At 68.0% G+C, this 114,945-nt stretch carries 106 protein-coding genes and 1 tRNA gene (1 of these 107 running past the window's edge); 59 read left to right on the top strand and 48 right to left on the bottom strand.

Annotation, left to right across the window (positions count from 1 at the left end; genetic code table 11):
• Positions 1-293, top strand: partial view of a hypothetical protein gene (locus tag KF684_02490; protein ID MBX3351777.1) — the 3' portion only. 64 nt of this gene lie to the left of the window's left edge; 293 of the gene's 357 nt are visible here — the last part of the coding sequence; its start codon lies off the left edge, out of view; its stop codon occupies positions 291-293.
• A gap of 3 nt (positions 294-296) precedes the next feature.
• Here the strand turns inward: KF684_02490 and KF684_02485 are convergent, their stop codons facing one another.
• Entirely contained in the window at positions 297-1,145 is an 849-nt protein-coding gene (locus KF684_02485; protein MBX3351776.1) for a hypothetical protein, read from the bottom strand.
• Between the two features lie 195 nt (positions 1,146-1,340).
• Here KF684_02485 and KF684_02480 point away from each other — a divergent pair, with 195 nt between their 5' ends.
• Entirely contained in the window at positions 1,341-1,784 is a 444-nt protein-coding gene (locus tag KF684_02480; GenBank protein MBX3351775.1) for a PilZ domain-containing protein, read from the top strand.
• 24 nt (positions 1,785-1,808) lie between these two features.
• Positions 1,809-2,369, top strand: coding sequence for an AAA family ATPase (locus tag KF684_02475; GenBank protein MBX3351774.1), 561 nt, complete (start codon positions 1,809-1,811; stop codon positions 2,367-2,369).
• On the opposite strand, the gene KF684_02470 is transcribed toward KF684_02475, so the two are convergent.
• Entirely contained in the window at positions 2,351-2,755 is a 405-nt protein-coding gene (locus KF684_02470; GenBank protein ID MBX3351773.1) for a PilZ domain-containing protein, read from the bottom strand. The two genes, KF684_02475 and KF684_02470, sit on opposite strands and share 19 nt — an antisense overlap.
• Positions 2,756-2,886: 131 nt before the next feature.
• Complete coding sequence (locus KF684_02465) at positions 2,887-3,390, bottom strand: transcriptional repressor (GenBank protein MBX3351772.1); 504 nt, start codon at positions 3,388-3,390, stop codon at positions 2,887-2,889.
• A 238-nt stretch (positions 3,391-3,628) separates the two neighbouring features.
• Between KF684_02465 and KF684_02460 the strand changes: the two genes are divergently transcribed.
• From KF684_02460 to ispG, 4 genes are read left to right on the top strand one after another with little or no spacing between them, the layout of a single operon-like run.
• Positions 3,629-4,360, top strand: coding sequence for a hypothetical protein (locus KF684_02460; protein ID MBX3351771.1), 732 nt, complete (start codon positions 3,629-3,631; stop codon positions 4,358-4,360).
• A complete protein-coding gene (locus tag KF684_02455; GenBank protein ID MBX3351770.1) occupies positions 4,357-5,097 on the top strand; it encodes a hypothetical protein in 741 nt (246 codons plus the stop codon). Before KF684_02460 ends, KF684_02455 begins: the two co-directional genes overlap by 4 nt.
• A gap of 11 nt (positions 5,098-5,108) precedes the next feature.
• Positions 5,109-5,831: a hypothetical protein gene (locus KF684_02450; protein MBX3351769.1), complete on the top strand. Its 723-nt coding sequence runs from the start codon at positions 5,109-5,111 to the stop codon at positions 5,829-5,831.
• A gap of 5 nt (positions 5,832-5,836) precedes the next feature.
• Positions 5,837-7,162: a flavodoxin-dependent (E)-4-hydroxy-3-methylbut-2-enyl-diphosphate synthase gene (gene ispG, locus KF684_02445; protein MBX3351768.1), complete on the top strand. Its 1,326-nt coding sequence runs from the start codon at positions 5,837-5,839 to the stop codon at positions 7,160-7,162.
• 137 nt (positions 7,163-7,299) lie between these two features.
• Here the strand turns inward: ispG and KF684_02440 are convergent, their stop codons facing one another.
• Positions 7,300-7,965: a hypothetical protein gene (locus KF684_02440; GenBank protein ID MBX3351767.1), complete on the bottom strand. Its 666-nt coding sequence runs from the start codon at positions 7,963-7,965 to the stop codon at positions 7,300-7,302.
• A gap of 50 nt (positions 7,966-8,015) precedes the next feature.
• Positions 8,016-9,623, bottom strand: a complete 1,608-nt coding sequence (locus KF684_02435; protein ID MBX3351766.1) for a right-handed parallel beta-helix repeat-containing protein — start codon at positions 9,621-9,623, stop codon at positions 8,016-8,018.
• 237 nt (positions 9,624-9,860) lie between these two features.
• On the opposite strand from KF684_02435, the gene KF684_02430 reads away from it, so the two are divergent.
• From KF684_02430 to phoU, 3 genes are all read left to right on the top strand, one after another.
• On the top strand, positions 9,861-10,445 hold the full coding sequence (locus KF684_02430; protein MBX3351765.1) for a sigma-70 family RNA polymerase sigma factor: 585 nt from the start codon (positions 9,861-9,863) through the stop codon (positions 10,443-10,445).
• Positions 10,435-13,062 carry a tetratricopeptide repeat protein gene (locus KF684_02425; GenBank protein MBX3351764.1) on the top strand — a complete coding sequence of 876 codons (2,628 nt, stop codon included), beginning with the start codon at positions 10,435-10,437 and terminating at the stop codon, positions 13,060-13,062. The genes KF684_02430 and KF684_02425 overlap by 11 nt, the downstream gene beginning before the upstream one ends.
• Positions 13,063-13,235: 173 nt before the next feature.
• The gene (gene phoU / locus KF684_02420) at positions 13,236-13,970 is read left to right on the top strand and encodes a phosphate signaling complex protein PhoU (GenBank protein ID MBX3351763.1); all 735 of its coding nucleotides are present in this window, start codon (positions 13,236-13,238) and stop codon (positions 13,968-13,970) included.
• A 144-nt stretch (positions 13,971-14,114) separates the two neighbouring features.
• Here the strand turns inward: phoU and KF684_02415 are convergent, their stop codons facing one another.
• Positions 14,115-14,483 carry an iron-sulfur cluster assembly accessory protein gene (locus tag KF684_02415; GenBank protein MBX3351762.1) on the bottom strand — a complete coding sequence of 123 codons (369 nt, stop codon included), beginning with the start codon at positions 14,481-14,483 and terminating at the stop codon, positions 14,115-14,117.
• A 178-nt stretch (positions 14,484-14,661) separates the two neighbouring features.
• Between KF684_02415 and KF684_02410 the strand changes: the two genes are divergently transcribed.
• The 5 genes from KF684_02410 (at position 14,662) to KF684_02390 (ending at position 19,363) form a co-directional block, all read left to right on the top strand.
• Positions 14,662-15,561, top strand: a complete 900-nt coding sequence (locus tag KF684_02410; protein ID MBX3351761.1) for a pantoate--beta-alanine ligase — start codon at positions 14,662-14,664, stop codon at positions 15,559-15,561.
• 142 nt (positions 15,562-15,703) lie between these two features.
• A complete protein-coding gene (locus KF684_02405; GenBank protein ID MBX3351760.1) occupies positions 15,704-16,198 on the top strand; it encodes a hypothetical protein in 495 nt (164 codons plus the stop codon).
• Positions 16,199-16,229: 31 nt separating this feature from the next.
• A complete protein-coding gene (locus tag KF684_02400; protein MBX3351759.1) occupies positions 16,230-17,141 on the top strand; it encodes an ABC transporter substrate-binding protein in 912 nt (303 codons plus the stop codon).
• A gap of 84 nt (positions 17,142-17,225) precedes the next feature.
• On the top strand, positions 17,226-18,350 hold the full coding sequence (gene gcvT / locus KF684_02395; GenBank protein ID MBX3351758.1) for a glycine cleavage system aminomethyltransferase GcvT: 1,125 nt from the start codon (positions 17,226-17,228) through the stop codon (positions 18,348-18,350).
• Between the two features lie 35 nt (positions 18,351-18,385).
• The gene (locus KF684_02390; protein ID MBX3351757.1) at positions 18,386-19,363 is read left to right on the top strand and encodes a DnaJ domain-containing protein; all 978 of its coding nucleotides are present in this window, start codon (positions 18,386-18,388) and stop codon (positions 19,361-19,363) included.
• Here KF684_02390 and KF684_02385 read toward each other — a convergent pair whose 3' ends face one another.
• A complete protein-coding gene (locus tag KF684_02385) occupies positions 19,364-19,870 on the bottom strand; it encodes a GAF domain-containing protein (GenBank protein ID MBX3351756.1) in 507 nt (168 codons plus the stop codon).
• A 57-nt stretch (positions 19,871-19,927) separates the two neighbouring features.
• Here KF684_02385 and KF684_02380 point away from each other — a divergent pair.
• Both KF684_02380 and KF684_02375 read left to right on the top strand, forming a co-directional pair.
• Positions 19,928-20,000, top strand: a tRNA-Val gene (locus KF684_02380).
• Between the two features lie 188 nt (positions 20,001-20,188).
• Entirely contained in the window at positions 20,189-20,845 is a 657-nt protein-coding gene (locus KF684_02375; protein ID MBX3351755.1) for a hypothetical protein, read from the top strand.
• 63 nt (positions 20,846-20,908) lie between these two features.
• On the opposite strand, the gene alr is transcribed toward KF684_02375, so the two are convergent.
• Positions 20,909-22,201 carry an alanine racemase gene (gene alr, locus KF684_02370; GenBank protein ID MBX3351754.1) on the bottom strand — a complete coding sequence of 431 codons (1,293 nt, stop codon included), beginning with the start codon at positions 22,199-22,201 and terminating at the stop codon, positions 20,909-20,911.
• A gap of 278 nt (positions 22,202-22,479) precedes the next feature.
• Between alr and KF684_02365 the strand changes: the two genes are divergently transcribed.
• Entirely contained in the window at positions 22,480-24,144 is a 1,665-nt protein-coding gene (locus tag KF684_02365; protein MBX3351753.1) for a DEAD/DEAH box helicase, read from the top strand.
• Here the strand turns inward: KF684_02365 and KF684_02360 are convergent, their stop codons facing one another.
• Positions 24,145-24,507 (bottom strand): PilZ domain-containing protein, encoded by a 363-nt coding sequence (locus KF684_02360; GenBank protein MBX3351752.1) that lies wholly within the window; start codon positions 24,505-24,507, stop codon positions 24,145-24,147.
• A gap of 94 nt (positions 24,508-24,601) precedes the next feature.
• Here KF684_02360 and KF684_02355 point away from each other — a divergent pair, with 94 nt between their 5' ends.
• A complete protein-coding gene (locus tag KF684_02355) occupies positions 24,602-25,165 on the top strand; it encodes an HAD family hydrolase (protein MBX3351751.1) in 564 nt (187 codons plus the stop codon).
• A complete protein-coding gene (locus KF684_02350) occupies positions 25,162-26,073 on the top strand; it encodes a hypothetical protein (GenBank protein MBX3351750.1) in 912 nt (303 codons plus the stop codon). Before KF684_02355 ends, KF684_02350 begins: the two co-directional genes overlap by 4 nt.
• On the opposite strand, the gene KF684_02345 is transcribed toward KF684_02350, so the two are convergent.
• From KF684_02345 to KF684_02330, 4 genes are all read right to left on the bottom strand, one after another.
• Complete coding sequence (locus KF684_02345; GenBank protein ID MBX3351749.1) at positions 26,066-26,695, bottom strand: hypothetical protein; 630 nt, start codon at positions 26,693-26,695, stop codon at positions 26,066-26,068. The two genes, KF684_02350 and KF684_02345, sit on opposite strands and share 8 nt — an antisense overlap.
• Complete coding sequence (locus KF684_02340; protein ID MBX3351748.1) at positions 26,692-27,852, bottom strand: class I fructose-bisphosphate aldolase; 1,161 nt, start codon at positions 27,850-27,852, stop codon at positions 26,692-26,694. The genes KF684_02345 and KF684_02340 overlap by 4 nt, the downstream gene beginning before the upstream one ends.
• A gap of 32 nt (positions 27,853-27,884) precedes the next feature.
• Positions 27,885-28,241, bottom strand: a complete 357-nt coding sequence (locus KF684_02335) for an integration host factor subunit beta (GenBank protein ID MBX3351747.1) — start codon at positions 28,239-28,241, stop codon at positions 27,885-27,887.
• A 232-nt stretch (positions 28,242-28,473) separates the two neighbouring features.
• Complete coding sequence (locus tag KF684_02330) at positions 28,474-28,839, bottom strand: hypothetical protein (GenBank protein ID MBX3351746.1); 366 nt, start codon at positions 28,837-28,839, stop codon at positions 28,474-28,476.
• A gap of 637 nt (positions 28,840-29,476) precedes the next feature.
• On the opposite strand from KF684_02330, the gene KF684_02325 reads away from it, so the two are divergent.
• The 3 genes from KF684_02325 (at position 29,477) to KF684_02315 (ending at position 35,932) form a co-directional block, all read left to right on the top strand.
• The gene (locus KF684_02325) at positions 29,477-33,634 is read left to right on the top strand and encodes a hypothetical protein (protein ID MBX3351745.1); all 4,158 of its coding nucleotides are present in this window, start codon (positions 29,477-29,479) and stop codon (positions 33,632-33,634) included.
• A gap of 51 nt (positions 33,635-33,685) precedes the next feature.
• Positions 33,686-34,801, top strand: a complete 1,116-nt coding sequence (locus KF684_02320; GenBank protein MBX3351744.1) for an LOG family protein — start codon at positions 33,686-33,688, stop codon at positions 34,799-34,801.
• Between the two features lie 87 nt (positions 34,802-34,888).
• On the top strand, positions 34,889-35,932 hold the full coding sequence (locus KF684_02315) for a hypothetical protein (protein MBX3351743.1): 1,044 nt from the start codon (positions 34,889-34,891) through the stop codon (positions 35,930-35,932).
• Between the two features lie 3 nt (positions 35,933-35,935).
• Here the strand turns inward: KF684_02315 and kdsB are convergent, their stop codons facing one another.
• Together kdsB and KF684_02305 are read right to left on the bottom strand one after the other, a co-directional pair.
• Entirely contained in the window at positions 35,936-36,691 is a 756-nt protein-coding gene (gene kdsB / locus KF684_02310; protein ID MBX3351742.1) for a 3-deoxy-manno-octulosonate cytidylyltransferase, read from the bottom strand.
• 55 nt (positions 36,692-36,746) lie between these two features.
• Complete coding sequence (locus KF684_02305; protein ID MBX3351741.1) at positions 36,747-38,228, bottom strand: tetratricopeptide repeat protein; 1,482 nt, start codon at positions 38,226-38,228, stop codon at positions 36,747-36,749.
• Positions 38,229-38,414: 186 nt separating this feature from the next.
• Between KF684_02305 and def the strand changes: the two genes are divergently transcribed.
• From def to KF684_02275, 6 genes are all read left to right on the top strand, one after another.
• Positions 38,415-38,981, top strand: a complete 567-nt coding sequence (gene def / locus KF684_02300) for a peptide deformylase (GenBank protein MBX3351740.1) — start codon at positions 38,415-38,417, stop codon at positions 38,979-38,981.
• Complete coding sequence (gene fmt / locus KF684_02295) at positions 38,978-39,955, top strand: methionyl-tRNA formyltransferase (GenBank protein ID MBX3351739.1); 978 nt, start codon at positions 38,978-38,980, stop codon at positions 39,953-39,955. The genes def and fmt overlap by 4 nt, the downstream gene beginning before the upstream one ends.
• A complete protein-coding gene (locus tag KF684_02290) occupies positions 39,952-40,530 on the top strand; it encodes a hypothetical protein (protein ID MBX3351738.1) in 579 nt (192 codons plus the stop codon). The genes fmt and KF684_02290 overlap by 4 nt, the downstream gene beginning before the upstream one ends.
• 76 nt (positions 40,531-40,606) lie before the next feature.
• A complete protein-coding gene (locus KF684_02285; protein ID MBX3351737.1) occupies positions 40,607-42,553 on the top strand; it encodes a hypothetical protein in 1,947 nt (648 codons plus the stop codon).
• A 166-nt stretch (positions 42,554-42,719) separates the two neighbouring features.
• Complete coding sequence (gene acnA / locus KF684_02280) at positions 42,720-45,557, top strand: aconitate hydratase AcnA (GenBank protein MBX3351736.1); 2,838 nt, start codon at positions 42,720-42,722, stop codon at positions 45,555-45,557.
• 102 nt (positions 45,558-45,659) lie between these two features.
• A complete protein-coding gene (locus KF684_02275) occupies positions 45,660-46,586 on the top strand; it encodes a hypothetical protein (protein MBX3351735.1) in 927 nt (308 codons plus the stop codon).
• On the opposite strand, the gene KF684_02270 is transcribed toward KF684_02275, so the two are convergent.
• The 5 genes from KF684_02270 to KF684_02250 form a co-directional block, all read right to left on the bottom strand.
• Positions 46,568-46,939, bottom strand: coding sequence for a nuclear transport factor 2 family protein (locus KF684_02270; protein ID MBX3351734.1), 372 nt, complete (start codon positions 46,937-46,939; stop codon positions 46,568-46,570). The two genes, KF684_02275 and KF684_02270, sit on opposite strands and share 19 nt — an antisense overlap.
• A gap of 57 nt (positions 46,940-46,996) precedes the next feature.
• Positions 46,997-47,476 carry a DoxX family protein gene (locus tag KF684_02265; protein MBX3351733.1) on the bottom strand — a complete coding sequence of 160 codons (480 nt, stop codon included), beginning with the start codon at positions 47,474-47,476 and terminating at the stop codon, positions 46,997-46,999.
• Positions 47,477-47,558: 82 nt separating this feature from the next.
• Positions 47,559-48,047: a MarR family transcriptional regulator gene (locus KF684_02260; protein MBX3351732.1), complete on the bottom strand. Its 489-nt coding sequence runs from the start codon at positions 48,045-48,047 to the stop codon at positions 47,559-47,561.
• A 200-nt stretch (positions 48,048-48,247) separates the two neighbouring features.
• Positions 48,248-49,231: a succinate--CoA ligase subunit alpha gene (sucD, locus tag KF684_02255; GenBank protein MBX3351731.1), complete on the bottom strand. Its 984-nt coding sequence runs from the start codon at positions 49,229-49,231 to the stop codon at positions 48,248-48,250.
• 151 nt (positions 49,232-49,382) lie between these two features.
• Positions 49,383-49,769 carry a DUF2294 domain-containing protein gene (locus tag KF684_02250; protein ID MBX3351730.1) on the bottom strand — a complete coding sequence of 129 codons (387 nt, stop codon included), beginning with the start codon at positions 49,767-49,769 and terminating at the stop codon, positions 49,383-49,385.
• Positions 49,770-50,518: 749 nt separating this feature from the next.
• Between KF684_02250 and KF684_02245 the strand changes: the two genes are divergently transcribed.
• Complete coding sequence (locus tag KF684_02245; protein MBX3351729.1) at positions 50,519-51,649, top strand: hypothetical protein; 1,131 nt, start codon at positions 50,519-50,521, stop codon at positions 51,647-51,649.
• Between the two features lie 55 nt (positions 51,650-51,704).
• Here KF684_02245 and KF684_02240 read toward each other — a convergent pair whose 3' ends face one another.
• On the bottom strand, positions 51,705-52,727 hold the full coding sequence (locus KF684_02240) for a hypothetical protein (protein ID MBX3351728.1): 1,023 nt from the start codon (positions 52,725-52,727) through the stop codon (positions 51,705-51,707).
• Positions 52,728-52,850: 123 nt separating this feature from the next.
• Here KF684_02240 and KF684_02235 point away from each other — a divergent pair, with 123 nt between their 5' ends.
• The 15 genes from KF684_02235 to KF684_02165 all read left to right on the top strand — a co-directional run bounded on the left by KF684_02235 (position 52,851) and on the right by KF684_02165 (position 64,668).
• Positions 52,851-53,969 (top strand): AAA family ATPase, encoded by a 1,119-nt coding sequence (locus KF684_02235; protein MBX3351727.1) that lies wholly within the window; start codon positions 52,851-52,853, stop codon positions 53,967-53,969.
• A gap of 305 nt (positions 53,970-54,274) precedes the next feature.
• On the top strand, positions 54,275-55,147 hold the full coding sequence (gene truA / locus KF684_02230; protein MBX3351726.1) for a tRNA pseudouridine(38-40) synthase TruA: 873 nt from the start codon (positions 54,275-54,277) through the stop codon (positions 55,145-55,147).
• Between the two features lie 184 nt (positions 55,148-55,331).
• Entirely contained in the window at positions 55,332-56,039 is a 708-nt protein-coding gene (locus KF684_02225) for a PIG-L family deacetylase (GenBank protein ID MBX3351725.1), read from the top strand.
• Between the two features lie 146 nt (positions 56,040-56,185).
• Positions 56,186-57,727: a dihydrolipoyl dehydrogenase gene (gene lpdA, locus KF684_02220; GenBank protein MBX3351724.1), complete on the top strand. Its 1,542-nt coding sequence runs from the start codon at positions 56,186-56,188 to the stop codon at positions 57,725-57,727.
• A 213-nt stretch (positions 57,728-57,940) separates the two neighbouring features.
• Positions 57,941-58,267 carry a DUF883 family protein gene (locus KF684_02215; GenBank protein ID MBX3351723.1) on the top strand — a complete coding sequence of 109 codons (327 nt, stop codon included), beginning with the start codon at positions 57,941-57,943 and terminating at the stop codon, positions 58,265-58,267.
• A gap of 6 nt (positions 58,268-58,273) precedes the next feature.
• The gene (locus KF684_02210; protein ID MBX3351722.1) at positions 58,274-58,549 is read left to right on the top strand and encodes a hypothetical protein; all 276 of its coding nucleotides are present in this window, start codon (positions 58,274-58,276) and stop codon (positions 58,547-58,549) included.
• A complete protein-coding gene (locus tag KF684_02205) occupies positions 58,522-58,731 on the top strand; it encodes a hypothetical protein (protein ID MBX3351721.1) in 210 nt (69 codons plus the stop codon). The genes KF684_02210 and KF684_02205 overlap by 28 nt, the downstream gene beginning before the upstream one ends.
• A gap of 195 nt (positions 58,732-58,926) precedes the next feature.
• Positions 58,927-60,027 (top strand): hypothetical protein, encoded by a 1,101-nt coding sequence (locus KF684_02200; GenBank protein MBX3351720.1) that lies wholly within the window; start codon positions 58,927-58,929, stop codon positions 60,025-60,027.
• A gap of 35 nt (positions 60,028-60,062) precedes the next feature.
• The gene (locus KF684_02195; protein MBX3351719.1) at positions 60,063-61,301 is read left to right on the top strand and encodes a hypothetical protein; all 1,239 of its coding nucleotides are present in this window, start codon (positions 60,063-60,065) and stop codon (positions 61,299-61,301) included.
• Positions 61,298-62,212 carry a thiamine-phosphate kinase gene (thiL, locus tag KF684_02190; GenBank protein ID MBX3351718.1) on the top strand — a complete coding sequence of 305 codons (915 nt, stop codon included), beginning with the start codon at positions 61,298-61,300 and terminating at the stop codon, positions 62,210-62,212. The genes KF684_02195 and thiL overlap by 4 nt, the downstream gene beginning before the upstream one ends.
• Positions 62,209-62,730: a tRNA (adenosine(37)-N6)-threonylcarbamoyltransferase complex ATPase subunit type 1 TsaE gene (tsaE, locus tag KF684_02185; GenBank protein ID MBX3351717.1), complete on the top strand. Its 522-nt coding sequence runs from the start codon at positions 62,209-62,211 to the stop codon at positions 62,728-62,730. The genes thiL and tsaE overlap by 4 nt, the downstream gene beginning before the upstream one ends.
• Positions 62,723-62,947 (top strand): DNA gyrase inhibitor YacG, encoded by a 225-nt coding sequence (gene yacG / locus KF684_02180; GenBank protein MBX3351716.1) that lies wholly within the window; start codon positions 62,723-62,725, stop codon positions 62,945-62,947. The genes tsaE and yacG overlap by 8 nt, the downstream gene beginning before the upstream one ends.
• Positions 62,928-63,707 (top strand): MotA/TolQ/ExbB proton channel family protein, encoded by a 780-nt coding sequence (locus KF684_02175; protein MBX3351715.1) that lies wholly within the window; start codon positions 62,928-62,930, stop codon positions 63,705-63,707. Before yacG ends, KF684_02175 begins: the two co-directional genes overlap by 20 nt.
• Positions 63,704-64,159 carry a biopolymer transporter ExbD gene (locus KF684_02170; GenBank protein ID MBX3351714.1) on the top strand — a complete coding sequence of 152 codons (456 nt, stop codon included), beginning with the start codon at positions 63,704-63,706 and terminating at the stop codon, positions 64,157-64,159. The genes KF684_02175 and KF684_02170 overlap by 4 nt, the downstream gene beginning before the upstream one ends.
• Positions 64,156-64,668, top strand: coding sequence for a biopolymer transporter ExbD (locus KF684_02165; protein ID MBX3351713.1), 513 nt, complete (start codon positions 64,156-64,158; stop codon positions 64,666-64,668). The genes KF684_02170 and KF684_02165 overlap by 4 nt, the downstream gene beginning before the upstream one ends.
• 4 nt (positions 64,669-64,672) lie before the next feature.
• Here KF684_02165 and KF684_02160 read toward each other — a convergent pair whose 3' ends face one another.
• From KF684_02160 to xseA, 7 genes are all read right to left on the bottom strand, one after another.
• Complete coding sequence (locus KF684_02160; GenBank protein MBX3351712.1) at positions 64,673-65,143, bottom strand: transcriptional repressor; 471 nt, start codon at positions 65,141-65,143, stop codon at positions 64,673-64,675.
• 33 nt (positions 65,144-65,176) lie between these two features.
• Entirely contained in the window at positions 65,177-66,946 is a 1,770-nt protein-coding gene (polX, locus tag KF684_02155; protein MBX3351711.1) for a DNA polymerase/3'-5' exonuclease PolX, read from the bottom strand.
• Between the two features lie 39 nt (positions 66,947-66,985).
• Complete coding sequence (gene recG / locus KF684_02150) at positions 66,986-69,091, bottom strand: ATP-dependent DNA helicase RecG (protein ID MBX3351710.1); 2,106 nt, start codon at positions 69,089-69,091, stop codon at positions 66,986-66,988.
• A gap of 81 nt (positions 69,092-69,172) precedes the next feature.
• Entirely contained in the window at positions 69,173-69,832 is a 660-nt protein-coding gene (locus tag KF684_02145) for an OmpA family protein (GenBank protein ID MBX3351709.1), read from the bottom strand.
• 151 nt (positions 69,833-69,983) lie between these two features.
• Positions 69,984-71,483 carry an A24 family peptidase gene (locus KF684_02140; GenBank protein ID MBX3351708.1) on the bottom strand — a complete coding sequence of 500 codons (1,500 nt, stop codon included), beginning with the start codon at positions 71,481-71,483 and terminating at the stop codon, positions 69,984-69,986.
• 9 nt (positions 71,484-71,492) lie between these two features.
• Entirely contained in the window at positions 71,493-71,852 is a 360-nt protein-coding gene (gene xseB, locus KF684_02135; GenBank protein ID MBX3351707.1) for an exodeoxyribonuclease VII small subunit, read from the bottom strand.
• A 21-nt stretch (positions 71,853-71,873) separates the two neighbouring features.
• Positions 71,874-73,421: an exodeoxyribonuclease VII large subunit gene (xseA, locus tag KF684_02130; protein ID MBX3351706.1), complete on the bottom strand. Its 1,548-nt coding sequence runs from the start codon at positions 73,419-73,421 to the stop codon at positions 71,874-71,876.
• A 91-nt stretch (positions 73,422-73,512) separates the two neighbouring features.
• Between xseA and KF684_02125 the strand changes: the two genes are divergently transcribed.
• The 7 genes from KF684_02125 to KF684_02095 all read left to right on the top strand — a co-directional run bounded on the left by KF684_02125 (position 73,513) and on the right by KF684_02095 (position 82,231).
• A complete protein-coding gene (locus KF684_02125) occupies positions 73,513-74,064 on the top strand; it encodes an NUDIX hydrolase (GenBank protein MBX3351705.1) in 552 nt (183 codons plus the stop codon).
• Positions 74,064-75,095 (top strand): hypothetical protein, encoded by a 1,032-nt coding sequence (locus KF684_02120; GenBank protein ID MBX3351704.1) that lies wholly within the window; start codon positions 74,064-74,066, stop codon positions 75,093-75,095. The genes KF684_02125 and KF684_02120 overlap by 1 nt, the downstream gene beginning before the upstream one ends.
• A gap of 75 nt (positions 75,096-75,170) precedes the next feature.
• Positions 75,171-76,106, top strand: coding sequence for a rhomboid family intramembrane serine protease (locus KF684_02115; GenBank protein ID MBX3351703.1), 936 nt, complete (start codon positions 75,171-75,173; stop codon positions 76,104-76,106).
• The gene (locus KF684_02110; protein ID MBX3351702.1) at positions 76,103-77,362 is read left to right on the top strand and encodes a queuine tRNA-ribosyltransferase; all 1,260 of its coding nucleotides are present in this window, start codon (positions 76,103-76,105) and stop codon (positions 77,360-77,362) included. Before KF684_02115 ends, KF684_02110 begins: the two co-directional genes overlap by 4 nt.
• A gap of 114 nt (positions 77,363-77,476) precedes the next feature.
• Positions 77,477-77,977 carry a preprotein translocase subunit YajC gene (yajC, locus tag KF684_02105; protein MBX3351701.1) on the top strand — a complete coding sequence of 167 codons (501 nt, stop codon included), beginning with the start codon at positions 77,477-77,479 and terminating at the stop codon, positions 77,975-77,977.
• A gap of 72 nt (positions 77,978-78,049) precedes the next feature.
• Positions 78,050-81,481: a protein translocase subunit SecD gene (gene secD, locus KF684_02100; GenBank protein ID MBX3351700.1), complete on the top strand. Its 3,432-nt coding sequence runs from the start codon at positions 78,050-78,052 to the stop codon at positions 81,479-81,481.
• Between the two features lie 51 nt (positions 81,482-81,532).
• Complete coding sequence (locus KF684_02095; protein MBX3351699.1) at positions 81,533-82,231, top strand: LysM peptidoglycan-binding domain-containing protein; 699 nt, start codon at positions 81,533-81,535, stop codon at positions 82,229-82,231.
• Positions 82,232-82,238: 7 nt separating this feature from the next.
• Here the strand turns inward: KF684_02095 and smc are convergent, their stop codons facing one another.
• From smc to elbB, 3 genes are all read right to left on the bottom strand, one after another.
• A complete protein-coding gene (gene smc / locus KF684_02090; protein ID MBX3351698.1) occupies positions 82,239-86,102 on the bottom strand; it encodes a chromosome segregation protein SMC in 3,864 nt (1,287 codons plus the stop codon).
• 188 nt (positions 86,103-86,290) lie between these two features.
• The gene (locus KF684_02085; GenBank protein ID MBX3351697.1) at positions 86,291-88,252 is read right to left on the bottom strand and encodes a flagellar basal body P-ring protein FlgI; all 1,962 of its coding nucleotides are present in this window, start codon (positions 88,250-88,252) and stop codon (positions 86,291-86,293) included.
• Between the two features lie 2 nt (positions 88,253-88,254).
• Entirely contained in the window at positions 88,255-88,941 is a 687-nt protein-coding gene (gene elbB, locus KF684_02080) for an isoprenoid biosynthesis glyoxalase ElbB (protein ID MBX3351696.1), read from the bottom strand.
• Positions 88,942-89,098: 157 nt separating this feature from the next.
• Here elbB and KF684_02075 point away from each other — a divergent pair, with 157 nt between their 5' ends.
• The 5 genes from KF684_02075 to KF684_02055 all read left to right on the top strand — a co-directional run bounded on the left by KF684_02075 (position 89,099) and on the right by KF684_02055 (position 91,523).
• Positions 89,099-89,494, top strand: coding sequence for a winged helix-turn-helix transcriptional regulator (locus tag KF684_02075; protein MBX3351695.1), 396 nt, complete (start codon positions 89,099-89,101; stop codon positions 89,492-89,494).
• Positions 89,491-90,045, top strand: a complete 555-nt coding sequence (locus tag KF684_02070) for an SRPBCC family protein (protein MBX3351694.1) — start codon at positions 89,491-89,493, stop codon at positions 90,043-90,045. The genes KF684_02075 and KF684_02070 overlap by 4 nt, the downstream gene beginning before the upstream one ends.
• 104 nt (positions 90,046-90,149) lie before the next feature.
• Positions 90,150-90,500 (top strand): helix-turn-helix transcriptional regulator, encoded by a 351-nt coding sequence (locus KF684_02065; GenBank protein MBX3351693.1) that lies wholly within the window; start codon positions 90,150-90,152, stop codon positions 90,498-90,500.
• 25 nt (positions 90,501-90,525) lie between these two features.
• Entirely contained in the window at positions 90,526-90,993 is a 468-nt protein-coding gene (locus tag KF684_02060) for an SRPBCC domain-containing protein (GenBank protein ID MBX3351692.1), read from the top strand.
• 44 nt (positions 90,994-91,037) lie between these two features.
• The gene (locus KF684_02055) at positions 91,038-91,523 is read left to right on the top strand and encodes a DUF1579 domain-containing protein (GenBank protein ID MBX3351691.1); all 486 of its coding nucleotides are present in this window, start codon (positions 91,038-91,040) and stop codon (positions 91,521-91,523) included.
• A gap of 43 nt (positions 91,524-91,566) precedes the next feature.
• Here the strand turns inward: KF684_02055 and KF684_02050 are convergent, their stop codons facing one another.
• The 4 genes from KF684_02050 to KF684_02035 all read right to left on the bottom strand — a co-directional run bounded on the left by KF684_02050 (position 91,567) and on the right by KF684_02035 (position 93,784).
• Positions 91,567-92,400 carry an alpha/beta hydrolase gene (locus KF684_02050; protein MBX3351690.1) on the bottom strand — a complete coding sequence of 278 codons (834 nt, stop codon included), beginning with the start codon at positions 92,398-92,400 and terminating at the stop codon, positions 91,567-91,569.
• A gap of 98 nt (positions 92,401-92,498) precedes the next feature.
• Positions 92,499-92,909: a DUF1801 domain-containing protein gene (locus tag KF684_02045; GenBank protein ID MBX3351689.1), complete on the bottom strand. Its 411-nt coding sequence runs from the start codon at positions 92,907-92,909 to the stop codon at positions 92,499-92,501.
• Positions 92,906-93,400 carry an SRPBCC family protein gene (locus KF684_02040; GenBank protein MBX3351688.1) on the bottom strand — a complete coding sequence of 165 codons (495 nt, stop codon included), beginning with the start codon at positions 93,398-93,400 and terminating at the stop codon, positions 92,906-92,908. Before KF684_02040 ends, KF684_02045 begins: the two co-directional genes overlap by 4 nt.
• Positions 93,401-93,403: 3 nt before the next feature.
• Positions 93,404-93,784, bottom strand: coding sequence for a winged helix-turn-helix transcriptional regulator (locus KF684_02035; GenBank protein ID MBX3351687.1), 381 nt, complete (start codon positions 93,782-93,784; stop codon positions 93,404-93,406).
• A gap of 104 nt (positions 93,785-93,888) precedes the next feature.
• Here KF684_02035 and KF684_02030 point away from each other — a divergent pair, with 104 nt between their 5' ends.
• Positions 93,889-94,293: a nuclear transport factor 2 family protein gene (locus tag KF684_02030; GenBank protein MBX3351686.1), complete on the top strand. Its 405-nt coding sequence runs from the start codon at positions 93,889-93,891 to the stop codon at positions 94,291-94,293.
• Between the two features lie 9 nt (positions 94,294-94,302).
• On the opposite strand, the gene KF684_02025 is transcribed toward KF684_02030, so the two are convergent.
• Complete coding sequence (locus KF684_02025; protein MBX3351685.1) at positions 94,303-94,791, bottom strand: hypothetical protein; 489 nt, start codon at positions 94,789-94,791, stop codon at positions 94,303-94,305.
• Positions 94,792-94,847: 56 nt separating this feature from the next.
• Positions 94,848-95,441 (bottom strand): DUF1905 domain-containing protein, encoded by a 594-nt coding sequence (locus tag KF684_02020; protein MBX3351684.1) that lies wholly within the window; start codon positions 95,439-95,441, stop codon positions 94,848-94,850.
• A 178-nt stretch (positions 95,442-95,619) separates the two neighbouring features.
• On the opposite strand from KF684_02020, the gene KF684_02015 reads away from it, so the two are divergent.
• Positions 95,620-96,207 (top strand): hypothetical protein, encoded by a 588-nt coding sequence (locus KF684_02015; protein ID MBX3351683.1) that lies wholly within the window; start codon positions 95,620-95,622, stop codon positions 96,205-96,207.
• A gap of 173 nt (positions 96,208-96,380) precedes the next feature.
• On the opposite strand, the gene KF684_02010 is transcribed toward KF684_02015, so the two are convergent.
• From KF684_02010 to KF684_01960, 11 genes are all read right to left on the bottom strand, one after another.
• Positions 96,381-98,708: a hypothetical protein gene (locus tag KF684_02010; GenBank protein ID MBX3351682.1), complete on the bottom strand. Its 2,328-nt coding sequence runs from the start codon at positions 98,706-98,708 to the stop codon at positions 96,381-96,383.
• A 90-nt stretch (positions 98,709-98,798) separates the two neighbouring features.
• The gene (locus KF684_02005; protein ID MBX3351681.1) at positions 98,799-99,203 is read right to left on the bottom strand and encodes a hypothetical protein; all 405 of its coding nucleotides are present in this window, start codon (positions 99,201-99,203) and stop codon (positions 98,799-98,801) included.
• A 354-nt stretch (positions 99,204-99,557) separates the two neighbouring features.
• Positions 99,558-101,861 (bottom strand): AAA family ATPase, encoded by a 2,304-nt coding sequence (locus KF684_02000; GenBank protein ID MBX3351680.1) that lies wholly within the window; start codon positions 101,859-101,861, stop codon positions 99,558-99,560.
• A gap of 78 nt (positions 101,862-101,939) precedes the next feature.
• On the bottom strand, positions 101,940-104,006 hold the full coding sequence (locus KF684_01995; GenBank protein MBX3351679.1) for a hypothetical protein: 2,067 nt from the start codon (positions 104,004-104,006) through the stop codon (positions 101,940-101,942).
• 356 nt (positions 104,007-104,362) lie between these two features.
• The gene (locus KF684_01990; GenBank protein MBX3351678.1) at positions 104,363-105,436 is read right to left on the bottom strand and encodes a phospholipase D family protein; all 1,074 of its coding nucleotides are present in this window, start codon (positions 105,434-105,436) and stop codon (positions 104,363-104,365) included.
• A 1-nt stretch (position 105,437) separates the two neighbouring features.
• Positions 105,438-108,656 carry a hypothetical protein gene (locus KF684_01985; protein MBX3351677.1) on the bottom strand — a complete coding sequence of 1,073 codons (3,219 nt, stop codon included), beginning with the start codon at positions 108,654-108,656 and terminating at the stop codon, positions 105,438-105,440.
• Positions 108,640-110,868, bottom strand: a complete 2,229-nt coding sequence (locus tag KF684_01980; protein ID MBX3351676.1) for an N-6 DNA methylase — start codon at positions 110,866-110,868, stop codon at positions 108,640-108,642. Before KF684_01980 ends, KF684_01985 begins: the two co-directional genes overlap by 17 nt.
• On the bottom strand, positions 110,780-112,630 hold the full coding sequence (locus KF684_01975) for a hypothetical protein (protein ID MBX3351675.1): 1,851 nt from the start codon (positions 112,628-112,630) through the stop codon (positions 110,780-110,782). The genes KF684_01980 and KF684_01975 overlap by 89 nt, the downstream gene beginning before the upstream one ends.
• Before the next feature lie 2 nt (positions 112,631-112,632).
• Positions 112,633-112,839, bottom strand: coding sequence for a CopG family transcriptional regulator (locus tag KF684_01970; protein MBX3351674.1), 207 nt, complete (start codon positions 112,837-112,839; stop codon positions 112,633-112,635).
• Positions 112,840-113,018: 179 nt separating this feature from the next.
• Positions 113,019-113,843, bottom strand: a complete 825-nt coding sequence (locus tag KF684_01965; protein MBX3351673.1) for a hypothetical protein — start codon at positions 113,841-113,843, stop codon at positions 113,019-113,021.
• A 629-nt stretch (positions 113,844-114,472) separates the two neighbouring features.
• Positions 114,473-114,724 (bottom strand): hypothetical protein, encoded by a 252-nt coding sequence (locus tag KF684_01960; GenBank protein ID MBX3351672.1) that lies wholly within the window; start codon positions 114,722-114,724, stop codon positions 114,473-114,475.
• Positions 114,725-114,945 lie beyond the last annotated feature (221 nt).

The raw sequence follows: 114,945 nt of genomic DNA, 5'->3' as shown, positions 1-114,945 counted from the left end.
TCGCGCTCGCGGCGGCGGCGACGTATTTCGCGCACCGCGCGATGGCGCGCCGGGGCGAGAGCGACGAGGCGTTCACCGTCCTCGCCAGGCACATGAACCTCTCCCGCGCCGACCGGCGCATGGTGCGCGAGCTCGCGGACCAGACGCGCGACGCGACGCCGGCCGGCCTGCTCATCAGCGAGCACGCGTTCCGGAAGGCCGCCGACGCGCAACGCGCCGCGGGCGACCAGCCGGCGCAGCGGGTCGCCGAGACGCGCGACTTCGCGGCGCGCGCGTTCCGCAACGCGGCGTGATCCTCACTCTCGAGGCGGGGCCTCGCCCTCGCGCGCGATCGGCGGTTCGCCGCGCAGGCGCAGCGCGATGTCCAGCATGATCCGCTTGTCCGTCGTGATCGCCAGGTGCGACAGCGCGGGCGGGCCGTCGATCCACAGCGGGTTGCGCCCCGGGGGCGCGGCGTGCTGCGCGCCGACCATCCCGTCGCGCAGACGCGCGTAGGGCACGATCTCCAGCGGGTCCGCCTCCAGCGCCTCGTCGAGCCGGCGCAGGAAGGGGCACCCGGGCTTCATGCAGCGCGACGGCGCGTCGGGCGCGACGATCGTCGCCAGCGACGCGCCGCGATGGGGCGTCGCAAGCGTGAACAGCCGGGCGATTTTCAGACGCTTCGCGGGCAGCGCCGTGTCGGCGAACCGCGAGCGATCCGCCGCCGCCAGTCGCGACGCGAGCCCGCCCATCGAGATCGCCACCACGTCGACTTCCGTCGTCCACGCGCCGTCGGGGGAGGGCGCCTTCCGGTCGACAGCGTGGACGACGCGCGACGCCGCCTCCTCGATGTTGTGCACGCCCATGAGCCCGACCGGCAGGAAGTCCGTCAGGCGCCTGCTGGTGATCGACGCGAGCCGGCGCGAGGTCAGCATCGCGGCGACCTGGGGGGCGCGCCACCCCGAGATAACGACCACCGGTCGCGCGAGGAGCGCAGGGTGCATGCGCAGGCGCGACCACTCGTGCGCGACGCGCTCGGCCGAGACATCGAACGACGGGTTGCGCAGCTTCGCGCCCAAGGGCCTTCGGAGGTGCTCGAGCACCGACGCGAACTTGCCCTCGGAGAAGGGGTGATTCTCGGGCTGTCCGTGCGGGTCGTCGCGCATGCGTCCTTTCGGGGTGGGGGTTTGGGGCGTCGCCGCCCCGCGGTTATTCGGCGCCAGGGCCAGACAGAGTGCACCGGTTCGCTGGGTTGACGCGCCGGGGCGCTCAAGTCGGGGACTCGCCCTCTATCAGCGGATACGGAGGGTCGATAGAGGGTTGAGGAACGCGTCGGGTCAGGGCTCGGCGTGCAGGAACCAATGGAACACTCGAATCAGGACATCGCGAGGCAGCAAGGGTACCTCTTCCCGAACGTCGCCGGGGAGGGTGAGTCGACCAGCGCCGAAGACCGGCGCCTGTTCGAACGCTACGCCTATCGCCAGCAGGTCTCCGTGGTCTGGATGGACGGGGCGTTCGTCCAGCGGCGCATCGGCTCCCTGCTCGCCGCCGACATCTCGCGCGGCGGGCTGAAGCTCGTCGGGCGCCAGATGCTCCATCGAGGCGCCGTGGGCGTCGTCATGCTCCGCGCGTCCGACGGCGAGGCGATGCTCCGCGGCATCCGGGTCCAGCACTGCGTCTACGCCGGCGACCTGCTCTACGCCAGCGGGTGCGAGTTCGTCCCGGCGCCCGACAAGCTCATGCGGGCCGTGCGCGTCGTCGACGGCGCCATCCAGCTCTCCACGCGCCCCGAAGACTTCGTCTGAGCGGCGCTGGTACGCTGTGGCCCGATGAACCAACCCCACACCGTGGTCGTCCTCGGCATGCGCGGCTGCGGCAAGAGCAGCGTCGGCGCGGCGGTCGCGTCTACGCTCGGCGCGGTGTTCCTCGATCTCGACCGCGAAGTCCTGACGCGTTGCGGCTACGCCAGCGTGCGAGATCTTTGGGAAGCCAAAGGCCAGGACGCGTTCCGCGCCGCCGAGGTCGAGACGCTGCGCGCCGTTCTCGACGAGTCACGCCGTCGCGCCGGCGCCACGGTCGTCGCGCTGGGCGGGGGCACGCCGACCGCCCCGGGCGCACGCGAACTGCTCGACGCGCGGCGCGCAGTCCGAGAGGTCTTCGTCGTCTATCTTCGGTGCTCGATCGACACGCTGCGCGCGCGCTTGCGCGCGACGCTCGCGCACGACGCGAACAGGCCGAGCGTCACCGGGGCCGACCCGGTCGCCGAACTCGAAGGTCTGCTGCGCGCGAGAGAACCCGTGTACCGCGCCGTCAGCGACGAGGTGATCGACGCGGATGATTCGACCGTCGAAACGATCGCCGGTCTGGTGGTTCAGGCCGCGAGCCGGTAGCGTCCGGCGCCCAGGGCGCGCTCGAGGCGCTGCCCGTCGCCAGCGACGACGAAGCGTGTGAACGCCGCGGCCATGCGGTACGGGCCGGGCTGGTCCTCGTCCTCGATCCACACGACGTTCGCGAGGGCGTAGACCGGGCGCGCGTCCGCCTGGCCGCCGTGCTCGGCGAACCCGGGGAGATCGATGCGCACCCCGATGGTCGTGCCCGGCGCGAGGGGCCGGTCCAGCTCGAACCGGATCCCGCTGAGCGAAAGGTCGTAGGCGTGCCCGTCGTAGAGGAACTCGTCCTTGTCTCCCGGCCGGATCGCGATGGAGGTGTACATCGCGGGCAGCGTGTACCTCGGCTGGATGCGGCGGTTACGGTCGTAGGGCTGCGCAGCGTGCATCGCGGGTGCTCCGTTTCTCTCTCGCCCGTCCCTGGGTGCTCCCGTCGGGCGGCGTCCGCGCGTTGGAAACCGCGCGTCTCTGACGACACGCCTATCGGACACTCCTCGCCTGTTCTGAAGCCCGCGCGGGGTTATTCCGGCGTCGAGGGCCGGTCGTCCGCGAGAACGCTGACGCTCACGCGCCGGACTGTCACGCCCATCCGCTGCTCGAGCTCGCGAACCAGCGACTCGGGGATGTGCTCGAGGAACCGCTGCCCCAGATCGGCAGGCACGTCGTGCACGCGGCCGGCGCCCGTCATCAGGTGCATGTGGTCGGTTGTGTCGGCGTCGTAGCGGGCGCCGCCCTCGGGAGTAGGAATCTTGCGGACGAGGCCCGAATCGGTCAGGGCTTCGAGGGTGTTGTAGACCGTCGCGAGCGAGACTGGGGGCTCGGTGTCGTCGACGCTCGGGGATTCGAGGACGAGCCGGTGGAGTTCTTCGGCCGTGGGGTGCGCCGTGGTCGCCGCGAGGGCCGCGTAGACCTCCTGACGCTGGCGCGTGACGCGCAGGCCCCGCCTGGCGAAGAGCGCGGCGATCGCCTCGGCCTCGACAGGGGGCCGTTGGTCGGATCCGTGATGGGCGTCGTGGTCGGCCATGACCGGGGAAGTATTCGGGGGCAGGAGGCAATGGGCAATAGGGGGAGGAAGGGAGTAGGGAGCGGGCAGCAGGGAGCGGGTGGAATGGGCGATGGATCATCCCCCCTCCCGCTTGCGGGAGGGGTTGGGGGAGGGTCTTCGGAAGGTGCATTGTCCGCAGGTCGCCCTCCCCCTGCCCCCTTCCGCGAGCGGGAGGGGACCATCTCTTCCCATTGCCCATTGCCCGTACTGTTCCCCCGTGCCGCCCTCACGCGAAAGGCTTCAACCCGACTGGCTCCTCTGCGAGGGCTGCGGCTACCGGCTCGACGGGCTCTCCCACGAGGACCCGTGCCCGGAGTGCGGGAGACCGATCGCCTCGTCGCTGGCGTCGAACCGCGCAGGGTCGGCGTGGCAGCGCCGGGCGTCGTTTGTGTCGTGGCTGAAGACGAACTGGCGGACGATCCGCCGCCCGGGGCGCCGTTGGGACGAGGTGCGCGTCTCGCGAGAGTGGGGGCTCCTGCTGGCGAACGCGTATGTCGTCGGCGTGCTGTTCGCGATGTTCTTCGGCGACTCGCTGGACGACGGCGCGCGCTCCCCGGCGGCGACTCTCCTGTGGAGCGTGTGGGTGTTCGCGATCCCCTTCGGAGGGGCGATCGTCGTGCTGTCGCTGATCGAGGGGCTGGGCCTGCGCGTGCTCGGGGCGCGCCACGGGTGGCGCATCACGCGCGACACCTCCGGGGCGATCGTGGCGCACGCGTCGATCGGCTGGCTGCTGGCGGCCCCGGTGATGGCGGCGGAGTATGTCTATTTCCGGAGTCTGTCGTCGCCCGGCGCGCTGGCGTGGGTGAACGCGCCGTGGTGGTGGATGGCGCTGGCCTATGCCGCCGGCCCGCTGGCGGGGCTGGTGGGGTTCGAGGCGCTGGCGTGGCTGGGGTGGAGGAAGATGAAGTTCGCGAACCGGGCGGCGGCGGAGCCGAAAGAAGAGGTATGAGCGTCGGACTCGAGGGCAACATGGCGCTGCGATGCCTGTCGTGTGAGTACGACATCGCGTCGCTGGTCGAGCTTCGAGGCTCAGACGAGCCGGGCGTGTGCCCGGAGTGCGGGCATGACCTGCGTGATTGTCTCCCGTCGCTCAATCTTCCCGGACTGCACATTCAGCACCGGTGGAGCTTCCGCGGGCATGTCGCATGGACTTGCTCTGCGATCTTTGAGCCATTGAACCTGATTGCTCGCGCTTCGCTCCCACACGCGGGGAATGTGTGGAAGGCGAATTGCCGTGCGGCGGCGGTTCTGTGCATGTCGCTGATGGCGATCGCGACATTCTTTGGCTCGATCACTCGGTACAGCAGCGGGTTCGATCTTGATACCTTCGTCCTGCTGATGCTTGTTGGTTTGGGCGCAGTCGCGGCTCACTTCGTTGGCGCGGTCATGATTTCTGCCGCTACGCTCGCTGTCCTTCGGCTTTTCGAAGATGCCCGGATGGGCCATGCGCCATGGCGATCGCGGTTGGCGACCGATGTCGCATCTTCGTGGCTCATACCTTGGTCAGCGATTATTCCGGTCGTGATGTTGGTGTATATGTGTGTTGACAAAATCGCGGGGACATACGCGTGGCAGGACCCGCGTGGGTATCTTTGGACTGCGATCGTTCTGCTCGTTGTAGTGCCCCTCGTGGCTTCCTTCGTCGCAGTATTCGTCTTTCGACGAGTGGGGGAGGAGGCCGAATGAGCGACGTACACATGCCCACCCTCCCACGGGAGATGCGTTGTTTCTCCTGCGGCTACGACATCGCGTCCCTCGTCGCCGATCGCGCCCGCGAGGGCGAATTCGTCTGTCCCGAGTGCGGCGTGTCGCTCGACGAGTCGCTCGCCGCGCCGCCGGGGCTGGCGGTGCAGCGGACCTGGAGCACGCGCGACTACCTGGGCTTTGTTCGCGCCGCGTTCCTCGACCCGCTGCGCACCGCGGACGGGATCAACCCGGATCTTTCCGACCGCGCGTCGCTCGCGATGCTGAACTGCGTGGCGGCGGGTGTGCTGGCCGGCGCGCTGATGCTGGTTGTCGGCGCTGTTTCGGCAGTGTTCTCGGGAGACTTCTGGCTCGTGCTGTGGAGCGTGGCCATCGCGGCGGGCGTGTCGGTCGTGCTGGGGTTTCTGTTTTTCCTCATCGCGTGCGTGCTCGGCCTGCTGGTGACCGGGGCGGCGGCGGCGCTCGGGGCGTCGGTTTCGTTCAGGCGCGCCTACGCGGCGATGGATATCGCGACGGTGTGGTTCCTGCCGCTGCCGTGGGTCGTGGTCCTGTCGCACTGGCTGCCGGCGACCTCGATCTGGTCGAGTGTTCCCCGGTGGGTCGTCGTGGGCGCGTCGCTCTCTCCACTGGCGGTGGTGTTCGTCGTCGGCGTCGCGGTGCACCTGCGCTGGAAGGGCGACGCCTCCAAACCCCTTCCCGGCTCGAACCTACCATGAATCCCATGTTCCCACGCAGACCAACCCGTCAGATCGTTCTCGGCGATGAGCGCGTCGGCTTCGTCCGCATCGGCGGCGGGGCGCCCACGAAGAGGCACCCCAACGCGACGCTGGCGTCGTCACCCGAAGAAGGCGGGCCGGCGCCTGTGGTCGTGCAGACGATGACCGCCGGGAAGACGCACGAGGTCGACCGGTGCGTCGCGGAGATCCACAAGATGGCCGCGGCGGGGGCCGAGGTCGTGCGCGTCGCGGTGCCCGAGAAGAAGGACACCGACGCGCTGCGCGAGATCATCCCCCGGGTGCGCGTGCCGATCGTCGCGGATGTGCACTTCCACTTCCAGCGCGCGCTCGAGGCGGTCGAGGCGGGCGTGCACAAGATCCGGCTCAACCCGGGGAACATCAGCGATCGCGCGCAGGTGGCGGAGGTGATCGACGCGTGCAAAGAGCGGGGCATCCCGATCCGCGTGGGCGTCAACGAGGGCTCGATCATCGAGCGCAAGGACAAGCAGAAGCGCGCGAAGGAACTGGGCGCGTTCTTCGCCGACCGGCGCCAGGGCCACCTGATGGCGGTGATGATCGCCAAACTCGAGGAATACCTCGACATCTTCCACGAGCGCGACTTCCACGACATCGCGATCAGCGCCAAGTCGATGGACGCGGCGTTCGTCATCGATGTGTACGCCGAGATCAGCGAGCGCTTCGACTACCCGCTGCACCTAGGCGTCACGCACGCCGGCACGCGCGAGACGGGCGCGATCCGCAGCATCGCGGCGCTGTCGGGCCTGCTCACGCGGGGCATCGGCGACACAATCCGACTGTCGTACGCCAGCGACCCGGTCTTCGAGGTGGAGGACGGTCTGGAGTTGTGCTATTCGCTGGGCTTGAAGCCGCGCAAGGGCGTGGACCTGATCGCGTGCCCGACCTGCGGGCGCATCCAGGTGGACCTTTTCACGCTGGTGCAGGACGTGCGGAAGAAACTGGCGGAGGAGATCCGCCTGCCGCTGAAGGTGGCGGTGATGGGGTGCATCGTGAACGGCCCGGGGGAGGCGGAGGGCGCGGATGTCGCGGTGTTCGCCGGCGATCGTCGCGGGATCATCTATGTGCAGGGCGAGCGCGTCGCGAATGTGCCCGAGCCGGAGATCCTGGACCGCCTGCTGCACGAGTGCCGCGAGTTCCAGGCGAAGGTCGAGCGGGGCGAGGCGAAACTGGGCGAGAAGAAGGTGGACATCGTGCCGCCGGACCCGATCGGTGAACTGGGGTCGGGTTTCGAACGGATCGCCTCGGGGGCGGCGAAGAAGGTGCAGCAGGTGACGGTGGGGGGAAGGGAATAGGGAGCAGGTGGAGAGGGGAGATGGGGGTGGCGTGGTACGGCGCAGCCGTGCCACGGATGAGCGTGTTCCCGCTGGGCTTGAAGATCTACAAAGAAACACGGCGTGCGCCTCCGTGAAGCGCACGCCGCGAGGGGCGATTAGTTGCAGGCGTTGCCGAAGTTGCTGAGGACCTCGTTGAGGTCGGCGAAGTTGACGACGCCGTCGAAGTTCAGGTCGCCGGGGACGCTGCCTGGCGCGCCGGACATGCCGAAGTTGGTGAGGACGGTGTTGAGGTCGGAGAAGTTGACCACGCCGTCGCCGTTGGTGTCGCCCGGGCAGAGGGTGGCGACGAACGCGTTGGCGTCGTCGAGGTTGATCCAGCCGATGTTTTCGCCCCACGCGTAGCCGCGGAAGAGCCGGGCGGTCGGGTCGTAGCGTGCGCCCTGGGCGCCGAGCGCGGGCTGGGTGTTGAAGTTGATCCAGCCGATGTTCTCGCCCCAGGCGTATCCGTTGAGGAAGCCGCCGGCGCCGATGTTGACGCCGAAGTTGAGGCCGGTGGTGTTGGTGTAGGAGAGGCGCCCGCCCGGGGGCGTGTTGCCGACATTGATCCAGCCGGCGTTCTCGCTCCAGATGAATCCGTCGAGGAAGGTCGGCGTGACGCGCACGCCCTGTGAGCCGTTCGCGCCGTCGCGCCAGTTGGTCCAGCCGGTGTTCTCGCACCATGCGTTCTTCTTCGCGGGTGAGATGTTGGACTGGGCGAGGGTCGGGGTCGTCGCGAGCGCGCCGAGCGCCGCGATGAGGAGTGTCGTTCGTGTTCGTTTCATTGGTCGAACCCTCCGAGTGTGGTGCGTGTCGTGGCGGGGTTCGTGAACGGTCAGAACGAGAAGTTGTCCCACGGGCCCGCGGTCGCGGCGGCGCCGGCGCCGACCAGGATCGCGCCCGCGTTGTTCGCGCCGGTCAGCGAGTAGTTGGAGACGCTGTTCCCGCTGGCGGTGTTGCGCAGGACGTGGTTGCCGCCAGCGACGACACGGATGCCGATGTCGTTGAAGGAGACGTTGTTGCCCTCGATGCGCGAGCCGGTGCCGCCGAACATGGCGGAGGCGATGATCCCCGCGCCGTCGTTGATGCCGGAGCCGACGCCGTTCTGGCCGCAGCTATTGTTGATGACGAGGGCCTGGCGGTCGACGGCGATGCCGTGGCGGTCGTTGCCGAACGCGGAGGAGTCGCGGATGACGCCCTCGCTGACGCTGATGCCGGCGAAGCCCTTGTTGAATCGGGCGGTGCAGGCGACGACGGTTGTGCCCTGGCCTCCGCTGAAGCCGTTCTGCCCGTTGCCGCGCGCGTTGGAGTTGGTGATCGTCGAGCCGTTTCCGAGGTTAAAGCCGTTCTCTGAGTTGTTGTTGGACTGGCAGGCGTCGTAGTTGCCCGTGCCATCGAAGCCGTTGAGGGTGTTGGCGAAGGCGCTGCACGAGGAGAACAGCCCCGGCCCGTTCGCGTTGCTGGCGAAGAAGCCGTGCCCTGCGTTCTTGGACGCGGTGCTGCCCGTGACGGTGACGGCGTGGATGACGATGGTCTGGCCGGGCGTGGCGCGTCCGAGTTCGTAGCCGTGGCTCCCGTTGTCCTGCGCGTTGCAGTTGTGGATGGTGGCGCCCGGGAAGGCGACGAACCCGATGCCCCCGTTGAGACTCGCGACGCTGTCGCTGATGGAGGAACCGACTCCGGCGACGACGCCGTCGAGCGTATTGAGGATGGCGCTCACTCCGCGAACGCTGCTGTTGGCGCCGACGGACAGGCCCTCGCCGGTGTTGGCGCGCACGGTGCAGTTCTCGACGACCGCGCCGTTCTGCGCGCTGATGCCGGGGCCGGTGTTCTCGGCGGCGGTGGAGCCGGTGACCACGCCCCCGGGCAGGAGCAGGAGGCCGCCGGCGGCGTTGGCTCGCGCGACGGAGTTGCGGATGACGCTCGACGAGCCGACGCGGATGCCGAAGTCGGCGTTGCCGAACGCGACGCAGTTGTCGACCGTCGCGTTGTTGCCGAGGTTCATGCCGCGCGCGCCGTTCTCCCAGACCTGGACATCGCGGACGACCAGGCCGGCCGACCCGCTGGCGATGCCCTCGGCGCCCCAGCCGTTGATTCGTCCGTTGACGACGGCGACGGCGTTACCGCTGATTCGGATGCCGGCGGTCGAACCGGCGACGCCCTGCAGGGTGAAGCCGTTGAGGTCCAGCACGACATCGCGAGAGGTGATGACGATGCCGTCGGCGCCGCTGACCCCGGTGATATTGCTGGTGAGGACATAGGAACCGGGCTGGGAGATCGTGTACGGGAACGCGCCGATGGTCTGCTGGTTGATCTGGACGCGGTTGGTCGGCTGGATCGGGCCCGGGGGCGGGTTGAGGTCCCCCGCGAGCGCGGCGAGCGGGCTGAGCAGCGTGAGCGCGGCGCAGGCGGCAAGGGCGTGGGTGAGGCGTCGGTGGTTCATCTCTGATCGCTCCTGGTGAGTGCTGGTGTCGGGTTCGGCTGGGCGTCGCGAACGCGCGCCCACACCCGGGGAAACGAGATCGCGGGGCGAGGAGGATCACGGGCCTTGGAAAAAGGGTTCCGGTCGAGCGAGCGACATCCGGGAAAATGCGCGTAAACCGCTTGGCAGATCGGCCTTGCGTCGTCATACTGGGCGCTGAGCCGAGGACGGAATCGGAGGAGGAGCGAGCACGCCAGGATGTCCTGCGCCAGGACCGACACCACGACCGCGCTGCTGGCGCAGGTGCGCGCCGGGGACGCCCACGCGCGCGAGCGACTGCTCCCTCTCGTGTACGAGGAGCTGCGCGCCCTCGCCGAGCGATATATGCGCGGGCAGCGACCCGGGCACACGCTCCAGACCACGGCGTTGGTCAACGAGGCGTACATCCGGCTCGTCGCGCGCGAGGCGCAGGGCTGGGAGAGTCGCGCGCACTTCATGGCGGTCGCGGCGACCGCGATGCGCAGCGTGCTCATCGACCACGCGCGCCGGAAGGGGACAGACAAGCGAGGCGGCGGTCGGCGCCGGGTGCCCATCGAGGGCGCCGCGATCCTGACCGAGGACCCGGTCGAGGACCTGCTCGCTATCGACGAGGCGCTGACCCGGCTGAGCGCGATGGACGAGCAGAAGGGGCGCATCGTCGAGCTTCGCTTCTTCGGTGGGCTGACCAACGAGGACACGGCGCAGGCGGTGGGGGTGTCTCCCGCGACGGTGAAGCGCGAGTGGCGGTTCGCCCGCGCGTGGCTCTACAAGGAGCTGACCGGAGAGACATCCAGTGGCGACTGACCACTCGAAACAGATCGAGGAGCTCTTCGACTCGCTCGTGGAGCTGCGTCCCGAAGCACGCCGCGCGCCGCTGGAGGACGCGCGGCGGCGCGTGCCGGAGATCGCGCTTGAAGTGGAGCGCCTGCTCGAGGCCCATGACGCGTCGACGATGTTCTTCGAGCGACCGGCGTACGAGGGCGCCTCGCTGCTCTTCGAGGGCGAGCGAGACATCAGCGACGCGAGGACCCTCGCTCCGGGCGAGAAACTCGGCAGCTATCGAGTGGTCGGAGAGATCGGGCGCGGCGGGATGGGCGAGGTCTACCTCGCGGAGCGCGACGACGATCAGTTCCGACAGCGCGTCGCCATCAAGGTCGTGAAGCGCGGGATGGACACGGGTGAGGTGCTCGCGCGGTTCAGACTCGAACGCCAGACGCTCGCCGATCTCCGGCACCCCAACATCACCCGCCTGCTCGACGGCGGCGTGACCGGCGACGGGCGCCCGTACCTCGTGATGGAGCACATCGACGGCCTGCCCATCGATCGCTTCTGTCTGGAGCGAGGGCTCCCGGTGCGCGAGCGGCTCGAACTTTTCTGCAAGGTCTGCGACGCGGTTCACGCGGCCCACACCAACCTCGTCGTGCACCGGGACCTCAAGCCCTCGAACATCCTCGTCGGCGACGACGCCGAGCCCAAGCTCCTCGACTTCGGGGTGGCGAAGCTGCTCACGGGCGACCCGCGCGACGAGACCGACAGGACGGTCGCCGGCCTTCGGATGCTCACGCCGCAGTTCGCGAGCCCCGAGCAGCTTCGCGCCGAGCGCGTGACGACCGCGACCGATGTGTACTCGCTGGGGCTCGTCCTGTGCGTCATGCTGACCGGCCGACGCCCCTTCGGCGAGGGCGTCGACGAGCTGACGAGGCGTGAGAACCCTACGCGCCCGAGCCGGTTGGTCGAATCCTCCGGCGAGGCGCGTGAGCGTCTTCCACGCACGCTCCGTGGCGACATCGACACGATCGTGCTGACGGCGCTGCGCGTCGAGCCCGAGCGACGCTACGCGTCGGCGCAGGCGCTCGCCGACGATGTGCGCCGTCACCTGAGGGGGGAACCGATCGCCGCGCGCCCCCAGACGCTCGCGTACTCGCTGGCCAAGCTCGTGCGTCGGCGCCCGTGGGAATCGGCGCTCGCGAGCGTGGCCGCGGTTGCGCTGGTCGTTGCGCTGGTCGTTTCGGTGGTGAGTCTGCGCTCGAGCGAGCGCGCCCGCGCCGCCGAGGCGACCCAGCGCGCCGAGGCCGAGCGCAGCGCCGAGGAATCACGGGCCGCGGTGGAGTTCATGCGCACGATCTTCGCGTCGATCGACCCGGCGCGGGCCCGTGGGCGCGACACTGGGCTCCTGCGCGAGGCGCTCGACGGCGCGACGGGTCGGCTCGAGGGCGGCCACGCGTTGTCACCGGCGGCCGAGGCCTCCATGCGAGGGACGATCGGGAGCACCTACCGGGCAATCGGCGAGTACGACCGCGCCGAGCCGCAGGCGCTCCGAGCCCTCGAACTGTCGCGCGAGCGGTTCGGCGACGCGTCGTTCGAGACGGCGCAGGCGTGGCGACGCCTGGGCGTGCTGCGGCTCGACCAGACCAGACTCCGAGACGCTGAGGCGGCGTTTGTCGCCTCCATCGCGTCGATCGACGGGCTGCTGTCCGACGCCCCCCCCGACGCGACGGACCCGCTCGCGAGGGAGCGACTCTCGGCCCTCGAGGGCCTGGCGGTCGCCCGGATGGAGCTGGGTGAGTTCGCCTTCGCTGAGCGGGCGCTTCGCGAGCTGGTCGAGGGCGGCGACGCCAGCCCCGGCTGGTCGGGTGTGCACGACGCTCGGTCGATGCTCGCCGTGGCGCTCGCGCAGCTGGGTCGGCTCGAAGAGGCGGAAGCGATCCTGCGCGAGCGGCTCTCGCAGCTCGTCGGCGCGCACGGCGAAGAGCACCCCGGCGTGATCGGCGTGATGAACAGTCTGGGCGTCACGCTCGGTCGGCTGGGTCGGCACGAGGAGGCAGCCGGGGTGTACGCCGTGGCGAGCGAGCGAGCGGCGCGAGTCTTCGGCGCGTCGCACCGGAACACGCTGTCGGTGCGGCGCAACGCCGCGATCGCGCTCGATCGCCTGGGACATCGTGAAGAAGCCGAGCGGGAATACGTGGCGACGCTCGCCGCCCAGCGCGAGACACTCGGGATCGGGCACGCCGACACGATCGCGACGGCGACCAGCTACGCCGAGTTTCTTGTGAACGCCGGCGAGCTCGATCGCGCCGAGGCGTTGTTCCGCGAGGCGATCGAGGCCCAGCTGGGCGCGCACGACGAACGCGACCCCGTCGTGGGAATTCTCTACGGCGGGCTGGGCGCCTGCCTTCGCGCGCAGGGTCGCTACGAGGAGGCGGAGGAGGCGTTGCTCCGGGCGCACTCGGTCATGCTCGCGACGCTCGGGCCGGGGCACCCGTTCACGCGAACGACGGTCTCGCGCCTGCGCGCGCTCTACGCCCCCGATTCGATGGACGAGCCGGTGAAGCTCGCGGCCCTCGACGCCCCGGATAGCCCCACTGCCATCGGCGCCCCTGCCCCCACGCAGGCGCCTGGTCCGGGCGAAGCCCCCCGATGAACCGGCCGGCGATGCGTGAAGATTCGGTGAGGGCGTGGTTTCGGGGGGGCGCCCCCGGTCCGGAATTGTGAAGGCCCGTCTAGACTCATTCTCAGGTTCGCGCCCGCCTCGCCGATAGAGGGGGCATGCTTTTCTCATTGGTCGTGCCCTGGTCTGGGCGGAAGGATGACAGGATGTCCAGCAAGGTCCCGCCGCCGGTGCATCACCCGATGCCGGGCAAGCACATCGAGTTCGACGACGCGTTGGACGGGCTGTATCGCAGCCTGCTCAACGAGGGCGCGCTCGCGGTGCGTCAGGTCGAGCTGGCGATCAAGGCCTTCCGCGAGGTCGACCGCGAGGCCGCGACCGAGGTTCGCAAGGGCGACGACGAGGTCGACGCCGAGGAAGTGCGGATCGAGGAAGAGTGCCTGCGCCTGATCGCCACGCACCACCCCGTCGCGCGAGACCTTCGGCGCATCATGGCGGTGATCAAGATCAACGCCGAGCTCGAGCGCATCGCCGACCATGCCACAGGGCTCTGCAAGGCGGTGCTCTATCTCGACCGCGAGGACGCCGGCGCGCAGGGGTCGATCATCTGGCAGCCCTCGCTGCTGGAGATGGCCGACCGCATCCTGCCCCGCGCCCACGAGACCCTCCGCGCGCTGCAGCGCATGGACCCGGCGATCGCGCTGACGATCATCCGCGGCGACGAGACCCTCGATGTGCTCGCGAAGCGCGCGTTCGAGGAGATCGAACAGGACGACAACGAGGGGCGCATCTCGGCCCGCACCGCGATGCTGGCGTTCCGCGCCAGCCGCGAGCTGGAGCGCATCAGCGACCTGCTCGGCTCGGTGTGCGAGGACATCATCTACATGGACACCGGTCGCATTGTGCGTCACGGGACGATGCCCGGCTCTCCGACGATGTGAGAGGTTTCGAACAACACGATCGTGCCTCACGGGCCGGCGCATCGCGTCGGCCCGTGTTCATTTTCCGGCGTCGCACGGTGAAAAACGAAACGGGCCGAGCGTCTCGCTCGGCCCGTGGCGATGACGATGTCGTGGCGTTCGCGATCAGACGCTGAACGACGAGCCGCAGCCGCAGGACGAGGTGGAGTTGGGGTTGTTGAAGACGAACCCGCGTCCCATGATCTCGTCGCGGAAGTCGATGGTGGTGCCTGCGAGGTAGAGCATGGACTTGGGGTCGCAGATGACCTTGAGCCCGTGCTGCTCGAAGACCTCGTCGGTGTCCTTCTGCGACTCGGTGAGGTCGAGCAGGTAGGAGAAGCCGGAGCACCCGCCGCCCTTCACGCCCACGCGCAAGCGCACGGCGTTCGCGTCGAGCTCCTGCTGCTGGATGATGCTCTTGATCTCGCGCGCGGCGGTCTCGGAAAGGATGATGCCGGGCGTCGAGGGGGCTTCGGGGGTCTGCGTGGTGGACATCGCGGTCAATCTCCGTCCTGGCGTCGGGGACGCGTCGTGCGTTCCCACGTTTCATGATACGCGCGGGTCGACGCCCGAGTTCATCGGGCTTCCGACGACGGATGATGCGGGTCTGTTGGTAGGAATCGCCCGGGGGGCAGGGTTGACCGCCCGAGAATCCTCGCAGACTGTTGCCCGGATGAAAATCGTTCGCGACCGAGTCGGGCTGACCTCGTTCCAGGGCTGCGTGCTCATCCCCACGATGGGCGCGCTCCACGAGGGGCACGCGGCGCTCGTGCGCCAGGCGTGCGAGTTCGCCGATCGCTGGGCGTCCCACGGCGGGGCCCAGGGATTCAGTTCCCGACCCCCGGTCGTCGTCTCGATCTTCGTCAACCCCACGCAGTTCACCGTCGAGAGCGACTACAAACGCTACCCGCGCACCCTTGAGGCCGACGCGGCGTGCTGCGAAGGCGCCGGCGCCGACGCGGTGTTTGCGCCGGGAGAGGCGGTCGTCTATCCCCCGGGCGAGCACGTCCAGACCCCCGTGCTGCCCGGCGCGGCGGTGGGCAAGGGCCTCGAGGACGCGCACCGGCCCGGGCACTTCGAAGGGGTCTGCCAGGTGGTCCGTCGGCTGTTCGAGCTGACGAGGCCGGTCGCCGCGGTTTTCGGGGAGAAGGACTGGCAGCAACTCCAGGTCGTCCGAGCGATGGCCGCGGCCGACCCCTCGGCGCTGATCCGGTCGGTCGCGATCGTGCCCGGCCCAACGGTGCGGGAATCGGACGGGCTGGCGATGAGCAGCCGCAACCGGTTTTTGTCGGAGGAATCGCGCCGGCAGGCGACGGCGATCTCTCAGGCGTTGTGCGACGCCGCCGCTTGCGCGACCCCGGGCGAGGCAGAGGCCTCGATGCGCGCCCGGCTCGACGGGGCGGGGGCAAGGGTCGACTACGCGACGGTGCGTGTGGGGGAGTCTCTGGAGGCGCTGGACCCCGGCGCCCACCGCTCGACGCTGACCTCCAGCGCCCGCGCCCTCATCGCGGCCAGGTTCGGGGAGGGCGACCGTGAGGTCCGCCTCCTGGACAACGCCCCCTGGCCCGCCTGAGCGGCCCCGGGGGAGCGAAGGCCCGAAAAAACCCGTTGCGAATCCGGACTGGCGCCGTAGACTGGTGAGGTACCCCCACGGGCGGCACGGTCCTCGCCGCCCGGGCGACTCTCCCCCAAGGCCGCCCTCCAAACGAGCACGGATGAGCCAAGCATCGGTCCCCATCGAGACAGCGCGCGGCTACTCGACGCCAAGCGTCCGCCAGTTCAGCGTCTTTCTTGACAACAAAGTCGGGAAACTCCACGAGCTGGTCGAGGCGTTCGATCTGGCGGCGAACTGCCAGATATGCGCCATCAGCGTCCACGAAGCGTCCGACCACGCGGTCGTGCGCATCGTCCCCAACTGTTCCAAGACCGCGAAGGAGATTCTCCGGACGCGCCGGCTGGCGTTCTCTGAGCTCGACCTCCTCGTCGTCGAGTTCGGGGCCGACCACTCGCTGCCCGGGCTCTGCCTGAGTCTGCTCGCGGCGGAATTGAACATCTCCTTCGCGTACCCGGTGCTGCTGCGCAGCAACGGCAAGCCGACCATCGCGATCTGCGTGGACGACAACGTGCTCGCCGGGCAGATCCTGCGAAAGAAGGGCTTCCGCCTGCTCGGGGAAGCGGACCTCCCGCGACCGGGTTCGGGCCAGACCTGAGCGTCGCGCCGGGACGCGCTATGCTCGCGCGATGACCAAGCACCCGGCGATCGCCCCCGTTCTCACGCTCGCGCACTCGCCCGACCCGGACGACGCGTTCATGTGGTGGCCCCTCGGCGACGCCGAGCGCGGACGCGACGCGCAGATCGACACCCGAGGCCTGCGCTTCACCACGGTCGCCGCCGACATCGAGTCGCTCAACCAGCGCGCGGCGGAGACGGGCGACCTCGACGTCACCGCCTGCTCGGCACACGCCTACACGCACGCCAGAGACCGCTACGCGATCACTTCCTGCGGCGCCAGCATGGGCGACGGGTACGGGCCCAAGCTCGTCGCGCGCGACATGCTCCCGCTCGACGACCTTCGCGCCGGGCGCGCCGAGATCGCGATCCCCGGCACACGCACCAGCGCGTACCTGACGCTCCGGCTGATGCTGGGCGAGGGCGTGCGCACCCGCGTGGTCCCGTTCGAAGAGATCATCGACGAGGTCGTGCGCGGCAAGGCCGATGTCGGGCTCGTGATCCACGAGGGCCAGCTCACCTTCGGCGATGAGGGCCTGGTCGAACTGTACGACATGGGCGCGTGGTGGAAGGAATCGACCGGGCTGCCGCTGCCGCTGGGGCTGAACCTGGCCCGGCGAGACCTTGCCGACCGGCTCCGCCCAGCGCTGGGCGACGACGCGATGCGCGTGCTGGCAGGGGTCTTGCGTGACTCGGTGTCCCACGCGATGGCGCAGCGCGAGACAGGGCTTGAGGTCGCGATGGGCTACGGCCGCGGGATCTCGAAGGAACGCACCGACCGCTTCGTCAACATGTATGTCAACGACCTCACGGTCGACATGGGCGTCGCAGGGGCGGACGCCATCCTCCGGTTCCTCAAGTCCGGAGCGGCGGCGGGTCTCTGCCCCGATCCGGGCGTGGTGGATGTCGTCCGCCCGCTCTGACCACCCGCTCGCCGCGCGTACGATCACGCCCCTCGCGCGACGACTCGCGCCACACCTCGCCCACGCCAGCAGGAGCATCAGCCAGTGCAGCGCACGCCCCTCTATCAGTTCCATGTCGATCACGGCGGCAAGATGGTCGACTTCGCCGGCTGGGAGATGCCCATCATGTACAAGGGCGTCCACGCCGAGCACCAGCAGGTGCGCGCGAGCGGGGGCGTGTTCGATGTCTCGCACATGGGGCGCGTCGAGGTCAAGGGGCGCCACGCGCGCCGGTTCCTCGAGAAGCTCTGCACGAGGCGCATCAGCGACATGCAGGCGGGCCAGTGCCGCTACTCGATGGTCTGCAACGAGCAAGGCGGCGTGCGCGACGACATCATCGTTTCTCGCATGGACGAGGACGAGTTCCTCCTGGTCGTCAACGCGAGCAACCGCGAGAAGCTGCTGGGCCACTTCGCGCAGGTCAAGGGCGACCTGACCGTCAGCATCGACGACAAGACGACGAAGACCGCGATGGTTGCGTTGCAGGGCCCGAAGGTCATGGAGCTCATCGCCGGCGTCTCTCGCGAGATCCCCACGCTCAAGCGATACCGCTTCACCGTCAAGAACCTCATGGTGATGAAGCTCATCGTCAGCCGCACCGGCTACACGGGCGAGGACGGCGTGGAAGTCATCCTGCCGGCGATGGCGGTCGGCATGGCGATGAAGCTGCTGCTCAAAGACGTGAACATGGACGATCCGAACGCGGTGCTGCAGCCGGCGGGCCTCGCCGCCCGCGACACGCTCCGGCTCGAGGCCGGCATGCCCCTCTACGGGCACGAGCTGGGCGAGGAGCACGACGCGCTCTCGTCGCGCCTCGACTTCGCCATCGCGCTCGACAAGGGCCAGAACGACGGCGAGGAGAAGTTCGTCGGCCAGGACGCGCTGGTCAAGATCCACGAGAACGGCGGGCCCTCGCGCCTGCTCGTTGGCCTCGAGATCGAGGGCAAGCGCAGCGCGCGACAGGGCATGAAAGTCCTGCGCCAGGGCGCGCCCGTTGGCGAGGTCACCAGCGCGTGTCTCAGCCCCACGCTCGAGAAGCCCATCGGCATGGCGTACGTCGACGCGCAGCAGGCCGAGCTGGGCACGGCGCTCGAGATCGACACCGGGCGCGGCGCGACGCTCGCGGCCCACGTCGTGCCCATGCCGTTCTACAAGGCGAAGAAGTCCTGAGAAGGGGGATCGGGCGTCTGGTACGCTGAACCGAGATGGCGCGTGACGACTTCTATTCAGTGCTGGGCCTGAGCCGCGACGCGACGAAGGACGACATCCGTCGCGCGCACCGAAAGCTGGCGCGCGAGCTCCACCCCGACATGAACAAGGCCCCCGACGCCGCCGCCAGGTTCGCGAAGGTGCAGGAGGCCTACGACACGCTCTCGGACGAGGACAAGCGCAAGACCTACGACCGCGTCGGGCACGACGCCTATGTCGCCGGTATGTCAGGCGGCGCAGGCCAGGGCGGTCCGGGCTCGGCCCGAGGGTGGCCGGGCGGGACCTATACCTGGACCAACGCAGGCGGCGCGCCCCACTCAGATCCCTTCAACGCTGAGGACATCGGCTCGATCTTCGAAGAGGTCTTCGGCGCGCGGCCCTCCGGGTACGGGCGCAGCCGGCACTCACCGGGAGGCGCCCGTCGCGCCACGCGCACCCCGGCCAAGGGTCGCGACATCGAGCACGAGATCACTATCCCCTTCGACCTCATGCTCCGGGGCGGCGCGTGGACGCTGCAACTCACCCGCGGCAGCGATGTCGAGACCATCGAGGTCACCATCCCCCAGGGCGTCGCCGACGGCGCGAAGCTGCGTTTGCGAGGCAAGGGCGAGCGTGTCGGCTCCGCGCCCCCGGGTGATCTGCTCCTGCAGATCCGCGTCGCGCCGCACCCCTCCTACGAGCGCCACGGGATGGACCTGCACGCGCCGTTGCCCCTGTCGATCGTCGAAGCGACGCTCGGCGCGAAGGTCGATGTGCGCACCCCCTCGGGCGTCGTGGGGCTCACGATCCCTCCGGGAACACCCAGCGGCGCGAAGCTGCGCGTGAAGGGCAAGGGCGTCTCCGACGCGAAGGGCGCCGCCGGTGATTTCTACGCGATCGTGAAGATCGTGCCCCCGAAGGAGCTCGACGAGCGGGACGCGACGCTCCTGCGCGAGATCGGCGAGCGCATCGGCCACCCGGCGCGCGAGGAGTAATCAGACCGCCGCGTCGCGTCGGGTTAGCCCGGCCGCTTCGAGCACCGACACCATGCCGCGCGCGTCGTTGTCGGTGAACGAGCCGATGTCGAACGAATCGAGATCGAGCACGCCCCAGCACGCGCCGTCGTTCGCGAAGCAGGGGATGACCAGCTCGCTCTGATCGCGCGGGTCGCAGGCGACATAATGCTCCCCGAGTTCCTTTACATCGCGCACGACGAGGGTGCGCCGCGAGAGGAACGACTGCCCGCAGGCGCCGTGCATGCCGATGGGAGAACACGCGGGCTTGTCGCGCCGGGGGCCAAGCACCATCCCCTCGCCGCGCCATGCGCTGTTCTCGCTGTAGTCGGCGCTGGTCATCGGGGTGTAGAACCCGACCCAGGAGACGCCGGTGGGGTGGAGGGCGTCCCAGAGCAGGTCGACCACAGCGCGCATGCGCTCTGCTCGCGCACCGGTGCAGCGGTCGCGAGCGGCCTGGGCGAGGGCGTGATAATCGCGGTGAGTCATCGCCGGATTGTTGGCGAGGGCGCAGGGGCGAGCGCGACGGGTATGCTTGTCCCAGCCGGGCGGGTAGCTCAGTGGCTAGAGCGTCCGCTTTACACGCGGAGGGTCGTGGGTTCGAATCCCTCCCCGCCCATTTCCGACCTGCAGATTGCCCAGTATGACGCCCCGGGGCGAGCCCCTGGCTGCAACGCCCTCCCAGCCCGATCACCGGGCGTTATCGGGGCCAAGTTTCGGGTGGGCAGCGACTTGCCGCTTCGTTCCCGCGAAGTATCCTTCATCAGCACGAGAGAAGAGATCACCATCGGGAGCAGAGAGACGAGTATGAAGACCACACGCATGGCCGCGGCCGGGATCGTCGCTGCGTCGTTCGCCGGGATGGCGACCGCCGCGACCTTCGGGTTCCAGAACATCACGAACAACAGCCCGGTCAACGCCGCCGCGGGCGAGGCGCAGCTCTCGCTGTCCGTCCTCGCCGGCGCCGGGTCGACCGCCCAGTTCACCCTCAGCAACGCCTCTGGCGGCGTCGCCTCCGGCGTGCGAGCCATCTGGATCGACAACGCCGCGGGCGTCCTGCTCGCCCTGGCGACGATCACGAACTCGGGCGGCGTCGAGTTCACCGCTGGGGTTGGCGGCGCTCTCCCCGGCGGCGAGACCGTCGACTTCAATTCTTCCGACGCGCTGGGCCTGACCGCCAAGCCGCCCCCGCCCGTGAACGGCATTAACCCCGGCGAGTCGCTCACCTGGACCTACTCGCTCGTCGGCGGCTTCGGCATCGACGATGTGATCGCCTCGCTCAACAGCGGCGAGCTGCGCGTCGGCGTCCACATGATCGGCTTCGGCGACGGCGGCAGCGAGGGCTTCGTGACCGTGGGCGACAACCCGCCGCCCCCGCCGCCTTCGCTGATCCCCACGCCGCTGAGCGGCGCCATGGCTTTCGCCGGCCTCGCGGGGATCGCGACCCGCCGCCGTCGGGCGTGAGTATCCAGTCACACCTTCACGCACGCGCACTTCACAACGCCCCGACGCGGGGCGTTGTTTCTTTCATACGCCGGTAGTGCCAGCGCCGGTCGCGGCCGTCGGCCTCGACGAGCGCGGCACGCTCCCGAGCGCCACGACGCGAGGGCCCGTCGCTTCCGCGGCGGTCCGGTGGTGACGGCGCACGACGCGAGGCGACAACCGGCACAGCAGCTCGTGCGTGATCGTCCCGGCGGTGTGCGCCACTGTGGGCAGGAAGTTCGGCGCGGCGCGGTCGTCGCTCAGCACCTCGACCGACGCGCCCACGAGCGGCGCGTCGTCGGGGAGGTCGGTGAGGTCGACCGTGATCTGGTCCATGCTGACGCGCCCGACGACCGGCGCGAGGGCCCACTCGGAGCGCGCGCGCACGCGCACCACGCCGCGGTTCGAGAGCGAGAGCGGGTACCCATCGGCGTAGCCGACCGGGACGAGCCCGATGCGCGAGGGGCGGGTGGCGCGCCAGGCGGCGCCGTAGCCGACGGTCGCGCCTGGTTCGAGGCGGGTCTCGTGGATGACCGAGGACATCCAGCGCACCGCCGGTCGCAGCGCGTCGGCCGCGTCTCGGTGCTGGAAGGTCGCCGGGTCGTCGAACTCTTCGACTGCGTAGCCCAGCAGGGCGAGCCCGGCGCGGACCATCCCCCGATGGTGTCTCGACGAGCGCAGCGCGCCGAAGGAGTTTGCCAGGTGCACGACGCACTGCGCCGGGAGCAGCGGCGCGACCTCGCTCAGCCACTCGTCGAAGCGCCGGCCCTGCGCCGCGGTGAGCGCCGGGTCGCAGTCGGCGCACGCGAAGTGGGAGAACACGCCGGCAAGACGCACGCGCGGGTCGCTGTGGATCTCGCGCACGAGCATCGACGCGTCGCTCGGGCTCGCGCCGCCGCGGCTCATGCCGGTGTCGACCTCGAGGTGCACGGAGACGGGCGGGAGCCCCGCGTCGAGCGCGGCGCGGAGTTCGCGCAGCTGCTCGCGGCTGTGGATCGTGAGTCGGAGGCGCTCGTAGCCCGGGGAGCGGCGCAGGTCGCGCAGGGGCTCGAGCCCGGCTGTGGGCATGAGCACGAGGATCGGCGTGCGCGAGGTGACGAAAAGAAGCGACGCGGCTTCTCGGAGGGTGTAGACGGCGAACATGTCGACCCGCGCGTGCTCGAGCGTCGGGGCCAGTTTCTGCGCTCCCAGACCGTACCCGTCGGCCTTGAGCACGGCGCACAGCCCGGGGGCGGGGGTCTCGGAAGGTCCCGGGGCGGCCCCGAGGACGGCGCGCAGGATCCCGGCGTTGTGCCGGAGCGCGTCGAGGTCGATATCGAGCCAGCTGGTGTCGGTCACGGGAAACTCGCGAAGTCGGGCCCGGGGCGCGCCGATGATGGGTGGAGTGAGCGTCCGAGAAGCCCCGTTTGTATCGACCGGGTCCGGAGTCTACGATCACCAACGCCAGCGGCGGGCTCTCCGTCGCGCGTGACAGTTCACCCGCCGTCGCCCGGCACGCCGTTCTTCGCCGGATGGTTCGCGTCGACCGCCTCCTGCCCCGCCCCCGGGGGCCCGGACGCGACCGACGCCTTCATCCGGCGGAGGGTTGCTTCGGGCGACGCCACACAGAGGTCTGCATGACCGACGAGATGATGACGCCGGACGCGATCGACGCGCCCGACGAACCCCGTGCCGCCCAGTCCGTTTCCGATGAGGGCGCCAGCACAGAAACCAAGCCGAAGAAGAAGCGCAAGCGCCGACGCGGCAAGAAGAAGCCCTCGGACGGCTCGGCGTCCACCGCTGTCCAGGCGCCCTCGCGCCGTGACGACGAGGAAGACGAAGACGACGACGTCGAGCGCGCTCCGCGAGGAAAGAAGAAGCGCGTCGCCGCTGATGCCGGGGGCAAGGCCACCGATGTCTTCTCCGACCAGACCTTCGCCGATCTGGGTCTGCGAGAGGATGTCCTGCGCGGCGTGACGGACCTGGGCTTCACCCAGCCCACCTGGATCCAGAGCCAGCTCATCCCCTTCGCGATCCAGGGGCGAGACGTCCTCGGGCAGGCCAAGACCGGCTCGGGCAAGACCGCCGCCTTCGCGCTCCCCGTGCTGCACCAGATGAAGAAGGGCGACCCCTTCCAGGGCCTCGTCCTCGCCCCCACGCGCGAGCTGGCGATCCAGATCGCCGGCGAGATCGAGGAGCTCGGTCGCCACACCGGCGTGCGCGTGCTCCCGGTCTACGGCGGGCAGAACATCAAGACCCAGGCCGACAAGCTGCGCAAGGGCCCCGAGATCGTTGTCGCGACGCCCGGTCGCCTGATGGACATGGTCGAGCGCGGCTACGTCCGCGTCGACGGTGTCAAGTTCGCCGTGCTCGACGAGGTCGACCGGATGCTCGACATCGGCTTCCGCGACGACATCCGCAAGATCCTCGGGATGATCCGCGTCGAGCACCAGACCATCTTCGTCTCGGCGACCATCAGCCCCGAGATCGAGAAGCTCGCGCGCAAGTACATGGTCGACCCCGAGCGCGTCGAGCCCAAGAGCCAGTCGCTCACCGTCGACCTCGTCAAGCAGCACTATCTCAGCGTCGAGCCGTGGGACAAGACCCGCCTGCTCCATCACCTGCTCACGCACGAGAAGCCCGGGCTCACCATCGTCTTCTGCAAGACCAAGCGCACCGTCGACAGGGTGTCCAAGGCGCTCGAAGACCGCGGCATCAACGCCCGCGCCATCCACGGCGACCTGCCCCAGGCCAAGCGGAACCGCATCATCGAGAAGCTCCGCGACGGCGACCTCTCCGTCCTCGTCGCCAGCGACCTCGCGGCGCGCGGGCTCGATGTCGATCTTATCACCCATGTCGTCAACTACGACATCCCGGAAGACCCCGAGGTCTATATCCATCGCATCGGGCGCACCGCGCGCGCCGGGCGCGACGGCGTGGCCTGGGCGTTCGTCACCAGCGAGCAGGGCGACCTGCTCACGGCGATCGAGATGCTCTCGAACAAAGAGATCCCCAAGCTCGAGTACCCCGACTTCAAGCACCGCGACCCGCCGGGCGACTGGTCCAAGGACAAGCCCGGCGCCGGCGCGCCTCCGAAGCCCGGCGTCAACCGCCTCGCGTATGTCGCCGCGCCACCCAAGCCGGCCGCCGCGATCGATATGAGCCGCTTCCCCGGCGGCGTCGTGCCCACGAAGATGCCTCCCCGCTCGATGGGCGGGCGCGTCAAGACGCACCGGACGATGAAGCAGGCAGCCCCTTCGGACAACCCCACGCCCGACGGCGCGCCGCCGGCAACGCCCTGATCACGCCGCGAGACGCTCGCGACCGAACTCGGAGCGGTTCCTGGTGAAGCGCACCGCGACGACCTGCAGATCGCCGGTCAGCGGCACGGCGCGCACCACGGTCGCCTCGATCAGCGATCGCGTGCGCACCACGCCGGCGTCGACCTTGGGCTCGATGACCACGTCGACGACGTCGCCGGGCGTCATCGGGCGTGCGGCGTGGACCTCCAGCAGGGCGCCGCCCTCGGAGAGGTCGGTCGTGCGCCCGGGCGCATAGGACAGCCCGGCGCGATGGAAGAGCTTGGCCCCGCGCTCCACGGGCGTGCGCGCGAAGAGGCGTCGGTCGAAGACGGGGTTCGCTGGGCGTTCCTTGGTGCGGCTCATCGTGGGCTGTATCGGTCCGGAAAGGCGCCGACTTTGGCCCCGTCCCGGGTGTTTCGCGCTCCGCAGGCCCGTGTCTCGCGGCTACCCTGTCCCCGTGACCCACGACGACGCCCTCCGTGTCCTGCGCGACATCGCCCCCTCCGGCGTTCTGAGCGATGTCGACGGCGTGCTGACCGACGGCACGATCGCCCTCTTCCCCGACGGGGCCAAGGGACGCTCCTTCCATGTCCACGACGGGATGGGCGTGAAACTGCTCCAGGCGGCCAAGTACAAGATCGCCTGGATCAGCGCGAGCCACGACGACGGCGTGATCCGCGCCCGCGCTCAAGGGCTCGGCGTGCATCACGTCGATGTCGGCTCGGGCGAGAAGGGCGAGCGCCTCCGGCGCGCCTGCGCCGCGATCGGCGTGCCGCCCGAAAGGTGCGTCTATATCGGCGACGATGTGAACGATCTGCCCGCGATGCGCCTCGCCGCGTTCAGCGCGTGCCCGGCCGACGCGCGACCCGAAGTCCGCGAGCGCGTCTCGCTCGTCCTCGCGAGCAAAGGGGGGCGAGGCGCCTTCCGCGAGCTGGCCGACCTGATCCTCCACGCCCACCGGCTGCGCGACGGGCTCGACGAGGGGCAGATCGAGCGATGGTCGAAGGAAGCGCTCGCGTGAGCAGCGGCCTGACGATCGTCCGCACCACCACCGCGAAGGTGAACCTCGCGCTGGCGGTCGGGGCCCCAGAGGGCGAACGCGGTTACCACCCGATCTCCAGCTGGATGGCCCCGGTCGATCTTCGCGACACGCTCACGCTGACGCCCCTCGATGAGTCGCGCGCGAGCCGCTACGCGATCCTCTGGCACGACGACGCGCCGCGGCGGACCGACATCGACTGGCCCATCGCGAAGGACCTCGCGGTCCGCGCCCATCACGCGCTCGAAGCGCGCCTCGGCGCCCGCCTCGCGACCCAGCTGCGCCTCGACAAACGCATCCCCGTCGGCAGCGGGATGGGGGGCGGTTCCTCGAACGCCGCCGCCATGCTCGCGGCGCTGCGAGACGCCTATTCACTCGCGATCGACGACGACGCGCTCCGCGAGATCGGCGCCTCGATCGGCAGCGACGTCCCGTACTTCCTCGACGAGGGCGATGTCCCGCGCGCGGCGATCGTCGAGGGGCTGGGCGATCGCATCGAGCGCCTGGAGCGCCGGGACAGCGACATCTGGCTCGCGATGGTCTTCCCGCCTTTCGGCTGCAACACCGGGGCGGTGTACCGCGCGTTCGACGAAACCCTCGGCGCGGATCACGAGCTGCGCGCCGAAGAGGTTCGCCGGCTCGCGATGTCCGGCGAGATCGTGAGCGAGGCGCTGTTCAACGACCTGGCGATCGCCGCCGCGATGGTGCAGCCCGCGCTGGGCGACATGCGCGCAGCCGCGGCGCGATCGACCGATTCGCCTGCGCACGTGACGGGCAGCGGCAGCGGGCTGTTCGTGGTGGCGCGCGACGCCGACCACGCCGAGTGGCTGGCGATCCGGCTGCGCGACGACCTCGAAACGCCGACGCGCGCCGTGCGCGTGTTCATCTGAGACGCCCCAGCGGCGCCGGCTCGGGCCCGGCGACGAAGCCGAAACGGCCCCACTGATCGCCAGCGATCTCGACTCCAGGGAGCGTTTCGATCCCCGGGAATTCGCCGAGAGGCCCGCCGCGCTCCAGCACGTGGGCCGGCAGCGCCAGCCCCGCGCTCTCGAACGCGGCGCGGAGGCCCGAGGTGCTGTTGGGCCCGAGCAGGAAGTAGCGCGACTCGAACGCGCGGTCACGCTGCAGCTCCGCCACGGCGCTGAGGGGCGCCCAGTAAACCGCTTCAAGGCGGTGATCGGGCGGGATGGGCAGGAACGACCAGACGCGATCGCCGCGCGCGACCTTGACGATCCGGTCGCGGTCCTCGCGCGCCGGTGGGGGGGTATAGCCCCGGCGCGCGAAGGCGCCGGTGTACTCGACGACCGTATCGAGGTGCTCGAACCCGGGCGGCGCAGTGATCTGCGCGTAGAGGTGACGTCCCCGCCCGGCGACGACCCAGGAGCGCAGCTCGACGCGCGCGAGCGGCTCGGGCTCCTCGCGCGACGCGTTGACAACGGTGGTGTACGCCGCGCCCGAAACAAGCGCCAGCACCAGGAGTGCGACGACGCCCGTGAGCGCGAGCCGCGTCACGCGATCGTCACGCTCTTATCGAGGTACACATCCTGGATGGCGTTGAGCAGGGCGACGCCCTCCTTCATCGGGCGCTGGAACGCCTTGCGCCCCGAGATGAGCCCGATGCCGCCGGCGCGCTTGTTGATGACGGCGGTGCGCACGGCGTCGGCCAGGTCGCTCGCGCCCTTGCTCTCGCCGCCCGAGTTGATGAGGGGCATGCGCCCCATGTAGCAGTTGGCGACCTGCAGGCGGCAGAGGTCGATGGGGTGATCGCCCGGGGTGAACTTGTCGTACATGGCCTTGTCGAACTTGCCGTACTTCTCGCCCTTGGTGATGTACTTCTCGTTGTTGTTGAGCGCGTCGTAGCCGCGGTTGATGGTGGGGAGTTTCTGCTTGATGATGTCGGCCTGGATCGTCACGCCCAGGTGGTTGGCCTGGCCGGTCAGGTCGGCGGACGCGTGGTAGTCCTTGTCCTGCTTGAACGCGTCGGAGCGGGTGTAGCACCAGAGCACGGTGACCAGGCCGTAGTCGTGCGCCTCTTCGAACCACGCCGAGACCTCGTCGATCTGGCGGCGCGACTCGGCCGAGCCGAAGTAGATCGTCGCGCCAACGGCCATCGCGCCCATGTCGAACGCCTGCTTGACCGAGCCGTAGCGCGTCTGGTCAAAGGTGTTGGGGAACGACATCAGCTCGTTGTGGTTGAGCTTGACGAGAAAGGGGATGCGGTGCGCGTATTTCCTCGACACTGCGCCCAGCACGCCCAGCGTGCTCGCGACCGCGTTGCACCCGCCCTCGATCGCCAGCTCGACGATCTTCGCCGGGTCGAAGTACGCCGGGTTCGCGGTGAACGACGCGACGGCGGAGTGCTCGATGCCCTGGTCGACGGGCAGGATCGAGGTGTAGCCGGTGCCGGCGAGGCGCCCGGTGTTGAGGATGGTCTGGAAGTTCCGCAGCACGTTGGGCGAGCGATCGGTCTGCGTGAACACGCGATCGACGAAATCGGGCCCGGGCAGCGCGAGCGAGGCGCGAGGGAACCCCTTGGACTCGTAGGAAAGAAGGGCGTCGGCGTCGGGTCCGAGGAGTTCGGCGATCGAGGGCATGGTCGGTGCTCGCGTACGGGACAGCGTGGATGAAAGCATGCCGCCCCCGTCGGGGACGGGGCGGCGTGTGCGCACGGGGCGGATGATATCGGGGAGACGCTCGCGGATCAGTCGGCGATGAGCTGATCGTCGCTGAAGGAATGGGGCCAGTGGTCCTGGACCTTCTGCTCGATGAGGTCCGGCGCGTCGAGCGAATCCTGCATCAGCTTGCCGACCTTGAACTTCACGGTGCGCTTGGCGGGCACCTCGACCCGCTCGAGCGTCTTTGGGTTCTGCGCGACGCGCGGCGCACGAGACTTCGTCTCGAAGATGCCGAAATCGCGGAACTCCAGCCGGTTCCCCCGGCCCAGCTCCAGAACGATCTGGTCGAACAGGCACTGAACAACATCGCGCACGTCGGTGCGCTTCATCTTGGTCGCCGCTGCGACCCGGTCGACCAGGTCTTTTTTCGTTATCGTCGCCACGGCCGTTCCCTCCGCTCAGGCGCCTCGACGCGTCGGTCAGCACTGCCAAAGAGTTGTGCCGACCGGGGCGCATCCCCTGAGTCGGTCACATCTCGGCGACGCCCAGTATCGCGTGAGATCGTTCCGGAATCAACCCAGATTCTCACGGGTTACGCGAGGAATCGTCGGAATCTTCGCGATGTATGTTCGCGTGCTGTAAGTATTTGCGGCGATCCGGCGTTTCTGAGGGGGGTCAGTGCCTCGTGCCCCATCGGGAGTAGATCGTCGGGATGCGTCGAAGCTCGAGAGGCACGGGCGGGCCGGGCCACACGCTGGCGTCCACCAGCGGCGCCGGGGGCCGGGCGATCAGCCCCGAGTCCCGGCGGGCCGCGATCGCCTCCCCGGGCGCGACCCACCCGGTCGACGCGACCCAGGCCCCTGCGCCGGGCGCGAGCGCCGGGCCGGGTTCCGGGGCGTGGAGCGGCTCGATCGCCCACAGCCCGGCCTGTCGGGGCGAGTGCGCCTCCTGGCTCGCGGCGCAGCCGGCAAGCCCGGCGGCGACCAGCAGGGCCGAAGCGGCGAACGCGATGCGGGATGTCTGTTCTGCGATTGGTGGCACGGGAGTCAGGGGGCAAATCCCGAACCATCGAAATGGTCCGGGAAAACTCGCCCGGATCGGCCCTCGAGTCGGCTGCGCCGAGGGCTCGTTCCGGCGTTGTCGCGTCCGTGCAACGCTCATGTTGACGCGCGGCAACCCGCGCGTCGGTGATCACAATACGCCCGGGAGGACTCGAACCTCCGACCTGCGGTTTCAGCGGTCCGTCGATCGCTCGACGGGCTGGACCATCTCTTCGACCCCTTCGACGATCGCTCGTCTCGTGGTCGCCGGGCGCTTCGGCGCCCGAACACGAACGGTGCTCGGGCGCCTACGCGGGGGTATCGCCGGGGCGGCTCACCCGCTGGTCTCTACACCTTCCGTCGGCCGCGCGCCGAGACAAGCTCTCGGTCGCGCACCCCGCCGACGGCTCGGCTCGGGATTGCCCTCGCGTGCGTACGCGTGGGGTTCCCCGAGTTCACCCGGTTCGCCCTGACCCGTCACCGGGCCGGGCCCCTCTTTCGTCGCGACGCCGTGTCGCGCGTGCGAAGGAAACCGCCGCTCTATCCTGCTGAGCTACGGGCGCAGATTGTCGTGCCCTCGAACCGAAGTCGGCGGCACGCCCGCAGTATACCGGCCCCGGCGGGCCCGGAACCTCAGGATGCGCGAAGCCAGGTCACCACGACGCACACGACGAACCCGCCGGGCGCTCGCGCTCGCGTTCATCGCGGCGTGCGCGCTCCTCGGGGCCGGGCTGTTTATCGCCACGCGCTCGTTCGCGCTGCGCGCCATCGTCGAGCCGCGCCTGGCCGACGCGCTGGGCGCAGAGGTCTCCATCGGGCACGCGTCGCTCACCGGGTTCGCAACGGTGACGCTCCGCGATGTCGTGGGCGTTGCGCCGGGAGTGCCGACCGACGCGTCGACCGTGCTGGTCGTCGAACGCCTCGATGCGACGCTCGACTGGGGCGCGATACTCGCCGGCCGCTTCGGCGTGCGCGAGGTCCGCTTCGACAAGCCCACGCTGCGCCTCAGCCAGCGCGTCGGGACCTCCACCCTGAACATCGCCAACCTGAACCCCAGCCCGGGCGGGAGCGCCCCGCTCGAGCTCCCTCTCGTCGTCGTGCGCGGCGGGCGGGTCGAGTTCGGTGAGCACGACGACGCTGCGTACAGCCGGCTCGCCACCATCGAGGTCGACGGTTCGCTCTCGCGCTCGGACAAGGACCGCGGCATCTACCAGATCGCGCTCGTCGAGTCGGCGAGCAGCGCCGAGTCGCGTGCACCGAAGAACCCCACGCCGATCACGCTCGAGGGCCTCTACGACCCGATCCGGGTCGAGGGGCGCCTCATGCTCGAGAATCTCGACCTCGCCTCCTGGGGGCCGCAGGCCGCGCCCAGCGATGTGCGCGACCTCTGGACGCGCCTCCGGCTCGAGGGCGAAGTCGAGCGGACAGAGTTCGTGTACAGCGATCGCGACGGCGTGCGAGCCGAGTTCCATTTCGCCGACGTCGCGCTCCTGCTGCCCATCGCCGCCGACCCGCAGGCGGACCTGGAGTTCTCACCCGGGCCTCGCGCCGAGCCCGACCGTTTCATGCGGATCTCCGACGCGAAGGGGACCGCGACGCTGGGCGCGTCGGGCCTGCACGCGCAGATCACCGGGCTGATCGAGGACCTGCCGTACCGCGTCGTGTTCGACACGACCTCGCTTGGGCTGGACGCCGGGTTCACCATCCGCTTCGACACCGCCGAGCCATTCCAGGTCGCGCAGCGCCCCCAGCTCCTCCCGTTCGCGCCGCCGGTCGTGCGTCGGCGCATCGAGTCCTTCTCATCGCCCACGGCGCTCATGGAGGCCCGCGTGGTCGTGACCCGAGGCGAGTCGCGCCAGGACTCGCCGGCGCCCGTCTCGATCGCGGGCGTCCTCGATTTCCGCGAGGGGTCCGCGTCGTTCGCCGATTTCCCGTACCCGGTGCGCGACATGACGGCCCGCGTCCGCTTCGACGAGGACAGGATCGTCATCGAAGAGATGACCGGGAAGGGACCGACCGGCGCGAGCATGCGCGTTCAGGGCGTTATCGCCCCCCCGACCGACGGCGCGATGGTCGACCTGCAGATCGTCTTCGACGACCTCCCCCTCGACGACGCGTTCGACGCGGCCATGCCCTCCTCGCGCGCAGGGCTCCTCGGTTCGATCTTCAGCCGAGAGGCGGAGTCGCGCCTTCGCGACGCCGGCCTGCTCCCCGATTCGTTCGCGCTCGGGGGCGTCGGAACGCTCGATATCCGGGTCTTCAGGGCGCAGGGAGAGAACAGCGAGTATCTCTGGCGCGCCCGGCTCTCGCTCCCCGAGGCCGGGCTGCTCGTCGACCGATTCCCGCTCCCTGCGATCGTCGAGCACGCGACCATCGAGGTGACTTCCGAGGTCGCGGAGGTGCGCATCCCGGTCCTCCGTCCCCTCTCGGGGGGCGAGGGCGACATGCTCGGCAACATCCTGCTGCGCGACGCCGGGGAATCGGTCTTCGTTCCGACCATCATGATCCGCACGCAGGGCACGCCCATCGACGAGCGCCTGCTGGCGGCGATCCCGGGCGGCGTCGGCAATCCACGGACACGCGACGCGTCGGACGAGTCGGGCTTCAACGCGTCCGACGCGGTGCGCGCGCTCGGGCTCCGCGGCGACGCCGGCGCGATCGCGAGGGTCCTCCCACGAGACAACGGGGAACTTGGCTTCGATGTCTTTCTCGAGTTCGAAGGCGTGGCCTGCGCACCGGGCGGCGCGCCATCCGACCTCGTGACCGAGCTCGCGGGTCGCGTCAGCGTGAGCGAGGCATCGCTCGAACTCAGCGGCTTGCGCGGGCGTCTGGGCGCAGGCCCGCTCGCGATCGACGGGAGCGTCGGCATCGCCGACGGCGCGCTGGGAGCGGTCGACCTGCGACTCGACATCGGCGCGCTCGACCTCGCGTCGCCCTTCGAACGCCTCGTCGCGCCCTTCTCGAGCGAGACCGCGTCGGCGATCCGCGCCGGGATCGACGCGGTCGCGCTCCGAGGCACGCTGGACTCGCGCGTCGTGGTCAGCGCCGACGGGTCGAGCGGCGGCGGGGTCGGCGCCCGCGTGGACATCTCCTCGCTCCGCTCCATCGAGTTCAACGCGATCGGTGATCGGATTGCGCTGTCGCGCAGCCAGGGCGGCGCATCCATCGACGCGCGCCAGGGCGGGCCGATGATCGCGGCGTTCCGCGACTTCTCGGCCGACGCATCCTTCGCCGGCGAGCCCCCGGTCCGGCTCACGCTCGACGGGGAGTTCGACGCGTCGGCCTGGCTCTCGCCCCGAGGATCGACGGCGCAGCGCGAGGACGCTCGCGAGCTGCGCGTCGCGGGAGAGGTGCGCTGGCCCTCCGCGATGACGCGCGCGCTCGTCCGGTCGTTCACCCCCGAGCGCACCGACACGATCGACACGGCGCTCACCGGGTGGGGGGTTCGCCTCCTCTCGGACGCGCACGCGATCGTCCGATCGGGCGCCTCGCAACGCCCTGAAGTCGACGCGATCACGCTCACGCCGCGTTCGCTGTCGCTCACGCGCAAGGACCACACGATCGATCTCGCCGTCGAGCGCGGGTCGATCCTGCGCAGGGGGGGGGTGATTCTCCTCGACGACCTGGCCCTCCGTTCCGAGGGAGTCTCCCTCGATCTCCGGGGCCGCGCCACGCTGGGCGATGCGCCCTCGCTCGACGTTGATTTCACGGGATCGATCGAGCGCCTCGACGAGTCCAGGCTCGCGTTCCTGCCCGGGGCGGCGGGGGATGCGCTCCGGGCGGCGACCTTCCGCGCGACCCGCGCGACGGTCGATCGCGCCGGGCTCGTCATCGCGTCGTCCGCGCCCACGCTCCTCGGCGCCACCATCCGGTTCGAGGGCGCGTCGTTCGACGTGGGCGGCACGGACATCGCGGACGTCGACGGCTCGGTCGTACTCCAGATCGATACCGGCGACGCGCGACCCCTCGACGCCTCGCTGCGTTTCGACTCCGCGCGCGTCCAGCGCCTGCGGCTCGGGGCGGGGCGTGCGCGCGTGATCGGCGCCGACGCCGGGGATTCGTTCCTCATCCCGCTTTTCGAGGCCGACGCGTATTCCGGTCGCGTGACCGGGTTCGGCAAGATCACTCGCGCCCGCGCGAACGCGATCGGCGCGCCGCGCACGCTCGAGTATCAGGTCGAGGGACAGTTCAGCGGCGTCTCGCTCCAGGGCCTGCGCGACGACCTCGCGATCACCGGTGAGCAGGAGTCGACGAGCACGCCCGGTCGCTCCGGCCAGATCGACGCGACCATCGGCGTCGCGGGCGTGGCCGGCGCTCCGTCGACGCGGGTCGGTCGCGGCGCCGTGCGCGTGTGGGGGGGCGAGGTCGTGCGACTCCCGCTGCTGTCGCGCCTGATCGAGTTGAGCAACCTGCAGCTCCCCACGGGCGAGGAGCTCGACTTCGCGCACGCGAGGTTCTTCCTCGAAGGCGACCGGGTGATGTTCGAGGAACTGGGCGTCGCGTCCGACTCGGTGACGCTCACGGGGCAAGGGCATCTCCGGTGGCCTTCGCTGAATCTTGACCTTCGCGTGACGAGCCGCGCCGCGAGGCGCGCGCCGCTGCTGAGCGACCTTTTCGAGGCGTTCCGCGACGAGCTGGTGACCACGCGGGTCACCGGCCCGCTCACCGATCCTCGCTACAGCGTGGAAACGCTCCCGACGACCCGGCGGTTCCTCGACAGCATCTTCGGCACGCGCAATGATGCCGTCACCCGCGAGCGTCCCCCGGCCAGACCCATCCAGCCCAACGATCGCTGACGCTGCGCTTCCACCCCTTTGCTCGCTCCACCCTCAGGACACCACAAGCACATGGCTGATCACGGCAAGGCCACCGGCCCAGAACCCGTCGCAGAACCAACCCCGGCGCCGCTCCGAGGCGACTTCCCCACGCCGCCGATGCTCGAGGGCATCGACGCGCTCATCCGCGACTCGGGCATGGACCCCGGGAGCTTCGACGGTCGCCTGATGCGCGACCTGATCGGCACATCGCTCAAACTCATCCGCGACGATCGCCAGACCGGCGAGCTGAAACTGATCACCGCCGCCGTCAAGGAGATCCGGCACGCGTACCGCGTGTTCGCGAAGTACCAGGACCGGCTGAAGATCAGCATCTTCGGCTCGGCGCGCACGCCCCCGGCGCACCCCGACTATCTCGCCGCCGTTGAGTTCTCCAAGATGATGGCCGCCAAGGACTGGTTGTGCATCACCGGCGCCGGCGACGGCATCATGAAGGCCGGGCACGAGGGGCCAGGTCGCGAGGCGTCGTTCGGGCTCTCCATCCGACTGCCCTTCGAGACCACGGCGAACACGATCATCGCGGGCGACGACAAGCTCATCAACTTCCGCTACTTCTTCACGCGCAAGCTGATGTTCGTCAGCCAGGCGGACGCCGTCGCCTGCTTCCCGGGCGGTTTCGGCACGCAGGACGAGGCCTTCGAGATCCTCACCCTCATCCAGACCGGCAAGAGCGAGATGAAGCCCATCGTCATGGTCGAGGGCGAGCACGGCGACTATTGGCGCCACTGGGAGAACTACATCCGGCGGTCGCTCCTCGAGAAGGGCTTCATCAGCCCCGAAGACCGCGACTTGTACTACATCGCGGAGGACCCTGCCGACGCGGTGCAGTACGTCTGTCGCTTCTACCGGAACTATCACTCGTCCCGGTACGTGCGCGACGACTACATCATCCGCCTTCGCGCCCCGCTGCGCGAGGAGGACATCGAGGTGCTCAACGCCGAGTTCGGCATGCTCGTGCGCGAGGGACGCATCACGCAGCGCGGGCCATACGCCGAGGAGGGCGACGAGTTGCCGCACCTCCCGCGACTCGCGTTCACCCACACCCGTCGCCAGTTCGGGCTGGTCCGGACGCTGATCGACCGGATCAACTCGTTCGAGCCGGCCAGGGGCGCCCAGACAACCCCCTGATACGGCTGGGGATATCTTTCCCGCCGGCAACCGGCCCCGGGGGGCTTTCGTATCGGCCCGGGACCGGGTACCCTCTCGCCCACTCGCATGACGCGCCCCAGACCGACAGCCCGTGCGATCCTTCTCGCGGCCACGGCCCTCGCGGCGGCGTCGTGCGCGAAGCGAGACGCCGGCGTCGAGCTGACGCAGCTCACCCAGCAGCCCGCGTCCGTCGATGTGCTGACGCCCGTCGTTCGCGGCGGCGCGAACGGGCTCGAGGTCCTCTGGTTCGTCTGCCGCGATTCGCAGGCGTCGCTCGCGTCGGCGCTTGCGCCGTACCTCTACCAGCCCACGCCGCTCAGCGAGGAATCGCTCGCGGCGCTTCGCGCCAACGGGCTGCGCCTCGTCGCTGTCCCGCTCGCCGACCTTGGCGCGCTGCGCGACGGGCTCGACATGGTGGGCGTCACCGAGCGCGCGTGGATGGGCTGGTCGCTCGCGTGGGGAGAGGCGTTCCGCGCCCGAACACTGCCGCGCGGCGCTACGGTGGTCATCGACGATCGACTCGTCACGCTTCCGAAGTGCGGCCCGCGCCTCCTGGCGCGCTGCTGGTCGACACCGACGCCCGAGGGCGATCGCGTGCGCGTCGAGTTGACGACCCAGCTCGTGCCCGATTCGCCCCGTGTCGCGCCCTTCGACCCGCTCGCTCGACCGGCTTCCGAGGACTTCGCGACCTACGAACTCACCCGCGGCGAGGTGGTCCCGGCGCTGGCCTTCGAGGCGGAGTTGCAGCCGGGCTTCGCGTACCTGCTCGTGCCCGAGTCTCCCGACGCCGACTGGCTCTCGATCGCGTCCGACGCGCAGGAGCGCGAGCGGTCAGGCGAGACCATCGAGGACGACGGCTTCGAGCCGGCGGACGACGCCTGGACGATCACCGGGCTGGAGGGCGTCTTCGGTCCCCCGGCGCCTGCGCCGCTGACGCTCGGCGAAGCGATGCTGACATCGTGGGACCCGTTCGAGACCGATGACTCGGGCTCGTCCCGAGCGCCGCGACTCAAGGCGGTCGTCGCGCTCGTGCCCCGCGCCGAATCGCGCGTTCGCCTCCTGCCGAAGCTCCAGACGCTCGCGTCCGACTCGGGCGCGTCGAACCGCTGAGGTTCAGCGCCGCGACTTCCATCGCGCCACGAAGGCGTCGTATTGCTCGCGCGTGTCGATCCCGCCGCGACTGTCGGTGTGGCATGTCGCCATCGCGATGCGGTGCCCGTGCTCGAGCACGCGGAGCTGCTCGAGTTTCTCGGCCTGCTCGAGCGGGGTCGGCGTGAGCCGGAGGTACTCGCGCAGGAACGGGCGCCGGTAGCAATACAGCCCGATGTGGCGGAGGGGCCGGGCCTCGGGCGGCGCGTCGCCGTCGCGATCGTGGGGGATGACCGAGCGGGAGAAGTAGAGTGCCGCCCCGTCGCGCGTGAAGACGACCTTGACAGCCGCCGGGTCGTCGATGCGCTCGTCGGCGCCGAAGGGCGCGCAAGGCGTGCTCATGACGCAGCGGTCGTCTCGGAGCATCGCCTCGACCGCCGCGTCGAGGACGCGCGGCTCGAGCTCCGGCTCGTCGCCCTGAACATTCACGACGATGTCGGTGTCGCGCACGCCGAGCGTGTCCGCTGCCTCGGCGATGCGCGATGTGCCGTTGACGTGGTCGGGCGAGGTCATCACCGCCTCGGCCCCGAACGAGGCGCAGGCGTCGGCGACCTCGGCGCTGTCGGTCGCGACGACGACGCGCGTCGCGCTCTTCGCGCCCGCGGCGTTGTCGTACACGTGCTGGACGAGCGTGCGCCCGGTCTCGGCGAGCAGCACCTTTCGCGGCAGGCGGGTGCTCCCGAGGCGCGCGGGGATGACGACGATGATCTGTGGTTTCATGAGGTCCGGCTCGCGGTCGCGTGCGTGTGGTTCGGTGGGTGCGTGGTCGGCGCGATCAGACGCCCTTCAGCTCGCGGATCAGCTTCTGGAGCGCGTCGCGGCGCTCGCGGATGTCGCGGTAGCTGATCTGCTGCATCGCGATGCCCGAGCCGATCTTGTACGCCTCTTCCGCCGCCGCGAGGTCTCGCTGCTCTTCCGCCATCGTCGCGAGGGACTCCATCAGCCCGTAGCGCAGCTGGTACCCCAGCTCGTCGGTGTCGATCTCGATGCCCTCGAGCGCGCGCCGGTAGGTGTCGGCGGCCTCGGAGTGCCACCCCATGCGCTGGAACGACTGGCCGAGATAGCTGAGCACGCGCGAACGGTGCTTGGGGTCGTGCTGCGCCTCCTGAAAGAGCGCGATGGCCTCTTCGTCGTTGCCAAGCTGGAAGTGGCGAACGCCCAGCTCGTACTTGAAGCCCAGGTCCGTCGGGTTGTTCGCGGCGCGGAGCTTGAACTCCTCCAGCTCCATCTCGACGAACTTCCGCTCGGCTTCGGGCAGTTTCTTCGCGGCGTCTCCCGACGGGTCGGCCTTGGCGACCTCGCGGAGTTTCACGAGCTGGCGGCGCGCGTGGCGCAGGCGGAGGTCGCCGGCCTGCTGGCGGAAGCGGAACTCGTCGAACTGCTTGTACGCCGCCATGAGCACTTCGTACGCGACCTTGACGTCCTCTGGGCGCCCTCGCTCCTGCAGGATGCGCGCGTACTTGCCGATGGTGTTGCGATCGTCGGGGCGGCGTTCGTAGTCGGCCTTGGCGTCTTCGATGAGCCGGTCGACCGTGTCCTCGGTCTTGACGATGCGCGTCTGCTCTTCGAGCTTGCGCTGCTGCTCGGCGCCGCGGATGTTCGCGCGGAACCCGCCGGCCTGCCCGGTCTGCTCGTACCCGCCGCTGGTCATCGTCGCCTGGGCCGCGAGGTTGCGTATCTCCGCCTCGAGGGCGCTGTCGGTCGGGTCGACCATCATGGCCGCCTCGCCGGCCTTGACCGCGAGGTCGAACGCGCCGATCTTCACCAGCGCGTCCTTCATCTTGACGAGGATGTCCTTCTTGGACCGCGTGGTCAGCAGCGAGGGGAGACTGCGCTCGGCGATCCAATAGCCGTGCTCCGAGAGGTCGAGCTTGCTCGCGCTCTCGAGGACGCGCAGCACGCGAGGGGCGTCGTCGGGCCTCGTGCCCCAGTTCAGCAGGTCGCCGAGGTACGACTCAACGGGCCCCTTGCCCCCGAAGTTGCTCAGCTGCTCTTTGGTGGGCTTGTCGCGGTTCTCGCCTCGCGCGAAGGCCTGGGCCGACTCGAAGAACTTCTCGAGCCCGTACATGCTCGTGGGGTCCTGCCGGAGCCCCTGGAGCCAGAGCACGGTCGAGTAGGCGTAGTTGGTCGTGTCGTAGACCGCCTGCGCGTGGTCGAAGAACTTCTTGGCCTTCACGGGGTCGGAGGTGAACGCGTCGGCGCTCGACGCCGTCGCGCCGTTGCCCTGACCCTCGTCTGATTTTTTCCGTCCGAACAAGGCCAAGGGGACTCCCTCCTGCGAGCGACTCGACGACGCGAACGAATCTCACCCCGCCCATCCGCGGGGAGGGCGCGACCGGTTGCGGGCAACCGCCCCGACGCGACGCCATGCTAGAGAGTCGGCGAGGAAAGCGTCAATCGTACCCGTTCGCTCCGAGCGAGGGCGTTCCATACACTACGGGAGATGTCGATCCGGCCCGAGAACCTGTCCATCCTCCATTACCCTGCCGATTCCCTTCGCGCCAAGGCCGCGCCCATCGAGCGAGTGACCGACGAGGTCCGCTCCGTCGTCGGGCGCATGGTCGATCTGATGTACAACGCCGAGGGCATCGGGCTCGCGGCGCCGCAGGTCGGCGTCTCGTGGCGACTCTTCGTCCTCGACGTGCCCCCCACGGAGGACGACGAGCGATCCATCCACGCCGAGCCCCCCACGGCGACCCCGGGACCGATGGCCTTCATCAACCCCAGGATCGAGAAGTACATCGGCCCCCCGATCCGAGGCGAGGAGGGCTGCCTGAGTCTCCCCGAGATCCGGGGCGAGGTCCTCCGGCCCCCCGAGGTCATCGTGAGGGCTCTCGACGCGCACGGCGAGGAGTTCACCTTCCACGCCGCCGGCCTCCTGGCGCGATGCATCCAGCACGAGAACGACCACCTCGACGGCGTGCTCATCATGGACCGCTTCACGCAGGTGTCGCGCCTCAAGACACGCGGCGCGATCCGCGAGCTCGAGCGCGCGGTGAGGTTCCGGTGACCGGCGCCGGCGAGCGGCGTGGGCTGCGCATCCTCTTTCTCGGCTCGGGCGCCTTCGGCCTGCCAACCCTCGAAGCGATCGCGTCCGAGCACCGGCTCGTCGGCGTCGTCACGCAGCCAGACCGGCCCGCCGGTCGCGGCATGAAGCTGACGCCCAGCCCCATCGGCGCGTGGGCGGGCGAGCATGTCGACGCGGCGCGCGTGTTCAAACCCGAGAACATCAACGACCCCGGCGTCGTCGAAACGCTGCGAGGGCTCGGCGCCGACGCCTGGGTCGTCATCGCGTACGGGCAGAAGCTCGGGACCTCGCTGCTCGACGGGGTGTTCGCGATCAATCTCCACGCGTCGCGACTGCCTCGCTGGCGCGGCGCCGCGCCGATCAACCACGCGATCTGGGCCGGCGACGCGACGACGGGCAACAGCGTCATCACGCTCGCCGACCGGATGGACGCCGGGCTGGTGCTGGGGATGAGCGAGCGCCCGATCGACCCGCTCGTGACGACGGGCGAGCTGCACGACCTGCTCGCGCAGGACGGCCCGGCGCTCGTGCTGCGCGTGCTCGACGAGCACGCGCGCGGCGCGCTGCGCCCTCAGACGCAGGACGAGTCGCTCGTCACGCACGCGCGCAAGCTGCGCAAGGAAGACGGCGTGATCGACCTCTCGTGGGACGCGCCGCGGATCCGCCGCACCGTTCACGCGCTGAACCCCTGGCCCGGAGTTGGAGTCCGGCTGGGGGGCGTGACGATAAAGCTCCTGCGAGTGCAAGACTTGACAGGACATCCCGATACAACGAGCATGGGGCTCGCGTGCGGCACGGTCGCCGATCGCGAGCTCGGCACGGTGGTCTGCGGCGGAGGCACGATGCTCCGGATTCTCGAGGTGCAACCCGAAGGCAAGCGTCCTCTCGCGTGGCCGGACTTCGCGCGCGGGTTCCGCTTCACCGAGCCGGCCGTCATCGAGGGGGGCGCGCGATGATCTCCCTCTGGGACCTGCTGGGCAGGCACCGTGAACCAGAGAAGCTCAGCGCCGAGCCCGCGCCCGCTCCGCTGGAGCCGGCGCGATCGGCGAACTCGATGCGCGCTCGCTACGACTCGCTGGTCCGCGACATGCTCTCCGAGCACGGCGTGCGCGTGCGCAAGTGGCGCTCGAACATGTCGGGCGTCGCGTGGCAGGTCATGTATGCCGACGGGAGCGTCTCCAAACTGATCGAGGCGCCCAGGCCGCGCGGGCCGATGTCGGCGGCGGTCTTTTTGCACGAGATCGGCCACCACGCCATCGGCTTCCACCGCTACTCGCCCCGCTGCCTCGAAGAGCACATGGCCTGGGCGTGGGCCATCGAGCAGATGCAGGTCCGCGAGCTGAACATCACCGATGGCGTGCGCCGGCGCGTGTGGCAGTCGATGCGCTACGCGATCGGCAAGGCCCGCCGGCGCGGCATCAAGCAGGTGCCGGCCGAGCTCTCGATCTACCTCACCCCGGCGGAGCGCGTCGCGCTCGGCATCGAGTGCGTCGAGCCCGCGCAGGACGCCCGGCGCGTCGTCGCCGCCTGAGCGAATCCGGACGGCGCCGGACGCGATACAACTTCCCGTGACGACCCGGAGCGATCACCCCGATCGAGGGCCCGCGATGATCTCTGCACGCTTGACGCTTATCCCACTCGCCCTCGTGCTGCTCAGCGGGTGCGCCGCCTCTCAGCCCGCGCGCCTCACCGTCGACGCGACGGACCTGCCCCGTCACCTGCTCCACGCCGAGATGGCGATCCCTGTGGGCGAGTTCGCGCGCGACGATCGCGGCGGCGCGGACATCTGGTTCGTCGAGTGGGTCCCCGGGAACCACAACCCGAGCGGGCCGGTCCAGAATCTCGTGAACTTCTCGGCGCGCGACGACAAGGGGCGCGTGATCGAGTGGCGTCGCGACCCGGCGCGCACGGTGCGCAAGACGCTCGACATCCCGCCCGACGCGCGCGAGGTCCGACTCAGGTACTCCTACATCGCCAGCCAGCCCTGGGTGAACTCGCGCTCGAGCGATTCCTACGGGCGCCCGAACCTCGGGGTGATCAACTTCAACACCGTGCTGTTCTACCCCGGCGGCGCGGACAAGAACGAGTTTCTGATCGACGGCGTGCTGCTGATGCCCGATGGCTGGAGCGCCTCGACCTCGCTGCTCGCGCCGGGAAGGGTCTACCGCGGTTCGCGCGACGGCGGCGTGGAGCGCGTCGGTCTCGGGGTGGCGCCGCTGGCGATATTCGTCGACGCGCCGGCCATCATGGGCGAACACCTCGCGTCGTGGGCGATGTCGCCGATGAACGGCGCGGTGCACACCTTCGACGCCGTGGCGCCCTCGGAGGAATTCCTCGTCATGCCTCCCGAGCGCATGGAGAAGTTCAACCGCATGCACGCCGAGTGCGAGGCGGTCTTCGGCGCGTTCCCCTTCGGGCAGTTCCGCTATCTGATCGCGATGAGCGACGACCTGCCCGGGTTCGGCGTCGAGCACCGGGAGAGCACGCTGATCCGGTACCCGAGCCGCACGCTGCGCGATTCGGAGAAGCCCGGCGGTTCGCCGATGGGCACGGTGCCCCACGAGTACGTGCACGTGTGGGTCGGCAAGCTCGTCGCGCAGGGGGGGCTTCTGCACGAGAACTATCACACCCCGGCCGACACCCGGCTGATGTGGGTGTACGAGGGTTTGACGACCTACTACACCGATGTGATGTCGGTGCGCAGCGGGCTGCTGACCTTTGAGCAGTTCCGGGACGCGCTGGTGGAGCGCATGCACCGGTACGCGATGCAGCCCGGGCGCGCCTGGCGCAGCGTCGAGGACACCGCCGCCGGGCTGCGCCACCTGCGCGAGACCTCGCCCCGTTTCGAGAACCTGCGCCGGCGTCAGGACTACTACCACGAGGGAAGTCTGTTCTGGTTGGAAGCCGACGCGCTGATCCGCGGCGCCACGAACAACGAGCGGTCTCTGGACGATTTCTCGCGCGCGTTCTTTGGGGTGAAGGCGCCGCCCGGCGCCGGGGACGTCGTCGAGCACACCCGACAGGACGTCGTCGACGCGCTGCGCGCCGTGTACGCGGGCGTCGACTGGGACGCGATGATCCGCGAGCGGATCGAGTCGCCGCGTCGGGACCTCGGGTTCGACGCGCTCGCGCGTGCGCTGGGTTCTCGGTTCGAGTACACGGGCGAGCCGTTCACCCGCTCGGATCGGGTGTCGGTCGTGTCGAGGGCCGCCGATCTCCGAGCGTCCATCGGCGTCAGCGTGCGCGACGGGGGCGAGATCGGTGAGATCCTGCTCGATTCCCCGGCGTGGCGGGCCGGTCTCGGCTACGACATGACCATCGTCGGGGTCGGCGCGCCCGGACACGACGACCACGTCGAGTACTCCGCCCAGTCGCTGCGCGACGCGGTGGCCGCGACCCCCGAGCGCGGCGGCGTCGACCTGCTCGTGAAGTGGGACGGCCAGATCCGCCCGGTGCGCGTCGCGTACGACGGGGGGATGCGCTACCCGCGCCTCGTTCCGGTCGACGGGGGCCCGGACATCCTCGGGAGCATCGCGACGCCCCGAACGGAGTGATCTCCGTCCGGTCGTGCGATCCGCCGCAATCGACGCTGCTCGCGGCTTCACCGTCGCGATGAATGGCTCTTGTTAGGTCTCTCGGGCTCGGCGTTCCGCGTCGCTGCGCCTACGCTACCGGCACATCGTTCTCCGAACGAACCCCACAACCGCAGAGGCGCCCTCGATGTCCAGCCCCAACCCGTTCAACGCCCGAAAATCCCTCAAGACCTCCCACGGCGAGTTCTTCTATTACGACATCCAGGAGCTCGAGAAGCAGGGCGTGGGGCAGGTCTCGCGACTGCCGTTTTCGATCAAGGTGCTGCTCGAGGCCATGCTGCGCAATCTCGACGGCTTCGTGGTGACCGCTGACGACGTCTCGGTCCTCGCGAACTGGAAGGCGGATGCACCGCTGGAGACCGAGCTGCCGTTCATGCCCGGCCGCGTGGTGCTGCAGGACTTCACGGGCGTGCCGTGCGTGGTCGATCTGGCGGCGATGCGCGACGCGATGAAGCGACTCGGGGGCGACGCGAACGAGATCAACCCGCTCGTGCCGTGCGACCTCGTGATCGACCACTCGGTGCAGGTGGACGCGTTCGGGAGCAAGACGGCGCTGACGATCAACGCGGAGAAGGAGTTCGAGCGCAACCGCGAGCGATACGAGTTCCTCAAGTGGGGCCAGAAGTCCCTGCGCAACTTCACCTGCGTTCCCCCGGCGACGGGCATCGTGCACCAGGTGAACCTCGAGTATCTCGCGGGCGCGGTGCTGACGAAGAAGGACGACGAGGGGCGCACCGTCGCGTTCCCCGACTCCTGCGTGGGCACCGACTCGCACACGACGATGATTAACGGTCTGGGCGTCGTCGGCTGGGGCGTGGGCGGCATCGAGGCCGAAGCGGTCATGCTCGGTCAGCCGGTCTACATCCTCACGCCGAAGGTCGTCGGGTTCAAGCTCTCGGGCAAGCTGCCCGAGGGCGCGACGGCGACCGACCTCGTGCTGACGGTGACGCAGATGCTCCGCGCGCACGGCGTGGTCGAGAAGTTCGTGGAGTTCTACGGGCCCGGCATCGCGACGCTCTCGCTGCCCGACCGCGCGACCATCGGCAACATGGCGCCGGAGTACGGCGCGACCGTCGGCATGTTCCCGGTCGACAAGGTGACGCTCGACTACCTGCGCCTCACCGGGCGCAGCGCCGAGCAGATCGAGCTGGTCGAGAAGTACTTCAAGGCGATGGGCATGTTCCACGACGAGACGAGCCCCGAGCCGGCGTTCTCCGAGCGCCTGGAGCTGGATCTCTCGACCGTCGAGCCCAGCATGGCCGGCCCGCGCAGGCCGCAGGACCGCATCGCGCTGACGAACATGAAGGCGCAGTGGCGCAAGGATCTGGTCGACACCTTCGGCAAGCGCGATGTGGCCGAGGCGGTCCGCATCGACCGCTGGAGCGGCGAGGGCGGCGAGTCGGCCCAGGGCGTGCGCAAGCTCGACAACTCGACCGGCGCCCGGGAGGAGCAGGGCGATGCGCGCACCACCAACGGCGTGCTCGTCGAGGACGCGGGGCGCACCTACTCGCTGCATCACGGCGACGTGGTGATCGCCGCGATCACCTCGTGCACGAACACGAGCAACCCCGATGTCATGCTCGCGGCGGGCCTGGTGGCGCGCAAGGCGCGGGCGCTGGGGCTGACGCGCAAGCCGTGGGTCAAGACCTCGCTCGCGCCTGGATCCAAGGTCGTGACTGAGTACTACAACAAGGCCAACCTGACCGAGGACCTGGAGGCCATCGGCTTCCACACCGTCGGGTACGGCTGCACGACCTGCATCGGCAACTCGGGCCCGCTGCCCGACGCGACGGCGGCGGCGATCGAGAAGGGCGACATCGTCGCGACCAGTGTGCTCTCGGGCAACCGCAACTTCGAGGGGCGCATCAACCCGCACGTCAAGGCGAATTACCTCGCCAGCCCGCCGCTGGTCGTCGCCTACGCGATCGCCGGGACCGTGGACATCGACCTGTTCCACGACCCGCTCGGGACGAGCAGGGACGGCAAGCCCGTCTACCTGAAGGACGTGTGGCCGACGCACGCCGAGGTGCAGGCGGTCAAGGCGCAGTGCATCAACTCCGAGCAGTACCGCTCGCAGTACGAGAACGTGTTCAACGGCAACGAGATGTGGAACGAGGTGCCGGTGCGCGAGAGCGACCTGTACGCGTGGGACGAGTCGTCGACCTACATCCAGAACCCACCATTCTTCGAGGATATGACCGAAGAGCCGCGCGGCGTGCAGCCCATCAAGGGCGCGCGATGCCTGGTCTTCGTCGGCGATTCGGTCACCACCGACCACATCTCGCCTGCCGGCGCGATCCCGGTCGACAGCCCCGCCGGGAAGTATCTGCTCGAGAAGGGCGTGCCCGTCTCGATGTTCAACTCGTTCGGCTCGCGACGCGGCAATGACCGAGTCATGACCCGCGGCACGTTCGGCAACATCCGCGTCAAGAACAAACTCGCCAGCGAGCACGGCAAGCCCAAGGAGGGCTGGTGGACGCGCGACAGCCAGCGGGGCGGGACGGGCCCGATCGAGCCGATTTATGACGTCGCGATGCGATTCCGCACAGAGAACCTGCCCTCGATCGTGCTCGCAGGCAAGGACTACGGCATGGGCTCTTCGCGCGACTGGGCGGCCAAGGGCACGATGCTCCTGGGCGTGCGCGCCGTCATCGCGGAATCGTTCGAGCGCATCCACCGCTCCAACCTCGTGGGCATGGGCGTGCTCCCCCTGCAGTTCCTGCCCGGCCAGACCGCCGCGACCCTCGGGCTCACCGGCTTCGAGGTGTTCGACCTCGACCTGCCGGACCCGTTCGAGCCCCGCGCCATGGTGCACGTGAAGGCCACGACGCCCGACGGGCGCGTGATCGAGTTCGACGCGATGTCGCGCGTCGACACGCCGGTCGAGGTCGAGTACTACCGCCACGGGGGCATCCTGCCCTTCGTGATCCGTAAGAAGCTCAACGAGAGCATGCAGCCGGCCTGACCGCTGCTCTGTCAAGAATCGACCAAGCCACGCCGCGGAGCCGGTCTCCGCGGCGTTTTCTTCTGGCGGCGCGAGCGCTCGCGCCGACTATTGTTGCGTCCGATGCGCGTCGCGATCCTCGCCAACCCGTCGTCCGGCCGTGGGCGCGCCCTGCGCGTCGCTCGGGACCTGCGCGAGACGATCGGTTTCGCCGGGCACGAAGTCGAGGAACACTCCGCGCGCGAGCCGTCGTCGACCGACGCGGTCAAGCGCGCCGAGGTCGTCGTGATCGTCGGCGGCGACGGGACGGTTCACCACCAGCTCGCGGCGCTCGCAAAGAGCGACGCGGCGATCTGGCACGCGCCTCTCGGCACGGAGAACCTCTTCGCGCGCGAGTTCGGCATGACGACCGACGCCGACGCGCTGCTCCGCGCGATCGGGGCGGCGAAGGTCGCGTCCATCGACGGCGCGACGATCAACGGGCGCTGGTTCGCGATCATGGCCGGCGTTGGTCCGGACTCGAGCATCGTCGCGCGCGTCGCCGCCGCCCGGACCGGGCCGATCCGCAAGCTGAGCTACCTCGGGCCTTCGATCGCCGAGTTCCGGCGTCCGAACCTGCCGGTCATGTCGATCGATGTTGATGGCCGCCGGGTGGTGGACGCGCGTCGCGGGTTCGTCGTCGTGGCGAACTCGCGTCAGTACGGCGGTCGGATCAACCCCGCGCGCGGCGCGCTGATGGACGACGGGCTGCTCGACGTGGTGTTCTTCCCGTGCAGCTCCCGCGTGCGCGCGCTGTCGTGGACTGTGGGCTGTCGCGTGGGGAGGCAGGGCGCCAGCCGGTGGCTGGTTTCGGAGCACGCGACGAGCGCGGTCGTGACGATCGACGAATCCCAGGGCGCAAAGCTGCAGCTCGACGGTGAGTTCGCCGGGCATGCGAGCGGCGAGCTGGACATCAGGGTCCAGCCCGCCGCGCTGAAGGTGCTGCTGCCGGTGGGGTCGGCGCTTCGCAAAGCGCCGGCGGGTGTGCCCAATCAGGCGCCCGTGTCGTAGTAGAAGCGCTCGCGCACGATCTTGCCGTCCTTCCACTTCTGCACGCTGACCTGCTCGTAACGGATCCTGTTGCCTTCCGTGTTCGTGAACTCGAGCCAGTTCTCGATGGCGGCGACGCCGGTCCCCGGCGCGGTCTCGGTGATCGCGACATTGGTCGCCTCGAAGCCGTGCCAGTCCTTGATCTGTCCGAGGAACTGCTTCTCGCGTTCGATGTTGGCGGCCAGGCCCTTCGTCGGGGCTCCGCGGTTCTCCTGCATCGTGGCGTCAGCGTGGTAGAAGGTGTTCATCGCTTCGAGGATCTTGCCCTGGCCGATGTGGCTGATCAGGTCGTGGACGAGGTCGTTCAGGTTCATAGTGTTTCCTTTCGATTGCCTGGGTGATGCTGGGGCCTTCGCTTTGTGTGATGAACTTCACGCGAGCGCGAAGTGGGGGCGCAGCGCGGGCTTGCCGGCGAGGCGTGCGCCGAGCGTGAAGACGCTCAGGCGCCCGGGGCCGCTGATGGCGAGGGCGAGTGTCATGACGCCCACGCTGAGGGCGAACTCCATGCCGTTGTTCTGGACGGAGAAGGCGCTGGGGTGGACGGTGACGATCGCGACGAGCATCGCGATGGCGAAGCCAATGCCCCAGAAGCGCGTGAGGAGGCCGAGGGCGATGAAGATGCCGCCGAAGAACTCCGTCGCGCCCGCCATAAAGGCGGAGAGCATGGGGGCGGGGATGTCGATGGAGGCCATCCATTCGCTGGTGGCCTTGAGGCCGTAGCCCCCGAAGAGGCCGAATAGTTTCTGCCCGCCGTGGAAGACGCCGATGGCGCCGACCATGAGGCGGATGAGCAGGAGGGAGACATCCATCGGGGCGACGCGGGGCGAGTGTTGCTGTGTTTCGGCGGTCACGGTTCAGTCCTTCTCACATTGATTGTTACAACAGATATATAGGTCGTGCGATGCCCGCGCGACGGGCGCGGGCGGGTTTGGTTCATTGGGTTGGGGGCGCGTCGACGCGGGCGCGGGCCTTCACGAGCAGGCGGCTGAGCGTGCGGAGTTCCTGCTGGGTCATGTGTGCGAGTTGCGCGTCGTGCGCGTCGAGGAGGGGCTTGTCGAGTCTTGCGAGCAGCTCGAGGCCCTTGCGGGTGATCTTCGCGATGACGACGCGTCGGTCGACGGTGTTGCGCTCACGGGTGACCAGGCCGGATTCTTCGAGGCGGTCGAGGAGGCGGGTGACATCGGGGACGCGCACGACCATGTGCGAGCCGACCGTGCCGCAGGTCGCGCCGGCGGGGTGGTGGCCGCGCAGGATGCGCAGGGCGTTGTAGGAGGATTCGGTGAGCCCGTGCTCGCGCAGGATTGGGGCGATGTCGCCCTCGAGGGTGGAGGCGGTGCGGATGATGTTGAGGAAGGCCTCTTCGGAGGGGCTCTCGAAGGGCTTCTTCTTCCCGATCTCGTGCTGGAGGGTGCGAGGCGGCATTGTGTGTCTCGTCGATATCTGTGACAACAATAATATCGTCCGGGGAGAAGTCAAGGTTCATCACCCGGGGATTGTTTTTTGTGGGAAGACCCTCCCCCAGCCCCTCCCGCGAGCGGGAGGGGGGTTAGAAAGCGCCCGTTCACGCCCTGCGCGCCGTTCCGGGCCTCTTGCCTTGTGCCCCGTGCCCCGTGCCTTCCCCCTCACACCATCGCGGGTTCGAGGCCCATCGCGCGGGCCATGGCGGCGCCCATGTCTGCCGGGGTCTCGGCGATCTCGAAGCCGGCGTCGCGCAGGGCGGCGATCTTGGAGTCGGCGCCGCCCTCGCCCCCGGAGATGATCGCGCCGGCGTGGCCCATGCGTCGCCCGGGGGGCGCGGTGCGCCCGGCGATGAACGCAGCGACCGGCTTGCTGACATTGGCCTTGGCGAAGGCGGCGGCGGCTTCTTCGTCGGTCCCGCCGATCTCGCCGATCAGCATGATGCCGTGGGTGTCGGGGTCTTCCTCGAAGGCGCGCAGGGTGTCGATGTGGTTCATGCCGCGGACGGGGTCTCCGCCGATGCCAACGCAGGTGGATTGCGCGAGCCCGAGGCGGCTGGTCTGCCACACCGCTTCGTAGGTGAGCGTGCCCGAGCGCGAGACGATGCCGACGGCCTTGCCGAGTTTCGACTCGCTGATGTGCGTGTGGATGTAGCCGGGCATGATGCCGATCTTGCAGCCGGCGTTGGTATAGGGGGACTTCGCCGAATCGCCCGAGCCGGTCTTGGGTCCGGGGGTGATGACGCCCGGGCAGTTGGGCCCGATGAGCGTGATGCGGTCCTTCGCGGCGCGCGTCGCGTTCATCTCGTCGAGCAGCGCGCGGGTCCTGACCATGTCCTGGACGGGAACGCCCTCGGTGATGGCGCAGATGACCTTGACGCCGGCGTCGGCGGCTTCGAGGATCGCGTCGGCGGCGAAGGGGGGCGGGACGAAGATCATCGTCGCGCTGGCGCCGGTCGCGTGCACGGCGTCCTTGACGGTGTTGAAGATGGGGAGCCCGTTGTCGTCCTTCGTGCCACCCTTGCCCGGGGTGACGCCCCCGACCATTTTGGTGCCGTAGTGGTAGCAGCCGCGGGTGTGGAGGGCGCCGAACGAGCCGGTGATGCCCTGGCAGATGACCTTGGTGTTGGCGTCGACGAGGATGGCCATAGTGGAGGGGCTCCGGCGCGGGTTCGGGGACGGTTGGATTCGGGTCGGGAGGATAGGCGTGGAAGCCCTGGGAGCGGGCGAAGAACCAGCCCTCGGGAGGCGAGAAAGCGGGTTGGAGGTCTCGGAACCTGCCCACCGACTGCGCCGCCCGTTACGGTCGGTGGTTCGGCTTGTCGCGGACGGTCGGCGTCGTGCTCAGCGAGAAGACGACGATCTCTTCGCCGGAAGCGGTGCAGACATGGTGATGTGTGGTCACCGGCTTGACGCCGCAGACGCTCTCGGCGAGGAGGTCGAGGGCCGGACGGGCGGCTTCGAGGAGTTTGGCGCGCATCCTCTGCACGAGTTCGCGTCCGTCCTCGGGGGGTCGTGTCGTGACCAAGTGCTTCTCGGCGGCGGTGAGGACGTCGTGCATGCGGACGATGAGCATGTTGCCGACGAGGTGGGCGTCGATGTGCTTCGGCCCTCGCCCCATGTACTCCTGTTCGAAGCGGATCATGCCTGCGCAGATACCGTCCTCGATCTCTCCTCTGGTCTTCATCGAGCACGCTCTCTCGGGGATTGGGCGTAGGTGACTCTGCCCTGGCAGATGTTTTCCTTGGCGCAGGGATAGCGGCGAACAGTCAAAAAAATTGTACACCAATGTTGCTTTCGGAGGGGGGTGGAAAGTAATGTTTCGCACGGTGAAAGCAACGATGTTTCGCCGGTGACAACAGAGAACCACCGTCGGTTGACGAGACGCAGGAAAGCTCGGTTTTCAGGGCTTTCTGGCGAGCGAAGGGCCGGCACGATCGAACACACGCGTGTTCCATCGTGGCGGCTTTGTGCGTTTTCGGCGCACAGTCCGGCGCGATGGCGGCGCGGGGCAGGAGTATGGATGGAGTGCGGAGACGCATCGCAAGTTCAAGCAACGCCGGGGGAATACGGAACAAGGCGGGCGACATCGATCGCGACGGGTTCGTTGATCTCGATCTGCACGAGGTCTTGCGCGATGTTGTGCGCGCCTGCGAGTGACGCCGGTGACGAATGAGGAGATGGGGGGGATGTGGAGAGAACGCGGGCAGCGATGCCCGCGTTTTTTTCTAGAGGAAGCCCGGGGGCTCACTCGTCCGGGCGGCGGGTGCTGTGCTGGGTAATTCCGCGATCGCGTGTCATGCGCGCCGGCTGGTTGCCGCTCAAATTCCGGAGGAACCATGACCGTTTTCCTCCGAATGATTCCCGCCGGCGCGCCGGGGTCGAGGCGATCCACGCAAGGCGGCGCGCGGCGGTTGAGTGAGAAAGGAGCACGAGATGAGCAAGATGTGTTTGGTCGGCGCGGGCCTGCTGGCGCTCGCGTCGTCGGCGTGGGCGGGCGCCACCGCTCCCCGGTTCACGGCGCAGCGGATCGAGGCGATCGGCGGCGCTGAGTCGCTCGGGCTGGCGATCAACAACCACGGGGTGGTGGTGGGTCAGTTCGTGCGCGCGAACGGGACTGTCGGCGCGTATCGGTGGACGGATGGCGGCGGGATGGTCGAGCTCGCCGGGCTCAGCGCCACGAGCGAGACGCTCGCGATGAACCTCAACGACGCCGGGCAGGTCGTCGGCTACGGCTATCGCACCGACGGGCAGACCGAGGCGCTGCTGTGGCAGCCGAACGGTCAGGTGGTCAATGTCGGGCAGATCTGGGACCCCACCGGGGGGACCGAGGTCTTCGACATCAACGAGTCGGGCCAGATGGTCGGCTCTCGTCGGCTCGGGCCGGCGCAGCGACAGGGGCTGGTGTACTCGCTCGGGGGCGAGATCGTGGATGTTGGGACGATCGAGGGCAACAACCAGTCGAAGAACACCGCGATCAACGAGGCGGGCGATGTCGTCGGGTTCTCGTACCGGCTGTTCTCGCCCGATCGCGCGGCGTTGACGCGGCGCGAGGGTGACTCGTACGGCGAGACGATCGACCTTGGGCCCCTCGGGCGGACCTTCAGCCGCGCGTTCGACATCAACGATCTCGGTCAGGTCGTTGGTCTCGCGAACGACGGCGCGAGCGCGCCGCGCGCGGCGCTGTTCGACACCGAGCGCCCGGGCGACTGGGTGAACCTCGGCATCCTCGAGGGCTCGCAGTACGAGGAGAGCGACGCGCTGTCGATCAACAACAACGGGTGGATCGTCGGGCGCTCGTTCGGCTTCAGCGAGCCGGCCAACGCGGCGACGCTGTACCTCGACGGTCGGGCGCTCGAGCTGGCGCTGCTGGTCGACAACCTCGCGGAGGTCGGGTTCGTGGAACTGCTCGAAGCGACGAGCATCAACGACCTGAATCAGATCGTGGGGACGGGGCTGATGAAGGACGGGACGCTGTCGGGCTTCGTCCTGACGGTGGTTCCTGCGCCGGGCGGGGCGGCGGTGCTCGCGCTCGCGGGCGTGCTGACGGCGCGCCGGCGTCGGTGAGTGAACGGATCAAACCGAAGCGGGCGGCGCGGGTCGGAAGGCCCGCGCTGTCTTTTCAGCCGGCGGACCAGGGGAAGCGGTCGGAGAAGTGGCGGTAGAAGAGGCCGATCTGGCGCATCGTCACGATGAGCCCGTAGACCGTGAGAAGGCTCGACACGGCGATTGTCAGGAGGAAGGCGAGGAATCCTTCGCTGGCATCCTCGCTCTCAAGCAGGAGGCCCACGCCGACCTGAACGGCAAAGACCAGCAGCAGCATGCACCAGATCAGCAGATACTGCCCGGGCGCAGAGAGGATCGTCCGGATGTGGTAATCGGGGCGGAGGAGCGTGCCCATGCCGCCCATCGCGACGCAGAGGATTGCGACTGGGAAGATGAACACGCCGGCAGCCATCGCGACGAGCATGGCGATGTCCGTGGCCTCGTCCGAGATCCCGATCATGGGGAACAGAGTGCCGACGAGGATCATCGGGAAGAATGTCGCGAGGATGGTCGCGACCATGGCGATCAGCGCTTCGGGGAGGTCCGATGCCCATTCCTCGATGCCGGCGGGCATGGGGAGCGAGTCTTCTCCGCCGGCGGTATCGACGATCACCTCGAAGCAGTACGCCGCCAGAGCGCCGTAGGCGATGAGCATCGCGAGGATTGCGACCACGAGGATCGGGATGATGTTCATGATCACCAGGAGGGTGGTCAGTCCGGTCATCGCGACGAGGCCGAGGGGCGTGAGCGGGATCAGGAAACTCGCCAGGGCGTCGGCGAAGTAGCCCCTCTGCTTCCGCGCCTGCCTTGCGGAGGCGTGCGCCTCTGAAGATGCGGTGGTGTACTTTGTGTGGAGCGCAGCGGGTCGTTCCGGCTCGCGGGGCGGCAGGGCGGTGGGCGCGCGGGTGACCGGGCGCGGCGGCTCGGGCTCGAGTTCGAGGGGGATGTCGTCGTCCGGGGCTGCCGGAGCGGCGACGGGAGACTGGGTGAGGGCGGGGACGACGAGGCGCGAGCCGCAGGTCATGCATTTGGCGGTCTTGCCCGCCGCGTGGTCTGGCATGCCGATGGGGGCGCCGCAGGAACACCGGAAGTTGATCATGGCAGAGAAAGATACAAAACCTTCGCGGCGTTTCAAGGGGGGTGTGGGCATACCCTTGGTCACGCGCGCGGCGGGCGTCGGGCGCGTCCGAGAACCGAGGTCGACCAGCGAGGAGCGTCGCGCATGCGGGTGCTTGTGACCGGACAGGTGGGCATGGACAAGACCCCGTTCCTGAGCGGGGTTCGTGACTTTGCCGGCGCGCAGGGGGAGTCGGTCGACCTGTTCAACATCGGACAGATGATGTACGCCGAGGCGCGGGACGTGCGCCCGGGGCGGATCCTCGACCTGCCCCTCAGCCGCCTGCAGTCCCTGCGCCGGGCGGTGTTCCGGGATGTGATCGGCGAGAGCGCGGGCAAGCAGCATGTGATGGTCAACTCGCACGCGACCTTCCGCTGGCGCCACGGGCTGTTCAGCGCGATCGACTTCGATCAGGTCGAGCGGTTCGAGCCGGACATGTTCGTGTGCCTGGTGGACAACATCGAGACGGTGCACTGGCGCCTGCACAGCGAGCACGAGGTCGACGCGACGCTGAAGGACCTGATGGTGTGGCGCGAGGAGGAGATCCTCGCGACCGAGATGATGGCGAACGCGATGCGCAAGCCGTTCTACATCTTCAGCCGGGGGCGGACGGGCGAGAACACGCGGACGATGTTCCGCCTGGTGTGCCGCCCGGAGATGAAGAAGGTGTACCCGAGCTTCCCGATGAGCCACGTCGTCGGGATGCCGGCGGTGCTCGCGGAGATCGACCAGTTCCGGGCGGCGCTGGCCGAGAAGTTCATCGCGTTCGACCCGGGCGACGTCGACGAGAAGCTGCTGCTGGACCGGGCGATCGCGGCGGCCAAGGACGGCAAGGACTTCGTCGAGACCACGATCCATCCCAGCGGCGAGCGGGGCGGCGCGGTGAACATCCGCGTTCCTGTGCGCGGCGTGCTGGACATCGCGGGCGACATCGACGGGCAGATCTACATGCGCGACTTCAAACTCGTCGACCAGAGCGACATGATCTGCTCGTACATCCCGGAACTGCCGGGGGGCGTGCCGGGGCTGTCGTCGGGCGTCGAGCGCGAACTGCACCACGCCTTCGAGCACACCAAAGAGGTGTACGTGGTGTGGAAGCCCAGGAAGGCGCCCTCGCCCTTCATCACCGAGACGGCGACGAAGGTCTTCGGCTCGGTCGAGGAAGCGATGGCGCACTTCGAGGAGCGCGGCATGTTCGCGCAGACGAACCTCTTCGGGCACTGAGCGGCGCACGCATATGCAGAAAAACGACAAACCCCGTCGGGGGTCGCTGCGCACTCAAGCGACCGGGCCGACGGGGTTGTTTACGGTCCCCCCTTGTGTCGCGGCGGGTCGGCGGGTCTGGGCGTCGCTGGTCAGGCAACGCGTCGCCGGTCTGGCCGCGAGTGGGGATCTCTCGCTCCTTGGCTGATTCGCACCCCGGATTGCGCCGGTTCCGGTCGGAATGACACAGATTTGAGACACGCTGACCGGGCGAGGTCATCACTCGCGCCGATGCCTTGGCGTCCAGCGGGCCTACGCTGGGTCGCGTGGCCAGATTCCTGCTGAAACTCGCGTACGACGGGACCGATTTCTCGGGGTGGCAGATCCAGACCCGCGAGGGCGCGGAGGTCGAATCGGTGCGCACGGTGCAGGCGATTGTCCGGCGCGCCGTGCGCGAGGCCATACGCGAACCGGTGCATATACAGGGTGCGAGCCGCACCGACGCCGGCGTGCACGCGGCGGGGCAGGTCGCGGCGTTCACGCGATCGGACGCATCGGACAGGGTGGGTGCGCCGGACGAGTCGCTGCTGGCCGCGATCAACGCGAGACTGCCCGAAGACATCGTGGCGCTCGAGTGCTTCCCGGTAAGGGCGTGCTTCCAGCCGATCTCGGACGCGTCGTCGAAGGGGTACCGCTATTCGCTGCGCGACGGGGGGGGCAGGCCGCTGTGGGATCGAAGGTTCGTCCACCATGTGCAGATGCGCCCGGGCGCGTCGCTGGATGTCGACGCGATGCGCGAGGGCGCCGCGCTGCTGGTGGGCGAGCACGACTTCGCGGCGTTTGCCAAGGCGGGCCACGGCAGGAAGACCACGGTGCGGACCGTCCACGTGTGCGAGGTGGTCAGACAGGACGACGGGCGCATCACCATCGACATCAGCGGCAACGGGTTCCTGCACAACATGGTGCGCATCGTCGCCGGGACGCTCGTGGAGATGGGCAAGGGGCGGATGGGGGCCGAGCGCGTCGCGGAGGCGCTGCGCAGCGGCGATCGCACGCTCGCCGGGCCCACGCTGCCCCCGACGGGGCTGCGGCTGGAGTGGATCGAGTACCCCCCGGAAGTGCTCGACCCGACGCTGGCGGCGAGGGAGCGGGCTTGGGGGAGCGATGCAGAGCGCGAGGCGGTCGAGCAGGAGGAGTGACCGTCACCCCTCCCGCTCGCGGGAGGGGGAAGGGGGAGGGCCCGGATCTGGATGCGTCGTATTCTGGACTGACGAACGATCGAAGACCCTCCCCCTACCCCCTCCCACGAGTGGGAGGGGGATGAAGAAGAAGACCCTCCCCGAGCCCCTCCCGCGAGAGGGAGGGGGATGAGAAGAGGCGAGCATGGCGAACATCATCGTGGTCGGGCCGCACCCCGACGATCAGGAAGCGGGGATGGGTGGCACGGTCGCGAAACTCGCGGATCAGGGCCACGACATCCTGCTGCTCGACATGACCAACGGCGAGCCGACGCCCCTTGGCGACCCGGAGACCCGCGCCAAGGAGGCGGAGGCGGCCCGGAAGATCCTCGCCGGGGAGAAGGGCAAGGTGCGCCGGGTGTGCCTCGACCTGCCCAACCGGTTCGTGGAGCACACGATCGAGGCGCGACACGCCGTGGCGGGGGAGATCCGCAAGCACCAGGCGGAGATCCTGTTCATCCCGTACTTCGAGGACGCGCACCCCGACCATGTCGCGACGACGCGGATCTGCGAGGACGCGCGGTTCGACGCGAAACTGAGCAAGATCGGGCTCCCAGGCGAGCGGATCTATCCGAGGTGGGTGTTCTACTACTACTGCACGCATCTGCGCCATGTCGCGAGCCCGTCGTTCTGCATCGACATCACGGGGTACGAGCGGCGGAAACTCGACGCGATCCGCGCGTACGAGACGCAGTTCGTGAAGGCGAACGCGCAGGTGGTGGACTGGATCGAGGCGGCGGGCGTGTACCTGGGCAGCCGCATCGCGACGAAGGCGGCGGAGGGGTTCTTCACGCGCGAGCCGATCGCGCTGGAGTCGCTGAGCGGGCTGGTGATGGGGCCGACGGGGAAGTAGCCGCGCCGGCGCGATGACCGGACAGCGCCTGTCTCCAAGTTCGTGCCCGCTACAATCCCGCCCCGCACGACTCCCGGCTCGCCGGAGAGGCGCCGCGGCGATCCGTTTCCCCTTTCGACCCCCTCACGCAGGAAGGAAGACCGAGCGTGGCTGACTCCAGCGGTAAGCACTACGACCTGATCGTCATCGGCGGCGGGCCCGCCGGGTATGTCGGCGCCATCCGGGCCGCCCAACTCGGCATGAAGGTCGCCTGCGTCGAGCGCGCCAAACTCGGCGGCGTCTGCCTCAACTGGGGGTGCATCCCCAGCAAGTCGCTCCTCGCCAACGCCGAACTCTACGAGAAGGTCAAGGAGGCCGACTTCTGGGGCCTCGATTTCAAGGGCGTCGAGGTCAAGTGGGACAAGGTCATCGGGCGCTCGCGCGATGTCGCGGGCAAACTGAACAAGGGCATCGAGTTCCTCCTCAAGAAGAACAAGATCGACCACATCGTCGGCAGCGCCAAGATCGTCGCGGCCCGCAAGGGCTCCACGCCCTGCAAGGTCGAGATCTACGACGCGAAGGTCAAGGAAGAGCTGACCACGGCGCCGGTGGACATCCAGAAGAAGCCCCGCGAGGTCATCACGGGCACGAACATCCTCGTCGCGACCGGCTCGGTGGCGCGTGAGCTGCCCTTCGCGAAGATCGACGGCGACAAGGTCATCGGCGCGCGCGAGGCGATGACGCTCAAGAGCAAGCCCAAGTCGCTCATCGTGGTGGGCGCCGGCGCGATCGGCATGGAGTTCGCGTACTTCTACCACACCTACGGCACGAAGGTGACGGTGATCGAGATGCTGCCGCGGATCCTCCCGGTGGAGGACGAGGACATCTCGAACGCGCTGGAGAAGATCTACAAGAAGGACGGGATGGACATCCGGACTTCGACGACGACGATGGCGGTCGAGAAGACCGGCACCCCCGGAGGCGGCGTGAAGGTCACGGTGGCGCCGTTCAAGGACGGCAAGGCCGACGAGAGCAAGAAGGAAGTGATCGAGGCGGACAAGGTGCTGCTGGCGATCGGCGTGAAGGGTCGCTACGACGGGCTGTTTGATGATGCGCTGGGGCTGAAGACCGAGCGCGACCACATCAAGACGGACTATGTGGCGAACTCGATGGAGCCGGCGAAGGCGATCACCTACAAGACGAACCTCGAGGGGATCTACGCGGTTGGCGATGTGATCGGGCCCCCCTGGCTGGCGCACGTGGCGATGGAAGAGGCGGTCACCTGCGTGGAGCGGATCGCCGGGCACGACCCGATCCCCATCGACTACTCGGTGATCCCGGGCTGCACCTATTGCCACCCCCAGGTGGCGAGCGTGGGCTTCACGGAGCGTGCGCTGAAGGAGAACGGGCTCGAGAAGGGCAAGGATTACGAGGTCGGCGTGTACAACATGCAGTCGCACGGCAAGGCGATCGCGGCGGCGGAGAACAAGGGGATCATCAAGATCATCCGCGGTCTTCCCCGGGGCGAGATCCTCGGCGCGCACATCCTCGCGTCGCAGGCGACGGAACTCATCGCGGAGCTGGGCCTTGCGCGCCGACTCGAGGCGACGACCGAGGAGATCATCGTGACGATGCACGCGCACCCGACGCTGCACGAGGCGGTGCACGAGGCGGCGCTGGCCGCCGAAGGCCGCATGATCCACGCGTGACCTCGGCGTGACACTACGGAATGTTCTCGCGGCTCCCGGCGACGGGAGCCGCGTTTGTTTTTGTCGTCTGCGGGGTTTCCACGGGGTTGCGCCGTTCGATCGGCGCAGAATGAAACGAAGATCATCCGAGGTTCCTCCTCGCTTCACCCGTCCGTGGTTAGCTTTCTGTGTGGATCGAGCGGTTCTCACCCCAACACAGAAAGGCATGACGCCATGAGCAAAGCGATCGTAAACGACGAAACACGCTCCGAGATCGAGCAACTCCGCGACGACCTGAGGGCGGTGCGAGAGGACCTCGCGGCCTTGGGCAAGGATGTCGTCTCCGCGACGAAGACCGGCGTGCACAGCGCGAGCGCCGCGGCCAGAGACGAGGCGCGCAAGCGGCTCGAACAGCTTGGCGAGGCGTGGGACGACGCGAAGGACACCGGTCGCGCCGCGAAGCGCGACGTCGAGCACCACATCGAGGAGCACCCGTTCGCCGCGGTGATGATCGCGCTGGGCGTCGGCGTCGTGATCGGCAAACTCCTCGACAGGAGGTGACCGGCCATGACCAAGCTCATCGGACTCGCCCTCGCCCTGACGAACCTCGCCGAGGCGGAGGGGCGCAGCGTGCGGCGCAACGCGTCGCGCATGGTTTCTCGCGCCATCGTCATGCTGCTGACGGCGGCGGTGTTCCTGCTCGGGCTGGGCTTCGCGCTCGCCGGGCTCTTCCTGGTTCTTGAGCCGCAGACCGGTGCGCCGGGCGCGGCGATGATCACAGGTCTCCTCACGATGACTCTGGCGGGAGGCGCTGCATGGCTGACCAGCGAACGCGCCCGATAGGCGCCGAGGTGCGCGCCGCCAAGGACCGGTTGCTGCTGGCCGGGCGCGATCTCGACCGGGACATCGCGCGCGGGTTCGCGTCGTCGAAGTGGTGGTGGCTCGCCGCCGCCGGAGCGGGCGGGGTGCTGCTGTCGTCGTTCGTGAAGCCCCGTCGTCGCGCTGCACCCCGGGCGCGTCGGTAGGGCGCCCGGGCGGCCTCGTCTCGCTACACTTCGGGCGGATCCGAGCGTCGCGCCGCCGACATTTCCCCCGGAGCGGGGGGAACCGTGCGAGCGGGTGCGCCGAATCGGGTTCAGGGCGACGATGTGCGTCGCCCGGGCGTCGCCCGCTCGGCGTCGCCTGCCTGTCGCGCCGCTTACGCCCGGAGTTCCCTGCGCATGACGCGTTCCCGCCGCACTCTCGACGCCCGCCACTCGGGCGCGTTCACGCTGATCGAGCTCCTCGTCACGGTCGGGATCATCGTGCTGCTGATCGGCATCCTGATCCCCACGCTGGGCACGGTGCGCAACGCGGCGAGGAAGACGCAGGCGCAGTCGCTGGCGACCCAGGTCGTCAACGCGTCGCAGGCGTTCCAGTCGGACAAGCGCCGCATGCCGGGGTATTTCTCGCCCGACGAGATGGGCAACCGTACGAACGCGCAGAACTTCGGCTTTACCGAGACGGAGAACGTGCTGCTCGACCTCGTGGGCGGCATCGTCACGGATTCGTCCGTGACCCCTGCGTCGCAGTTCAACCGATTCCTGGTCGGCCCGGGCGAGGGAGACGGATTCAGCGCCGGTACGCTCGCTGTGCTTGTGAGTCTCGACGACGCCATTTCCGGCGCGGGCGGCCCCGGCTACCTGCGGCTCGACGAGAAGGTTGTGCGCCCGGTCGAGGGGCAGACCTCCGCGGCGCGCGGCGTGACGGACGCGACGAAGTACATCGACCTCATCGACCCCTTCGGCATCCCGATGGTGATCTGGCGCGAGAACAAGACCGCGGACCGCTCGAGCACGAACTACAACTTCGGGCTTCCGTTCTCGCCGAACAATCCCAACGCGCCGAACGCGGCGGTGGCCTCGTTCTACTGGGGTTCGAACGCCGGGTACTTCCTCTCCACCGGCCTGGGCGAGCCCCCGGTGCCGCAGACGGTCGACTCGGCCAACACCGTGGGCGGGAGCATTCTGGGCGGCGACTCTGGGCAGGGCGGCCCGCGCGACGTGGGCGTGACCCTCGCCGGCATCCTCGGCAGCCCGAGTCTGGCGCGAGGGCAGCGCCTGGGCTCGGGCGCAGGGCAGGACTTCGCGACTCCCGAGGCTGCGCGCGGCTCGATCGTGGTGCACTCCGCCGGTCCCGACCGGCTGTACTTCGCGCGCCGTCAGGACCCCAACCGCGACGGGCGCGTCGGGTACCTGCGCCTCGAGGGCTCGCCCCTCCGACCGGTCGCAGGCTCGGGCGAGGTCGACCGCTTCGACGACATCCTCGTCTCGGGCAACTGAGCGTCGCGCCGTCCGTTCGCGTACCCTTGCGCCGCATGGGCCTCGCGCTGGACATCGCATACACGCTCGCTCTGCCGGCGCTGCTGCCCTCGCTGCTGTCGAAACGGCGCGAGGGCTGGCGTGAGCGCATGGGGCGCGTGGCGGCGCTGGAGAGGCCCGCCGGGTCGAGCCGGCGCCTGCTGATCCACGGCGTGTCGGTTGGTGAAACGAACCTGATCGGGCCGCTGGTGCGCACGCTCGTCGAGGACGGGGGCGTGGATGTGGTCGTCAGCGCGACGACGGACACGGGCATCGCGCGTGCCGGGCAGGTTCACGCCGGGCGCGCGAGGGTGGTGCGGTTCCCGCTGGATTTTTCGGGGGCGGTCCGGCGGTTCCTCGACGCCGTGCGCCCCGACGCGGTGGCGCTGGTGGAGCTGGAGCTGTGGCCGAACTTCGCGCAGGAGTGCGCGCGTCGGGGCATCCCGGTGGCGATCGTGAACGGGCGTCTGAGCGAGCGGTCGTTCAAGGGGTACCGCGTGGCGCGTCCGGCGCTGCGTTCGTCGTTCGCTTCGCTGGCTCGCTGCGCGGCGCAGGACGAGGAGTACGCGGCGCGTTTCGTCGCGATGGGCGCCGACCCGGCGAGCGTGAGCGTGCTGGGCTCGATGAAATGGGACGCGGTGCGCGTCGGCGAGCGGGTCGAGGGCGCCGAGGCGTTCGCGGCGGAGATGGGCATCGACCTGTCGAGGCCCCTGATCGTCGCCGGGAGCACGGCGCCCGAGGAGCACGCGCTGCTGCGCGACGCCACGCCCGAGGGAGCGCAGCTGCTCTGCGCGCCGCGAAGGCCCGAGTGGTTCGACGACGCCGCGGCGGCGCTGCCCGGGTGCGCGAGGAGGTCCAGGGGGGATCGCGGCAGCGAGTCGGGGCGGTTTCTGCTCGACACCATCGGCGAGCTGCGCAAGGCGTACGCGCTCGCGGATGTCGTGGCGCTGGGGCGATCGTTCGGGAAGCTGCACGGCTCGGACCCGATGGAGCCGGCTGCTCTGGGCAAGCCCCTGGTGATCGGCGAGCGTTACGGGGACTTTGCCCAGAGTGTTCGCGCGCTGCGCGACTCCGGGGCCCTCATCGTCTCCTCACGCGAAGCGCTCGCTGGGAACCTGTCTGAGTTGCTGCACGACGCGGCGCGCCGGGGGGCGATGTCCGACGCCGCGCTGCGCTGCGTGACGGCGCACCAGGGCGCGACGGCCCGCCACGCGACGATGCTGCGTGCGCTCCTCGAAGAGGGAGCGTCGCGATGAGCACTCCCGAGTCGGTGCTGCTGCGCCACATCTACGCGCGATCCGTCGCGACGGACTCGTCGCACGCCGGGGTGCTCGTGGGCCCGGGTGACGACTGCGCGGTCGTCCGGGTCGAGGGCGACCTGCTGCTGACGGTCGACCAGCTGGTCGAGGGGCGGCACTACGACGCTGGAGCGACGCCGATCGATCTGGTCGCGAGGAAGGCGGTCGCGCGGAGCGTGTCGGACATCGCGGCGATGGGGGGGACGGCGCTGGCGGCCCTCGCGACGGGCGCGCTGCGGGACTCCTTCGATCGCGAGCGCGAGTTGTTCGACGCGATGCACGACTGGGGCGAGCGGTTCGGCTGCCCGCTGATCGGGGGCGACATCGCGCGCGTCGACGGGCCGACGGTGCTGACCTGCGCGGTGCTGGGCAGGGCGCACCCGACGCGCGGCGCGGTGCTGCGCAGCGGTGCGAGGGTCGGCGACGGCGTGTTCGTGACGGGCTCGCTGGGCGGCTCGTTCGCGTCGGGGCGGCACCTGACCTTCACGCCGCGGGTACGCGAGGGGCGCGAGCTGTGCGACGCGCTGGGCGCCGATCTGCGCGCGATGATGGATTTGTCGGACGGGCTCGGGCGCGATGCGGCGAGGTTGGCGGACGCGTCGGGCGTTTGCGTCGAGATCGAGGCGTCGGCGATTCCGATGCACGAGGGCGTCGCGGACTGGCGGGCGGCGGCGGGGGAGGGCGAGGACTACGAGTTGCTTTTCGCGTCGTCGCGCGAGCCCCCGGCGACGCTGGGGGAGGGCACGCGCGTGACGCGGATCGGGCGCGTGGTCGAACGCGCCGCGAATGCGCCGGCGTGCGTGATCGTGACCGATCGCGGCGAGCGCGTCGACGCCGGCGATCTTGGCTGGGAGCACCGCGGCGCATGAGCGTGAAGGCGCCCATCGTGATCGAAACAGGCGGCGAGGGCGAGACCGTCGCTTTGGGAGCGGCGATCGCTCGGCTGCTGCGCGCCGGCGATGTGCTGGCGCTGGAGGGTGAGCTGGGCGCCGGGAAGACCCGTTTCGTCCGTGGGCTGGCGAGAGGGCTGGGGCACGACGAGACGGCGGTCTCGAGCCCGACATACGTTCTCGCGCACGAGTACGGCGCGGGCGAAGGGCCTTCGCCCGTGCTGGTGCACGTCGACGCGTATCGGGTGCGATCCGGCGAGGATCTGGAGGCGATCGGCTGGGATCGGATGGCGGACGGTCGCTCGATCCTCGCGATCGAGTGGCCCGAGCGTCTCGGGGACGCGATCCCGGAATCCGCGCTGCGTGTCCGGATTGAGCACGCGGGGGGTGATCGTCGTCTGGTGACGCTCTCGTGGTCGGGGGATGCTTCCGGGAGCGGGTCCGGTGGCTGGGCAACGCGGCTCGGCTCGCTCCACTACCATTCGGGCGATGCGTGAGACGCGAGGCACCGATGATCCGAAGCGAGCGCGTAACGACGGGCCGACGCCCGGGCAAGGCGTGCGCTGTCCGATCTGCGATGGAGCGGTCGATGTTCATGGCGAGTCGTTCCCGTTCTGCACCAGGCGATGCAAGCTCGTTGACCTCGGGCGCTGGCTCGGGGGCGGATATGTCGTGTCCCGGCCGCTGGAAGAAGATGACTTCGGCGAGGTGTGATCGCGTCCGGGGCGCCGTCGCGCTCGTGGCGTTGTGCGCCGCCGCGGGTTCGGCTTCCGCGTCGCCGGCCGACGCGGGGGCGGGGGCCGAGCGGGTCGGCTCGACGGTCATGCGCCTGTTCTGGGAGTCGTTCGACCTGTTCACGATCCTGATCGTGCTCGGGTCGATCCTCTCGGTGGCGATCATCATCCGCAGCTTCCTCGAGATCAGAGAGTCGGTGATCCTGCCGAGTTCGTCGGTGGACAGCTTTCGAGGTCGCGTGAAGCGCGCCGACTGGGCCGGCCTGCGCCGCGACGCGGAGAAAGACGACACCTTCATCGGGCGCGTGGTGCGTGCCGCGCTCACCGCGACGGCGACCGGTCGCGAGGGCGCGCGAGAGAACGCGGAGCTGGCGGCGTCGGAGCAGTCGGCGTGGTGGTTCCGGCGCATCGAGATGCTGAACGTGATCGGGCACCTTGGCCCGCTTCTCGGGCTGGTGGGGACGGTGTACGGGATGATCATCGCGTTCGCGGCGCTGGGCGAGACGGGCGGGCGCGCCGGCCCGGGCGAGCTGTCGCTGGGCATCTCGAAGGCGCTGTTCCACACGTTCTTCGGGCTGATGCTCGCGATCCCGAGTCTTCTGGCGTACGGGTATTTCCGCACGATCGTTGATCGCGTGTGCACGCGCGCGATGGTCGTGTCGGCGGAGATCGTGGAGTCGCTGCCGGACAGCGCGCTCGACACCTCGACGACCGCTTCGAAGGCCGGCGAGAAGCCGTGAAGAAGCGGCACGCCATCCAGCACGAGCAGACGGTCTCCGCGGTGAACGCGACGCCGCTGATCGATGTCGTGCTGTGTATGGTGATCTTCTTTCTGATGGTGGGGCAGCTCGCGGAGGGCCAGCGCATCCCGCTTGAACTGCCCGAGGCGCGCCTCGGCGAGACGGAGTCGCCGCGCGAGAGCTTCATCATCAACCTTGTTCCGGCGAGTGGCGGGGGCGAGATCGCGCCGGGAGACGAGCCGGGGGTCGTGGTCAACGGAGAGTCGGTCACTTTCGCGCAGATCGCGACGATGCTGCGTGAGAAGTCGTCGCGCGTGCAGGACGTCGTGGTGGAGATCCGCGCGCCGGGGGCGGCGCCCTACCGATGGGTCGAGCGGGCGATGGACGCGTGCGCCGAGGCCGGCGTGCGCGATGTCCGTTTGGCCGCATCCCGCGCGGGGGACCGCCCATGAGCGCCGGTCGCTTCCGTTTGCGAACCGCGACGACGGTCGCTGCGCGGGACTTCGGCCCGAACATGACGCCGATGGTCGATGTGGTGATGGTGATCCTGATCTTCTTCATGGCCGGGACGACGATCCTGGGGCCGGAGTGGTTCCTGGGCGCGCAGGTGGAGCAGGACCAGGCCGCGGCGCAGGGCAACGAGCCGAGCGACACCGACGCGCCCGACGACCCCTTCGCGCTGGATCTGCCCCCGACGCGTGTGCGCGTGACGCTCACGAGGGGCGAGGGGGGCGAGGCGCTGGTCAGCGGGCTCAACCTGGCGGACGCGTCGATCGCGGAGCTGGAGCGCCGGCTCGAAGAGCTGCGCGAGTCGGGCGCGATCGAATCGCTCGAGATCATCGTGCAGCCGGGCGCGGGCGCGGCGTATCAGGATGTGATCCGCGTGTACGAGGCCTGTGCCGGCTCGGGCGCGCGCGGCGCGTCCCTGGCACGCTCTCCCGGCGCGCCGGCGCGGCCCTGAGCGCTCAGCGCGGTCCGGACGCGACGGCGTAGATCTGCAGGCGGTGCCCCTGGGGCGTCACGCCCATCGCGCGGCAGATCCGGTCGCGGATCTCGATCAGTTCGGGGATCTCGATGGGGATGATCTCGCCCGTGTCGACGCGCACGAGCAGGTCGCGGGGGCGACGCCCGTACGCGAGCTGGTAGTGCGCGTGCTCGGCGTCGACCAGCACCTGCTGGATGATGCCGGCGTCCTGCAGGAGCTTGATCGTGCGGTAGATCGTGGCCTTGCTGACGCGGAAGCCCGAGCCCTTGAGGAGTTCGAGCAGGCGTTCGGCTTCGAATACGTCGTCCAGTTGGATGATTGCGTCGAGGATCTGCGCACGCTCGGGTGTGTACTTCTGGCCCTCTTTCTTGAGGTGCCGCCGGAACACGGCGCAGAGCGGCTCGACGATCTCGACGCTGGGAACGGGCTTGGGGGATCGGCCTGACGGCACTGGCGGTCTCCGGGGGGCGTGCGGCGCGGCGGGTCAGCGGCGTCTGGCTCTCAGCCAGTCGTGGAGTTTCTTCTTCGTCCAGGCGTTGAGACAGTGCTTCGGGCTCGCCCCGGCGCGGCGCGCGGTCAGCACGCCGAAGCGCAGGTGTTCGAAGTCCGTGATCGAGTGCACGTCGCAGTCGATGGCGATCTTTACACCGGCGTGGATCGCCGCTCGCGCGTGCGTGTCTCGAAGATCGAGGCGCAGCCAGTGGGAGTTGATCTCCATCGCGGTGTCGTGCTCGACGGCGGCGGCGAAGAGTTCGCCGAAGCTCGGCGCCAGACCCTCGCGACGGTTGATCAGGCGGCCCGTCGGGTGCCCGATGATGTCCACCAGCGGGTGCTCGATGGCCTTGAGCAGGCGCGCCGTCGCTTCTTCCGGTTTCTGCGCGAGGGACCAGTGGGGCGACGCCACGACGATGTCGAGCTTCGCGAGCAGATTATCGTCGTAGTCGAGCGAGCCGTCGGGCATGATGTCGACTTCAGAGCCCGCGAGGATCGCGATGCCCTCGACCTCGTCGCGAGCGGCGTGGATCGCCTCGATGTGGGCGAGGAGTCGCTTCTTGTCCAGCCCGCCTGCGACCTTCTGGCTCTTGCTGTGGTCGGTGACGGCGATGGTGTGGAAGCCGCGGCGCTTCGCCTCGGTCGCGAGTTCGATGATGGAGAGCGCGCCGTCGGACGCGGTGGTGTGCGCGTGCAGTTCGGCCTTGATGTCGTCGAGGGTGATCAGGTCGAAGTCGTGGCCTGCTTTGTGCGAGAGCTCGCCCTGGTCCTCGCGGAGTTCGGGGGGCGGCGCCGGCGCGTCGAGGGCGTCGTAGATCGCCTGCTCGGTCTCGGACGCGATCGGCTTCTTCCCACGGTTCTGCGGGGCGGGCTCGCCGTCGTCCTTGAACAGGCCGTACTCGTTGAGGGTCAGCCCCTTCTTCTGCGCCCGCTCGCGCAGGCGGACATTGTGCTCCTTGCTTCCGGTGAAGTAGAGCAGGGCGGCGCCGAACTGCGCGGGCTCGACGATGCGCAGGTCGATCTGGATCAGGGCGCCCCCGTTCACGACGGCGCGGACGGAGGACTTGGTCTCGCCGGCGGCGAGGACCTGTTTGACCTCGGGCATGGTTCGGAACGCCTCGCCGATGGCTTCGGCGTGGGATGACTTCGCGCTGACGACGAGGTCGATGTCGCCGATGGTGTCCTTGCCGCGCCGGAGTGACCCGGCGAACTCGCAGCGATCGACGCCCTTGAGGACGCGGAGGGCGTGGGCGAAGCGCTCGGCGAGGGGGAGCGCGATGCCCAGGGGCGTGCGCCCGCCGCTGGTCTCGGAGAAGGCGATGGCCGCCTTGATCTTCTCGACGCTCTTGGCGCCCATGCGCGGGAGTGTGAGGATCGACCCGTCGTCGATGACGCGTTTGAGCCCCTCGACGTCGACGACCTTGAGTTCTTCCCAGAGCGCCTTGACGGTCTTGGGACCGAGCCCGGGGATCTCGAGGATGTCGAGGAGCCCGGAGGGGACCTGCTCGCAGAGCTCGGCGTGCTCCGCGATGTCGCCGGTGGTGACGAACTCGATGATCTTGTCGGCGGTCTTCTGGCCGACGCCCTCGATCGCGAGGAGCGCGTCGCGATCGTCGGCGAGGGAGGCGTAGTCTTCGGAGGATTCCTCGATGACGCGTGCGGCCTTGCGGTGCGCGTTGACGCGGAAGGGGTCGGCGCCGGTGAGTTCGAGCATCGCCGCGATCTGCTCGAACTTGGCGGCGAGTGCCTGGTTCACGCTCATGGCGAGATCCTAGCGATTCGGCGCGGGTTTCGCGTGTCGTCAGGCGACATCAACGAGCCCCAGCCACTGCCCGTGGGCGCGGAGCATGCGCGTGCGGAGCAGTTCCTCGGTCGGGTCGGCGAGGTCGGGCGACCGCTCGATCCACGCGGCGGCGTCGCGCCGGGCCATGCGGAGCAGGTCGTGGTCGCGCGCGAGGTCGGCGACTTTGAACGGGGGGGCGCCGGCCTGCTTGAGCCCGAGCATCTCGCCCGGGCCGCGGATCTCGAAGTCCTTCTCGGCGAGCTGGAACCCGTCGGCGATGGCTTTCATCGCGTCGAGCCGCAGCACGGCGTCGGGGGTGACGGCTTCGCCGATCAGGATGCACACGCTCTTGTTTGGCCCTCGCCCGACGCGCCCTCGGAGCTGGTGCAGCTGCGCGAGCCCGAAGCGCTCGGCCTGTTCGATCACGATGATCGCGGCGTTGGGCACGTCGACGCCGACCTCGATGACGGTGGTGGCGATGAGGGCGTCGATGAGTCCCGAGCGGAAGCGCTCCATGACATGCTCGCGGGTGTCGCGCTTGAGTTGGCCGTGGAGGGCGGCGACGCGCTTTCCGGCGAAGTGCGACTGCTCGAGCCACGCGAGGGTGGAGCGCACGCCGCGGAGCGAGTCGGAGTCGTCGATGGCCGGGAGGACGATGTACGCCTGATCGCCCTGGTCGAGGCGCTCGCGCACGAAGGCGTAGACCTCGTCGCGTTGCTCGGTTCCGACGACGCGCGTGGAGATGGGCTGGCGTCCTGGGGGCAGGCCCTGGATGTTGGAGACATCGAGGTCGCCGAAGATGGTGAGCGCGAGCGTGCGCGGGATGGGCGTCGCGGTCATGACGAGGGTGTGGGGGGTGGAGGTCGGGTCGTCGGCCTTCTCTCGCAGGGTCGCACGCTGGTGGACGCCGAAGCGGTGCTGCTCGTCGATGATCGCGACGGCGAGGTCGATAAAGCGGACGCGCTCGGTGAGCAGCGCGTGGGTGCCGATGACGATGTCTGCGTCTCCGGACTCGATTCGCGCGAGGGTGGACTCGCGGTCTTCCTTCGCCTGGGCGCCGGTCAGGAGCTCGACGCGCACCGTGCTGCCCTTCAGGAGCGCGACTATGTTGAGGTAGTGCTGCTCGGCGAGGAGTTCGGTGGGCGCCATGATCGCGGCCTGCTTGTTCGACGCGACCGCCATCAGCATCGCGTAGAGCGCGACGACGGTCTTGCCCGAGCCGACATCGCCCTGGATGAGCCGGTTGGCCGGCGTTTCCTTTTGGAGGTCCTTCGCGATCTCACGGACGGCGGAGTCCTGCCCGGGCGTGAGTGTGAACGGGATGCGTTCTCGGATGTGCGCATCGATGCGCTCGCTCCACTTGAGGGCGGGCGCGCGGGTCTCACGGCGCTGCTTCGCGCGCCGGAGCTGCACGGCGAGCTGGAGCATGAAGAGTTCGTCGTAGGCGAGCCGGCGACGGGCGGAGAGGACCTCCTGCTCGTTGTCGGGGCGGTGCATCATGCGATGGGCGTCTGCGAGGGAGGGCAACTCGCGTTCGCGCCGGAACTGCTCGGGGAAGTGGTCCTCGATGAGCGGGAGCGCACGAGCGAGGATCTTCTCGATCGCGCCCTCGATGGCGCGGGATTCGATGGACTCGCTGGCCGGGTAGACGGGGCGCAGCCGGTCGGCGCCGGGGCCTGCGCCCATGGGGGGCTCGTCCTCGCGCACGCGTTCCCAGCGCGGGTTGACGAGCTGGATGCCGTAAGTGCGCACGGCGTGGGTGCGCGACTTTCCCTGCACGCGGATGTGCATGCCGGGGTGGATGGATTTCACGAGGTGAGCGCCGTTGAACCAGACGAGGTCGAGCCGGCCCGTCTCGTCGGCGAGGACGGCCTCGAAGCGTGTCTTGCGCCCACGTACGACGCGCGTGGCGGTGACCTCTCCCCGGGCGGAGACGACGCCCCCGGGTTGGAGGTTGACGAGTTTGTCCTCGCCCGCTTCGAACTCGTGGCGGAAGGGGAGGTAGGCGACGAGCTGCCCGATGTTGCGCACGCCCAGAGCGCGGAGCGCCTCGGCGCGCGCGGGGCCGATTCCCGGGATCGCGGTGACAGGGGTTCGGAGCGTGATGTCGGGAGTCGGTGACATCGGCGCACGAAAATAGCCGGGTCCGCGGAGCGGCGCCCGGCCGAGTGACGGGGTCCGTGCGCGAATCTTCGCGCGACGGGTTCAGTTCGCGAGGATCACGATCTCGACGCGTCGGGAGCGGGCCTTGGTGTCGCGAGGGCGTGCATCGGCGAAGCCGGCGATGTGCATGCGCTTGCGATCGACGCCCTTGCTGGCGAGGTACTCGTGGACGGCGAGGGCGCGCTCGGCGGAGAGGCGCTCGTTAGTCCTCCACTCGCTGCGCCGGATCGGGTCGGAGTCGGTGTGGCCCTCGACGCGGATGACGCGCCCGGAGTAACTGCTGTTGATGACCTGCGCGACGCGATCGAGGGACTGCTTCGCGGAGTTCTTGAGGACGACCTTGCCCGAGTCGAAGAGGACATCGCCCAGGATGTCGACGATGACCTCTCCCCCGGCGCCGCGCGAGGAGCCGACGCCCGCGATGCCCTCGAAGCCGGTGGCGGCAGTGGTGCGCGGCTGGTTCTGAGCGAGGGCCTTGTCGCGCTCGAGGCGAAGCATGTCCTGCTCGAGGCGGGCGCGCTCGTCGTTGGACGCGGAGAGCGCCGACTCGAGCTGCTCGTTGCGTGCGCGCAGCTCGTTGGCTTCCTGCTCGAGCAGCGCGGCGCGGCGCTTGGCCTGATCGTCGGCGCAGCCGCCGAGCGTGACGCCAACGGCGAGGAGGGCTGTCAGGAGAGTGAACATCCGCTTGGAGCGCGTGGGCATGGTCGAAGATCTCGGCTGGGTCGGGTGTTGCGATCGCGAGGGCCGGGCGGGGCGTCCTGCGCCGCCCGATCGGGGATGCGCGATGGAACCGTAAAAGCGCGGGTTTGTCAAGCGCAGCGGGTCGAATCGGGTGGGCGTTGAGAGCGCAACCTCATGGGGCCGCAGCGATTGTGCCCAGCAAGGTTCCGACGAGCCGGTCGTAGAGGGGCCAGGCGAGCAGGACAGCGATCGTGCCGGCGGCCAGGTGAGGCCCGAAGGGCATCGCGACGGCGACGCCCCCCTTGCCGCGCAGCAGCGTCGCGCTGATCACCACCCAGGCGATCCCGAAGAACGGGGCGGTGAAGAACGCGAGAACCGGGTCGAGCCAGCCGAGCGCCGCGCCGACCGCCGCGAGCAGGTGGACATCTCCCATGCCCATCGCCTCTTTGCCGAAGCCGATGGTCCCGAAGATGCGCACGAGCCAGACGATCCCGCCGCCGATCAGGTAGCCGGCGGACGCGCCGGCGAGGGCTCGCATCCAGAGGGGGGGCTGGTCGGCGAGGGCGACGCCGCCCAGAAACCAGCCAAGAGCGGCGAAGAGCGCGATGCAGGCCAGGCAGAGCAGTTCCTTGGTGGCTTCGCGCCGTGCGTGGGGGTATCGGATCCACTCCGGCTCGATGGTGCTCTGGTCGGGCCTGGACCCGGCCCTCGGAGCGTCGTCGCGGCCCCCGGGGGCGTAGCGGCGCATCACCACGCCGATGCCCAGCCCGACGAGCGTGCCCAGCAGGGTGGCCTCCAGGGGGCGTCCGATCTGGAGGCCAAGCGCGAAGCCGCCTGCCATGAGCGAAACGGCCGGGGCGGTGAGGTACAGCACACGCATCAGCAGGGGCCCGAGCTGGGCGGTCCCGCCGTCGAGGGCCTCGGCCTGCTCGCCTGCGCCGGCGCGCTGCGACTCGGCGGCCCAGCGCTCGAAGTCGGCGAAGCTGCGGGGGATGACGCGGAGTTTCAGCAGCAGCGCGCACGCGACGACGCCCGCCAGTCCGCCCAGCATCAGGCCCACGCCGTGCGCGCCGGCCGGGATCGGGATCGTCCACCCGGCGTTCAGCGGCGTGACGGAGCGGGCGCTCAGCGCCGCCGCGTGAAGCGGGTGGGTGACGAGGGCGAGCGCGGTGAGGAACCACGGGATCGAGAGCGGGATCATGAAGGTCTTCGCGTCGATCAGCGTCATCGCGATGAGCGAGGCGATCGTGGCGTAGACCAGCAGCAGCATGGGCCACATGCGCGCGATCCCGGGGTCGGCCCAGGCGGGGCGCAGCGCGCCGCCGAACCACGCCTGTCCCGAGGTCTCGCCGAACCACGCGGCGAAGAAGAACGCGAACAGCAGGGCGGTGATCAGCTCGACCGCCGGGTATTGGGCGGAGATCCGAGAGCGGCAGAAGCGGCACCGACCCCCCAGCAGGAGCCAGCCGAAGATCGGGAGGTTCTGCGTCCAGCGCAGGCGCGTCTCGCACGAGGGGCATCGCGAGGGGGGTGAGAACAGCCCCTCGCCGCGCGGCAGGCGGTACGCGACGACATTGAGGAACGAGCCGATGCACGCGCCGACCCAGAACAGAAACGCGACGCCCAGCGCCGAGCCGGCCCACGACCACCACGACGCCATGGCGAGGGTCATTCCCACGGGTTAGAAGGGCGCCTCTTCGTCGTCGCCGTCGGCCGCGGCGTTCGCGGCCCGCGGCGAGGGCGCAGGCGTTGAGGGCGAGGGCGCGGGCCCTGCCCCAGCCCCTTGGGTCTGTTTCGGGGCGGTCAACTCTTCCACGCGCTGCTCGGCGGTTTCGAGGATGCCGCGGCAGCGTTTGAGGAGCGCGACGCCGTGCTCGTACTCCCGGATGGACTGCTCGAGCCCGACCTCGCCCGACTCGATGCGCGCGATGATCGCCTCGAGGCGTTCAACCGCCTGCTCGAAGGTGAGATTCTCGGCGTCGACGCCCGAGGACTTGGGCGTCGGCGAGGGCTTCACGGGTTTGGCTTGGCGTTCGCTCACGAGGGGAAGGTATCCGATGCTTTAGAAGAGGTCCATCTGGTCGCGCGGCGCGTCCGGGCGCGCCGGGCGCCCCTGTCGGCGGGCGGCGGCCTGCGCGGCGTCGCGGGCCTGCGAGGGAGTCGCGGCGGGCACGCTGCGCGTCCCCTCGACGATCGATCGCACGGTCCCGCCCTCGACGCGCGTCGCGAGCCGGTCGCCGGCGCGCACCTGCGAGGGGTCGCGCACCGCGTTGCCCCGGTCGTCGAGCGTGACGGAGAACCCGCGACGCAGGACATTCATGGGGCCGATCGCGTCGAGCGTGCGCGCCATCGCGGTCAGGGTCGACGAGCGGCGCTCGAAGTCGTGACGCAGCGACGCGCGCAGGCGCTGCTCGAGCTGCACGATCTTGGCGGAGCGCACGGCGTAGACGGCCTCCGGGCGACCGACGGCCAGGCGCGACGCGAGGCGTTCGACGCGCACGCGCGAGGTCTGTGCCTTCCGCCTGAGCGCGTCGCGCATGCGCCGGTCGTCGGCTTCGAGGCGTTCCTTCGGGCGGCGGACGAGGAACATCGGGTCGGCGAAGAGCGGGCTTCGCAGGGCGGCGCGCACGCGCTGCACCTGGTGCAGCACCGAGGCGCGCAGGCCGCTGCCCAGCCGGCGCTCGTACTGGTCGAGCTGCTCGCCGAGCGAGGCGCGGTCGGGGGTGAGGCGCATCGCGGCCTGCGTGGGCGTGGCGCAGCGCTCGTCGGCCACGAGTTCGGCGATGGTCGTGTCGGTTTCGTGCCCGATCGCGGCGACGACGGGGATCGCGCATCGCACGATCGCCTGGGCGACGACGCGCTCGTTGAACGCCCAGAGGTCCTCCATCGAGCCCCCGCCTCGCGTGACGATGATCGCGTCCACGCCCATCGACTCGTGCTCGCGCGAGACCCAGTCGATCGCCGCGGCGACTTCTCCGGCGGCGGCGTCGCCCTGCACACGCACGTCGATGATCGTTGCTCCGACCGCCGGGCAGCGCCGGTTCATCGTGTTCAGCACATCCTGCAACGCCGCGCCGGTGCGCGAGGTGATGACGGCGATGCGCCGGGGGAACCATGGCAGTTCGCGCTTGCGCTCGTGATCGAACCAGCCCAGCGCGCGGAGTTCCTCGCACAGGGCTCGATAGCGCATCTCCAGCTCGCCTACGCCCACGGGCTTGAGCGAGTCGACATAGATCTGCGTCTTGCCCTGCTTGTCGTAGAACGCGACGCGCCCGGTCGCGACGACCTCCTGCCCGTTGGTCGGGGTGAACCCGGCCTTTCGGGCCGCCGACTGGAACATGGCGCACGAGATGACGGCGCCCTCGTCCTTGAGATCGAACCACCAGTGGGTGCGGTCGCGGAAGCCCGACACCTCGCCGATGACCCGGATGGGCGCCGGCACGCCGGTTCGCAGCGCGCGCTCGATCACGCTCGCCAGCTGAGAGACGGTCAGGGGGCGATCGTCGGGAGTGGGGTCCCCGGACGGGAGGCGCTCCGAGGGGGGCGTCGGGGCAGGCGGTGCGATCCCGGGCAGCATCGGGCCGGCGAGGGGGCCGCGGGACGCCTTCATCCGGGATGGGTCGAACTTGGATCTCGCCAAGGGGCGCCTTTCGTCGTCGGCGCGTGCATCGCGCCGGGCGGTTCATTCATATGATCGGGCGATGCCCGAAGTCGTTTCGACGAAAGTGCTCGTCCGAGGCCCCAAGTTCGATTATGTCGAGGCCGAGGTCCGGCGTGCCGGGACGCCGGGACGGGTCGCGGGCGATGGGGGGTCGCATCGACGCGTCTTCATCCGGCACCCGGGGGCGGTGGTGATCGTCCCGCTGCTGGGGGACGGACGCGTCGTGCTGATCCGGAACTTCCGCGCTTCGGTGGGGGCGGTCATCGCCGAGCTGTGCGCCGGCACGCTCGAGCCGGGCGAGGACCCGGCCCTGACGGCCCGCCGCGAGCTGATCGAGGAGACCGGCTACAACGCCGGGACCATGACGCGCCTCGGGTCGTACCTGACCAGCCCGGGCCTGTCCGACGAGATGATGCACGCCTATCTCGCGACGGGGCTGTCCCATGTCGGGCAGCGCCTCGAGGAGGACGAGGACATCGAGGTCGAGCCGGTGACCATCGACGAGGCGTTCGCGATGATCGACGACGGGCGTTTGAACGACGCGAAGTCGATGCTCGCCCTGCTCCTCGCGCGACGGAAGGGGCTGCTGTGATGCACCCCGCCGGGAGAGAGCGCTTCGACGGCGGGCGCGACCGCTTCCGCGCGATGCTCTCGCGCGTCTTCGGCGACGCCGAGAACCCGCTCCAGTGGGCGTTCACGCTGGGGCGCGTCGCCGGGATCCGCGTGCGCATCCATGTCATCTTCGTGATCTACGCCGTCGCGCAGCTCCTCTTCGCGACGATCGCGAAGGACAGCATCGGGCTGCCTTTCACGGCGATCACGATCTCGCTCCTGTTCGTGATCGTGCTGCTCCACGAGTTCGGGCACTGCTTCGCGTGTCGCTGGGTCGGGGGCGAGGCGGACGACATCCTGATGTGGCCCCTTGGCGGGCTGGCGAGCGTGATGCCCCCCGACACCCCGAAGGGACACTTCGTCACGACGGCCGGGGGGCCGGCGGTGAATGTGCTGTTGCTGCCGTTCCTCGTCGGCGCGATGTTCGCGACCGGGATCGGCGATCGCGTGCTCTTCAACCCGCTCGACCTGGGGCTGGCGCTGGGCGGGCTGTCCTGGGGGGAGACGGTCCTGTTCCTCGCCCACGCGGTGAACCTGTTCATCCTCGTTTTCAATGTCGTGGTCCCGATGTTCCCCCTCGACGGCGGGCGCCTGCTCCACGCCGGGCTCTGGGCGAGGATGGACAAGCGCCAGGCGACGGAGATCGTCCTGACGGTCGGGCTCGTGTGCGCCGTGGGTCTGGGCATCTTCGGGCTGGTGGCGAACGAGACGCTGCTGCTGGGCATCGCGATCTTCGGCGGGCTGACCTGCTATCTGGAGCGGCGCACCCTGCGCGCGGCCGACGAGATCGCGTCGCCCTGGGCCGCGTCGGCGCAGTGGCGCGAGGAGGACGACCGCCCGCGCGTCCGGGGCCCCTCGAAGAAGGAGCTCAAGCGCCGCGCCGAGGAGTCGCAGGAACAGGAGGAGCTCGACCGAGTGCTCGCGAAGATCGCCGCGAGCGGCATGGACAGTCTGACGCGCGCCGAGCGGAAGACGCTCGACCGGGCCACCAAAAAGCGTCGGGAGGGCTAACATCGCCCCGCGCCGGTCCCGAACAAGGGGCGGCGTTCACGCCGGAGCCCCCGCTTCGCCGACGAAACTGCACGCATGGGTATCCACGACCGCGACTACATCCGGGTGAAACGACGCACCTACGACGACGGGCGCGTCTCTCCCATGGGCTGGACCTTCACCACGTGGCTGATCGTGGTGAATGTCGCGATCTTCTTCGTGGACGGGCTGCTGCTGCGAGGGGCCCTGGCCCGCTTCGGCAACTTCAACACCGCCGCCGCCTTCTTCATGCAGACGCCGACCGGCCAGACGGTCTTCGGGCTGGAGTTCTGGCGGTTCATCACGTTCCAGTTCCTCCACGCGAACATGCTGCACCTGGGGTTCAACATGCTCGCGCTGTGGATCTTCGGCCCGCTGGTCGAGAGCCGCATGGGGTTCCGGCGCTACGCGGCGTTCTATCTGGTCTGCGGCATTTTCGGGGCGATCGCGTATCTCGTGCTGAACCTGCTCGGCTCGATGACCACGCTGGGGATACCCGGGCTGCTCTTCAACGATCCGCGCACGCCGCTGATCGGCGCGTCGGCCGGCGTGTTCGGCGTGCTGATGGCCGCGGCGTTCTATCGGCCGGACGAGCGGATCGTGCTGCTGTTCCCGCCGATCCCGCTGAAGATCCGCACCTTCGCGTACATCTATGTCGGCATCGCGGCGCTGGGCCTGCTGATGGGCTCGCAGAACGCCGGCGGCGAGGCCGCGCACATCGGCGGGGCGATCGCCGGGTATTTCTTTGTCCGCAACTCGCACCTTCTGCACGACTTCTTCGATGTTTTCGGGAAGAGCCCGCCCCCGCCTGATTCGCCCAAGGGCCGGCGCGCCGCGGAGAAGCGTGAGCGGCTGAAGTCCCGAGCCGGCGCGCCGTCCGACGCCGAGATCGATCGCATCCTCGCGAAGGTCGCGACGCAGGGCCTGCAGAGTCTGAGCGACGCGGAGAAGAAGGCGCTGGAGCGCGCGTCGCAGAGCAAACGTCGCGGATGAGCGCGCTGTCCTTTGACATCTCGGCGCGATGCCGCTCGACGCACGCGCGCGTCGGTCGGGTGACGACGCCCCACGGCTCGTTCGACACGCCGGCCTTCATGCCGGTGGGCACGAAGGGGACCGTGAAGGGCATCCTTCCTCATCTGGTGGCGCAGACCGGCGCGCAGATCATCCTGGGGAATACCTACCACCTCCTGCTGCGCCCCGGGCCGGACCTGGTGGCGCGCCGGGGCGGTCTGCACCCGTTCATCGGGTGGCCCGGGCCGATCCTCACCGACTCGGGTGGCTACCAGGCGTACTCGATGTCCGACATCGTGAAGCTCGACGACGACGCGGTGACCTTCAAGTCCATCGTCGACGGGTCGATGATCGCGCTCTCGCCCGAGCGCGCGATGGAGGTGCAGAACGCCCTGGGCGCCGACATCATCATGGCGCTCGACGACTGCCCGCCCAGCGTCGACCCCAGCACCTTCAACCAGACCCGCCAGCGCCTGACCGCCCAGCAGGCGACCTCGCGCAAGCGGAAGATCGACCACGCGTCCCGTCTCGACGAGGCCAACGAGCGGACCGTCCGGTGGCTCGAGCGCTGCAAGGCGTCGCACGCCAGACCGCATGACCAGGCCCTCTTCGGGATCGTGCAGGGCGGGACAGACCTGGAGCGCCGGTCGTGGTCCGCGGAGCGCGTCTGCCAGGTCGATCTGCCCGGTTACGCGATTGGGGGCGTCGCGGTGGGGGAGGGCTTCGGGCAGATCGTGCGCGTGGTGGAGCACACCGCGCCGCTGCTGCCGGACCCCAAGCCCCGGTATCTGATGGGCGTGGGGTACGAGCGCGACCTGGTGGCGGCGGTCAGGGCCGGGGTGGACATGTTCGACTGCGTGCTCCCGACGCGCAACGGCCGGAACGCCAACGCGTTTACCCCGACCGGCCAGGTCCGCCTGCGCAACGCCCGGTTCGCGGAGGACGATCGCCCGATCGACGAGACCTGCGACTGCCTTGCCTGCCGCCCGGGCCTTCACGGCTGGGAGACCGTCGAGGGCCGGGCCTTCAGCCGCGCCTATATTCGCCACCTGTTCATGGCGGAGGAGATGCTGGGACCGATCCTGGTGAGTCTGCACAACCTCCGGCACTTCCAGCGGCTGATGTTGGACATTCGCCGCGTGATCCGCGAAGATGACTGGTCCGGCCTCGCCCGGCGCTGGCCCGTGGCGTTCCACGGGGGCGACGAAGGCGAGCCAGACGACAACCCCGCACCCTGACCCCGCGCCGACCGGGCGTGTCTCGCCGGGCGACCATCGTTCGTGTCGCCCTCCCGAACACTCCCCCGAGACCCCGTCTCGACCCCGACCGACGCACGAGGCGATCCAACGCGTATGAACCTGAACTTCCCCACGCTCTCGCTCGACATGCTCTCCGGCGCGATCCTCGCGCAGACCGCCGAGGCGGCGCCCCCGGTCGCCGGTCGTCCTTCCGGCGAGAGCGCCCCGCTCGTCCAGCCCGGCACAGCGGCCCAGCCCGGCCAGGCCCCTCCCCCCGGCGGGTTCGGCGGCAGCGGCATCTTCCTGTTCATGTTCGCGTTCCTCGCGCTCATGATCGTCATGCAGATCTTCAGCGGGCGCAAGCAGAAGAAGCAGCGCGAGCAGCTGCTCAACTCCATCGCGCGCCACGATCGCGTCCAGACGGTCGGCGGCATCATCGGCACCGTCGCCGAGGTCCGCGACGACGAGATCGTCCTCAAGGTCGACGAAGCGACCAACACCAAGCTGCGCGTCGCGCGCTCCGCGATCTCCGCGGTGCTCAAGAAGTCCGCGGCAGACGGGCTCGCCCCGGGCGGCCCGGCGTCGTCCCAGCGTCCCGAATCCGTCGGCGTCTGACCCGAACGCTCATCCCGATCGCTCTCCCACGCCTTCCTGGGCGTCGCGCTTCCTTCTCGAAAGACCCTCTTCATGCGCAAGGCAATGCAACTCGGCGCCGTTCTCGTGGCGCTGGTGCTCATCTCGATCTGGTCGATCATCCCGCCCGCTGAGAAGCTCCGTCGGGGCAAGGACCTCGCGGGCGGCGTGTCGCTCGTCTACGCCGTCAACATCGAGGGGGACGAGAACCCGCGCGACGTGCTCGGGCGCACCATCGAGGTCCTCAAGCAGCGCGTCGACCCGAACGGGCAGTTCGACATCACCATGATCTCGCAGGGCGACAACCGCATCGAGGTCTCGATGCCCCTCGCCTCGCAGACGGTCACGGTCCTGCGCCGTGAGATCGACGCGAAGCTCGCGGCGCTCCAGACGGTCAGCATCGACGCCGGCGCCCTCGAGCGCACGATCCGCATGCAGGGCTCGGAGCGCGACGGAGCGCTGGTCTCGCTCGCCGCGGGCTCGGAGGACCGTCTGTCGCTCCTGCGCCGGGCCGCGAGCGCGTACGACGAGGCCCGCGCCGCGCGCGCCGCGTTCACCGAGGCGCAGAGCGTGAACGCGCCCGAGGACGTGCTCGACGACCTGGTGGGCGCCGCCGCCGCCGCCGAGATCCAGTACGAGCGTGTCCGCGCCCAGGCACTCCGGGCCGCGATCTCTCCCGAAGAGGTCCGACGCGCCCTCGACCTTCCCAATCAGGACCGGTCCATCGCCGACCAGGCCAGCGGCGAGCGGGTGACTATCGAGTCCCCTCGCAAGCGCGCCCTGCAGCGTCTGCGCGAGCAGCACCCCGACCTGGCGACCGAGCTCAACGAGATCGTCTCGCTCTTTGAGACCTACGAGGCCCAGCGCCGCGGGTACGACGACCCCTCCGACCTGATGCGCGTCCTCCAGGGCGCCGGCGTGCTCACCTTCCGCATCGCGGTCCAGCCGGGCGAGATGGCCAACGAGGCCGAGCTCCGCCAGCAGCTGCGCGAGCGCGGCGCGCGCAACGTGCAGTCGACCGAGGCGCGCTGGTACTCGATCGACGACATCGAGTCGTGGTACGACGACATCCAGGGCCTGCGCGCCCTGCAGGCAGCGCCCGCCGAGTACTTCGCGACGAGGTACCGCCTCGTCGTCGAGGAACGCGACGGCATCTACTACATCCTCCTCTACGACCGCTCGGGGCTGCGCCTGACGCCGGCCGAGGGGTCGTGGCGCGTCGACAGCGCCAGCGCCGGCGTCGACCGTCTCGGGCGACCGGCGATCGACTTCCGCATGAACCCCACAGGCGCGACGCTGATGGGGCGCATGACCGGCGACAACATCGGCCGCCAGATGGCGGTTCTCCTCGATGACCGCGTCTACACCGCCCCCACGCTCATCAACGCGATCCAGGGACAGGGCCAGATCTCGGGTCGCTTCAGCAACGCCGAGCTGAACTACATCATCCGCACGCTCGCCGCCGGCTCGCTCGCGGCCAAGCTCAGCGAGCAGCCCATCAGCGTCACCGTCCTGGCCCCCCAGCTCGGCGCCGACAACCTCCAGAAGGGCCTGGTCGCCGGCGTGTTCGCGCTGATCGTCATCAGCGCGTTCATGATCGTGTACTACATGACATCCGGCATGATCGCGGTCGTCGCCCTGGCGTGCAACGCGATCCTGCTGCTGGGCGCCATGTCGCTCTCTCGCGCCGCGTTCACCATGCCCGGCATCGCCGGCGTCATCCTCACCTTCGGCATCGCGGTCGACGCGAACGTGATCATCTACGAGCGCATCCGCGAAGAGATCATGTCCGGGGGCCAGAAGGTCAAGGCCGCGGTCCGCATCGGCTATTCGAAGGGCCTCTCGGCGATCGTCGACGGCAACGTGACCAACCTGATCGTGTGTCTGGTGCTCGGCTCCGTGGGCACTCCCGAGATCCGCGGCTTCGCGATCACCCTGGGCATCGGCGTTGTCACCACGCTCATCTCGGGCCTGCTGATCACCCGCGTCATCTACACCGTCCTCCTCGAGGGCGGGATCATGAAGCGACTCCCGATGCTCCCGTCGGTCGTCCCCTCGCTGCACCGCCTGCTCGAGCCCAACATCGACTGGATCGGCAAGCGGTTCATCTTCTACGTCACCTCGGGCGTCCTGCTCGTCGGTAGTTTCGCGGTCATGGCGATCCAGGGCGCGGACATGTTCGACAACGAGTTCCGCGGCGGCACGGCCGTCACGCTCGAACTCACCGAGGGCAAAACCCTCACCCGCCAGGATGTCGAGACCCGCCTGCGCGAACGCGCCTCGCGCGAACCCAGCGGCAGCGACGTGAACCGTCTGCTCACGGCGCAGGTCATCGCGATCAACCCGATGGCGGACAACGTCACGTCCCGGACCTTCAAGATCAAGACAGTCGTCACCAACCGCGAGGCGGTCGAGGGCGCCGTCCTCGAGTCGTTCAGCGACGTCCTCGACGCGCGCCCGCCGCTGCAGTTCGGCGCCGTCGTTGTTCGCCCCATCCTGCAGGGCGCTCTGGGCGAGAACATCGATCGCCCAGAGATCCGCGACAACGTCGACTCGTTCATCGGCGGCGTGGCTGTCGTCGTTTCCGACATCCAGCCTCCCGTCTCCCTCGAGGAGCTGGAGGCCCGCCTCGCCGCGACCCGGACCCGCGCCGATCATTCCGGCACGCTCGGACGCCCGCACTTCATGGTGATCCTCGACGGGACGCCGCAGGCGGTCCGCGCCGTCGCGATGCTCGCGACCGACGAGGGCGTGAGTTACTTCGACGATCAGAGCCGCTGGCGCACGACGCTCGCCGCGAGCGAGGAAGCGGTCCTGCGGGACGCCCTCGAGCGTGCGAGCAGTCTCGCCGGCATCGAGGCGTTCAGCCCGGCGATCGCGCGCACCTTCGCGGCCCAGGCCATCGTCGCGATCGCGCTGTCCCTCATGGGCATCCTGATTTATGTCTGGGTCCGATTCGGCTCGCTGCGCTACAGCGTCGCGGCCACCGTCCCCCAGCTCCACGACTCGCTCATCGTGATCGGCATGGTCGCCGGCGCCGAGATCCTCTACGACAAGGCCCCGGGCGTGGCGGCGATGTTCCTGATCGAGCCCTTCCGCATCGACCTTGCGATGGTCGCGGCGGTGCTGACCATCATCGGCTACTCGCTCAACGACACGATCGTGACCATGGACCGCATCCGCGAGAACAAGGGACGCCTGCCCTACGCGACGCGAGACATCATCAACCTCTCGGTCAACCAGACCTTCAGCCGCACGATCATCACCTCGGGCACCACGCTCTTCGCGGCGTTCTCGCTCTACGCCTTCGGCGGGCAGGGCACCCGAGGGTTCGCCTTCGCGATCCTCGTGGGCGTGCTCGTGGGCACCTATTCCTCGGTCGCGATCGCGACCCCGATCGTCTGGCAGAAGAAGCCCCGCAAGCCGATCCAGAGCGGGCAGCAGGGACTCGCGTCGACCGGCGCGATGGCCACCACCCCCGCCTGAGCACTCCGCCGGACTGGACCGGAGGGCGCGAGGGGCCGATGATGCCCTGAGATGTCCCTCTCGAGCGAGTCATCCCGGAGGCCGCCCTCGGCGCGCAGGATCATGGCCGGCGGCGGCGTGCTTGCGCTCGTCTGGATAGGCGTCTACTGGGCCACGCCCCCTGCGCCCAGCGTCCCCGCCGGGCCCGGGATCGTTTTCGCCGACGACCGCCCGGCGCGAACGACCGAGGGACCCGTGAGCGAGCCCGTCGCGCAGGCCCCGCCCCCGCAGGTCGCCGCGCCGCGCCAGGCAGAGCAGCCCACCACGCCCAGCGCGCCGGCTGTCATCCCCCCGGCGTTCCGCGAGCACACCGTCCGCGCGAACGAGACGATGGAAACCATCGCGAGGACGCAGCTGGGCGACGCGGCGCTGTGGACCGCTGTCGCGAGCGCGAACCCGCGGGTCGACCCGCTCAAACTGCGGGTCGGTCAGACGATCCGCATCCCGATCGACCCGACCAACATTCAGGGCAGACCCAACCCCCAGGTCGTGCAGACGCCCCCGACGAAGCCGCGCGAGCCGGAACCCGCTGCACGGATCGAGTATGTCGTGCGCCGTGGCGACACGCTGGGCGCGATCGCGCGGACCTATTACAACTCGTCGGCGCGCTGGCAGCTCATCCTCGACGCGAACCGCGACAAGATCGGCAAGCCCGAGGACATCCGCCCCGGGATGACGCTGGTCATCCCGCCCGCGCCGCCGTCGCCCTGACGATCATTCAGTTCGCGCTGAGCGCCTCGCTGGCGCGCCGACGCTTCGCCGGGATCTCGACCACGGGGGGCTCGCCGGGCTCGACGGGGTCGTTCGCGACGGGCTCTCCACCCGACACGTTCGCCCTGATCGAGCCGTTCGACCCGACGTCCTCGAAGCGGACCTGCACGCGCTTGGACACGCCGCGCTCCTGCATCGTGACGCCGAAGAGCTGGTCGGCGTGGCGCATCGTGCGCTTGTTGTGCGTGATGACGATGAAGTGGGAGAGGTCGAGGAACTGGCGCAGCACCGCGTTGAAGCGCTCGACATTGGCCTCGTCGAGGGCCGCGTCCACTTCGTCCAGCACGCAGAAGGGCGAGGGCTTGGTCTCGAAGATCGACATGAGCAGCGCGACGGCGGTCATGGTCTTCTCGCCGCCCGAGAGCTGCGCGAGCGTGCGGGGCTCCTTGCCCGGGGGCTTGGCCAGCACCTCGACGCCGCTCTCGAGCCAGTCGATCTCGCCGGTCTCCTCGTCGGGGATGAGCTTCAGTTCGGCGCGACCGCCGCCGAAGATCTTGCGGAACATCCCGTTCGGCCCGCCGAAGCTGGCCTGGATCGCCTCGAAGGTCTCTCGGAAGCGGTCGCGGCTGACATTGGCCAGTTCCTCGATAAGCGCCGTGAGCTGGGCGCGGGCGGCGTCGAGATCCGCGAGCTGCTGCGCGAGGTCCTCGTTGCGCGTCTCCAGCTCGCTTTCCTCGTCGATCGCGCCGAGGTTCACGTTGCCCAGCTTCTTGATCTCGCTCTGGAGCGAACGGATCTCGGCGACGCGTTCGTCCTCGTCGATCTCTTCGCGCGACGACTCCTCCTGCGTCCACAGCGGGAGCGTGGCGGCCAGGTCGAGCGACAGGTCCTCAAGCGTGCGCTGCTCGAGCGTCTCGAGCCGGACCTCGACCTCGCGCTTGGAGAGTTCGACCGCGTTCCAGTCGCGCTCGATGTGCTGCGCGTGCTCGCGTGCGAGCAGGACCCGCTCGCCGCGCTCGTGGGCGGCGCGTGACGACTCGTCCAGGCGCGAGACCGCCTCGCTGAACAGCGAAGACGCCTCGGCGAGCTCGCCCTGCGCGACGACGATCGCCTGGGCGCACTCGTGGATGGCGTTCTCGTGCTCGACGATCCTCGCCTCGCGATGGGCGAGCGTGCGGTCGATGCGCTCGATGGACGACGCGGCCTCTTCGATCGCCAACTCGACGGCGCGGAGCTCGCGCCGGGCGCTGGCGATCTTCTCAGCGGCGCCGCCGTGCGCGATCCGGGCGCGGGTGAGCCGGTCGTTGGCTTCGTCGAGGGCGGCGCGCTCCTGCGCGAGCGAGTCTCGCAGCGACTGGACCGCCTGCTGCTCGTCCTGAAGAAGGCCGGTGAGCTTCTCGGCTCGCTCGAGTGCCGCGCCTCGATCTCCTTCGAGCTTCGCGACGCGTGCCTGCGTCGACTCGAGGTCGTCGCGAAGCGAGGCGCTCTGTCGCTGCGAGCGGGTGATCTCGGCGCGGAGCCGCTCGATGGTGGCGTCGTGCGAGGCGAGGGATCGCCGGGCCTCGCTCGCGGCGCGACGGGTCTCGGCGCGTGACGCGTCGAGCTCGTCGCTCTGGGCGTGGAGCGAGTGCAGGCGGGCTCGCAGGCGCTCCGCGTCGGCGCGAAGGTCAACGAGGGACCGCTCGAGGGCCTCGAGTTCGGCGCGGCGCTGGAGCAGGCCCTGGCCGGACTCGCCCGAGCCGGGCGCACCGACGATGACGCGTCCGTCGGGTTCGAGGACCTCGCCGGTCGAGGTCACGAAGCGGGCTCGCGCTTCGCGCAGCGGGCCGGCGGCGAGCAGCATCGCCGCGTCGAGGTCGGTCGCGACGTACGAGCCGTCGAGCAGCGCGTCGAGGGCCTGGGCGACGCGTTCGTCGCTGGTGATCAGGTCTCGCACGCGCGCCAGGCGGTCCGTCGGGATCGCGTCGAGCCCGTTGGCGGCGTGGGCCGGTTCCTGCGCGTCGCGGAGCAGGGGCAGCAGGGTGACGCGCCCCGGCGCGTCGCGGAGCGCGGGAGAATCAGCGACATCGCGCAGCGAGGTCACCACGATCGCCTGCAGCGCCGAGCCGAGCGCCGCTTCGACCGCCGCGGCGTCGCGCTGCTCGACGCGGATCATCTCGGCGAGCGGGCCGATCACGCACGCGAAGCCGTCCTCGTGGCGTTCGGCGCGTGAGAGGACCTCGCGAGGCGCGTCGCCCAGGCCGGCGCGCGAGTCGATCATCTCCTGCAGCGTGGCGCGACGCCCGTCGAGGCGAGCGATCTCGCGCTCGCGCTCCGCGAATTCTTCGGCGAGGGCGCGCTGGTCGCCGGCGACGCACGCGGCGCGCTCGTCGAGTTCGGACAGTCGCGACTCGGCGTCGGCCGCGGCCCGGCGCGCCTCGGCGGCCTGCGCCTCGTGCTCGCGCATCGATTGCTCGGACTGCTCGTGCGCCGCGTCGATCTCGTCGAGGGACGCGCGGGCCCGTCTGGCCTGCTCGCCCAGGGTCTCGATGCGCCGGCGCTCGGCCTCGGCCTCGTTGGCGAGCGCGTCGCGCTGGCGGGCGATCTCCCGGGCGGACTGCTCGCGCGCGCTGAGGGCCGCCTGTCGCTCGCCCAGCGCGCGCTGGGCGGTCTCGCGCGCGTCGGCCGCCTCTCGCACGGAACGCTCGGCGTCGGCCGCCACGCCCTCGAGCTCGGCGATCCGCGCCGTGTGCGCGTCGCGATCGGCGGTGAGGCGCTCGGTCCGCTCTCGCAGGGCGGCGCCCTGCGCTTTCTCGTCTTCGAGTTGCTGGCGCGACTCGGCGAGCGTGCGCTCGGTCATCGCGCGGCGCTGCTCGGCCGACTGCATCGCGTGCTGGGCGCTGGCGCGACGGCGCTCGGCGTCCTGTCGCGCCTGAAGGGCTGCGTGGCGCTCGAGCTCGGCCTGCTGCTTGTCGGCTTCCGCCGCTTCCAGCACGCCGGTCGCCTCGTTGCGCTCTCGCTCCAGCCCGGTGATGCGCGAGGTCAGCCCCGAGAGGCGGTCCTTCAGCTCGCGGTATTGGTGCAGCGCGAGGCCCGTGCGCAACGCTCGCAGTTTCTCGTCGAGTTCCTTGAACAGGCGCGCTTTCGCGGCCTGCCCCTTCACGATGCGAAGGCGACGGTCGGTCGATTCGAGCTGCTCGCGCACGCGCACGAGGTTGGTCTCGGCCCGGTCGAGTTTGCGCTCGGCCTCGACCCGCCGCACGCGGAATTTCGCAACACCCGCGGCCTCTTCGAAGAACACGCGCCGATCGACCGCGTTGGCGAGCAGCATCGCGTCGACCTTGCCCTGCTCGATGATCGAGTAGGCGTCGGCGCCGATGCCGGTGTCGAGGAACAGGTCGCGGATGTCCTTCAGACGCGCCTTTCGACCGTTGATCAGGTACTCGCTCGTCCCGTCGCGATGCAGGCGACGCTCCACGTCGACCGTCTCGGCGTCGATCGGGAGCGCGCGGTTCCGACGCCCTCGCATCAGGGGCGAGCGCTCATCGGGGGCTGCGGGGTCGACGGGCTCGTCGGACGCAGGGTCGGCGACCGGCTCGGCGCTGGCGGGGTCGATCGCGCGCTCGAGGACGGGGTTGTCGAAGGTCAGGGTGACGCTGGCGAGCCCGCCCGGCTTGCGCCCGGCGGATCCGGCGAAGATCACATCGCCCATGGACGAGCCGCGAAGACTCTTGGCGGAGCGTTCCCCGAGCACCCACTTAATGGCGTCGACGACGTTGGACTTGCCGCAGCCGTTGGGCCCGACGATGCCCGTGATGGGGGCGTCGAAGGAAAACTCCGTCCGGTCGGCGAACGACTTGAACCCGGTGAGGGTGAGTTTGGCGAGTCGCATGCGGCCTGGGTGACCTCCGTGTCGTTCCGGCCTGGGGGCGGGGGCGCCCTTCAAGGGGTGCGTGCCGGGCTCCGCCCGGCGATCAGGTGCGACAGTATGACCTGCCGGCACGCAGTCTTCAACCTCGACGCACGGGACAAGGTTCGGCAGGAACCCCCGGGGAGGGTGAATACTCCGCCCGGCGAGGGTTACTGGGGCTTCTTGGGATCGCGCGGCGCGATGGGCACGACGAATCCTCGCTTGGCCGGCTCGGTCGTCGCGGGGGCGTCGGTCGGCTGCGCAGGGGTCGTCGGTTCGTCGGCCAGCGTTCGCGCCGGTGCGCCGGGCTCTTCGAGAGGCGCCTCTTCGCCCGCGAGTTCCGGGCGGTCATCGCCCAGCTCGGTCTGGACCATGGCGATCAACTCGGCCTGGAGCCGGTCCTGCTCGGCGACGAAGTCCGCCCTGATGGCGCGGGTGCGCTCGGTGAGCTCGTAGAGCGTGCCGACCACTTCGGAATAGGTCATCGCGAGGCCGGGCGAGGGCGATTCCGGCGTGGGCTTGTGCGCGAGGAACTCGATGAGTTTGGCGACGTTGCTGTCGGCCTCGCTCTGCACCGGCACCGAGGTGTTCCGCCAGCCCTGGTAGCGGACGCGCAGCGGGCCGCCGGGGTCGTCGCCCACCACCATCAGTCGATCGTCCCACGCGTACACCAGCGACGGGCGGCTCACTTCGAGGCTCTCCCCGAACACCACGATGCGAGGCACGCCCTGCTGGCTGATGTAGATCATCGGCTTGTTCGATCGCACCACGTCGAGCCGGAACTCACCGGGCGAGTTCGGCGTGCTGTAGAGGGTGCGCTCGACGCCCATCTCCTTCGAGACCACGACCCACGGGTCGCGCCGGGCCGCCAGGGCCTCGTACGCGGCGATGCGGATCGTGAGGTCGTCCGAGTCGACGAGCTCTCGCAGCGCGAGGTTCAGGCGAGGGTTCGGGGGCATCTTCGCGAGCTGCTCGATCGCGAGCAGGCGCAGCCCGGGCTCGCCCTGCATCGCGATCTCCTTCAGATGGGGAGCCACCAGGGCGTCGCCCAGACTGGCCCCGGCGCGCAGCGCCGAAAGACGCGGCTTGGGCTCGGGGTAGGTGTACAGCGCGCGGATCTGGGGGATCACGCTCGGCCCCAGCGCCTGGAGGCACCAGCTGATCGACTCGGCCAGCCCCGGCTCCTCGCGCATCGCGCGCACGTAGCGAGACGCCCACTCGTTCGGGAACGCGCGGTCGATCCTCGTATGGATCAGGAGCTGGATGAACTCGTCGGGCGTGTCCTTGAAGCGGGCGGGGATCGTCAGCGCGACCGCCTCGTCGTTGCGACCACGGGCCGTGTCGAGACGGTCCTGCGCAGAGCGCGGGAAGGCGTCGTTGATCGCGTTCACGATCGCACGCGCGCGGCTGTGCGAGGGCGTGTCGAGCGTCAGCAGCAGGTCGAACGGCTCGGTCACCGTCGCGCCGCCCAGGATGCGCCCCGTCGTGCGGTTGATCGACTGCTCGTCGGCCTTGGCCGGGTCGGCGAAGGGGTTGATGAACACCGCGCCGCGCGCCGTCGCGATCGAGCGCACCTCGGGGCCACCCGGCACGAACAGCCCTGGCGTCAGGTCGGTGGTCATCAGACGCCCGCCCTCGAGACTCGTCGTCGCCGAGCCAGGGAGCGCCGTCACCAGAACGTCAAAGGTCGCGTCCTTCGGGGCGCCCGGGGACATCCTCGCCTGCACCAGCACGATCGAGGTGTTCCGGTCGTCGATCACGGCGCGCGGGGAAACCTCGCCCAGCGGACCGCCCCCTCGCCCGACGCCCTTGAGCGCGAGCTGACGCTCAAGCCACGCCCGGATCGGTGGGGGGGCGTCGCCCGAGCCCGTCCCGTTCAGCCCGACCACGATGCCGTAGCCCGTGATCAGGATCGGCTCGGCCCCGGCGATGCGGCACTCGGCGCCGATCGTCCCGCGCAGGATCGAGGGCGTCTCGCGGGCCGGCGCCGCGATCGGCGCCTCGGCGCGCGGTCGCGGCTTGGGTTTCGAGGAGGAACACCCGCTCATCGCGCCAACGCACAACGACGCCGCCGCGGCGGCGCTGAGCACGGTTCTCGGGGACAACGCCCTCGCTGGCAGTCGGATCGTCATCGTCAGTCGGCCCTCGTGGCTACTTCCGCACCCGTCATCGCCATGGTTGCGTCGATCATCTCGCCGATGCCAACAAACACCTCGTAGGGGGTCGCATCGCCGTACATGTACGCCGCCGCCGTCGCCACTTTCGCGCCCTTGTCCACGCAGGCCTCGCCCACAGGGGTCGCGACGTGCCTGCCGCCCACGGCGTCGATCGCGTCGGCGGCGCCGCCCGGCTCGCCCACGGTCACCTTCACGCCCTTGCCCAGCGCCTTGGCCACCATCGGGGGGGCGATGCAGCACGCGGCGACCGGCTTGTCGGCCTGGTGGAACTCCTTGATCGCCCGCTCGACCTCCGGGTGCATGTGGAATTTGTCGCCCTTGGTCGCGAAGTCCGAGAGGTTCTTGGCCGCCCCGAAGCCCCCGGGGATGACCAGCGCGTCGTAGTCCTTGGCCTTCAGCGCGTCGATCGGGGACATCCGGTCCTTGCCGCGCGAGATCCGGGCCGACTCGTGCAGGATGTTCCGCTGCTCGCCCGAGGGCTTGCCGGTGTAGTGGTCCATGACCTGCGGCACGGGCTGGTCGGGCGCGAAGCAGTGCCAGTCGGCCCCGTGGCGGGTCAGGTGGATCAGGACGCTGACGGACTCGTGGATCTCCGAGCCGTCGAACACGCCGCAGCCGGAGAGGATGATGGCGACTTTGGGCATAGCGGATCACCTCGCGGTTGGTGTGCGGGAAGCCAGCCGAATCCTAGGGGGGAGCGGGCTCGCGCGCCGGCGGCGTCCTTTCCCGTCGCGCGCCGGATATCGGGCGTTCGAACGGAACGGGCTTGACGGACCATCATTCAACATATATTGTGAATGAATGGTCGCCCTCGACGAACGCCTCGATCGGACGCTTGCCGCTCTCGCCCATCCGACGCGGCGGGCAATTCTGCACCGGCTGATGGAGGGGGAGGCGCGGGTCACCGACCTGGCCGAGCCGTTCGACCTGTCGCTGAACGCGGTCTCGCGCCACATCCGCACGCTGGAGGAGGCCGACCTCGTGCGGCGTCGTCGCGTGTGGCGAGAGCACCTCGTGTCGTACAACCCGGCGCCGCTCGACGAAGCGGCGCAGTGGATAGAGCGTCAGCGCGCGATGTGGGGCCGAAGTCTCGACGCCCTCGAGCGTGTGCTGCTCGAAGAGGACGAGGCCGCACCCAAACCCTCGGCCCCCGGCGCCAAATCACCATCCAAGGCAAGGAAAGAGAGAAAACCATGAGCAAGCGCGGCGAGTTCGTATCTCCAGACACCATCCGTTTCGAGCGGACCCTCCCCGGACCCATCGAGCGCGTGTGGGAGTATCTCACCGATTCTGAGAAGCGAGGGAAGTGGCTCGCGTCGGGGCCGATGGACCTGCGCGTCGGCGGGGCGGTCGAGATGGTGTTCAACAACACCGGGCTGTCGCCGCGGCGCGAAGCGCCGCCCGAGAAGTACAAAGACTGCGGAAGCGCGGGGCCGATGCGAGGGCGCATCACGCGGATCGAGCCGCCGCGGTTGCTCGCGTACACCTGGGGCGAGTCGTGGGGCGACCACTCCGAGGTGACCTTCGAGTTGTCCCCGAAGGGCGATGAAGTGTTGCTGACGCTCACGCACACGCGCCTGCAGGGTCGCGATCTGAAGATCAGCGTCGCGGCGGGGTGGGACACGCACACCTCGATCCTGCTCGACATCCTTCGCGGCGAGGAGGCGCGCCCGTTCTGGTCGACGCACACGCGCCTGGAAGCCGAGTACGAGGCCCGCGTGCCGCACGAGGAACGCGCGGCACGCTGACGATCGACAGGGCTTTCATCCATCCCGCTGAGCGGGGCGGGGCGTATCGGAGAAGGTTCAGACGCGGCCCTTGACATATTCCCATAAAGGAATATATTTGAGGCATGCCCCCATCAGCCATGACGCTCGATGTGTTCGTCGCGATCGCCGAGCCCCGCCGGCGAGAGATCCTCGACATCCTCGCTCGCGCAGGCGAGCAGACCGTCGGTGCGCTCGTCGACGCGCTGCGCATGCCGCAGCCCTCGGTGTCGAAGCACCTGGCGGTGCTGCGCGAGGTGGGGGTGGTCACGGTGCAGAAACTCGGGCGGAGTCGGGTGTACCGGCTGAACGCCGCAGAGCTGAAGCCCGTGTACGCGTGGGCGAAGGAGTACGAGCGGTTCTGGGAGAGCCAGGCCTCTCGCATCAAGGAAACCGCTGAGCGGGAAGCGAGGGCCGCCGCGAAGCGCCACAGGTGAACGCACACCGGAAAGAGAGGGTCGAATGGTCGCGCAGATCGACAACGAGAAGGTGCACACGATCCATGTCGTCAAGGAGGTGGAGATCGACGCGCCGATCGATATCACCTTCCAGGCGGTGCTTCACGAGATGGGTCCCGGCGGCGAGATGCCCGACGGCAAGCCGTTCCCCATGAAGATCGAGGCGTGGCCCGGCGGGCGCTGGTACCGCGATCTGGGCAACGACGCGGGCCACCTGTGGGGCCATGTGCAGGTCATCAAGCCCCCGAAACTCATCGAGATCAGCGGGCCGATGTTCATGTCCTACCCGGCGGTCTCGCATGTGCAGTACCGTCTGGTCGAAGAGGGCGAGTCCACCCGGCTCACCATCACGCACCGCGCGATGGGGCTCATCCCCAGTGATCACCGCGAGGGCGTGCACGAGGGCTGGGATCACGCGGTGAAGACCATCCGAAAGATCGCCGAGTCGATGCGCACCGGCGCGTCGCGCTGAAACCCAGGGACAGACCACCAACGCAAGGAAAGGGAGAACTCACCATGGAAATGACGATCGTCGAACAGCACCACTGGCTGCGCAAGTTTCTGGGCGAGTGGGAGTACGAGTCTGAATGCACGATGGAGCCCGGCGGCCCCACCATGAAGTTCAGCGGAAGGGAGCGCGTCCGCGCCGTCGGCGACCTCTGGATCGTCGGCGAGAGCACCGGCACGCTGCCCGACGGCGTGACCGAGGCCACCATGATCCTGACCCTCGGCTACGACACGCGCACCAGCCGGTTCGTGGGCACCTGGTTCGGCTCGATGTGCGACTACCTCTGGATCTACGACGGCCACCTCGACGCGTCCAAGCGCGTGCTCACCCTCGAGACCGAGGGCTACATGCCCACCAACCCCACCAAGAAGTCGAAGTTCAAGGACATCACCGAGTTCAAGAGCGACGACCACCGCGTCTTCACCGCCGTCATGCAGGACGACGACGGGAAGTGGAATCAGCTGATGACCTCGCACTACCGGCGCGTGAAGTAAGCGTTGGTCGCCACGGCATCCCTTTGACCCAGGGCCTGCTCGCTCACCCACGAAGGAACGCGAGCAGGTCCTTGTTCAGTTGATCCTTGTGCGTGTCGGCCAGGCCGTGGGGCGCGCCGGGGTACACCTTCAGGGTCGCGCCCTTGATGAGCTTCGCCGACTTGTGCGCCGACGCGCCGATGGGAACGATCTGGTCGTCGTCCCCGTGCAGCACGAGCGTGGGGATGTCGAACTTCTTGAGGTCCTGCGTGAAGTCGGTCTCGGAGAACGCCTTAATGCAGTCGTAGGCGTTCTTGTGCCCGGCCATCATGCCCTGCATCCAGAACGAGTCGATCATCCCCTGCGAGGGCTTCGCCCCGGGCCGGTTGAAACCGAAGAACGGCCCGCTCGCGAGGTCCTTGTAGAGCTGCGACCGGTCCTTCACCGAGCCCGCGCGGATGCCGTCGAAGACATCAAGGGGCAGGCCGTCGGGGTTCGCGGGCGTCTTCACCATGATCGGCGGCACCGCGCTGATGAGCGCCGCCTTCGCGACGCGGCGCGTGCCGTGGCGCCCGATGTACCGGGCGACCTCGCCGCCCCCGGTCGAGAAGCCGATCAGCGTGGCGTCGCGCAGGTCGAGGGTCTCGATGAGCATCGCGAGGTCGTCGGCGTAGGTGTCCATCTCGTTGCCGTGCCAGGGCTGGCTGGAGCGCCCGTGCCCTCGCCGGTCGTGCGCGATGCAGCGATAGCCCTGCGACGCGAGGAAGAGCATCTGCGATTCCCAACTGTCCGAGCAGAGCGGCCAGCCGTGGCTGAACACGACGGCGGGCGCGTCGTCGTTGGGCGACCAGTCTTTGTAATAGATGTCGGTCCCATCTCGCGTGATGATCGTCGGCATGGATCGCTCCGTTCAGCGTGCGTGCGCGCGGCGGCCATCGCTGCCGACAACAACGCTAGGCAACCGCTGTGGTTCGGGGAACGCTCGCGAACGGGGGTTTACTCTGGGTGTGCCGCCGACACCCACCGCTTCACCGCGTTCGCGAGGGCCTTCTTCTTCGCCGCGACCTCGCCAGCGCGGAAGGTGGCGATGGCGCGGTCGTCATCGGCCCATTCCAGCAGGCCCGAGTCGTCCTCGATCAGGCGACCCCGCTTCGGCGGCGCCTTCTTCTTCGCGCCGCGATGGAAGACCAGCAGGATCTTGTCCTTCGCGCGCAGCTGGAAGGTGATGCGGTCTTCGCCTTCCACGCTGTAACTGGGCGCGTTCCACTTCACGCCCTCGACCAGCCCGGGGTGCGCCTTGAGGATGATCGCGCGCAGCGCGTCGATCTCCGCGCGCATCGGGTGGTCGAGGGCGTCGAGCAGGGCGTCGGGGGTCTGCGCACCGGGTTTGGTCTTGCCCGTGGTCACGCCGGCGTCCCTGCGTCGAGCATTTCTTCGAGACGGTCGTAGCCGGCGCTCATGCCGTGCTCCATGCCCGACGCCAGCGCGCCGTCGCGGGCTTCCTTCGAGGGGTAGACCAGCGCGATCGTGAGCGAGGTGCGCCCGCGATTTTCCTCGAGAGTCAGCGTGCCGACCTGCTCGCCGGCCTGCGCATCGCAGCCGAACTCGAAGGTCTCGGTGCGCACGATGCGCTCGTGGGGGACGACCTCGCGGTACTCGCCGCGCAACGCCATGGCCTCGCCATCGGGGCCCTTCCACGCCCAGCGATAGAGCCCGCCGACGCGCAGGTCCTCGACGCACTCGGTCATCTCCCACCCCGGGGGGCCGAAGAGCCACTTGCGCAGCAGTTCGGGTCTGGTCATCGCGTCCCACACGGCGCGGCGGGGCGAGTGGAACTCGCGCGTGATGACGATCTCGCGATCGCCCCGGGTCATGATCTTCATGGCGTTCTTCTGCATGGCTTACTTTCTCCCTTTCTTGGCTCTCTTGGCGGCCGGCGCGGCGCGCCGGGGTTCCTGCATCTCGTCGAGCAGCGCGTCGAGGCGCTGGAAGTTCGATTCCCAGATCGCGCGGTAGCCCTCGGCCCACTCGGCGACTTCTTTGAGCGGCGCCGCGTCGAGCCGGCACAGGTGCTCGCGACCGACCACGCGCCGGCGAACCAGCCGCGCACGCTCGAGCACCTTCACATGCTTGGACGCGGCCTGGAAGGTCATCTTCAGGGGCGCCGCCAGTTCGCTCAGGTTGCGCTCCGCGTCGGTGAGTTGTCGGAGGATCGCCCGGCGCGCCGGGTGCGCGAGGGCCTGAAAGACGAGGTCGAGGGGGTGGCCGGTATCTGCAACCATGTGGTTGAGTATGGCGTCCTGCCCGGGAATTGTCAACCGGGTGGTTGAAGAATCCTCGGGTACACTCGGCGCCTCGCAGCGAGCCCCTCACCGAACGGAACCCCATGCCAAGTCTCAACATCCGACTCGTGCGCGGCCTGTACGAGGACTTCGCGTCCGGCGACATCCCGGGCGCGCTCGCGCGCATGAGCCCCGACATCGTCTGGAACGAGGCGAACAACTTCCCCTACGCCGACGGCAACCCGTACATCGGGCCCGACGCCGTGCTGCAGGGCGTCTTCGCGCGCATCGGCGCCGAGTGGGACGGCTTCACGGTCGAGATTGATGAGCTCCTCGACGCCGGAGACACGGTCGTCGGGCTCGGTCACTATCGCGGCAGGTGCAAGGCCACCGGGCGCGAGCAGAACACGCAGATCGCGCATGTCTGGCGCATCGCCGGGGGGAGCATCACCGCCTTCCAGCAGCACGCCGACACGCTGCACATCGCGCGGGTCATGGGGCGCGCGTAACGCAGCGGCTTAGTACCAATACCCAAGCGCCAGCAGCACGAGCGCGAACATCAGCACGTGCGCCCCCCAGATCGAGACGGCGACCGTGCGCTGGCGCGCCGGCTTCCACGCCATGAAGCGGTGACGATGCCTGTACATGATCACGACCGACGCCGCGCTCAGGAAGCCGAACGCGTCGGCCACGATGATCGGCCACGGCGCCCCCTGGCCGGGCGGGAAGAACCGGATCAGCGTCAACCCCACCGGCACCGCGACGAACAACGCCGCCACACCAGAGAAGCACCCCGGCGCCATCGCCAGCACCAGCCACCCGAACCGCGCCTGAGGCGAGCCGACCTTCAGCACCAGCGGCTCGGCGCACTCCGGGCATCTGGCCGTCGTGATGTCGCGCAGGTCGTACGAGCAGCGCGGGCAGGGCGCCGAGCGCCCGCGCAGGAACGCGACCACTTCCGCGTCGTCGGGGGGGCGGGAAGGAGAAGTGGTGGGGGCGTCGTGCATGCGTGGTCTGGTACAGCGGCGACGGAGCGACCGGTTCGGGCGTCGAGCGCGGATTCTTACCGGCGCGCGCGAGCCGCGCTCCGCGGAGTGTCATCGGCTTCCGGGCACGCCAGGGATTTGCTGTACATGCCGGAACGATCGAAGCAGCAGGGGCGGCGCTTGCCGCTCTCGAGCATGTCGCACGCCTTGGCGATGCGCAGCGTTCTCGTCTCGGCGCGCTTGCCCGAGGTGACCCAGTGGATCCACTCGCGGCGCGCGAGGGGGGTGATGTCGTCCCACGCGGCTTTCGCCCTCGCGCTCGCGCTCACGGCGTCGCGCAGGTCCGCCGGGACCTCCGGCTCGGGCTCGACCGCGACGGGGGCGATCTCCACCTCGACGGCGTCGCCGGGCGATGCGCCCGCCGCCTCGCGGAGTTCGCGCTCGACCATCAGCCAGTGGCCGCCCTTGCCGTCGGGGTCGAGCGTGGCCGCGAAGCGCGCGCCGTTCAGCGTGCCCTCCACGCTGGCCTGCCCGCGCGAGGGGAGCCGCTTGCTGGCGTCGCCCGGCAGGCGCAGGAAGCACCACGGCGCGCCCGCCGGCTCTCGCGGCGTGTGGAGCGTGGCGCTGAAACGGATCGTCGTGCGTACGGGCTGGGGCTCGCGCGAAGGCATGGAACACGAGGATACGGCGCGCGACACGCCTCGCACGCGAGGTTCTCGGACGCCCCGGCCCAGAAAAAACCCTTGCGGCGCCGGCGACTTCGTGTACACTCACCCCAGACATGTTTCTCCCGCCCGCAGCGATTCCCCCACGCGCCCGGCGGCCTTCCCCCCCTCAGGAGTTGTGTTCATGCGTACCCGCGGCCTGCTTTCGTTCGCCCTGCCCCTGCTGCTCTGCGCCTCGCAGGCAAACGCCCAGACAATCTGGGACGAGGCGGTGGACGGCGACCTCTCGGGCAACCGCTTCGCGCCCACGCACTTCAACCTGAACGCGGGAATTCACTCCCTCCGCGCGACGACCGGCGGCGGGCTCGCCGACATCGACTACATCTCGATCACCATCCCGGCGGGCGCCCTGTTCACCGAACTGCGCCTCGTCTCCTACGCCGGCAGCGACGGCACGGCCTTCATCGGCATGTGCGAGGGGCCGACCTTCATCGTGCCCCCCAGCGGCGGGCCGGCGGAAATGATGGGCTGGACCCACTTCGGGCGCGGCCAGGGGAATGTGGGCGAGGACATCCTCCAGCAGATCGGCTGGGGCTCGGGAGCGATCGGCTTCACCTCGCCCGTCCCGGCCGGGACCTACTCGTTCTGGCTCTTCCAACTGGGCGCGCCGACGACCTACCAGTTCGATTTCGTGGTCGTGCCGACGCCGGGGAGCGGGGCGGGGCTGATGGTGGCCGCGGGGGTTGTGGCGGGGCACCGGCGGCGGCGGTGATGGGCGATCGGGAAGGGGTATTAATGTGCGTGGGTTTCTTCCGCCTCGCCGCTACCCAAGGGGCGGGGGGATTTGCCCGAGTCCGGAGGGTGAGCGGCGGCCCGACCCGCTCGCCCCTCCAATTGACTTCGGCACTTCAGTCCAAAGGCAGATCGCGAGCCGTTCACAATCGCTTACTCGCGAGCCTTCTCGACGAGCAAACTAAAAAGACGATGGATATCTTCGTCATCATCGGAAAGAGCTGCAGGAGCAGTAGATTGGCGCCAGTGGTTGTCAGGCTGAGAGGCCTCCTCGTTCAGGCGAAGCTGATCAAGCAACTCCTCATATTCCTGCGAGTCATACTGGAACGACACACCCCACCAGCTAGCAATATCAACGATGTCGTCCCGCCACTCCTCCAGCTGCGATGAAGTCTCCGAATTCTCAATAGCGGCGCGAAACTCTTCGCTACAGAAGGTTTCTGCCCGATCTGCCCACCAGCCGATGCGGCTCTCGTCAAAAATCGACTTGTTGGCGGCGACGAAACGGGACCATGATTTCCAATCCAGAAGGTCTTGGGAATCCTCCATATACCGTTCAACATGGATCAAGAATTCATTGCGAATGTAAGAAATACGCTCGTCATCTGCGGGGAGCGAGAAAATCGCGGTAAGGAACGCGCGACTTGAAGCAGTTGCCACCCGTTCGATGTCGCCGTGTCTTAGCATTGAATCCACGATGTCACAGCAGAGCGTCAACAACTCGCGGTTGGCAGCACGCTCTGCCCACCCCGCGATCGCAGCCAATCGAGATCCGAGATCGCCATCGGAAGGCACGAGCATCATCGCGTCATCTGCGTGATACCTGATCATCTGGTAGGTGCCTGGTTTGGCGCGGAATGTCCTGTGAATTGCATCGTGCAATACACCCGATTCTACAGGCAGGCCGCCCGGACCTGCCCCGACTGTACCGGTTGCGGATAGGCAAGCAAGACATGCAACCTGTTCAAAAAATATAGAGCCACAGACTAGAGATTTGTACACATGTACGTCTTCTGCAATTCTGCGTCGAACAAAATCTTTGATTGAAGGATTATGAAAATCAATAGCTACGCGATGGCGGTCTTTTGTGCTTCGCGTGAATGATCCTTCGAGTTGTTTCATTGCATTGTGAAAAATGTGTCGACTTTCGAGCGGGCTGCCTATGGACACCCCCTTGCAAAGACCGCACCACGCTGCGTAAAGCTCTTCGTAGCCAATCCAGTTGTCGCAAGTGCCAAGGCAATAGAGAATTGCCCTTGCATTGGCATCGAGCTGGTCATTAAAAGCGCTCTGCCACAGCAGCTTCGGATTATCAAGAACTTCTAGGAATTTTTCCACATACCGATCGGGCGGCACTCCGATCGAGCCGGCACCGAATGTCATTCCGTGTACAATGCGCGGACTGTACCCTCTGTGATCGATGATATGGCGATAGTTCTTGTTGCGTAGAATCTCGGCCGAATAGTCCGTGCTAAGTCTGGAAAAATACAGATGATTATATAGAATTCTTGCCCGAAGAGGTCTCGTGTAGTCCTCGACAGTGATCGTACATTTTGCGACATCAAGTCCTGCGCGGTTTAGCGGCTCGTAAGTCTTCTTTGCATCCCTGAGAATATATTCTCGGGTTGTAAGGATAACTTTCAAATTCTTGTTGCGACAGGCTTCGTGCAATAGCCGCGATATCCCGTGGTCCTCATTCTTGCCCAAGCGCTCTGTGATGCTCGTCTGGCCGAGAAAGTCATCATAGTAGACCACCTGCTTTCTGGTGAGATCAAGCATGGTAAATGCATTCTGAACACTGTCTTGCACTGCGATTAGCTCGTGACCGTCCTCCATTAGGCGAGTGGCGAGTACTTGTGCAAGTGTCGTCTTGCCGATGCCGGGTATGCCGGAAAGAATGCAGTAGTTGTACCGCCCGAGAATCTGCATTGCCGTATCATACGCGGGCGTCTGTACATAGAGCGAAAGTTTCTGTTCAATCTCACTCTCGGTCATCGCATTCCAGACTGCTATGCCATTTTGGAGTACCCGTTGGAGAACGGAGGTGCTGGTGAGCCAGAGTTTGTAATGGGTCTGCTCGATATGAGGGTGGCGACGAAGGAGGGCATTCAGATCGTCTCTGGCATAAATGTCGTGCATGCTTGTGCAGTGCGGCGAAAGAATAGACAATAGTTCCAGCTTGTTTTGAGGCGTAAGTGGCAGTGATGTTGCAAGGATGAGCCTGCTAGGGTTCAGTCTTGAAAGCTTGGGCTTTTCTTCTAGTGTGAGCTTTGATCTTAATGTTGAGTAGGGAGAGCGGCGGTAGTGCTTGCACTGCACGATGGTGCTGTTTGCAATTCGTGCGCCGTGAAGCAGGTCGATCCCCCCGTCTCGTCCCTGGGTGAAGGACTGAAACGAAAGGCCAAGCTCTTCGCTAAGCAGGTCGCAAGCGAGGTCTTCTAGATCGGCGTCTGACAGATTGTGAAAGGTGTAGGAGCTCATGGTGAGTGGAAAGGGTGCCCGACTACGAGCGATGCTACCACACTGCGAGAGTCGGCGCAAAGTGAGGGCGGGGGACGCATCGCCCGGAGGCTACCGCGTCCCCGTCAGCGCCCCGTGCAGTTCGATCAGGGCCTGGTCGGAGACTCGGACGAGGCCGACGCGGGACCAGTCGAGGTCGATGGTGGTCCACAGGGCGGCGGCGACGAGGGCGTGTTTGAGCTCGTTGGCGTGGGGCTGGTCGAGCAGGTCGGCGCGCCGGTGGGCGGTGCCGATCGCGTTGGCCTCGCGGCTGATGAGGTCCTGGCGTTCGATGAAACGCCCGGCGGCGCCGGTGAAGCTGAAGCCGAGCAGGTGTCCGAGGATCGCGCCCTGGACGGCGCCGGTTTCAACTTTCTGCTCTGTCGGGAACCGTCGCGCCCGGCGCTTGCCCGTCTGGTAGCCGACCTCGAAGGCGAGGAAGAGCGTGACGACGATCGCGATGGGGACGAGGATCATCTCATCGGGTTCCCAAAACGAAAAAACCCTCCGCCCGAGGGGCGGAGGGTTGGCATTACAAAAGAAGTCGGGGTGACAGTACACCAATAGAACTTTTTGTGGAGGGGATACGGGCCTGGGAGCCCGGAACGCGGCTTTTGCTAGCCGTGAAACCGTGAAACCGTGAAACCGGGTGAGCGGGCAAGGCCGACAGGTCACGGACGCTGATTCGCGTCACGGCCGACGCCGTCTATCGGCATTGCCACAGATGCCTGTTCGTTGGGGGTAGAGGGTGTGGTTTGGAGCGGGAGAGGGGGCGCGTCTCCCGCTCCATCAACAGGGTTGTCTCCAACTGTCAGGCCTCGGGCGATCCCGCTACTTGCTCACAAAGGCAATCACCCGCGCGACCCACCCACGAAGTTCCGTCTCGTTGACGGCCTCTGTTTCCCATGCGGGATTCGTGTTGTGGTGAAAGCGGTTGGCGTACTCGCAGATTGCATCCAATTCCGCGACTGCCGATGCCGAGAGGATCGCGGGACTTCCTGCGGGCAGGTCTCGAATCTTGCGGCGTAAGTCGCCAAGCACTTCACCTGGCAGGAAGTGAGCCGGGCAGCATCGACGCAAGAACCCTTCCAGCACGTGCCGTAGGTCCTGAGCGACAAGTCGAGAGGTGGCAGCGTTACCGGGGCGATAGTCGCGCAGTCGCTTGTGCTGGCGGTCGTATTCTGTGACGCAATCGTCTCCAATCGTCCACGCGGAGATGGTCGAACCCGGCGGCGACTCCACGACAATCAAGGGTGTGCACACCTGCCGATTGGCGTTCTGCCAGATTGCGCACAAGAACGCCTTGGAGTGCGAGAGCACGATGACCTGTTGGACCCTCTGAACAAGATTGCGGACTTCCTGAACGGTGGTAAGCGACCGGTGCTCATCAAGGCTGGTCATCGGATCATCAATTACCACAATCCTCAAAGCGAGCGCAGGGTCTTGATCCAGCGAAGCGAAGAAAAAGGCCAGGGCGAGCGTGTTGCGGTCTCCTGCACTGAGCGTGCTTCGGAACGACGGCGTGCCCGGCGGGGGCGGTGTCCCGCCGATCGGTACGCTCGTGTTGTTGATGATCACGCTGTAGGTACACACTGACCCTCCGCGCGTGTTGGCGGAAGTCATGCTGTCCAGACGGAATCCGGCATTGAATCGCTGAAGGTAAACGTTGATCGCGGTCTGGCAAGCCGGAAAGACGTTCGTTCGGTACTGATCCAGTGCGGCTCGCGCTTGCTCACGCTGTGTTTCTGTTACCGCCTTGGCCGCCTTCTCATCCAAGTATGCCTGACACAGCGCACTGGTCGGGGCAACGTGTCTGGACTTGACTGCCTTCAATCGCGCCACGTCGTTGGACAAAGCGGCCGCGTTGCCCGCGGCTGCTCCCTCCTTCACGATCCTAATCGCGGCGTTTGCCAGCTGTAATTGGTCGCTCAGTGCAGTCATCGCCGCCCGGTGCCGGTCGTACGCGGCGACCGCGGCCCGGGCTTCTTCGGAGAGGGTCGCCCGTTCCAAAGGTGCTGCCTGTTTCGCGGTCAGCGCAGCCGATACGGCGTCACGGGCGTCGCGCCAGTCTCGCGCGATCGCGGCTGTATCGATACCGAACTCCGGCACATCGCAGAATCGGGACCAAAACTGCCCTCGCTCGACCGTGACCCGGATGGACCGCTCGAACGCTGGCGGGATATCGCCTCCATGCACCCGAGTGTTTGTCGCGAGCGCATCCGCGATAGAGCGCTTCAACTGTTCATACGACGTGCTGAAATAGACGCGGTAGTGCGTGATCAAGTCCGATGCGGAAAGGTCCTGCGCACAGAACGGACACATCGCGTCACCGCCTTCCGCCGGTGCTTGCGGGATGCGTGACATTCCTTCGCCGATCCATGCTTCGCCGCCCGCTCCGATCCTGCCTAGGTGCCCCTGAACGCGGGCAGCTGCGTCCGCGTCAAGCGCTGGCAAGTCGAGCTGAAGAATCGCCTCGATTGCAGCGGTGTCGAAAGCGGGAAGAGAAATGGCGGCGAACTCGGCGGTGTTACGAACCGCGTCCTGCTCGCGAGCTGCTGCAAGGCTCCGCTCGGCCGCTTGGATCGCCGCATCGATGTCGGCGCGATTGGGGAGGTTGCAGAACTCGTCCACGGAGTAGGGGCCGCGCTCTACGGCTGGGATGGCGGTTCCCTTGGCGCGTAGTTGGCCATTGTGCACCTCGATCTGCGCGACAAGGTCCTGAAGCCTCTGATTCAGCGCGATGCCCTGCGCGCCTAGGATGAACTCGTGGAGGCGCTGGCGATGCTCGGTGCCGACGACAAGGCCCGAGTAAACATTCTGGTCGACAAACTGGTCATCAAAGACGACGACCGTGCCGAGGGACCGGTTCCACACGCCATTCTGGAACATGGCGGCTGGCGGGCCCCCCGCGCATTCAAGAACTACATGAGGGGGATGCTGTGCGCCAAACCGGGCTCGCTCGGTGATGGGTATGGGGTCATTGGTCCCCAGCGAGCGAAGGATCGCCGCAAGCGTGGTCTTTCCCTTTCCATTCTCCGCATATACCAGTGTCAATCGTGACAGGGCGATGTTCGCGGCGCCATTCACGGAGTCGAACTGTCCAATATTCCTGATGAGCTGCAAACGATTGATCACGGCGCCACCTCGTGCGAGTATGCAAGTGCACACGCGAAAATACAACCCCGGACCGTTAGGCCCGAGGTTGTGATGGGATTAGTGCTGAGCATTCTGATCGGCGGAGGGCTTGGGCTCCCATCCGCTGTATGACCCGTCGTAGGCGGCATCGGCCTCAGCGCCCAGCTCTTCCGGGTCTCCCGGCTCAGAGTCAAGGTCGTCAACCTTGGTTGCCGGTGCGGACGTGCCATACCGCTTGCGGAACTGGCGACTCCAGACCACGAGGTCCTCGTTTAGCTGCTCGATGACCTTCTTCCACTTGCCGCAGACGTGGTAGTCCACGCCTTCGGTATCCACAAGGAACCGGCCATCATCGCCGAACACCTGACCTACGGCGCGGTGCGAGACCTCCAGCTGGTCGAACGCCTCGCCCAGGACGCTGAGCGCGGCCTGGAGCGCTTCACCCGGCGTTGAAGCGCTGCGGCGGGCACGGACCTTCCCGCGCGACGGAAACTCATCGCGCAGGTAGATGTCGTTGACGTACTGCTCACCCGTACCGTCCGAGTTGGGCTTCACCTGACCGCGCTCGTCCACGGCGCGGATCGGGACTCCGACCCGGAAGTCGTTCAGGGCCTGAGCAAGCTGGCGGACGCCCTGCACGGTCTGCCGCATGCGGTCGAGGATCTCGCCCGGCGTCCGGCGATCGGGCTGGTCGTTGTTGGCCGTGCCGCGGTCGGCATTCAGTTTACCCTGAACAAGAAGCGGGTAAGCAGCCCGCACAGCGAGCTCCAGAGAAGCCGGACCCGTATCACCATCCTCACCCCGCGCGATGGAGTCCTCAACCTCCTGGATCGCGGCCGCGGCAAGCTCGTCATTGCTGCGACCAGTGTTCTCCCACGTCTGATGGTGTGCGGACTTGCCGAAGGCGTGCCGCATGTAGCGACGGACCTGGTCCGCCTTTGAGGCATCCTCCTCGTTGAGCGCGCGGAGGATGAGCGCCGTGGCGAGCGCGTTCATGAGCTTGGGGGTGATGCGCTTGCGGGTGGACTGGCTGGTCACCGCTACCCGAATCGCACCCTGAACACGCGGGTCTGAAGTGGTGAACAGCCGCACGATCCGTGCCGCCCGCGAGGCCGGGTCATCCGGCAGGCGTGCGGCGCGGGCCTCTTCACGGGTGCATGCACCCGCCAAATAGGCCCGCTCGTTGGAGGAGACCAAGCCGCGGCGCTGGAGTTCGTCGAGCACCTCGTCAGCAAGGGACTCGTTCTCCGGGCCCTCGCCCCACGGCTTGGGAGGATCGACGTGGCGGAGTGCGACGAGCGACTTGATTGCGGTCGGGAAGGTGGTTGTAGAGTGCTTGTGCTTCCGGAAACCGACGATGATCAACGCTGGCATCCGCTGGCAGCGGAGTGCCGCCAGCTGCTCGTCCGTGGCGCCCGATTCGAGCACATCGTTGAGCTTGCGGATATCGGCGCGGAACTTGGTGTCCGACGAGTCGTACGGCACGTCGGCCGAGACAACGCCGAGTACGTCATGCTCGGCAGTTGCACGCGAGGAGCCTTCGGCCGTGACGAGGGTCGTCGCCGGTTCGGAGCCGTCGGCGTGAATATAGGTCGTGGCGACAAGCCACACCGCCTCCATCACGCCCTGCGACTTGATCGACTCACGCCAGTCGTTTTCCGCGAGAATGAACCCGGCGGCCTGGTTGCTCGCCCACACAAGGTGGTCACGAGACTCGATTTCCACTTCGAGTTCGGCCTTGTCCTCGCGGCCTTGGGGTGACCGGGGCTCAGGAACGGGCCGGAACCGCGAAGCCTCGGAGCCCTTTCCTGGCTCGACAGCGAACGGGTGCCGACGCGAGGGTCCGATGCGGGGGTTGCGCGGATCAGGCATGATCCGGCGCGCCCACACTGTGGTGCGGATGCCGAGCAGAGAGCCGCCCGGAACGAGGATCTCCTCGGTCTGCGGATCGGTGGGTTCGCCGATTTCCTTGCGGACCGCGGCGGGATCGACTACCGCGTTGGAGATGGCGTTGGCCGCGGACTCCGCGAGACCAAAAGCGGCGATGAGCTTCTCGGCAAGCGTTTGCCTTGACTTGGCGTGCGCCAACTCGGGCAGGGGCTCGACGGGACGGGGAACGACATGATCAGGAATGGTGCTTGACATGAACAGGTCCTTCTTGCTGTGCGCCCGACGGTCTTCACCGTGCGTGACGATCCCTCGGTCGCAGGTTTGCGGACTCCGAGGGGCAAGGACATGTGCATGCCATTGCGTTTCCTCCTTCAACGTACCGGGCTTTTGCCCGGCGTGGCCGAAGGCGGCATCGATCTCTGGCGACGCTCCAAGGCGTACGGGACTCCGGCGACAAGCCAGAATTCCCGCGTAACCGCCCCGACGGAGTGTTCCGACGGGTGAGCGACACTGTTCGATCGTGTCGCGGTAGCGGGAGAATACCCCCCATACCTCAGCCGAGTCAAGCCACGGGCCCGCGGCCAGAAAACCAGTCGTGCACTCGACGGCAATCAGAGCAATCCGCAGACTCGCGGGCCTCGTCCACCAAGCCGAAAGATGTGGCCGTGACCGACGGACGCATTGCGCCATGCGACAGCGATTGCGCTATCCCAGTCAGCGACTTCAAGCTCAAACTCTTGGCCGTGGCGGCGGAATAGCACCGCCGTATTGGGATACAACGGACCGCCTTGAGCGGCCGTCGGAAGCGTGAGCCTTTCCATCTTGTTCATTTGCGGCGCGCCGTGCCAGGCGAGTTGCCGATCGTTCCAACGACGCGGCCCAAGCGTCAGAACTGGGTGTCCGATCACGATGTGCTGGTCGGCGTAGTTGTTGAAGTTGAAGCCAAAGAAGCGGTTCGCGTGCCGCGGGACTTCAAGGATGTTCCGCGAGCCGCCTGTGGTCATTGATCCGGCTTCGAGCCAGAACCGGTCAAATGCCGCAGGATCAAGGCGCCCCGCATCGACTTCGTCCGGAAAGGCTGGAATCGCCGCCGGCGCTAGCGCCACAGGCGCAGGTGGTTCATCAGCCTGAAACGCGGGCGGCTGCGGGCGAAGTGCCTCGTATTGCCCTAGCAACTGATCGTCGAGCGGCGTCGTGGCTGCCTCAAGGTGATCCCAGTCCGCCTGACGCATCAACTCAGGCACGCCACGCGCGCGGGCCACACTCTCCGTGTTGATCGTCAATGCGCGCCGGCTGAGGTTGGCCGACCCCATGACGCACGATTGACTACCCGCGTGATCCAACAAGTAGAGCTTCGGGTGGAACGCCTCGGCGGGTCGGAGATGACCGCCCGCCAAGAGATGAGCGTTCGCGAGTCGAACGCGCGTATTTGGCTGTTGCGCCCATAGAGCCAACGCTGCCGGATCCGTCAGTCCAAAGTCCACCGATGTAATCAGCACCTTGGGCAGAGCCTGCCACGCCACGTCTCCGACTCGCTGACGCCATTGCGGCATCAATAACTCAGAGCCTCCCAGAGTCGTGTAGGCAACGGCAATGCGAAGCTGATCGATCCTCTGGTCGGCAAGCGATATCAAGGCGTCAAGCACGACGCCAGGAGAGGTTTCGTCCTGGAGGATCAGCTCCATCTCACGGTGCCGTGGTCTTGAGTACTTTGGCTGCGTCCTTGTTGAGAGCCTGCATGTCAGGATTGGACTCCAGCCAGTCACGAATGAGGCGGCGTCCCGTCTTGAGCCACTTGCCGGGGTCTTCGAGTTCCGGGCAGTTCCTGATGAACTTCGCGACCTGCTCCCGAAGGCTGCCGCTGAGCGCCGCAACTTGTCGGTGCGAGGCATTGGCGGGATCAAAGACCGGCGCGACCTGCCACGGAACAGTGTGGAGGTGGCGGCGTCCAAAGACGCCCTCGGGAATGAACACGTTGATTCGCTCTGCGAGCGGCCCGCTGTTGAACAGGCCGACGTAGTAGTCGGCCGCTTCCTGAGAGTCGAGCCAGTACCAATACAGCGTTTGGTCGACGAGCACCGCCGATCGACTTGGCGTCAACTCGTACACCGCGCCGGCCGTGTTTGATCCGCCTGGTCCCGTGAGGACGAGGTAGCCCGTCGCCGGAAATGTCTGCTTCAGGAGCTTGCCTCGCTCATCCAGATACGTGCGGAAAGCTTTGTCGATGCCGTCATCCTCGTACGCCTTGCCAATCTTGGCGAAACGTATAGCTGTCTGGCGATGGCCCATCGCGCGAATCTCCTCGTCACTTACGAAGGTGAGCGAGCGATCCTTGGCACGGGTCACCGGAATCGCGATGCTTGGCAGCCGCGGGTCGAATGCGAACGGAACAAGGCTCTTCGACTGCAACATGCCGTGGATGAACGGCGGCGCGACGAATCCGTTGAACCGCGCCGACTTCATCTTCTTGCTGTCCGCCACGACATGGGCCATCGCTCCGGTCGTGGTGGGCGTTTCCACTTTCCATTCCGTGCCGGTGCGATCGACAATGGTGACGCACACGGCCGTGCGTGGCATCAGGTCGGCACCCTGATTCGGCGTCAGGTGTCCCGCCGCCCCTGCTTTGCTGTCAGTCCCGGCCTCTGAAATACTCCACGCTGTGCGACGTGAACCAAGCGTGTGGACGCTGAAATCGACCGGCGTATGGTGCGCCGGCTCGCTGATGAATCCCGTAACGTGGTCTGAGTCCACGACACCTGCGGCACCGGTCTTGTGACCGATGACCGCCACACATGGTGCCTTGAACGTCTCCCGCTTTACGTTCCAGAGCTCATCGATCTGGAACAGGACCGATCGGGCGGCCGTCTGGTACGCAGCATTGCGGAACGGCTGATGATGGTCGCCGTTGACTAACGTTCCTGGCAGCAGGATGGCAATCTGCCCCTGGGGCGCAAGATAGCGATCGACTGCGTAGGTCAGAAACGTGGTGGCGATCTCCAAATGAAGGAACGACGATCCGGTCGGACGCAGGCCGTACGAATCGGTACGGTCGGTGATGCGCTCCTTGTACGGGTTGTTCGCGATCTTGCTCAGGGCGAGCCAGGGCGGATTGGAAATGATGCCGTTGAACTGGCCCGCGAGCAGGCTCGGTCGATAGGTGTTCTTGAGAATGAAGGCCCAGAGTCCATTCCGACGCGCGATGGCAAGGGCCGTCATGCGCTGCGCTAGATGGAACAAGCCGACACGGGCGGCGTCGGCGATGGCTGGTTCAAGAGAGACCGCGTGGGCGGCAAGCGCTGCATCAAGACGGGTGCCGGCTAGAGCCTCCGAAAGACCTGCAGCACCGCCCTTGGCCCCCGCATCCAGAGCTGTGTCGTACGCCCAGTCCACGATGTCGTCGAACACCTGCCTGAACTCAGGCTGGATGAGGACGGAGGGCAATCGCACAATTGTGCCATCAAGGTCAACGTCGATGTGCGATCCCCCGCTTGCAGGCAATCCTCTGGCTGTAGGGCTCGCGACGAACAGCGAGTCAGCGTGGTAGATCGGAATAGTGACCGCGTGAATCGCGGCGGTGATCTGCACTCGAAGCGTCAGAACCCAAGTGGTCTTGGCAAAGGAAACAGCCAGGGGGTCTACGTCAAAGCCAGTCACACACTCCGCCAGTCGCTCGATGGGTAAGGTCCGATTGCGACGCAAGACGGCTTTCAGGCACTCGGCAATGATCGCACCCGACCCACAACACATGTCAACGAAGTTGGGGAGCACGCCGCGGGGAAGCTGATTGATGGCGCGGTCGGCGAGGCGCTCAGCAAGCCAGTGAGGCGTGTTCGCCTGCCCGAGTAGGTGACGCTGCGTCTCTTCGCCAAGCTGCCCTATGAGCGGCCCGAATACTTCCGTGTCGGGGAGGCGAGTGAAGTCGTAAGCGGTAAGATCGAGTTGAATCCGTTGCGCTAGGGGGATGAAGCTGGGCAAATGTGCGTTGTCGGCAATCCAGCCGAAGTAATCGCGCTCGACGAAGTTAGAGAGCCGGAATCGCTCGGCGAAGAAGCCCCCGGTCAGGATCGAACCGGTCTCATCCGCGTCGCTCCGCAGTGCCGTGCCTGTCAGAATGTTTGCGGAGAGCAGTCGCACAACGATGGTGAAGAACAACTCAGCCGCGTAATGGTTCGCGCGGAACGATGTGCCGCCAGTCTCCAGATGGTCGATGAAGCGTGCCCAAAGCGCGGTTGCCAGATTGACACAGTCGTCGCTCTTACGGGCCGCGACGACGAGGGCTTGCAGCGAGCTCGCGTATTCGCCAAAGAGCCTGCTTTTCAGTCCGATGTCGAGGACAAGGTTTTCTGCTGAAATGATTCGAGACTGCTCGCGGGCTAGGTGGGCCTTGAGAAACGCCTTGAACTGATCCCCCAGGTGCGGGCTTGATCGAGTGGTATCGAACTCTTCAATGACAGTGAGTTCGATGTGTTCAGGGAGCGTGTCCTTGGGTGCAACCGAACGACGCAGCGAGACTCCATAAACCTCCCACTTCACAAAGTCGGTGAGTACGCCTCTTGCCTGCTCTACTGGGGTACCGGCAGCGATGAGATTCGCGGCGTACTCTTGGACCTGCGCTTTGCCGTGGTCATACGTGGCCCGGTCTCGAATGTCAGGCTCGTACTCCATGACGGTGGCACGAACGAGCGTGTCCACAAAGCGAATCGCCGCGCGTGCGCCGCCCTTCTTTTTGCCACGTTGGGTAGTTTCCGCGCCCTCGATGTAGTGATCGATCCATGCTTGATCGAAGGTATCCGGGAAAACCCGCCGAAGGTGGGAGACGAACTCCTCGCGGAGCTTCTTCTCCTTCGCACCGGCATCACGGTGCGTCTGGCATCGGCGTATGAGTTCGTCAATCGGCGTGGTCAAAGAGCACCGCCTCCCTTGGAGCCCGAGAGCGCTGGGCGCGACGGTCTGCGATGATCAATCGGAGTCGCGAGAGTGACGCTTCCACCGTCTCGGATGCCGGAATCAGAGCGCTCAGAACAATCCGGTCGATGGCAAGCGTGAGTTCCTCTGAACGAGATGTTGTGGACGTAGCCAACTGCTCTCCGAGCATTTGGAGCGGTGACATCGCCTCGGGCGAGAGCACGGGAAGTGGCAAGTGACGAAGCTGCGTCGCCTCAAGCTTCAGAGCGCCGCCGCCCATCGGCGTGCCAATGAACTCGGTGCAGGCTCGGCACCATGTGGAATTGAGAAGTGCTAGCAGAACGATCGGTGACATCGCCCTTGGACTGCCATAGATCGTGGAGAAATTGGCGTCGATAAGCATGGGCGGCGGCGCGTTCAGAATGAACCACGGCGTGCCTGAGTTGACGCGGGCGACAAAGAGGGACGGATGATGTCGAGGTGCGAAATCAGGGAGTGTGTACCAGTGGCGCGGAGCGCCGACACCGGGAAAGAGGCGTTCGTTTCCTGAGCCGGCGCGGCTATTGGTTCTGACTGCGGAGAGTTCGGGAATAAGCACACGCCGCTCTGGAGGACCGATTGTCGTCTGGGAGGCCCGGCGGACGAGATCCGCGAGTGCGGCAGGCATCGGCCGCAAAGTTGCGGCGGCTCCAAGGTGTTCGGGCAAGCACCATCCGCGCAGGTCGAGGACTCGACCGAGAACCGCCTCGGCTTGAACGGCAAAGCCGGGAACGTCGCTCTGCCGGCGAACCACAGCCTTGAGGATTTCGTCGGGAACGCAAAGTGTTCGACCGCCGAGTGTGTCGCTCGCGCGAACGCGTTGGCCGCCGTCGGAATCCGAACCGGCGGCTTCCACGTAGAAGAACTGGTTGCAGCCGGTACGAAGCCCCTGTCCGATTTGGAACCCGAGAGCCTCAAAGGTCGTGAGCGCCGGAGCCGTCCCTTGACCGAGTGCAGTCTGAAGAGGTGCGGGTAGCGGAGCGCGGGAGGTGTTGGCGACTCCGGGCTGCAAGGCGGCGTACTCGCCCGCGGCTCGGAACCAATGCTCATGACAACAATGTGCGGAAACAGTCCGCCACTGCTCTGCCCAGGGGACTCGGCGGACCGCGATTTGGTCGGCGGATTCTGGGGATGGCGCAAGGAGCCACTGGGCGAAAGCAGCGTCCGGATCAGGACCTGTAAAGACGCGGCCCACAAGGCTACGACTGTCAGCCGCGGCAGGTCTAATTGCCGCAATCGTGGTTGTGCATGCAGTTTCTGGTCTTAAGGACAATGGCACAAGGGACTCGTGCGCAGGCAGGCGGCGAGAGACGACGAGTGTCGTTGGCACGAGGGCATCTTCGAACCAACCGACACCGTGCTCTTCCACGACGACAAGCGGTTCAAAAAAACGAAGTTGGACGTATTGGATGATCTTCGCGTAGTCGCGATTCATCCAAGTCTGCGGGACGACGAGTGCCAGAGTGCCGCCCGGCTTGACAAGCAAACTGCAAAGCATCCAGCAGGGCACCGAGAGGTCAGCGAGACCGGAGTAGCCCTCGATCAGAGCGGACCATGCCTTCGCCTCGGTGCGATCTGGCAGCATGCGCACAAGCTCGCGAAGTGCGGCTCGAACGTCGCCAGCGTCAAAACGGTCGCCGGGAGCGACTCGGGTGGACGAGTGCTCTTGGTAGCGAACGTACGGAGGATTCGTTATCACGAGGTCGAAGCTGCCTGGACTTCGGTCGCCAGTCCAAAGACCCGGCTTGAAGGCGTTGGTTTCAATTGTCTCCGCGGCATGTCCTCCGACTTCGGCGCAGAGGCCAAGCCTTCTGCCCGCGAGTTCAGCGGTGGGAGGATCGATCTCGACCGCTGTCAGTTGGACAGAGAGGCCCACTGAGCTGCATCGCAAGGCCGCGGCATCAAGCAGGTCTCCGTGGCCTGCCATTGGGTCGACAATCGTTCGCACCTGGCCGCGGATGGACAACGCTGCCAAAAGTGAAGAGGCCCGAGTTCCAGAGAAGAACTGCCCGAGCCGCTTGCGCTTCGAGCGGCCGAGCGCCTGCTCGTAGGTCCGCAGTTGGCGCCGCAGAGCCTCGAGATCGCTACTTGCTGAGAGTGAGTTCGCCGTCACGGACAAAATGCTGCTCCAGTTCCTTGAAAAAGGCCGTTGCACCGAGCGGCGGTTCTGCATGTTCGTCAAGGTACTGTTTGATGAAACGAGAATAGAGGCGTTGGTTGGACTGCTCCTCAGGATCCCTTCCCCTCAGTGCCTTGGCTACGAGACCGCGAATGACAGTCTTGACGTCATGGCCGTTCTCTCGTTTTGTGATCTCTCCCTTGCGCAGCAGAATGAGCGAGTCTCCCTTGACAGCATTCGGCGTAGTAACTTGCTTGAAGCTGCCCTGCTTCTTGTCGAGAACGGAAGACGCCTCGACCGAGAAGCCTCCGGCGCGGAATGCGGCTACCAGCGCATTCCAGACGGAGCGTTGCGTTGAGTGGAAGACCACCGTTGCTTTGGCGGCGGGCTTCATGATCCGATGTAGCTCCTGGAACGCCGCCGCCATCAGGTGCTCATATTCGCGAAGCCCCTTGCCCTGCGCCGGGCTGATAATGGCCTCTTGGGCGGTCTCGGTAAAGCGCCCGAGCCACGCCTCGCTCAAGAAGTTCGCCTCGCTGTATGGAATATTTCCGCCGAAAGGCGGATCGGTGAACACGTAGTCGATTGACTTGTCGGCGAGATGCGTGCTCGTGCAAGACCCTTGCCGAATCGTGACTGTGCCTTCGGTATCTGCGAGACACTCAAGAGCATTGACAATGGTCTTGATCTTCCGGCGAAGACCGTCAAAGACGTTCTTCTCGACAGGTAGACCACTCAGATAGAGCACGCCCGGCTGATTGCTGGTGGTCACCAAGTCGCGCTGACCACGCTTGGCCACCACCCGCGTCATTAGCGTTGAGTGACTCACGTTGTAGCTAGACAGCCAGAGCGACAAGATGGCGCGCAGGGCACGGGGTGCCCCCGCGATCAAACGATTCACCGACGCCAACGCGATGAGATTGCGGCGTGAATAAAAGTGGTGTGCGTGTGTGATGCCTTCGTGGTAGCCGCTGCGGTACAGGTCCCCCCAGTTGACGCCTCCCTTGCCCATCATGCAAATCACCGGGAATGCGTCAGGAACTCTGGTGGCTTGAATACGTTCGAGCAAGTCTCGATCCGAGCTCAGAGGCTCGCGACTCCAAGAGCGGCTACCGGTCGATCCGTAGACGCGGGCCAGAATGCGCTTGCGGGAAGTAATCTCTTCGCCCAAGATGTCATCGAAGCGCTTTGCGGTGGCGCGGCGATGGCCGTTGAGTTTTTCCACCTGGCCGCACCGTCGGCACCGGAAGTCGGTCGAAATCTCGGCCGGATCAAGGCTCACCGAACTCTCCCAAAGAGGAGTTTCGGCGCGGCAATGGTGGCAGCGGACGCATTCCGACCAAATCGTGTAGCGGATTTCGCCTTCTTGGTTCCGGTCGTCGCGGACTTGGTACATCCACCCGTATTCGGACTCGCATTGGCGGAGGATTGACTCCGCCGCTCTCCGAAAGCCTTCTGGGCTTGGCCGCGAGCACAGTGTCTCGCCGAGAAAGGAGCCCAAGCCGCTCAGCTCGTAGACCACCGCATGGCGAGCTCCCCAGGTGACGGGAAGGCGTAGCCGCTTCGCCGTTGCGATCATCTCCGATGTCGGGCGAGAACAGAGCAAGGTTCCCATCGCTGTAGTGCAGCTGCCACCGAAGCCGTCGAAGATGGTTGCTCCCGGCTTCGTGTGGCTCGCGATCATGAGCGCGGCTGCTTCGGGCGCGATCTTCGTCGAATAGGCATGGGCGTTGAACAGCGCACCTCGACGGCTCGCCGGCAAGGGTGCTCCGTAGATGCTCTGGGACCGGCGGTTTGTTGCGGGTGTCCTGGCCATGTTCAACCAGGCTCCCCACGCGTTGAATCACTCTTGAAAAGCGGCGACTCTTCCGCGATCAACCGCTCAATGGCATCCCGAATCACCCACGCGATGGACACGCGTTTTCGTTCCGCCAGCCCGGAAAGGAACGCGTGCTGGTCGTCGTTTAAACTGACGGAAACTCGGTAGCCGAGCGCCGCTACGCTCTTTTTCTGTAGGGTCTTCATGGGCTTCCTCGGCGTATGGGCCATTTCGTGCACCACTCTACACCAATCTGGTGCAGATCGCAATGGAATCCGTACAACGTCCGAACTGTAGCACCTGCCAACGACGGGGCGTTCAGTTCGCCCGGTGAGTGCGAAAGTGGAAAGACACCCCTGCGGTTCCCCGCCGGGGTGTCGCTGAGTCAGGCTGCGATCGCCTGCTCGTTGGGGCATTGGATGGCCGCGATGATGTCCGCGGCGACGTGCTGGATTCGATCCAGAGACGCGGCCAGCGTCTCGGTCTTGCCGTCGTAGAGCTGGATGTAGTCGCTTGCGGCCGAGCCCGTGTCCAGCCCGATGGCTTGGCAGACGACGAAAGCGACGGCCTCGGCTTCGGTCTCACGCACGGTCTTGCTGGTGGGGCGCTGGTCGCCACGATGCAGAAGCTCGTGGGCGAGCTCATGGACGATGACTGAGAATTCGTTGGCCGGCGCCAGGGCGGGGCGGATGCTGATCCGTCCGCCGCGTGAGACGCCGTCGGCTCCTGGCGGCAAGTCGTCGTAGTCGAGCTTGATGCCTCGCTCCGCGACCTGCTCTTTGATCCTGGTGAGGTGATGTTGAGGATCGCCACCGACTCGTGCCGGCTCCGGGAGCGGTTGGCCGTCGGTCTGGCTCACGTCAAAGACGTACACGCCGCGGAATCGGAGGATGGGCTTGGCGCGGTCGGACTGCTCCTGGCCCTCGGGCTTGTCCTCCTTCGGGCGGATGCTCATCGGGGCGATGATCACGATGCCCTTCTCGCCCTTCTTGACGAATCGGCCCATCTGCTTCCACGTGCTGAACCCGGCGACGTGGGTCGCCGCGGGCATCTGCGAGAGGATGAGCAGAACGTTCCCGAAGCTGTACCGGTGGAACTTGGCGAGCATCGCGAGGTATTGCGTGAGTCGCTCGCTCTTTCCGCTCTTGAGAGCATCGGTGAGGTTCTGGAGGGCTTTGTCGGCGATCTTCTTGGCTTCTTCGGCTTTCATGTCATTGCTCCGTTGCGGGTCCCGCGACGTGCGGCCCCTTCGCACAGACAGGGGCCACTCGCGGGTGCAATGGAGCGAGCGGAACGGGGTCGGCAGCAGGTTGGAGGGCCCTGCGCAGCAGGCACAAACGAATGACAGACCTTCCCGCAAGGGCGCAGGCCTCGGCGGGTCTGGCGTGAGGTGTGCCGAGCACGGAAACCGGAAGCGCAGCGGTGACGGCGGGAGTGGAGCGTCTGAAAGCCGAATGCCTGGTAAGCCGACAGGTCCATTCAGGAACCGACGCATTTCATGGGAAGCGAGCAACCGCATTCCGCGCTGCCACCATGTGCCACGCTTCGGCTCGTCGCTCATCTCTCGCGCTGCCGATGGGCATTCGCGTGGAAGCAGATTGGGCGGTTTCAAGGGCGAGACAGTGTCGAGTCCCGCTCCGCCCGAAGGTCGTCCCCGTGGGCCAGTCCGTGCCGAGCGAGACCAACCGTTGCGGCAGTGTCGATGTGAGTAGACCGATAGACGCTTCCAAGTTGGCGTGGCGTCCGAAGTTCACTTCACTCGGAATACTCGGTCGCGGTCAAGGCTCGACTGACGAGTGCCCGCTTTGAAGGCGTCCTCGCGGCGGTTGTGTCCGCTTCTCACTCTGGTGCCGGCTTCCTGCGAGACTTCTTGCGGCGAGTGCGACGAAGAGCCGGGCTCTCGGGGCGATGGAGGTAGTCCACATCAGGCACCTCAACCACCGTGAGGTGGGCATGCGTGCCGAATGCCGCGCGTCCGTCGAGATCCAGCGTTGAATGCTGAACGCCGATCACGCGATAGATCCTGGCTTCGACCGCGACCTCCTCGCCGATGGCGGGGACGCGAGAGAGCAAGACGTTGATCAGCGGCATTCCATCATGGGAGCCCATGCAGACATCAACGATTTCTCGAAGCCGTCGTTCAGAACGATTGAAGTGGGGATGGCTAAGGTCGACTGGTGAACGTGAAGGTCTCTGCTCTGGTGTGCTCATCTGGACAGCCTATGAAGGGTCGCGGGAAGTCTCTGATGACCGCCGGTCCTTCCACTTCCCATGCAAGCGGTATGTCCGTTGGGCAGCTTCCTGGGCTATCT

It is taken from the genome of Phycisphaeraceae bacterium (genome assembly GCA_019636675.1).
Classification (GTDB): Bacteria; Planctomycetota; Phycisphaerae; order Phycisphaerales; family UBA1924; genus JAHBXC01.
The sequence above is the reverse complement of the archived record's forward strand: the minus strand, read 5'-3'. Positions and strand labels throughout refer to the sequence as shown.

Coding starts and splice junctions, on each gene's coding strand:
- KF684_02485 (MBX3351776.1), bottom strand. CDS start 1,145: ATGCGCGACGACCCGCACGGACAGCCCGAGAATCACCCCTTCTCCGAG.
- KF684_02480 (MBX3351775.1), top strand. CDS start 1,341: ATGGAACACTCGAATCAGGACATCGCGAGGCAGCAAGGGTACCTCTTC.
- KF684_02475 (MBX3351774.1), top strand. CDS start 1,809: ATGAACCAACCCCACACCGTGGTCGTCCTCGGCATGCGCGGCTGCGGC.
- KF684_02470 (MBX3351773.1), bottom strand. CDS start 2,755: ATGCACGCTGCGCAGCCCTACGACCGTAACCGCCGCATCCAGCCGAGG.
- KF684_02465 (MBX3351772.1), bottom strand. CDS start 3,390: ATGGCCGACCACGACGCCCATCACGGATCCGACCAACGGCCCCCTGTC.
- KF684_02455 (MBX3351770.1), top strand. CDS start 4,357: ATGAGCGTCGGACTCGAGGGCAACATGGCGCTGCGATGCCTGTCGTGT.
- KF684_02450 (MBX3351769.1), top strand. CDS start 5,109: ATGCCCACCCTCCCACGGGAGATGCGTTGTTTCTCCTGCGGCTACGAC.
- ispG (MBX3351768.1), top strand. CDS start 5,837: ATGTTCCCACGCAGACCAACCCGTCAGATCGTTCTCGGCGATGAGCGC.
- KF684_02440 (MBX3351767.1), bottom strand. CDS start 7,965: ATGAAACGAACACGAACGACACTCCTCATCGCGGCGCTCGGCGCGCTC.
- KF684_02435 (MBX3351766.1), bottom strand. CDS start 9,623: ATGAACCACCGACGCCTCACCCACGCCCTTGCCGCCTGCGCCGCGCTC.
- KF684_02430 (MBX3351765.1), top strand. CDS start 9,861: ATGTCCTGCGCCAGGACCGACACCACGACCGCGCTGCTGGCGCAGGTG.
- phoU (MBX3351763.1), top strand. CDS start 13,236: ATGTCCAGCAAGGTCCCGCCGCCGGTGCATCACCCGATGCCGGGCAAG.
- KF684_02415 (MBX3351762.1), bottom strand. CDS start 14,483: ATGTCCACCACGCAGACCCCCGAAGCCCCCTCGACGCCCGGCATCATC.
- KF684_02410 (MBX3351761.1), top strand. CDS start 14,662: ATGAAAATCGTTCGCGACCGAGTCGGGCTGACCTCGTTCCAGGGCTGC.
- KF684_02405 (MBX3351760.1), top strand. CDS start 15,704: ATGAGCCAAGCATCGGTCCCCATCGAGACAGCGCGCGGCTACTCGACG.
- KF684_02400 (MBX3351759.1), top strand. CDS start 16,230: ATGACCAAGCACCCGGCGATCGCCCCCGTTCTCACGCTCGCGCACTCG.
- KF684_02390 (MBX3351757.1), top strand. CDS start 18,386: ATGGCGCGTGACGACTTCTATTCAGTGCTGGGCCTGAGCCGCGACGCG.
- KF684_02385 (MBX3351756.1), bottom strand. CDS start 19,870: ATGACTCACCGCGATTATCACGCCCTCGCCCAGGCCGCTCGCGACCGC.
- KF684_02375 (MBX3351755.1), top strand. CDS start 20,189: ATGAAGACCACACGCATGGCCGCGGCCGGGATCGTCGCTGCGTCGTTC.
- KF684_02365 (MBX3351753.1), top strand. CDS start 22,480: ATGACCGACGAGATGATGACGCCGGACGCGATCGACGCGCCCGACGAA.
- KF684_02360 (MBX3351752.1), bottom strand. CDS start 24,507: ATGAGCCGCACCAAGGAACGCCCAGCGAACCCCGTCTTCGACCGACGC.
- KF684_02325 (MBX3351745.1), top strand. CDS start 29,477: ATGCGCGAAGCCAGGTCACCACGACGCACACGACGAACCCGCCGGGCG.
- KF684_02320 (MBX3351744.1), top strand. CDS start 33,686: ATGGCTGATCACGGCAAGGCCACCGGCCCAGAACCCGTCGCAGAACCA.
- KF684_02315 (MBX3351743.1), top strand. CDS start 34,889: ATGACGCGCCCCAGACCGACAGCCCGTGCGATCCTTCTCGCGGCCACG.
- kdsB (MBX3351742.1), bottom strand. CDS start 36,691: ATGAAACCACAGATCATCGTCGTCATCCCCGCGCGCCTCGGGAGCACC.
- def (MBX3351740.1), top strand. CDS start 38,415: ATGTCGATCCGGCCCGAGAACCTGTCCATCCTCCATTACCCTGCCGAT.
- KF684_02290 (MBX3351738.1), top strand. CDS start 39,952: ATGATCTCCCTCTGGGACCTGCTGGGCAGGCACCGTGAACCAGAGAAG.
- KF684_02285 (MBX3351737.1), top strand. CDS start 40,607: ATGATCTCTGCACGCTTGACGCTTATCCCACTCGCCCTCGTGCTGCTC.
- acnA (MBX3351736.1), top strand. CDS start 42,720: ATGTCCAGCCCCAACCCGTTCAACGCCCGAAAATCCCTCAAGACCTCC.
- KF684_02275 (MBX3351735.1), top strand. CDS start 45,660: ATGCGCGTCGCGATCCTCGCCAACCCGTCGTCCGGCCGTGGGCGCGCC.
- KF684_02270 (MBX3351734.1), bottom strand. CDS start 46,939: ATGAACCTGAACGACCTCGTCCACGACCTGATCAGCCACATCGGCCAG.
- KF684_02260 (MBX3351732.1), bottom strand. CDS start 48,047: ATGCCGCCTCGCACCCTCCAGCACGAGATCGGGAAGAAGAAGCCCTTC.
- sucD (MBX3351731.1), bottom strand. CDS start 49,231: ATGGCCATCCTCGTCGACGCCAACACCAAGGTCATCTGCCAGGGCATC.
- KF684_02250 (MBX3351730.1), bottom strand. CDS start 49,769: ATGAAGACCAGAGGAGAGATCGAGGACGGTATCTGCGCAGGCATGATC.
- KF684_02245 (MBX3351729.1), top strand. CDS start 50,519: ATGAGCAAGATGTGTTTGGTCGGCGCGGGCCTGCTGGCGCTCGCGTCG.
- KF684_02240 (MBX3351728.1), bottom strand. CDS start 52,727: ATGATCAACTTCCGGTGTTCCTGCGGCGCCCCCATCGGCATGCCAGAC.
- KF684_02235 (MBX3351727.1), top strand. CDS start 52,851: ATGCGGGTGCTTGTGACCGGACAGGTGGGCATGGACAAGACCCCGTTC.
- KF684_02225 (MBX3351725.1), top strand. CDS start 55,332: ATGGCGAACATCATCGTGGTCGGGCCGCACCCCGACGATCAGGAAGCG.
- KF684_02215 (MBX3351723.1), top strand. CDS start 57,941: ATGAGCAAAGCGATCGTAAACGACGAAACACGCTCCGAGATCGAGCAA.
- KF684_02210 (MBX3351722.1), top strand. CDS start 58,274: ATGACCAAGCTCATCGGACTCGCCCTCGCCCTGACGAACCTCGCCGAG.
- KF684_02205 (MBX3351721.1), top strand. CDS start 58,522: ATGGCTGACCAGCGAACGCGCCCGATAGGCGCCGAGGTGCGCGCCGCC.
- KF684_02200 (MBX3351720.1), top strand. CDS start 58,927: ATGACGCGTTCCCGCCGCACTCTCGACGCCCGCCACTCGGGCGCGTTC.
- KF684_02195 (MBX3351719.1), top strand. CDS start 60,063: ATGGGCCTCGCGCTGGACATCGCATACACGCTCGCTCTGCCGGCGCTG.
- thiL (MBX3351718.1), top strand. CDS start 61,298: ATGAGCACTCCCGAGTCGGTGCTGCTGCGCCACATCTACGCGCGATCC.
- tsaE (MBX3351717.1), top strand. CDS start 62,209: ATGAGCGTGAAGGCGCCCATCGTGATCGAAACAGGCGGCGAGGGCGAG.
- yacG (MBX3351716.1), top strand. CDS start 62,723: ATGCGTGAGACGCGAGGCACCGATGATCCGAAGCGAGCGCGTAACGAC.
- KF684_02175 (MBX3351715.1), top strand. CDS start 62,928: ATGACTTCGGCGAGGTGTGATCGCGTCCGGGGCGCCGTCGCGCTCGTG.
- KF684_02165 (MBX3351713.1), top strand. CDS start 64,156: ATGAGCGCCGGTCGCTTCCGTTTGCGAACCGCGACGACGGTCGCTGCG.
- polX (MBX3351711.1), bottom strand. CDS start 66,946: ATGAGCGTGAACCAGGCACTCGCCGCCAAGTTCGAGCAGATCGCGGCG.
- recG (MBX3351710.1), bottom strand. CDS start 69,091: ATGTCACCGACTCCCGACATCACGCTCCGAACCCCTGTCACCGCGATC.
- KF684_02145 (MBX3351709.1), bottom strand. CDS start 69,832: ATGCCCACGCGCTCCAAGCGGATGTTCACTCTCCTGACAGCCCTCCTC.
- KF684_02140 (MBX3351708.1), bottom strand. CDS start 71,483: ATGACCCTCGCCATGGCGTCGTGGTGGTCGTGGGCCGGCTCGGCGCTG.
- xseA (MBX3351706.1), bottom strand. CDS start 73,421: ATGAAGGCGTCCCGCGGCCCCCTCGCCGGCCCGATGCTGCCCGGGATC.
- KF684_02125 (MBX3351705.1), top strand. CDS start 73,513: ATGCCCGAAGTCGTTTCGACGAAAGTGCTCGTCCGAGGCCCCAAGTTC.
- KF684_02120 (MBX3351704.1), top strand. CDS start 74,064: ATGCACCCCGCCGGGAGAGAGCGCTTCGACGGCGGGCGCGACCGCTTC.
- KF684_02115 (MBX3351703.1), top strand. CDS start 75,171: ATGGGTATCCACGACCGCGACTACATCCGGGTGAAACGACGCACCTAC.
- KF684_02110 (MBX3351702.1), top strand. CDS start 76,103: ATGAGCGCGCTGTCCTTTGACATCTCGGCGCGATGCCGCTCGACGCAC.
- yajC (MBX3351701.1), top strand. CDS start 77,477: ATGAACCTGAACTTCCCCACGCTCTCGCTCGACATGCTCTCCGGCGCG.
- secD (MBX3351700.1), top strand. CDS start 78,050: ATGCGCAAGGCAATGCAACTCGGCGCCGTTCTCGTGGCGCTGGTGCTC.
- KF684_02095 (MBX3351699.1), top strand. CDS start 81,533: ATGTCCCTCTCGAGCGAGTCATCCCGGAGGCCGCCCTCGGCGCGCAGG.
- smc (MBX3351698.1), bottom strand. CDS start 86,102: ATGCGACTCGCCAAACTCACCCTCACCGGGTTCAAGTCGTTCGCCGAC.
- KF684_02085 (MBX3351697.1), bottom strand. CDS start 88,252: ATGACGATCCGACTGCCAGCGAGGGCGTTGTCCCCGAGAACCGTGCTC.
- elbB (MBX3351696.1), bottom strand. CDS start 88,941: ATGCCCAAAGTCGCCATCATCCTCTCCGGCTGCGGCGTGTTCGACGGC.
- KF684_02075 (MBX3351695.1), top strand. CDS start 89,099: ATGGTCGCCCTCGACGAACGCCTCGATCGGACGCTTGCCGCTCTCGCC.
- KF684_02070 (MBX3351694.1), top strand. CDS start 89,491: ATGAGCAAGCGCGGCGAGTTCGTATCTCCAGACACCATCCGTTTCGAG.
- KF684_02065 (MBX3351693.1), top strand. CDS start 90,150: ATGCCCCCATCAGCCATGACGCTCGATGTGTTCGTCGCGATCGCCGAG.
- KF684_02060 (MBX3351692.1), top strand. CDS start 90,526: ATGGTCGCGCAGATCGACAACGAGAAGGTGCACACGATCCATGTCGTC.
- KF684_02055 (MBX3351691.1), top strand. CDS start 91,038: ATGGAAATGACGATCGTCGAACAGCACCACTGGCTGCGCAAGTTTCTG.
- KF684_02050 (MBX3351690.1), bottom strand. CDS start 92,400: ATGCCGACGATCATCACGCGAGATGGGACCGACATCTATTACAAAGAC.
- KF684_02040 (MBX3351688.1), bottom strand. CDS start 93,400: ATGCAGAAGAACGCCATGAAGATCATGACCCGGGGCGATCGCGAGATC.
- KF684_02035 (MBX3351687.1), bottom strand. CDS start 93,784: ATGGTTGCAGATACCGGCCACCCCCTCGACCTCGTCTTTCAGGCCCTC.
- KF684_02030 (MBX3351686.1), top strand. CDS start 93,889: ATGCCAAGTCTCAACATCCGACTCGTGCGCGGCCTGTACGAGGACTTC.
- KF684_02025 (MBX3351685.1), bottom strand. CDS start 94,791: ATGCACGACGCCCCCACCACTTCTCCTTCCCGCCCCCCCGACGACGCG.
- KF684_02020 (MBX3351684.1), bottom strand. CDS start 95,441: ATGCCTTCGCGCGAGCCCCAGCCCGTACGCACGACGATCCGTTTCAGC.
- KF684_02015 (MBX3351683.1), top strand. CDS start 95,620: ATGCGTACCCGCGGCCTGCTTTCGTTCGCCCTGCCCCTGCTGCTCTGC.
- KF684_02010 (MBX3351682.1), bottom strand. CDS start 98,708: ATGAGCTCCTACACCTTTCACAATCTGTCAGACGCCGATCTAGAAGAC.
- KF684_02005 (MBX3351681.1), bottom strand. CDS start 99,203: ATGATCCTCGTCCCCATCGCGATCGTCGTCACGCTCTTCCTCGCCTTC.
- KF684_01995 (MBX3351679.1), bottom strand. CDS start 104,006: ATGTCAAGCACCATTCCTGATCATGTCGTTCCCCGTCCCGTCGAGCCC.
- KF684_01990 (MBX3351678.1), bottom strand. CDS start 105,436: ATGGAGCTGATCCTCCAGGACGAAACCTCTCCTGGCGTCGTGCTTGAC.
- KF684_01980 (MBX3351676.1), bottom strand. CDS start 110,868: ATGCAGAACCGCCGCTCGGTGCAACGGCCTTTTTCAAGGAACTGGAGC.
- KF684_01975 (MBX3351675.1), bottom strand. CDS start 112,630: ATGGCCAGGACACCCGCAACAAACCGCCGGTCCCAGAGCATCTACGGA.
- KF684_01970 (MBX3351674.1), bottom strand. CDS start 112,839: ATGAAGACCCTACAGAAAAAGAGCGTAGCGGCGCTCGGCTACCGAGTT.
- KF684_01965 (MBX3351673.1), bottom strand. CDS start 113,843: ATGAAAGCCGAAGAAGCCAAGAAGATCGCCGACAAAGCCCTCCAGAAC.
- KF684_01960 (MBX3351672.1), bottom strand. CDS start 114,724: ATGCCGCTGATCAACGTCTTGCTCTCTCGCGTCCCCGCCATCGGCGAG.